The organism is Clostridium malenominatum (assembly GCF_039521365.1).
Classification (GTDB): domain Bacteria; phylum Bacillota; class Clostridia; order Clostridiales; family Clostridiaceae; genus Clostridium_AW; species Clostridium_AW malenominatum.
The window spans coordinates 1,499,454-1,614,796 of the sequence record NZ_BAAACF010000001.1; the positions used below are offsets into that span (position 1 = coordinate 1,499,454).

Here is a 115,343-nt window from a genome sequence, read left to right on the forward strand (position 1 = left end):
AAATCTTAGATAATAAAGTTTATGTAAATGATAAAGAGTTAAAAGAAGATTATATAAATGAAGAAACTATGCAAGATTTTTATGAAGTAACTATACCTGAGAATACTATTTTCGTTATGGGTGACAATAGAAATAATAGCTTAGATAGTAGAAGTCAAAGGGTTGGCTTCGTAAAATATAATATGGTGGTTGGTAAGGCTGCATTAAGATTATATCCATTTAATAAATTTGGAACACTAAAACAGCAAATGGATTAAGCATCTTAGTGCCTTATAAGAAAGGAAGATATACATGGCGATAAACTGGTTTCCAGGCCATATGGCTAAAACTAGAAGAGAAATAAAAGAAAACCTAAAACTTGTAGATGCTGTAATTGAGATTAGAGATGCTAGAATTGTAAAGTCCAGCGCCAATCCTGATATAGATGATATATGCGAAGGTAAGCCTAGGATCATACTTTTAAATAAAAGCGATTTAAGCGAAAAAAAAGTAACAAATGCTTGGATAAAAGAATTAACTACGGATAAAATTAAGGTTTTAGAAGTAAATTGTATTACTGGTGATGGTATTAAAAATATAAGAGGAGCCTTAAATGAACTTTTAAAAGAAAAGCATGAAAGATTAAAAAATAAAGGCTTAGTTAAGATTGTAGATAGAGTTATGGTAGTAGGCATACCTAACGTAGGAAAATCTTCTTTTATTAATAAAATGGCTAAAAATAATATTGCTAAAACTGGCGATAAACCTGGTGTAACTAAAAGTAAGCAATGGATTAAAACAAAGCAGGACATGGAGCTTATGGATACTCCTGGAATACTTTGGCCGAAGTTTGAAGATGAAGAAGTTGGACTAGGATTAGCTTTTACAGGAGCTATAAAAGATGAAATAATGGATATTGAAAATTTAGCATTAAAATTAATAGAAAAGTTACAAAATGATTATCCTGAAAACTTAAAAGAAAGATATAAGTTAAAAGAATTACAGGAAGATCCTTTAAAAAATATGGATGAGATAGGCAGAAGACGAGGAGCTATAGTGTCTGGAGGAGAAATTGATTATAATAGAGTTGCCGTAATGCTTTTAGATGAATTTAGAGGAGGCAAACTTGGTAAAATTTCTATTGAAAAGCCTTAAAGAGGATGTGCAAATATGAATTTATTCAATAATGAAGATATAAGTTCCTATAGTTTTTCTAAACTTAAGGAACTTATGGATTTTTATATTAAAAATTATGATAATAATAAAAAAGAAGAGCTTCTAAACATATGTAATTTCATAAAAAATGACCCTAGAAAAAATGTTCAAAGCCTTTATAATAAAGCGTTGAAAACTATTGAAAAATTTGAAAAAGAACTGGAACGAATATTCAAAATGTATAGCTTTGATAGGGGTTTTTCTCCCTTAAATTACTTGGCTGGGGTAGATGAAGTAGGGAGAGGTCCTCTTGCCGGCCCTATTGTAGGAGCTTCAGTAGTATTAAATTTAAATAACCTTGAGTATGAAAACCTAATACTCGAAGTTAATGATTCAAAAAAACTTACAGCTAATAAGCGAAAAGAGTTGGATAAAATAATTAAAGAAAAAGCTCTTTATTACAAAATAGTAGCTATAGATAATAATACTATTGACACTAAAGGGATAGCTTGGTGTAACAATGAAGTGCTTAAAAATTCTGCCCTAAACCTAGAAGTAACACCTGATATAATTCTTTCGGATGGATATGGAATTAAAGGTTTAAATATAAAAAATGAATTTGTTATAAAAGGTGATAGCAAAAGTATATCTATTGCTTGTGCTTCTATAATAGCAAAGGTATATAGAGATAATATTATGGAGGAATATGCAAAAATATATCCTCATTATGGCTTTGAACATAATGCAGGATACGGTACAGCTGAACATATTGAAGGGCTTAAAAAATTTGGTCCTTCTCCAATACATAGATTTAGTTTTATAAAAAATATAATTTAAAGTTGAAAAGCATCCTTTAATAATTTTATAGAAAAATCATTGCTTCCATGTTTCAATATTACTTCGATGACATCGAATCTAAAATTGAATTTGTGGAGCTTTTTCTTTAATATATACATTTGAGCTGTTTTATATATTTTATGTTGTTTTATATAGTTTACAGACTCACCAGGACTTCCATAAGAGTTACTTCTTCTTGTCTTAACCTCAATAAAGCTTATACATTCTCCATCCTTTCCTATGATATCAATTTCTCCTGTTTTACATCTATAGTTTTTATCTAAAATTATATATCCTAGTTTTACAAGATATTTTTGTGCTAATTCTTCTCCTAAAATTCCTATCTTTTTATTACTAAAATGCATAATTATTATTCCTTTCCCAAGTAACAGTATACTCATTATAGCTTATAATAAAAAAATGTAAACACCATATGTAAGTGTTCACATTTTCTATTTTTATTTACACTTAGCATTATAAAATTTAATGTATTTGTCAACACTCTAGAAGAGGTGATAGATTTGGCAATTAAAATTAACGGTGCAACATTAAGAGGAATACACGGACATTGTGTAAGTGTTGAGATTCATATAGCTAGAGGATTACCCACCTTTAATATCGTTGGAATGGGTGATACTGCTGTAAAAGAATCAAAGGATCGAGTGAGAGCTGCCATTTTAAATGCTGGATTCCAATTTCCTTTGGGAAAAATAACTGCTAATTTAGCTCCAGCCGATATAAAAAAAGAAGGAACTTTATTAGATTTGCCTATAGCCATAGGTATATTGCTGGCAAGTAAGCAAATCAATATAAAAAATATAGACGAATATCTTTTATTAGGTGAATTATCTCTATTAAGCGAACTAAGAAGCATAAAGGGTTCTCTTCCTATTATTATGGAGGGAATAGAGAATAACTTTAAAAAATTCATCTTACCTAACGACAATAAAAAAGAAGCTTCTATTATTGATAGTGCAAATATTTACCCTTGCAAGAACTTGCATGATGTAATAGAAGTGCTTACTAAAAGAATAGAACCATATAAGAAAAAATTTATGAATAATTATAAGGAAGAGTACACTATAGACTTTTCCGAAATAATTGGTCAACACAGTGCTAAACGTGGTGTAATAGTAGCAGCTGCTGGTAATCATAATTTAATACTTTTCGGACCACCGGGTATAGGCAAATCAATGATAGCAGATAGAATCCCCACAATACTACCTAAAATATCTTATGAGGAATCCTTAGAATGTACTAGAATCTATAGTGTGGTAGGGGAATTTAAGGAGGGATTAATATATAAAAGACCCTTTAGAAATCCTCATCACACCGCTACAAAAATTGCCATGGTAGGGGGAGGAGCCAATTTGATGCCAGGAGAAATATCTCTTGCTCATAATGGAGTACTATTTTTAGATGAAATGCTAGAGTTTAAACGGGAGGTATTAGAGTGTTTAAGACAACCTTTAGAAAACAGAAGTATTCAAATTTCAAAATCTACAGGGAAAGTAGAGTATCCTAGTAACTTCATGCTTATTGGAGCGTTAAACACTTGCCCTTGTAGTAAATTACCTTGTACTTGCAGTGAATATGAAAAAAATAGATATTTAAAAAAATTATCGGGCCCTTTATTAGATAGAATAGATTTATTTTTATCTGTAGACTACATAGATTATGATAACATGAAAAATAATAGTAAACAAATATCCTCTGCTGAAATGAGAGAAAAAATAAATATAGCAAGGGAAATTCAAAGTGAGAGGTTAAAAAAATATAAAATACAAACTAATGGTGAAATGGATATGTCCATGGTAAAAAAGTATTGTATATTAGATAATGCTGGTGAAAAAATAATAGAGAAAATATACAAAAATTATTCTATGAGTTTAAGAGCCTATAGTAAGATATTAAAGCTGTCAAGAACTATAGCTGATTTAGAAGAACGAGATAGAATTAGTGAAGGTGATATTATTGAGGCCTTTCAATATAGAAGGTTTATAAATGAAGTTATTTAAGGAGGGCTTTATATGACGATTTATGATATCTGGTATTCAGATGTTAAAATACCTAACGTCTCAAAACTAAAAATATTAAAGAAGTTAAAGAATGCAGAAAATATATTTAATTATATAAATTCAAAAGAAGAAATATTTAATGGGGAAGTAAATGAACCTAAGCTTAAAAATAAGCTTTTTACCTACTGGGATGAAGAAAAAATTAAAAATTTACTTATATATTTAAATAAAAACAATATAAAAATAGTGAATTATCATAGTCCATCATATCCTAAAAATCTTGTTAATCTACAGGACGCACCCTGCATTATTTATTATAAAGGAGATATTTCAAAGCTAAATAACATTTCAGTTAGTATTGTGGGCTCGAGAAAAGCTTCTTACTATGGTAAAAATGCCACGGATATAATTTGTAGAGAATTAGTTAAAAAAAATATTAATATCATAAGCGGCATGGCATCAGGTATAGATGCTTTTGCCCATTGGAGCACAATTAAAAATGAAGGATTCACTTGTGCGGTTTTAGGTTCAGGTATAGATGTTATCTATCCAAAAGGAAACAAGGAATTATATTATAAAATATTAGAAAATGGCTGTATAGTTTCTGAATATGCCCCTGGAACAAAACCCTACGCTTATAACTTCCCGCTAAGAAATAGAATAATTAGCGGATTATCAAAGCTTTTAATTGTGGTTGAGGCTTCTGAAAAGAGCGGAAGTTTAATTACAGCAAACTATGCTCTTGAACAAGGAATAGATGTGGTTGCTGTCCCTGGTTCCATTTTCTCAGATAATAGTAAAGGAACCAATAAGTTAATAAAGGATGGGGCTTATCCTTTAACCTCCATGGAAGATATTTTTGAACTAATTAATGTTAAATACAATAATTTTAATTTAAATGGAAACACTAACTTAAAAGGAAACAACAAAATCATATACGACTTTATAGATAATATTCCCATTCATATAGATGATTTGCATAAAATAACGAATATTGACATAAAGGAACTATATGAGGTATTATTTGAATTGCAACTTAAAAATCAAATAACTTGCCTTTCTGGCAATTATTATGTTAAAATTGCAAATAGTATTTAATACATGAATTTTCTAAGTAAATACAGTAATAATTTAAATTAAAGTTGTAAAAACTTAACATAAATTGGTTGAATGGGGGTGTATTCTGATAATTATTTATCAGAAGTTAATATGGGACAAAAACTTGTTATAGTAGAATCACCAGCTAAAGCTAAAACTATAGGAAAATATTTAGGTAAAAATTATATCGTAGAAGCATCTATGGGACATGTAAGAGACTTGCCAAAAAGTCAACTTGGAGTTGATATAGACAATAATTATAATCCTAAATATATAACAATCCGAGGAAAAGGAGATTTACTAGATAAACTAAAGAAAGAAGCTAAAAAGTGTGATGAAGTATATTTAGCAACGGACCCTGATAGAGAAGGGGAGGCTATTTCATGGCATCTACTAAAAGCTTTGAAACTAGAGGAAGGCAAAAAGTGTAGAATAGTATTTCATGAAATAACTAAAAATGCTATTAAAAATGCAATAAAAGAGCCTAGAGAAATAAATATAAACTTAGTAAATGCTCAACAAGCAAGAAGAGTACTAGATAGATTGGTTGGTTATGAAATTAGCCCTATACTTTGGAAAAAAGTAAAATGGGGGTTAAGTGCCGGAAGAGTTCAATCTGTAGCTTTAAAATTACTTTGCGATAGAGAAAGAGAAATTGAAAATTTCATTCCAAAGGAATATTGGACTATTGAATGTAATTTAAAAAAAGAAAGTGATAAAGGAAATTTTTTAGTAAAGCTTTGGTCAAAAAACAATAAAAAAATTGAAATAAGCAATAAAGAGGAAACAGATAGCATTATTAAAGAATTAGATGGTCGTGATTTTTCAGTTAAAAATGTAAAAAAGGCTGTAAAATCTAAAAATCCATTACCTCCTTTTACAACAAGTACTCTTCAACAAGATGCCTATAGAAAGCTAAACTTTACTACTAAAAGAACCATGTCTATAGCGCAACAATTATATGAAGGAATAGATATTAAAGGTTATGGAACCATTGGTTTAATTACCTATATGAGAACGGATTCTCTTAGAATATCTAAAGAGGCCGCTGATGCAGCAGCAAACTATATAAGTAATACCTTTGGTAAAGAGTATGTTCCTGAATCGCAAAGGGAATATAAAGGCAAAAAAAATATTCAAGATGCTCATGAAGCTATAAGGCCAACTCATGTTGAAATTAGCCCTAGTATAGCTAGAAATAGCTTAACCGATGAGCAGTTTAAAATATACAGCTTAATATGGAATAGATTTGTTGCTTGTCAAATGTCTTCTTGTAAATTAAATACAGTTACAATTGAAATAGAGAATGGACCTTATCTGTTTAAAGCGACAGGTTCTACTGTGGTATTCGATGGTTTTATGAAGGTATATGAATACTCAACGGATGAAGAAAAAGAAGATATCAAGCTACCTGAGTTAACTATCGGTGAGAAGCTTTCAAAAAAATCCATTGAAGGAAAGCAACACTTTACTCAACCACCAGCTAGATTTTCAGAAGCTACTTTAGTTAAAGGTCTAGAGGAAAATGGAATAGGAAGGCCAAGTACTTACGCTCCTATAATATCTACTTTACTAGAAAGAAAATATATTGAAAGAGAAAAAAAGACTCTACTTGCTACAGAACTAGGATTCATAGTTAATGATATACTTTCACAATACTTTAAACCTATAGTAGATGTTGAATTTACTGCAGGAATGGAGGATAAACTGGACAATATTGAGGAAGGAAAAGAAAACTGGACTCAGATAGTAGATGAATTTTTTAGTCCTTTAAAAGAACTTATAGATGTTGCTGAAAAAGAAGTGGCAAAAGTAACTATAGAGGATAAGGTAACAGATATTCAATGTGATAAATGCGGAAGATATATGGTAATAAAACAAGGAAGATTTGGCCAATTCTTAGCTTGTCCAGGATACCCTGATTGCAAAAATACAAAAGCAATTGTGGAAGAAGTAGATGCTAAGTGCCCCAATTGTGGAGGAGTCATTATAGTAAAAAAGAGTAAAAAAGGCAGAAAATTTTACGGATGTAAGAATTATCCTGAATGCAAGTTTGTAAGTTGGTTTGAGCCTGTTGATGAAAAATGTTCAGTTTGCAATGGTTCAATGGTGAAAAAATACAGTAAAACTAAAGGAAACTACTTAGAGTGTACTAATGAAAATTGTAAGAATAAAATAAATATAGAAAATGCTAAATAAGTTGAAATATGTCGAAATTTTATTGAAATAACCATAAATTTTTATTAAAACTTAGAAATTTGACCTAAAATGGTTGAATTTTGACATTGGATATGTTATTATTAAATACAGAATAAACAATTCTAAATATTAAAAAAAATCTTAATTGTTCTGATAGTATAACTTGAGAATATTAGTTTTATCAATTATAGATATCAGTCCTTATTGAAATTTTAGAGGAGGAATATTAAAATGTCATCGTTACTTAACAAAACGAGAAAACTAAATAAGATACTTCAAAAATCAGGAACCGAACCAGTAGTATTTGACGATATATGTAAACTTCTAAGTGATGTACTAAATTGTAATATATACATTTTAAGCAAAAAAGGAAAAATATTAGGATACGATTTATCCAGTGGCTTTGAGTGTAATGTTGTTAAAGATAATGTAATTCCTGAAATGAGATTTCCTGAATTCTATAACAACAAACTTTTGAATGTACATGAAACTTTATCAAACTTAACAAACAATGGTAAATGTGTTTTTGAAGAATCAGGAGAGTGTGGTATAGAAAATAAATATACTACAATAGTACCTATAAACGGTAATAGAGAAAGATTAGGAACTCTTTTACTAGCTAGATTTGATGATTTGTTTACAGATGATGATTTAATTTTAGCAGAATACAGTGCAACTATAATAGGCATGGAAATGCTTAGAGCTAAACAAGATGAGATTGAAGATGAAGCTAGAAAAAAAGCTGTAGTTCAACTTGCAATAGGAACACTTTCATATTCAGAGCTAGAAGCAGTAGAGCATATATTTAACGAACTTGATGGTTCTGAAGGACTTTTAGTAGCATCTAAAATAGCAGATAAAGTTGGAATAACTAGATCCGTTATCGTTAATGCACTAAGAAAATTTGAAAGTGCTGGTGTAATTGAATCTAGATCTCTTGGTATGAAGGGAACTCACATAAAAATATTAAATGAAAAGCTTATAGAAGAGCTTAAAAAGATAAGATAAAACATGAGCAGGGTGCCAATAATTAGCATCCTGCTTATAATTTGTAACATAATAATCCAATAATTGTGTTTTTATAAATATTTTTATTGAACAGAAGAAGTTCATATGATATACTACACTAGGTAGAAAAAATACACACATTGCCTAATTTATAAATGGTGCCTAAAGGTAATTTATAAATATGATGGTAATGGAGGTAAAAACCAAGGAGGTAAAAAATTATGTCAGTAATATCAATGAAACAATTATTAGAAGCTGGTGTACATTTCGGACACCAAACTAGAAGATGGAACCCTAAGATGGCTCCTTATATCTTCACAGAAAGAAACGGTATTTACATTATCGATTTACAGAAAACTGTAAAGAAAGTTGAAGAAGCTTACAATTTCATAAAAGAAGTTGCTGCTGAAGGAAAAGACGTTCTATTTGTTGGAACTAAAAAACAAGCTCAAGAAGCAATCCAAGAAGAAGCTGTTAGATGTAACATGCACTTCGTTAACAACAGATGGTTAGGTGGAATGCTTACAAACTTCTCAACAATTAAAGGAAGAATTAAAGCTTTAGAAGAACTAGAAGTAATGGAACAAGATGGAACATTTGATGTTCTTCCAAAGAAAGAAGTAAGTAAACTTAAGTTAGAAGAAGAAAAATTAGAAAAGAACTTAGGTGGAATAAAGACTATGGATTCTAGAAACGTGGGTGCATTGTTTGTAGTAGATCCAAGAAAAGAAAAAAATGCTATTTCAGAAGCTAAAATTTTAGGTATACCAGTAGTAGCTATTGTAGATACTAACTGTGATCCAGATGAAGTTGACTATGTAATCCCAGGAAATGATGATGCTATAAGAGCGGTTAAATTAATAACTGCAAAAATAGCTGATGCTATTTTAGAAGGAAGACAAGGTGAACAATTAGCTGAGTAAATATAATAAGGTAGATGGAATTAACCTTCCATTTACCTTTTAAAAAATAAATAGAAGTGGAGGAACTTATTATGATCACTGCACAAATGGTTAAAGAATTAAGAGAAATGACTGGGGCAGGAATGATGGACTGTAAAAAAGCTTTATCCGAATCTAATGGAGATATGGAAAAAGCTGTAGAAATATTAAGAGAAAAAGGATTAGCTGCTGCTGCTAAAAAAGCTGGAAGAGTAGCTGCTGAAGGCCTTGTAGAAACTTACATATCAGAAGACATGAAAATTGGTTCTATAATAGAGTTTAACTGCGAAACAGACTTTGTTGCTGCTAATGAAGAATTTAAAGCATTAGCTTCAAACATCGCAAAACAAGCACTTTCAACTAAAGCTACTAATGTAGAAGAATTAGTTGAAGAAAAATATATTGCTGATGAAAGTGTTACAATTAAGGATGCTATAACTGCTCTAATTGCAAAATTAGGGGAAAACATGTCCTTAAGAAGATTTGCTAATTTCTCAGTAAATAACGGAGTCGTTCAAAGCTACATTCACGGTGGAGGAAGAATAGGAGTTCTTGTAAAACTTGAATGTGAAAAAGAAAGCGAAGTATTAGCAGAAGTAGCTAAAGATATTGCTATGCAAGTAGCTGCTGTTAATCCATTATTCTTAAATAGAGATGGAGTAGACTCAGAACTTTTAAATAAGGAAAGAGAAATATACAGAGTTCAAGCTTTAAATGAAGGCAAACCAGAAAAAATCGTTGATAAAATGGTTGATGGAAGAATTGAAAAATACTATAAAGAAAATTGTTTAGTTGAACAAATTTGGGTTAAAAATCCTGATTTAACTATAACAAAATACTTACAAGAAAAGTCCAAAGAAGTTGGTGCAGCAATCAACGTTACTGGATTTGTAAGATTTGAAAGAGGCGAAGGAATCGAAAAAGTAGAAGAAGATTTCGCTGAAGAAGTTAGAAAGCAAATGCAACAAGGATAATTTAAAAGGGGACACCAAGTGTTCCCTTTTTTTAAAACATAAACAGAGTTCTTACATAAATTCCATAGAATTTAGAAATTACTATGTAATTTTTAACATTTTGGAGGTATAATATATATGGAAAATATTAAATTTAAGAGAATTATGTTAAAGCTTTCAGGAGAGGCTTTAGCAGGTGAAAAAGGATATGCAATAGATTTTGATATTGTTACAGAAATAGCAAAGCAAATCAAAGAATTAGTTGACATGGGCGTAGAAATAGGTGCTGTAGTAGGTGGAGGTAACATTTGGAGAGGACGAAACGGAGACGGTATGGATAGAACCACTGCTGACTACATGGGAATGTTAGCTACATGCATTAATGCACTTGCTCTTCAAGATTCCCTTGAGCAACTAGGGGTAAATACAAGAGTTCAAACTGCTATTGAAATGAAGGAAGTAGCTGAACCGTATATTAGAAGACGTGCTATGAGACACCTTGAAAAAGGTAGGGTAGTAATTTTTGCAGCTGGCACTGGAAACCCTTATTTTTCAACGGATACTACTGCAGCCTTAAGAGCAGCTGAAATTGAAGCTGAAGTTATACTACTAGCAAAAAAGGTGGATGGAGTATATGATAAAGATCCACATAAACATAGTGATGCTACAAAGTTTGATAAACTAACCTACATAGACGTGTTAGAAAAAGGTCTTCAAGTTATGGATTCTACTGCAACATCTTTGTGTATGGACAACGATATTCCTATTTTAGTATTTGCATTAGATTCTCCTGAAAACATAAAAAAAGCTGTCACCGGAGAAAACATAGGGACATTAGTGTGTAAAGGATAAGGGAGGTTATTATCATGTTAAAAGAAATTATCAATACTGCTGATGAAAAAATGCAAAAGACTATAAGCGTACTGAAAAAAGATTTATCTACGATGAAAGCAGGTAGAGCAAACCCTGCAATACTAGATAAAATTGAAGCAGAGTATTATGGAGCAATGACACCATTAAATCAATTAGCAAATATAACAGTTCCTGAGGGAAGAATACTTCAAATTCAGCCTTGGGACAAATCAGCTATAAAAGCCATAGAAAAAGCTATTTTAAAATCAGATTTAGGATTAAATCCATCAAATGACGGAGTTATTATCAGATTAATAATACCTGAATTAACTGAAGAAACAAGAAAAAACATTGTTAAAACCGTTAAGAAAACTGGAGAAGATGCAAAAGTTGCAGTGAGATCTATAAGAAGAGATTGTAATGACAAATTAAAAGCTCTCAAAAAAGAAGCTGATATATCTGAAGATGATATTAAAAAAGCAGAAGAAGAAATTCAAAAGAGAACAGACAATTTTGTAAAAGAAATTGATAAAATCTTAGAAGTAAAAGAAAAAGAAGTAATGTCTATTTAAGTCATTATATTTTAAAACCTGCGTTACCGCAGGTTTTATTACTAAAAATTTGGAGTGAAGAAATATATGTGGAAGTTTTTCGCGAAGAAAAATAAAAACGCAAATATTAATATAAAAATAGATATGAGTAATATTCCATCCCATATAGCTATAATCATGGATGGCAATGGACGTTGGGCAAAAGAAAGAAATTTGCCTAGAAGTATGGGACATAAAGCTGGAGTAGAAACCATAAGAGAAATTGTTAAGGAATGCAATAAAATAGGAGTTAAATATTTAACTTTATATGCTTTTTCTACAGAAAATTGGAAAAGGCCACCAGATGAAGTAAATACTTTAATGAAGCTATTAGTAGAATACTTAAGAAAAGAAGTGGAAGAATTACATAGCAATAATGTTAAAATAAATACTATTGGAGATATTCAGGAATTACCAAAAGTATGTATAGAACAATTAAAAGAAGCTAGAAACAAAACACAGCATAATAAAGGACTAGTATTAAATTTGGCCTTAAATTATGGTGGTAGAGATGAAATCTTGAGGGGCATGAAATTATTATATGAAGATGTAAAAAAGGGCATAGTATCTATAGAAAGCATAAATGAAAGTAAGTTTTCTAATTACTTATATACTAAAGGAATGCCAGATCCTGACTTAATAATAAGGCCTAGTGGCGAACAAAGATTAAGTAACTTTTTAATATGGCAATGTGCGTATTCTGAGTTTTGGTATTCCACTATAAAGTGGCCTGATTTTAAAAAAGAACATATTCATAAAGCTATATACGACTACCAAAACAGGGATAGAAGATTTGGAGGAGTAGAAAGTGAATAATAGATATTTAGGTGCGGTTATATTATCTCCATTATTGATATTTTTGTTTGTGGGAGGAACTACTTTAAAATACCTGATCCTAACTCTTTCACTAATAGGAATGAGTGAATTTTATAAAGTTGTAAGAGTTAAAAATATCAATCCATTAAATTATTTAGGATATGCTATGTGTATAGCATATTACTTAGTGTTTAATTTAAATGTTAATACATTATTTAACTTGATAATTATCTCTGTAATGATTTTATTAATAATTCCTATATTTAAAAGAAATTATAATTTTATTGATATATCTACTACCTTATTAGGATTTTTATATATAGGGGTATTCTTTAGCTTTATAACCATAGTAAATAATAAAGCTAATGGTAACTATTTAGTATGGCTTATATTTTTATCCTCTTGGGTATGTGATACTGCTGCATATTATGCAGGCAAATTTTTCGGAAAAAACAAATTGTGTCCTATAATAAGTCCAAAGAAAACTGTTGAAGGTGCTATAGGAGGCTTATTAGGGAGCAGTTTAGCTTGTGGTTTATTTGGAGTGTATTTAAAAGGACAAGGAGTACCTATACCCATAATTCACTTTTTTCTAATTGGTGGAATTTCTGGAGTGTTAGTGCAGTTTGGTGACTTGGTTGCATCCTCAATTAAAAGATATTTAGGAGTAAAAGACTATAGTAATTTAATACCTGGCCACGGCGGCATACTAGATAGATTTGACAGTATATTATTTGCATCTGTAGTAATATACTATTACTTAACTATAATAATTGGAATATGAAAATAACACTTAGAGGTTTAAATCTCTAAGTGTTATTTTTTAATAATATATACGTTCTCCTAGAATATAATATTAATATAGTAATAATAGGGAGATATGTAGTTGTATAAAACCACTAAAAATATTAACAAGTTATTGTATTGTATTATTTTGCTTATAGCTGTTATTTTCTTTACATTAATTATTAAATATTATTTCAAGCCCTTTTTTATAATAATATTTCTCTTAGCATTATCAACTCCAATATTTGAGTTTTTTACAAAGTTTAATATTTTAAGACCAACGTTGAGAGGGGTATTTAGTATCATTCTGCTGAATATAATAATTTTAACCATTGTTTTTTGTCTAGGAAACTGGCTATTCACTACAAAAGACGTTATAATAAATGGGGTCTTAAAACTATTAATAAATCTTAATGAAATGTTTAAAAATTTAAATATTAACGCTAACTTGTTAAACATTCAATTGGAGGAATATTATATAAAAATATTAAACTCTTCTATATTAAGAAGGGGAGCTATTTATACTACAGATAGTATTATAAATTATTTTGTTGGCAACATAGTGGTTTACTTTATTTTGGTAGATAAATATGATATATTTAATTGGACAAAAAGATTTATTGATGAATCGGGTGTAAGATTTATAAATAATATTTTTGATAATATTAAAAATATTATCAAGATACAATGTATTATAGTAATTATTCTTACTTTGGAGACAATAATAGGGTTTAAAATATTAAACATAGATAACTATATGGTGTTAGGTTTACTTTGTGGTGTTTTAGATTTAATGCCCTATGTTGGTACGATTTTAATATTTCTGCCTCTTATTTTACATATGATTTGGATTAGGAATTACATTATTGCTTTCGGCCTAATCTGCCTTTATATATTATTACTTATAAATAGACAAATAATCGAAACTAAACTAATGAGTAATAAACTTAAAATACATCCCCTTTACTTATTTCTTGCTGTTTATTTAGGTTTCAGAATTTTTGGTACTATTGGTATTATAACTATGCCACTATACTTAATTTTTTGCAAAAGCATATTAGATATTTAAGTTTAGGGAATTACGAATACAAAAGGAGATGTTAGTTTGAAGAAGTTAACTATATTAGGTGCCACTGGTTCAATAGGAACGCAAGCACTAGATGTGATTAGAAAAGAGGAGGAAAATTTTTCATTAGTAGCTGTTTCAGCACATAGCAATTGGAAAAGTATAATAAATATTCTTGAGGAATTTAATCCATCTTATGTGGCAATGACAGAAATTAACGCCTATAATGAAGTAGTAAAATATTGCAGGGATAGAAATAAAAAAACCTCAGTAATATTTGGCATGGAAGGGTTAAATGCAATTTCAACTTTACATGAAGTAGATATTGTATTAACTTCAATTGTTGGTATGGTTGGGCTTAAACCAACTTTTAATGCCATAAAAGCAGGCAAGGACATAGCTTTAGCTAATAAAGAAACATTGGTAGTTGGCGGAAAGATAATAATGGATGAGGTTAATAAACATAAAGTCAAGTTACTACCAGTAGATTCTGAACATAGTGCTATATTCCAATGCCTATCGGGAAATTCAAAAGATGAAGTAGATAAAATAATAATTACAGCCTCTGGAGGTCCTTTTAGAGGCAAGAAAATTGAAGAACTGCAAAATATTCTTCCAGAAGAAGCTTTAAAGCACCCTAGATGGAATATGGGCAAAAAAATATCCATAGATTCAGCCACACTTATGAATAAAGGTCTTGAAGTTATAGAAGCACATTATCTTTTTGGTTTAGATTATGATGATATACAGGTAGTTGTACATCCTCAAAGTATTGTTCATTCAATGGTTCAATATAAAGATGGTAGCGTAATTGCTCAAATGGGGACCACTGATATGAGATTACCTATACAATATGCATTAAATTATCCAAAAAGAAAAACTGTTATTGGAGAAAAACTAAATTTTTATAATATGGAAAACCTAACATTCGAGAAGCCAGACTTAACCACTTTTAAACCTTTGAAATTAGCCTATGAAGCTGGAAAAGCAGGAGGCTTTGCTCCAACAATTTTAAATGGAGCTAATGAAGCCTCAGTGGAACTTTTCCTGAACAAAGAAATAAAATTTCTCCAAATAGGAAATATACTAGAAGAGGCTTTAAACAAATTTCATAGTAGCGAAGATTTATCTATTGAAAGTATTATTGATATGGATAAGAAAGTTAGAGAATATGTATTTAAACATTTTAAGCTATAATTTTAAGGAGGAGTCAGTGTGAATTTAATTAATATATTAGGAGCTATCTTTGCATTTGGTTTATTAGTAATGATCCATGAGCTGGGGCATTTTACAATGGCAAAATTAAATGATGTGAAGGTGGAGGAATTTGCCATTGGTATGGGGCCCAAATTAATTGGTTTTAGAAAAGGGGAAACTCTGTATAGCATAAAAGCTTTACCTATAGGTGGCTATGTAAAAATGCTTGGTGAAGACGGAGAAGAAACCTTTGATCATAGAGCATTTTCTAACAAAAAACCTGCTCAAAGATTAAGTATAGTAGCTGCAGGACCAATCATGAATTTGGTTTTGTCTATTGTTATTTTTTCTATCATAGCAGGGAGTAAAGGATATTTAGCTCCTATAGTAGATAAAGTTGTACCAAATTTACCAGCACAGCAAGCTGGAATGCAACAAGGAGATAAAATACTAAAAATAGATAATAAAAAGATCTTAACCTGGGAAGACTTTTATACTCAAATTTATATGAACAAAGGTGAAGTAATGAATGTTACATATAAAAGAGGAAGCGAAGTTAAAGAAACTAAGCTTATTCCTGTTAAAGATGAAAAGGAAGGCAGATACATTGTAGGAGTATACCCTACAGAAGTAAAAAGTCCAACAATTAAAGAATCCATATCTTATGGCTTTGTAGAAACTAATTCTATAATAAATCAAACCTTTAGTTTTTTAGGAACAGTATTTAAAGGGAAAGCTTCAGTAAATGATTTTGGTGGACCTGTTACAATAATAAAAGTATCTGGTGAAGCCGCTAAGGCAGGATTTTTAAATTTACTATTCTTTGCAGCCTATTTAAGCGTTCAATTAGGCATATTTAATATAATACCATTTCCTGCACTAGATGGAGGATGGATTGTATTACTATTACTAGAGATAATTACCGGAAAAAAATTAGATAATAATAAAGTTGGAGTTATTAATTATATAGGTTTTGCAATACTCATGACTTTAATGATTCTAGTTACAATAAAGGATATTTTATACCCTATAGCACTTTAGGAGGAATAAAATGGATAGAAGAAATACTAATAAGATAAAAATAGGAAACATTTATATTGGGGGCGATGCCCCTATATCTATTCAATCTATGACCAATACAGATACTAGAAATGTAGAAAAAACAGTTGCTCAAATTAAAGAGTTAGAGAAGGCTGGCTGCCAAATAATACGCTGTGCAGTTCCAGACATAGATGCAGCGGAAGCTTTAAAAACTATAATAAAAAAAGTTAATATTCCAGTTGTTGCAGATATTCATTTTGATTATAGATTAGCGTTAAAATCTATAGAGTATGGTGTAAGCAAGTTAAGAATTAACCCTGGCAATATAGGTGATAAAAGCAGAGTAGAAATGGTGGTAAAAAAAGCAAAGGAAAATAACATACCTATTAGAATAGGAGTAAATTCAGGTTCCTTAGAAAAAAACTTATTATTAAAATATGGAAAAGCTTCACCTGAAGCCTTAGTAGAAAGTGCTTTAGGCCATGTGAAAATTCTAGAAGAATTAGATTTTAATGATATTATTATTTCTATAAAATCATCAAATGTTATGGAAACAATTCAAAGTTATAGACTGATGTCTCAAAAGGTTTCATACCCTCTTCACCTTGGAGTAACGGAAGCGGGTACCCTTTGGAGGGGCACTATTAAATCTAGTGTTGGTATTGGAACCCTTTTAGCAGAAGGAATAGGTGATACCATAAGAGTATCTCTTACTAGCGACCCTGTTGAGGAAATAAGAACAGCCAAAGAAATTTTAAAATCCTTAGGATATTTAAAAGAAGGTATTGAGTTTATATCTTGCCCAACCTGTGGAAGAACAGAAATAAATTTAATCAATATTGCAAAACTTGTAGAAGATAAAATCGACAAATTGGATAAAAATATCAAAGTTGCTGTAATGGGTTGTGTAGTAAATGGCCCCGGAGAAGCAAGAGATGCAGATATAGGGATTGCCGGCGGAAATGGTGAAGGGCTTATTTTTAAAAAAGGTAAAATAATTAAAAAGGTAAAAGAAGAAGACCTTGTCAATGAATTAATAAAAGAAATAGAACAAATGTAAGGTGAAGAATATGAATATAAATTTAGCTGAAATACTTAGGGATGAGAATCCTTCTTCACAAAAATTACTAGAAGATGTTCAAATATTAAAAATTCAATATTTGAAAAAAAGTAATAAACTAAAAGTAATTATTAAATCCTTTAATGAATTTAAAAAGGATGGAGAAGACTATTTAAAGGGACTTTTACTTAAAAGATTCAGTTTTTTTAAAGATATTGAATTAATATGTTATAAAGATATTTCCAACGTAAGTATAAAGGAAATATGTAATAAGTATTGGACTGATTTGTCTAATGCAATAATAAATCATATTCCCTTAGCAAAAGAGTGTATGCTTAAGGGCGATAAAAACCTTGAAGAAAATACTCTAACTATAAAATACGGAAATGAGTTTATTTATAATATATTAAAAAATAAAAACTTTGAAACTGTAGTAAATAGCACTATAAAAGATATTTTTGGTATTGAATGTAAAGTAAAATTACTTTATGAAAAATGTAACACCATTGTAGAGTGCAACGCACTAGTAGAAGAAGAAATGTCCTTAATTAAAGAAATTATTAAAAACACTAAATTAAATGAAGAAAAACCTAAAGTAATTCCTATGAAAAATGGAAAAGGCTATGATAATTCTTCTAGTGATAATAAGGACAGTAGCATACTTCTTGGTAAAAACATTACAGAAGATTATATTAGCATTAATTCCATAGATGAACCAATTGGTATGGTTACTATTTGTGGAGAAATATTTAAAAAGACCATAATACAAACTAAAACAGGAAGAAAAATTGTTTCCCTATTTATTACAGATTATACAAGTTCCATTACCATTAAAATATTTACTCGCCCAAAGGATGAGGAAAAAGTATTAAATGAAATTAATGAGGGACTTTATTGTAAAGTTCGAGGGGAAGCTATATATGATACATATACAAAAGAAGTAGTCATTATGGCAAGGGATATTGTTAAGCTTAACAAAATAGAGAAAATGGATAACTTCCCAGAAAAAAGAGTAGAATTACATCTTCATACTAGAATGAGCTCTATGGATGGCATGAATAGTGCAGAAAGCTTAATAAAAAGGGCGGCTAAATGGGGCCATAAAGCTATTGCTATAACTGATCATGGTGTAGTTCAAGCTTACCCTGAGGCAATGGATGCTGGAAAGAAACATAAAGTTAAAATACTATATGGAATTGAAGCTTATTTAGTTCAAGATGGTGTACCTATTGTATTAAATGGTGAAGGAAAAACTATTGACGATGAATTTATCGTTTTTGATATAGAAACCACAGGGTTTTCAAGTAAAAACGATAAAATTATAGAAATTGGAGCGGTTAAAATTAAAAATGGCCAAATAATAGATACATTTAGCTCATTTGTTAATCCAGGAGTACATATTCCTGCAAAAATTATTGAATTAACAGGAATTACAGATGATATGGTAAGTGAAGCTGAAAGTATAGATCAGGTACTTCCTAAGTTTTTAAGCTTTACAGAAGGCAATGTAGTGGTAGCGCATAATGCTTCCTTTGATGTTTCCTTTATAAAGAAAAACTCTGTAGACTTAGGTCTTAGCTTTAATAATCCAACTATGGACACCATTCCACTAGCAAAGTATTTATATCCAGATTTAAAAAGATATAAATTAGACGTGGTAGCAAAGTATTTGGGAATAAGCTTAGAAAATCACCATAGAGCAGTGGACGATGCAAAAGCCACAGGAGAAATATTATTAAGATGTTTTACAGAATTAAAGGAAAAGAATATTTTAAGTTTAGAAGATATAAATAAAGAGTATTTTAAAAATATTAATATTAAAACTCTTCCTACTTATCACTTAATAGTACTAGCTAAAAACATGACAGGATTAAAAAATCTATATAAATTAATATCAGAATCTCATTTAGATCATTTTTATAAAAGGCCTAGAATGCCTAAAAGTTTAATTGAAAAATATAAAGAAGGTTTAATTATTGGTTCTGCTTGTGAGGCAGGAGAGATTTATAAAGAAATCCTAAGAGGGAAAAGCGATGATGAACTTAAAAGCATTATTGATTTTTATGATTATCTAGAAATTCAACCCCTAGAAAATAATTACTTTATGATAAGAAATGGTTCTATAAAGGATGTTGAAGAGTTAAAAAACATTAATAGAAGAATTTGCTCCTTAGGGGTAAAATACAATAAACCCGTAGTTGCTACCTGTGATGTTCATTTCTTAGATCCTGAAGATGAGGTTTATAGAAAAATAATAATGGCTGGTCAAGGCTATAGTGATGCTGATGATCAACCACCTTTATATTATAGAACAACAGAGGAAATGCTTAAAGAGTTTTCATATTTGGGAGATGAAAAGGCTTATGAAGTTGTAATTACAAATACAAATAAAATTGCGGATTTAATAGAAGAGATAAAACCTATACCAGATGAAACCTTTCCTCCTAAAATTCCAGGCGCTGAAGAAGATATACGTAAAATGACCTTAGATAAAACTCATAGTATTTATGGAGAAAACCTACCAGAGATAGTTCAAAAAAGATTAGATAAAGAATTAAATTCTATTATAAATAATGGTTATGCTGTGCTATATTTGATTGCTCATAAGCTGGTTGATAAATCCTATCAAGATGGATACTTAGTTGGTTCTAGAGGTTCTGTTGGCTCTTCTTTTGTAGCAACTATGTCAGATATTACAGAGGTTAATGGATTGCCCCCACATTATGTATGTCCTAATTGTAAGTACAGTGAATTCATAACTGACGGGTCTATAGGTTCTGGAGCAGATTTACCAGATAAGGATTGCCCGGAATGTAAAACAATTTTAACAAAGGATGGCCATGACATTCCCTTTGAAACCTTCCTAGGTTTTGAAGGTGATAAGGAGCCAGATATAGATTTAAACTTTTCAGGTGAATATCAGGCGGTGGTTCATAAATATACAGAGGAGCTCTTTGGTAAGGGATATGTTTTTAGAGCAGGTACTATAGGTACTATCGCCGAAAAAACCGCATATGGTTTTGTAAGAAAATATATTACCGAGAAAAATCTTGCGGTAAATGGTGCAGAAATAGAAAGATTAACTTTAGGATGTACTGGCATTAAAAGAACTACAGGACAACATCCAGGTGGAGTTATGGTTGTTCCCAGTGACAATGAAATTTTTAATTTTACACCCATACAAAGACCAGCAGATGATAATAATACTGAAATAATTACAACACACTTTGATTATCATTCTATTAGCGGTAGATTGCTAAAACTAGATATATTAGGTCATGACGACCCTACTGTACTTAGAATGCTACAGGATCTAACAGGACTCGATCCTAAAACTATACCCTTAGCAGATCCAAAGGTAATGAGTCTATTCACTTCTACAGAGGCATTAGGTGTAACAAAGGAAGAATTAGGTTGTGAAGTAGGTACTTATGGACTGCCTGAATTTGGAACTAAATTTGTTAGACAAATGCTTATAGATACTCAACCAAAAACTTTTTCAGACCTAGTAAGAATTTCAGGATTATCTCATGGTACAGACGTTTGGATTAACAATGCTCAATATTATATAAAAGAAGGATATACCACATTAAAAGATTGTATTGCTACAAGAGACGATATAATGGTATACCTTATATACAAGGGGCTTCCCCCTAAAACTGCCTTCAATATTATGGAGAAGGTAAGAAAGGGTAAGGGGTTGTCAGAAGATCAAGAAGAAATCATGCGAGAACATAAAGTGCCTGATTGGTACATAGAGTCTTGCAAAAAAATTAAATATATGTTCCCTAAGGGTCACGCTGTTGCCTACGTTACCATGGCAGTTAGAATAGCATACTTTAAGGTTTATTACCCTGAGGCTTATTATGCCACTTATTTTTCAGTAAGAGCTGACGACTTCGATGCCGATGTCATACTAAAAGGAATACCTTCTATATTGAAGAAAATTGAGGAAATTAATGCTATGGGCATGAATGTTACTCCAAAGGATAAAGGACTTTTAACCACTTTAGAAATTTGCCATGAAATGTATCTAAGAGGAATAAAATTTATAGAGGCAGATTTATATAAATCTCATGCAGTAAAATTTATTATTGAAGAAGATGGTATTAGAATTCCTTTAAGTGCTCTTACAGGAGTTGGTGAGAATGCTGCTAAAAATATTGCAGAGGTTAGAGAGCAAGGGGAGTTTATATCAAAGGAAGACTTAAAGGTGCGTGGAAAGGCCACTAGAACGGTAATTGAAGCATTAGATACTCACGGATGCCTTAAAGGACTACCTGATACAAATCAATTGAGCTTATTTACGTTGTAAAAGGAAATTTATGGTTCAATATATTGTCCTTGAAATAAGGAAATTATTGTGATACAATTAAAACTAGTAAGTTTGCAGATATATTTTAGCTTAAAAGAGTGGGTGTTTGCCCGCTCTTTCTGTTTGTAGAAAACGCAACCCTTGTTGCGTTTTTAAATTAATATGAAAATTGTATGTAATTCGATGTTTTACTACACAATATAAGTAAGGAGGGATAGTTATATGAATAAAGATTTCTATATTAATGGTTTAGTAAAATTAATTGAGCCTATAGTTATAAAATTAGGATATGAGCTTTATTATCTAGAATATATTAAAGAAAATAATGATAATTACCTAAGAATATACATAGATAAAGATGAGGGAATAGCCTTAGAGGATTGTGAAAAGGTAAGTAGAGCTGTAAGTGAAATGTTAGATATTGAGGATCCTATATCAGATAGCTACTATTTAGAAGTATCATCTCCAGGTATAGAAAGAGAGCTGTACAACGATAATCATTTAAATAAATATATAGATTATAAGGTTTCTGTAAAGCTTAAATCTTTAGTAAATGGCAGCAAAAAATTTGATGGATTACTAAAAGGATTCGATAACGCTACTATAACTATTAAACTAGAAAACGACTTATTAGCTATACCTAGAGAAAAGATTAAAACTATTAATTTGAAAGTGGATTTTTAAGGGAGGTTAATTAAAAAATGAACGAAGAATTTGTCGAAGCTCTTAAAGAGATAGTTAAAGAAAAAGGTATTAGTGAAGATTTAATATTTAATACTATTGAAGATGCTTTGGTTGCTGCCTACAGAAAAAATTATGCAAAACAAGGTGCTACAAATCAAAATGTTGCAGTTAATATGAACAGAGAAACTGGAGAAATCGGGGTATATTCTAAGAAAAATGTTGTTGAAGTTATCGAAGATGAATTTAACGACATTTCATTAGAAGAAGCAAGGGAAATAGATCCTAGATATGAGATAGGGGAAGTAGTGAATATTGAAGTAACTCCTAAAAAATTTGGAAGAGTTGCTGCGCAGGCTGCAAAGCAAGTAGTAATACAGAGAATAAAAGAAGAAGAACGAAGAATTATATATAATGAATTTATCGAAAAAGAATGTGATATTATAACTGGATCAGTTATAAGAAAAGATAAGACCAATGTATTTATTGACCTTGGTAAAATAGAAGCAGTTCTTGGACCTAATGAGCAAATGAGTGGTGAAAGCTATAATTTTAATGAAAGATTAAAATTATACATTGTTGAAGTAAAAAACACCACTAAAGGTGCCCAAGTGATCGTTTCTAGGACACATCCTGGACTAGTAAAAAGATTATTTGAATTAGAAGTTCCTGAAATCTACAATGGTGTTGTTGAAATAAAAAGCATATCAAGAGAAGCTGGTTCTAGAACCAAAATTGCTGTATATTCAAACGATAAAGACGTTGATCCAATGGGAGCTTGTGTTGGTCCTAAGGGAACAAGAGTTCAAAATATTGTAAATGAACTTAAAAACGAAAAAATTGATATAATAAAATGGAGTAAGCTTCCTGAAGAATATATCGCCAATGCGTTGAGTCCTGCTAAAGTATTAGATGTAAAAGTGGATGAAGAAAGTAAATCAGCAAAGGTAGTAGTTGATGATACCCAATTGTCCCTTGCAATAGGAAAAGAAGGTCAAAACGTAAGATTAGCTGCAAAACTTACTGGTTGGAAAATAGACATTAAAAGCTCTTCTCAAGTTAGCCATAATTAATTCTTTAGAGGAAAGGTTGATTTATATGAAAGTTAAGAAAATACCTCAAAGGATGTGCACCGGTTGCATGGAAATGAAACCTAAAAAAGAACTTATTAGAATAGTAAAAAGCAAAGAAGGGGACGTTTCTGTGGACTTAACTGGCAAAAAGCCAGGTAGAGGTGCTTATATTTGCAAAAATATAGAATGTCTTCAAAAGGCCTTTAAAAGTAGAAAGCTAGAAAGAAACTTGGAAATTACTATTAGCGAAGAACTACAGAACAAATTAAGGGAAGAGGTTGGGCATGAAGGATAATTTCATCTCATTTCTTGGAATAGCTAAAAAAGCTGGCAAATGCATAGAAGGCTATAATAAGTGTGAAGAATCTATTAAAAAAGGCAATTGTTATTTACTGCTAATATCAAAAGAAGCGGCTGAAAATACAAAAGATAAATTTACTACCCTTTGCGATGCTAGAGATATACCTCTAATAATTTATTATAGTAGAGAAGAATTATCAAAAGCATTAGGACGCGAAGGAATAAACGTAGTGGGTATAAGTGATAGCTCTATATCCAAAAGATTAATAGAACTGTGGAATGATAAAAACAAAAATTAATTTCGGGGGTGAATGCTTTGTCAAAAATCAGAGTGTACGAATTAGCAAAAGAGCTAGGAATGTCTAGTAAAGATCTTATAACTCTTTTAAAAGACGAGTTTAGTATAGACGTTAAAAACCATATGAGCGTCATTGAAGATGAAGATGCACAGCTTATAAAAGAACTTTATATGACAAGCGCTAAAGATAGCGATAATGTTGATATAGCTGATGTAGTTGAGGAGAAATATGGAGAACTACAAGAAGCTGAATTAGCAGTTAAAAAGAAAAGCAAAAAAGGGAAAAATAGAGATGACGAAAATAGCAATGGTGGCGAAGGTGGAAGTGAGAATAGTGAAGTAGAAGTAGTAGTAGAAATGACAGATACTATTACCGTTAAAGAGTTTGCCGATAAAATTGAAAAGCCTTATTCTGAAGTAATTAAAGAACTTATGTTTATGGGAGTAATGGCTGCATTAAATCAAGAAATAGATTTTCAAACAGCGGAAAAACTTGGAGAAAAATTAAGTGTTTTAGTAGTTCAAAAGGAAGATGATTTCAGCATTGAAACTTTATCAAATGAAGATGAAGATGATGATACTAATACTGAGAAAAGACCACCAGTTGTTACTGTTATGGGTCACGTTGACCACGGTAAAACTTCACTTTTAGATGCTATAAGAAAAGCAAAGGTTGCTTCATCCGAGGCAGGCGGTATCACTCAACACATTGGAGCATATACCGTTGATGTAGCTGGAGAAAAAATCACTTTCTTAGACACGCCAGGCCACGAAGCCTTTACTGCTATGAGATCAAGAGGAGCTCAAATAACAGACATAGTAATATTAGTTGTTGCTGCAGATGATGGATTAATGCCACAAACAAGAGAGGCTATAAGCCACTGTAAAGCTGCTAAAGTTCCAATTATTGTTGCAATAAATAAAATGGATAAAGAATCAGCAAATCCAGATAGAGTAAAACAACAATTAGCTGATGAAAATTTATTAGCTGAAGATTGGGGTGGAGATGTTATAACAGTTCCAGTTTCAGCGCATACTAAAGAAGGTATAGATACTTTATTAGAAATGGTTGTTTTAACTGCCGAAATGGAAGAATTAAAGGCTAATTCAAAAAGAAATGCAAGAGGAACCGTTATTGAAGCTAAGCTTGACAAAGGTCGTGGACCAGTTGCTTCACTTTTAGTTCAAAATGGAACTTTAAGTGTTGGAGATTCAATACTTGTTGGTACCACTTATGGTAGAATAAGGGCCATGTTTGATGACAAAGGTAAGAGAATAAAATCTGCCGGGCCATCAATACCAGTTGAAATCTTAGGATTATCTGAAGTTCCTTCTGCAGGAGATAGATTCAACGAAGTAAAAGATGAGAAAACTGCAAGAGAAATGGCTGATAAGAGAAAAGAAAAGGTTAGAGGGGAATATTTATCCACTAATAAAGTTTCTCTAGAAGATTTATATAGCCAAATTAAAGAAGGTAAAATAAAAGAATTAAACTTAATAATAAAAGCGGATGTTCAAGGTTCTGTTGAAGCTGTAAAACAATCCTTCGAAAAATTATCTGCTGATGAAGTAAAGGTTAGAGTAATTCATGGTGGAGTAGGAGCTATTACAGAAACAGACGTAACACTAGCTAATGCATCTAATGCCATAATAATCGGTTTTAACGTAAGACCTGATAACAACGCAATTGCTATAGCTGATAGAGAAAATGTAGAAATTAAAACTTATAGAGTTATATATAGTGCTATAGAAGATATTAAAGCTGCTATGATTGGTATGCTTGAACCTGATTATAAAGAGGTAGTACTCGGTCGTGCTGAAGTTAGGCAGACATATAAAATTTCAAACGTAGGAACTGTTGCTGGTTGTTATGTATTAAATGGAAAAATCTTGAGAAATGCTAGTGTAAGAGTATTAAGAGATAGTATAGTAATTTTTGAAACAGGACTTTCATCCTTAAAGAGATTTAAAGATGACGTTAAAGAAGTTGCTACTGGATACGAATGTGGTATAATGCTTGAAAAGTTTAATGATCTTAAAGATGGAGATATAATAGAAGCTTACACTATGGAAGAAGTTAAGAAGAAGACTCTATAGTTAGGAGGGATTTTCATGGCTAAGCACAGAGCAGGAAGAATAAATGAAGAATTTAGAAGAGAAATATCTAGTATAATTCAGTCTGATTTAAAGGACCCTAGAGTAGGTGCAACAATGGTTAGCATTACAAATGTAAATGTTACTAAAGATTTACGATATGCCAAAGTATATGTGAGTATATTTGGAGGGGATGAAGAAAAGAAAAGTACCCTTGATGCTTTAAAAAATTCTAGCGGTTTTATAAGAAGAGAAGTCGGTCATAGAATTAATTTAAGATACACTCCTGAAATAATTTTCGAACTAGATAATTCAATTGAGTATGGTATGCACATTAATGAATTGTTAGCGCAAATGAAAGTGAGAAAACCCAATGACAATGAATGATATTTTTTCTATCATAAAAGGTAGTAAAAAAATTGGAATAAGTTTTCATACTTCTCCCGATGGAGATTCCCTTGGGAGTTCCTTAGGATTATTACAAGGTGTTCGAAAATTAGGTAAGGATGCTTATATAATATGCAAAGAAGATCTTCCTGAAACTTTTAATTATTTACCTTATAGTAATGAAGTCAACCGTGCTCATGGAGATGTAGTAGATGGCACAGACTGTGTAATTATATTAGATTGTGGAAATGCTGAACGAATTAATGCACATATTGATTTTAATGATAAAAACTATACTTTAATTAATATTGATCATCATATTTCTAACGGACTCTACGGGGATTATAATTATGTGGATACGAAAGCTGCATGCATGGGGGAAATAGTATATGAAATGTTAAGTTCCCTTAATGTAGAAATTGATGAAAATATAGCTATTTGCTTATATACATCGATTTTAACAGATACAGGATCTTTTAGATATTCTAATACTACATCTAGAACCCACTCCATTGCTGGTGCTTTAATAGATACAGGTATAAACTTTAGTGAAATTCATAGATTTATATTTGATAGTAAGGAATTTAATAGATTCAAATTATATGGAAAAGTATTTAACACTATGGAAATTATAAACAATACTATATGTGTTATGAAAGTAACTAATAGTATGTTTAAAGAGTTTAATATAGATTCTAATACGGATACATCCGATATAGTTTCTTTTGGAAATAGTATTAAACCTGTAGAAGTTACTATTTTACTAAAGGAAAAAGAGGATGAGATAAAGATTAGTTTAAGATCTAAATCTCAAGTTGATGTTAGAAAAGTTGCGGAATCTATAGGTGGCGGAGGACATATTCGAGCAGCAGGAGCCTCCATAAAGGGTAAATCATTAGAAGAAGTAAAAGAACTATTAATACAATTAGTAGAAAATGAGTTGATATGATGGATGGAGTTTTAAATATATTTAAACCTTCAGGTATAACATCTTTTGACGTGGTTAGAATAGTTAAAAAGTTGGGTAGCACCAAAAAAGTTGGGCATACAGGTACACTAGATCCTTTGGCTTCTGGTGTACTACCCATTTGTATGGGAAATGCTACAAAGATTGTAGATTTTATCATGAACGAATCAAAAGTCTATAAAAGTACTTTAAAGCTAGGGGTAATCACTGACACCTACGATAGAGAAGGTAAGATATTAAAAGAAGAACCTGTGTGTTTAAATGAAGAAATGATAAAAGAATGTATTAATTCCTTTGTAGGAACTATAAATCAAATTCCTCCTATGTATTCTGCTCTAAAAGTTAATGGGAAAAAACTTTATGAATTAGCAAGAAAAGGAATTGAAATTGAAAGAAACTCTAGAGAAGTTCATATATATTCTATTAACATAGAAAAAATTGAAATACCCTATGTAACTTTTAAAGTTCATTGTTCAAAGGGAACCTATATAAGAAGCTTATGTTATGACATAGGTGAAAAATTAGGGGTAGGTGCTTTGATGTGGGATTTAGAAAGAGAAAAAACTGGTCTCTTCAATATTGAAGATTCAATACATATTAACAGTTTAACTAAAGAAAATTTAGAATCTTACTTAATTCCCATAGAAAAAGCTTTAGACAAATATCCAAGGGTTTCAATAGATGAACAATATGAAAAGTTATTAATTAATGGTGTTCTAATAAAGGACAAGAGGATAATGGGCCATGTAGACCTAAATATTCTTTTTAGAGTGTATTGCAATGAAAGATTCATTGGCTTGGGTAAACGAAATGGAGAGGGATTTAAAATCTTAAAATTACTTATTTAGGGGTAATGAGCATGGATTTAATAAATGAAGGGTCAATCAATAACTTTAAACATAATACATACATAGCTTTAGGAAGTTTTGATGGATTACATTTAGGTCATAGTAAGCTTGTAAATAAAGCTATTGAGCTTGCAAATAAAAATAATGGAAAAAGTATGGTGTATACTTTTAAAAATCATCCTTTATCTATTATCAATAAAGAATTAGTACCAAAATTACTTATGGATATGGATCAAAAGGGAAAAGTTTTAAATAATATGGGACTAGATTATCTAACCCTAGTAGAGTTTGATGAAAATTTCATGAAACTTTCTCCTGAAGATTTTATTGCCAATATAGTTAAGAAATATAACGCTAAAAGTATTATTGTAGGTTTCAACTATAGGTTTGGTTATAAAAATCTAGGAGATGTTGAATTTTTAAAAGAACTTAGTAAAAAATATAAATTTAAACTTTATGTAATAAAGCCAGTAAAGTTTAAAAAAGAAATAGTTTCTAGCTCCCATATAAGACATATAATTGCGGATACTTGCGATATAGAAAAGGCCACCTCAATGTTAACTAGACCCTATTCTATTTATGGCAAAGTTATAAAAGGGAAACAACTAGGAAGAGTTCTAGGATTTCCAACAGTAAATTTAGACTATAATAAGGAATATCTTATTCCTAGAGGAGGAGTTTATTTTACTATTGTAGAATATAGTGGTCTTTATTATAAAGGAGTAACTAATGTAGGTTATAATCCAACGGTGGAAGATGGAAAGCTAAGCATTGAAACTCATATATTAGATTTTAATAAGGATGTATATGGGGAAGAACTAAGGATTCATTTTATTCATAGAATAAGAGATGAAAAGAAGTTTAATTCCTTAGATGAGTTGGCTTTGAGAGTAAGTGAAGATAAAAAATACGTAATTAAGCAAAATTTAGAATTAATTATAAAAAGTAATTTACAACTATAATGTTCTTTGTTATAATTACTTTTGTGAACCTTAATCTATGATTGTTGTGTGCCGGCTACATTCTTGGACTAAGGGGATTTAACAATTGGAGGTGTATTTTAATGGATAAGGCAAGAAAAGAAGAATTACTAAAGACTCACGCAAGACACGAAGGAGACACTGGTTCACCTGAAGTGCAGATTGCTCTTTTAACAGAAAGAATCAATCATTTAAATGACCATTTAAAAGCTCATAAAAAGGATTTCCACTCAAGAAGAGGTCTTTTAATGATGGTTGGTAAAAGAAGAGGTCTTTTAAACTACTTACAAAACAAAGATATCAACAGATATCGTGAACTCATCCAGAAATTAGGATTAAGAAAATAGTTATACTTAGAGCGGCTTAGACCGCTCTATTATTTTGAAACAGCTTATTACATAACTGTATAATATTTTATAATAATAGGATAATAATAATGTATAATTTGAAGGGAGGTACACTATGAGTCATATACTAGAAACTACTGTTGCCGGCAGAACCCTGAAAGTAGAATATGGAAAAGTTGGAGAACTTTCAGACTGTGCTATATTAGTAAGTTATGGTGAAACCGTAGTATTAATTAATGCAAATGCATCTAAACAACCAAGAGAGGGCATAGATTTCTTTCCTCTAAGCGTAGAATACGAAGAAAGATTATATGCTGTAGGAAAAATACCAGGAGGATTTATCAAGAGAGAAGGAAGGCCTTCAGAAAAGGCTATACTTAATGCTAGAGCCATAGATAGACCTTTAAGACCATTATTCCCAGATGGATACAGAAATGATGTACAGATTGTTTGTACTGTATTATCAGTGGAACAGGATAATCAACCAGATATCTTAGCTATGAATGGTGCTTCTTTAGCCCTATGTCTTTCAAGCATACCTTTCACCACCCCAGTAGCTACTGTAGCTGTAGGGTTAATTGATGGAAAATTCATATTAAATCCTACAGTACAACAAGGACAGGAAAGTAATTTAAACCTAACTGTTTGTGCTACTAAAGATAGAGTAATAATGATTGAAGCTGGCTGCGATGAAATCGATGAAGAAACCATGTACAATGCAATTATGTATGCTTTTGATGAATGTCAAAATATAATAGCATTCCAAGAAGAAGCTATGGCTAAGTTTGGAAAAGAAAAAGTTACTCCTGAACTTTATAAAATTGATGAAACTATAGAAAAAGAAGTTATAGATTTTTCTCATGATATAATTAAAGAAGCAATGTACATAACAGAAAAAGACTTGAGAAATGCTGCTGTAGACAAAGCAAAAGAAACTATAATGAATCACTTTAGTGAAAAATATCCTGAAAATTTAAAGGATATAGGAGAAATAATTTATAACTTACAAAAAAGTACAGTTAGAAACATGATTTTAAGGGACAAGAGAAGACCTGACGGAAGAGATTTCCATCAAGTAAGACCAATAAGTTGCGAAGTGGCATTACTTCCAAGAACTCATGGTACAGGTTTATTTACTAGAGGATTAACTCAAGTTATGACTGTAGCTACAATTGGTCCACTAGGAGATGTTCAAATACTAGATGGGCTAGGGGAAGAAGAATTTAAGAAATATATGCATCACTATAACTTCCCATCTTACAGCGTAGGTGAAGTTAAGCCAATGAGAGGACCAGGAAGAAGAGAAATTGGTCACGGTGCCTTAGCTGAAAAGGCTTTAGAACCTCTAATACCATCAGAAACAGAGTTTCCTTACACTATAAGGTTAGTTTCTGAAGTACTAAGTTCAAATGGTTCTACATCCCAGGCTAGCGTTTGTGCAAGTACTTTAGCTTTACTTGACGCAGGTGTTCCAATTAAAAGACCCGCTGCTGGAATAGCTATGGGGCTTGTTACAAGTGAAGATTTAACTGAAGAAGAAGTATTAACAGATATACAAGGAATAGAAGACTTCTTTGGAGATATGGACTTTAAAGTTGCAGGTACAGAAAAAGGTATTACAGCAATACAAGTAGATACTAAAATAGCAGGCCTTTCAAAGGAATGTATAAAAACATCCTTAGCAGATGCTAGAAAAGCTCGTATGCATATTTTAGAAAAGATGAATGCATGTATAGCTGAGCCTAGAAAAGAATTATCTCCTTATGCTCCAAGAGTTTACACTATGACAATAGATCCAGATAAGATTAGAGATGTTATAGGTGCTGGTGGTAAGACTATAAATAAAATTATAGCTGAAACTGGAGTTAAAATTGACATTAAAGAAGATGGAACTATTTACGTAATGTCAAATGATAGCGTAGGAGCAGATAGAGCTCTTAAAATTATAGATGACTTAACGAGAGAAGTAAAAGCTGGAGAAATATACTTAGGCAAGGTTACAAGAACAACAAACTTTGGTGCTTTTGTTGAAATACTTCCAGGAAAAGAAGGTTTAGTTCATATATCTAAGCTTGATTTTACAAGAGTTAATAAAGTAGAAGATGTTGTATCTGTTGGCGATGAAATATTAGTTAAGGTAACAGAAATAGATGAACAAGGTAGAATTAACTTATCTAGAAAAGACGCCATTAAAAAACCTGAAGAAGAACAAAAAGAGGAACAAGACAGCAAAAGTGAATAGTATTAAATAGAAGGGCTTTGTGCCTTTTTATTTTTTAATATAATATAATAATGCTGGAGGAGTATTATGTATGATATTATAAAGATTTCCAATGGTTTAAGAGTAGTATTAGAAGAAATTGATTATGTAAATTCAGTAAGTGTAGGTTTATGGGTGAAAAATGGTTCTAGAAATGAGAATAAAGACAATAGTGGTATTTCTCACTTTATAGAACATATGTTTTTTAAAGGTACAGAAAAGCGAAATGCAAAAGAAATTGCTCAATCTATAGAAGATGTAGGTGGTCAAATAAATGCTTTTACTGCAAAAGAAGCTACTTGTTATTATGTGAAAATTTTAGACACTCATTTAGATTTAGCTTTAGATGTAATATCAGATATGATTTTTAATAGTAAATTTGATGAAGAAGAAATTGAAAAAGAAAAAGGCGTAGTTATTGAAGAAATAAATATGAACGAAGATTCCCCTGAAGACGTGCTTATTGAATTACATAGTAAGGCTATTTGGGGAGATGACCCTATTGCACTTCCTATACTAGGTAATGAAAATACAGTAGATTCTTTTACAAAAGAGATACTACTAGATTACATTTCCTCAAGATATATTCCTGAAAACTGCGTGCTATCTATTGCAGGAAAATTTAATAAAAATGATATTTTGAAACTGGTTGAGGATTATTTTGGAGATTGGAAATTCAAAGGTAAGAATTTAATTAATTATTCAGCCCCTAAGATATTAACCAATCACTTATTTAAGGAAAAGCAAATTGAGCAATTGCACATTAGCTTAGGTCTAACTGGCATTGAATTAGGTAGTGATGACCTTTATCCTCTACTGTTTTTAAATAACATTTTAGGAGGAGGAGCTTCCTCGATTTTATTTCAGAAAATAAGAGAAGAACTTGGAAGATGCTATTCTATATATTCTTACTTAAGTGCCCTTAATAACACCGGAGTAGTTAGTATTTACACAGGATTAAATCCAAAATATTCAACAGAAGTGGTTGCTCTAATTAAAGAAGAATTAGAAAAATTTACAAAGATAGATATTTCTAACGATAGGATTATAAAGGGAAAAGAACAATTAAAGGGAAGCTATATACTAGGTCTCGAAAGCACTAGTAGTAGAATGTTCAACAATGGCAAGTCAGTTTTATTTTTAGACAGGATAAATGAACCTGAAGTAATTCTCAAAAAAATAGACACTATAAATAAAGATAGAATTTATAGCGTAATGGATAGAACCTTTAAAAAAGGAATATTAAACTCCGCTTATGTAGGGGAAGATGTAGATTTAAATTTAATGAAAAATATTATAGAAAATACCATTTATCCCTTTAACAATAAACCATCAACTTTAATATAATAGTAATAAACCCTTAATATGTTTCATATTATTTTATCAAATATATTAAGGGGGTTTTAACATGAGTGAAGAAATAAAATATTATAGTGACATAGAGCGATATGAAATAATAAATATTAATGATGGTGAAAAATACGACTATTTAGGTAATAATGATGTTATAATTGATGACGAAGGAAATTTTAAATTATTAATTTTGGCAGAGCCTAATGCTAAAATGAGTCTTTTTAGCAAAAGTAATTTAGTGGAAGTACCTTGGGATTATGTAAAAAAAATAGGCTCTAGAACTATAATAATAGATGTAGATGAGAAATCGCTTAAAAGAACCCGTATATAATTTGGGAGGGATAACATGAAAATCATAGTTCAAAAATTCGGTGGAACGTCTGTATCCACCCACGAAAGAAGATTAATGGTAATAAATAAAATTATAAAAGCCAAAGAAGAAGGTTATTTGCCTGTGGTAGTTGTTTCTGCTATGGGAAGAAAAGGAGAACCTTACGCTACAGATACACTACTATCACTTGTAAGCAATAGATTAAAGGAACGAAATAAACTTGCTATAGATTCTCTTATGGCATGTGGAGAAATTATTAGTACTGTAGTAATGACCGATGAATTATTAGAAAAGGGAATAGATGCTTTGCCGATTACAGGTGGACAGGCTGGTATAATTACAGATGATAACTATAATAATGCTTCAATGATACGTCTAGAACCAAATGGTATATTAAAAGCTTTAGCGGAAGGTAAAGTACCTGTAGTAGCAGGTTTTCAGGGGATTACTGAGAATGGCTTTACAACTACCTTAGGAAGAGGTGGTAGTGACGTTACTGCAGCACTCCTTGGAGTGGCTCTTAACGCTGAAGGTGTGGAAATTTATACAGACGTAGATGGAATAATGACTGCAGATCCAAGAATAGTATCGGAGGCTTCATTAATAGAAGCTATAAGCTATAATGAATTATTCCAGTTTGCAGATCAAGGTGCAAAGGTAATACATCCTAGAGCTGTAGAAGTTGCAATGAAGGGGAATATACCTTTAATAATAAAAAATACATTAAGTGAATGTAAAGGAACTATAATAAATAATACTGGAGATTCTAGCTTAGAAAACATTATAACTGGAATTACTCACATGAGTAATAGAGTGCAAGTTAAAGTTTCTTTAAATGATAATAAAGATAATGAAAATTACTATAGCTTATTAAATACGTTAGCTGAGGATTCAATAAGTATAGATTTAATAAATGTTTTTCCTGAAGAAAGCATATTCACCATTGATGGTAACGATTTTGATAAATTTCACAATATAATGAATACCTTAGGATTAAAGTATTCTTATATACCTAACTGTAGTAAAGTTGCAATAATAGGAAGCAGAATGAGAGGAATACCAGGGGTAATGGCAAAAATTTTAAAATCCTTAAATTCCGAAAAAATTAAAGTTCTTCAAACTGCAGACTCCCATACTACCATTTGGTGTTTAGTTGAAAGTAAATATACTGATAAAGCAATTAATGCCCTTCATAGAGGATTTAGTTTAGGTAGCTAAAATTAGGTATCTTTAAAATGTATATTCTTTTCCTATGTGCACAAAATAACATTGTGCTAGGAGGGAAGAGTATGAGCGATGAAAAAACACAACAATCCAGTAGGGACGAAAATCCTGAATTAAGCAATATTAAAGAATTAGGTGTAATTAATATACCTAAACCAGATGAACGAATTCATATATTACCTATAATTGGCCAAATAGAAGGTCATATGGCCCTTACACCCCAAACTAAAAGTACAAAATATGAACATTTAATCCCTCAATTGGTTTCCATAGAGATGAATGATTCAATTGAAGGATTACTAGTAATATTAAATACAGTAGGAGGAGATGTGGAAGCGGGCCTGGCTATTGCCGAGCTTTTAAATTCCCTAAGTAAACCTGTTGTATCTATAGTTGTTGGAGGAGGCCACTCCATAGGCGTTCCATTGGCTACTTCGTCAAATTATTCCTTTATATCGCCTTCTGCAACTATGATAGTTCACCCAATTAGAATGAATGGTTTAATAATAGGGGTTCCTCAAACCTTTGAATATTTTGAAAAAATGCAAGAAAGAATTAGCGATTTTATTGTAAGGACTTCAAAGATTGAAAGAAGTTTTCTAAGGGAAATGATGGTTAAAACCGATAATTTATTGAACGATATGGGTACAATTTTAATTGGAGAACAAGCGGTAGAATGTGGTTTGATTGATGAGGTTGGCGGTTTAAGAGATGCTTTAAATAAATTAGATGCCTTAATAGAAGAAAATAAAATAAAAAAATCATAGGAAATTGCCTATGATTTTTTTTAAATCTTCTATGGACAACCATTGAAGGATAATTAAAAATGTTGTAGAATACTTACTTTAGGAGGTGACTATATTGGGGAAGAAAAAGAAAAAAGATAGTTTTGATAATGATATTAAAGGAATTCTACTAATTACTATAGGAATACTTTCATTAGTTAGTGTATTCTCCCCTAATGACTCAGGATATATAGGAAAGGCTATTAAGAAATTGTTAATAGCGGTATTTGGTTTAGGTTCTTATTTTTTTCCGCTAGTAATAATATTTATTGGTGCTTGTTTTATTTTAAAAAAAGGAAAGGTTAAGTTCAATAAAAAATTTTATGGCATAATATTATTTTTCGTAAATACATTAATGTGTCTACAGATGGCAGATATGATTTCGAAAAATATCACAGAAAATATGCTAGAAGGAATTAAAATCATATACAATTCTCAAGAAATTTTCAATGGCGGAATTGTAATTTATTTAGTTAATTTGCCAATATACAAACTTTTTGGTAAAATAGGATCTTTTATTATTTTTGTAGCTTTATATGCTATTTCTTTTGTTATGATAAGTAATATTACATTATCATCAATAGTTGAATCCATAAAGTTAAAATTAAAAGAGAACAAAACTACCAAGGAAGTTAATGAGGTTTTAGAAGAAGAACCTAAAGTAGATACAAAGAAACTATTAGCTTACGATAGCGATAAAGAAGATGAAGTAAAGAAGACTAATAGAATTAAAATAATAGATTTTATTAAATCTTCAAACTTAGACCCTAATCCAATTGAAGATCAGGAGGAAAGGCCAAAAGAAGAAGAGGTTAATATTAGTGAGGAATTAGAAAAGGAAATCACAAAAAAAGCAATTCCTATAGAGTATAATTACCCTCCTTTAAACTTATTAAATCAAAATATTTCTGTAAAAATGAATAAGGAGGATAAAAAAGAATTACTACTTAATGCATCTAAACTAGAAGAAACTCTAACTAGCTTTGGAGTAGATGCAAAGGTAATTCAAGTAACAAAAGGTCCTTCGGTTACAAGATTTGAACTTCATCCTAGCCCTGGTATAAAGGTTAGTAAGATCGTTAACCTATCAGATGATATAGCATTGGGGCTCGCTGCCTCTGGGGTTAGAATAGAGGCTCCTATACCTGGTAAATCAGCTGTAGGTATAGAAGTTCCTAATAAGGATTTAAACCCCGTTTATTTAAGAGAAGTAGTAGAATCAGAACAATATACTGGATTTAATAAAAATTTAGCCTTTGCTTTAGGAAAAGACATTGGAGGAAATAGCATAGTTTGGGATTTAGCTAAAATGCCCCATCTATTGATTGCTGGAGCCACGGGGTCTGGCAAAAGTGTATGTATAAACACGCTTATAATTAGCCTTTTATATAAATACTCCCCTGAAGATGTAAAACTACTTATGGTAGACCCTAAAGTAGTTGAGCTAAATGTATATAATGGTATACCTCATCTTCTTATACCCGTTGTAACAGATCCAAGAAAAGCTGCTGGAGCTTTAAGCTGGGCAGTTGCAGAAATGACAAGGAGATATAAATTATTTGCAGAAAACAACGTAAGAAATGTAGAAGGTTACAACGAACTTTACACAAAAGGTAAAATAGCAGAAAAATTGCCTTTAATAGTAATAATTATAGATGAGTTGGCAGACTTAATGATGGTATGTGCAAATGATATTGAAGATTATATAGGAAGATTAGCTCAAATGGCTAGAGCGGCTGGCATGCATCTTGTTATTGCCACTCAAAGACCTTCTGTAGACGTTATAACCGGGGTAATTAAGGCAAACATACCTTCAAGAATATCCTTTGCTGTATCAAGCCAAATCGACTCTAGAACCATATTAGATATGGCCGGAGCGGAAAAGCTTTTAGGAAAAGGAGATATGCTCTTTTATCCTACTGGTGAGGGAAAACCAATGAGAATTCAAGGAGCATTTATATCTGAAGAAGAGGTAACGAGAGTTGTAGATTACATAAAAAACAAACAAGGTGTTGCGGAATATGAAGATAGCATAATAGAACAAATAAATACCTCCACTGAGGTAAACGAAGAAGATAAAGATGACTTATTAGAAGAAGCAATAAAAATTGTTGTAGAAATGGAACAGACATCTACTTCCTTATTGCAAAGAAAGCTTAGAATAGGATATAATAGAGCAGCTAGAATAATTGAGCAATTAGAAGAAAGAGGCATTATATCTGGCAGAGATGGGAGTAAACCTAGACAGGTTTTAATAACTAAAGAAGACATAGAATAGGGAGGATTTTAGATGAATAAGTTAAAGTTTGGAGTAATTAGTCTTGGTTGTGATAAAAACAGAATTGATTCAGAAATATACATTAATACACTTTTGAAAGAACATAATCTTACTAACAATCCTAAAGAAGCGGATATTTTAATTGTAAACACCTGTGGTTTTATAGAGGATTCAAAACAGGAATCTATTAATACCATATTAGAAATGGCTGATTATAAATCAGGTAATTGTAGGGCATTAGTAGTAACTGGATGCTTGAGCCAAAGATATGGTAATGAACTAAAAGATCTATTGCCAGAAATTGATATCATGGTTGGAGTAAATGACTACGACAAACTAAATGATTATATAAGAAATTTCTTCAATGATAATTTAAAAGAAGCATCTTATAATTACTCCGATGAAGTAATCAACGAAGGGGAGAGAGTTCTTTCTACTCCAAAGCATTATGCATATTTAAGAATAGCTGAAGGGTGCAGCAATTTTTGTACCTATTGTATTATTCCTAAAATTAGAGGAAAGTACAGAAGCAGACAAAAGGAAGCCATATTAAATGAAGCTAGAAACTTAGTTAAAAATGGCACTAGAGAGCTTATATTAGTAGCACAAGATACTACAAGATATGGAATAGACTTATATGGCAAGAAGACGCTTCCTACCCTTATAAAAGAGCTTTCTGAAATAGAAGAATTAGAGTGGATTAGGGTATTATATTGTTATCCTGAGGAAATAGAATTAGATTTAATTGAGGAAATGGCTAAGAATGATAAGGTATGTAAATATTTAGACATTCCTATTCAACATATAAGTAATAATATATTAAAAGCTATGGGAAGAAGAGGACGAAAAGAAGATATATTAAAAACCATAAATTCTTTAAGAGAAAAAATGCCAAATATATGCCTTAGAACATCACTTATAGTAGGTTTCCCTGGCGAAAGTGAAGAAGACTTTGAAGAGTTAAAGGAATTAGTTCAAGCAGTACACTTTAGCAATTTAGGAGTGTTTAAATACTCTCAAGAAGAAGATACTCCTGCTGCCTCCATGGAAAATCAAATTGATGAAAGCATTAAAGAAAAAAGGCTTAATGAAATTATGATTCTGCAAAAAGAAGTTTCATTGAACTTGAATAAAGCTAAAGTAGGCAAAATTTTTAAAGTAATAGTAGATAACTTTGATGGAGAAAATTATATTGGGAGAAATTATGAAATGACACCGGAAATAGATGGTGCAATTTATTTTAAATGTGATAAAATATTAAATGTAGGTGAAATTATAAATGTTAAAATCATTGATAATCTCGAATATGATTTATTAGGAGTTGTATATCATGAATCTTGCCAATAAACTCACTATAATGAGAATATTTTTAGTCCCTATATTTCTTATATTCATTGCTATAAAAGGCATTCCCTATGGAAAGACAATAGCTACAACCATATTTATACTAGCAGCCCTAACGGATAAATTAGATGGTTACATAGCTAGAAGTAGAAATCAAATAACAAGGTTTGGTAAATTTATGGATCCTTTAGCTGATAAATTATTAGTTACTGCAGCGTTAGTATCCTTGGTAGAACTACAAGTTCTATCCACTTGGACAGCTATGGTAATTATAGCTAGAGAATTTGCCGTAACAGGACTTAGAGCCGTTGCAGCTGCCGAAGGAATAGTCATTGCTGCAAGCCCTTGGGGTAAGGCTAAAACCGTAATACAGATAGTTGCTATAATAGTGTCTTTACTAGGCTTAAATAAAGAATTTTTAAGTATATTAAGTACTTTAAGCATATCTCCTTCCATTTATGATATTTTAAGCAAAATAACTATGGCTGCTGCTGTAATAATAACAATAATATCAGGAGTAGACTACTTTATTAAAAATAAAGAAGCCGTAAAATCCGATAGATAAAATATTGTGGTTTAAAAATTTAAAATATGTTAATAATCTAAATAATAAGTTCCTATTTTATAGGAACTTTATTTGCAAGTTGACCATTATATATGTTTGTTGTATAATGATTAGGAACAGATGTTCGAATTAAGAAAGGATGGTGAACCCTTTAGGGGATAGTATGAATAATGATAAGTTAAAAGCAATAGAAGCTGCTATGGGACAAATAGAAAAACAATTTGGAAAAGGTTCAATAATGAAATTAGGGGAACATAGCGCATTAAATTTAGATTGTGTATCTACAGGATGTTTAGGACTTGATATAGCCCTTGGTATAGGTGGAGTACCAAGAGGAAGAGTTGTTGAAATATATGGGCCAGAGTCCTCAGGTAAAACTACGGTAGCATTGCATATAATAGCTGAAGCTCAAAAAGCTGGTGGAGCTGCAGCCTTTGTAGATGCTGAGCACGCATTAGACCCTTCTTATGCAAAAAAATTAGGTGTAGACATAGATAATTTAATAGTTTCCCAGCCAGATACAGGCGAGCAAGGGCTTGAAATAGCTGAAGCTTTAGTTAGATCCAATGCAGTTGATGTAATTGTTGTAGACTCTGTAGCTGCATTAGTTCCAAAGGCTGAAATAGAAGGAGAAATGGGCGACTCACACGTAGGACTACAAGCAAGATTGATGTCTCAAGCCTTAAGAAAGCTTGCAGGATCAATTAATAAATCCAAATGTGTAGCTATATTTATAAATCAGTTAAGAGAAAAAGTTGGTATAATGTTTGGAAACCCTGAAACTACTCCTGGTGGAAGAGCTTTAAAATTCTATTCTAGCGTTAGAATGGATGTAAGAAGAATAGACTCTATAAAACAAGGTGATGATATATTTGGTAATAGAACAAGGGTTAAAATTACTAAAAATAAAGTAGCTCCTCCATTTAAACAAGCGGAGTTCGATATTATGTATAATGAAGGAATTTCAAGAACAGGTGATGTATTAGATTTAGGAGTTAAAGAAGAGTTTGTTCAAAAGAGCGGAGCATGGTTTTCATATAATGATATAAGACTTGGTCAAGGAAGAGAAAATGCAAAACAATTTTTGAAAGAAAATCCTGAAATACTCCTTGAAATAGAAACTTCTATAAGAAAAAAATATGAATTACCTATTTCTAAGACAGAGGAAATTGTTGGAGAAAAAAACCCTTCTAAAAGCAAGGGCGAAACTGCCAAATAATTAAAGGTGTAACCATATTAAACTTGACATAATGTCAAAATTAATATAAAATAAAGACAAAATCTGGTTTAGCGAAAACATCCATTTGAATAATATGACACCTTTCTATGCTTTTGTATTATAAACAATAGATAATATTATAATAAAGCAAAGGAGGTGTTCATGTGAAAGAATCACAATATATTTTTTTAGGAATAATAGCTTTTATGTTTTTTATTGCTGTATATATAGATTTTTATATAAGAAAAAACGTATCCGCAGCAAAAATATCTAAAGCCGAGGAAGATGCTAAAAAAATCATAGATGATGCAGAGAAAAATGCTGAATCTAAGAAGAAAGAAGCTATTCTAGAAGCTAAGGAAGAAGCTCATCGATTAAGAACCGATTTAGAAAAAGAATCAAGAGATAGAAGAAACGAAATACAAAGACTGGAAAGAAGATTAATTCAAAGGGAAGAGTTGTTAGATAAGAAAACCGATATGGTTGAAAAGAAAGACGAAGGTCTAACTAAAAAACAACAAGAGCTAACTGAATTAGAATCTAGTATACAGGATTTGTATGTAAAACAAAGAGAAGAATTAGAAAAATTGTCAAGTCTAACTTCTGAACAAGCTAAAGAAATATTATTAGAAGAAGTAAGTAAAGAAATCAAGCACGAAACTGCTATGATTATAAAAGAAGTTGAAGCTAAAGCTAAAGAAGAGGCTGATAAGAAAGCAAGAGAAATAATTACATACGCCATTCAAAGATGTGCTGCAGATCACGTGGCTGAAACCACTGTTCATGTAGTAACTCTTCCAAATGATGAAATGAAAGGGCGTATAATCGGTAGGGAAGGTAGAAATATCAGAACCCTAGAAACTCTAACCGGCGTTGATTTAATTATTGACGATACACCGGAAGCAGTTATACTTTCAGGTTTTGATCCTATAAGACGCGAAGTTGCTAGAATTGCTTTAGAAAAATTAATCATGGATGGTCGTATTCACCCAGCAAGAATTGAAGAAATGGTGGAAAAGGCCAAAAAAGAAGTTGAAAACGATATTAGAGAAGAAGGGGAACAAGCAACCTTTGAAACTGGTGTCCATGGACTTCACATTGAACTAATAAAATTATTAGGTAGGTTAAAATATAGAACTAGCTATGGTCAAAATATTTTAAAGCATTCTATAGAAGTTGCTTATTTAGCTGGATTAATGGCATCAGAACTAGGAATTGATCCTACACTGGCTAAAAGAGCAGGTTTACTTCACGACATAGGTAAAGCTGTAGATCATGAAATTGAAGGTCCTCATGCACTAATAGGAGCTGAGGTAGCTAAAAAATATCATGAATCTGGAGTAATAGTAAATGCAATAGCTGCTCATCACGGTGACGTAGAATTCCAATCTCTTGAAGGTATATTGGTTCAAGCAGCAGATGCTATATCTGCAGCAAGACCAGGTGCAAGAAGAGAGACTCTTGAAGCATATATTAAGAGATTAGAAAAGTTGGAAGAAATTGCAAATTCATATGAAGGCGTAGAAAAGTCATATGCCATTCAAGCGGGTAGAGAAATACGAATAATAGTTAAACCAGAAGAAATAGATGATGCTGGGTCAATCGAAATGGCTAGAAATATTGTAAAGAGAATTGAAGGCGAATTAGAATATCCTGGCCAGATTAAAATAAATGTTATAAGAGAGACTCGTGCAATTGAATACGCTAAATAATTGTTAGGTAAATAATAAATCCTTTTATTTTGTAAAAATTAGAAATTTTACAAAAATAAAAGGATTTTTTCATATTATGTAGAATATTATAAATAATGCCAATAATAATTAAAGTTTAAAATTAAAATATAGTAGGAGGTTTATTATGGAAGTATTAAAAGTTTCAGCAAAATCAAGTCCTAACAAAGTAGCAGGCGCATTAGCAGGGGTTTTAAGAGAAAAAGGAGGCGCTGAAATTCAAGCTATAGGAGCCGGAGCATTAAATCAAGCAATTAAATCCGTGGCAATAGCTAGGGGGTTTGTTGCTCCAAGTGGTATTGATTTAGTTTGCATACCAGCATTTACTGATATAGAAATCGATGGAGAAGAAAGAACAGCAATTAAGCTGATTGTACAACCTAGATAAGTGGAATTTTTAAGGACTTGATGATCAAGTCCTTTTTATTTTATATAGAAATGAGATAAATATGAAATGTTATTAACATTAAATTTCTATTTATCTTATATAACACCGTAAATTTTAGTATATTTTGATTGAAAATGAAACTACGAAAAATATGCCTTGCATTTTAAAAGAAATTTATGTATTATTTAATTATATCTAAATTTGGAGGTGCTATATAATGATACTATCTAGAAAGGGAGAGAATATTTCCGCTTCTATTACTCTAGCAATTACAGCTAAAGCTAAAGAAATGAAAATGAATGGAATAGATGTTATAGGATTTGGTGCAGGCGAACCTGATTTTAATACACCTGAGAATATACAAAAGGCGGCTATGGATGCTATGGTTAAAGGCTTTACAAAGTATACACCAGCGTCAGGAATGGACGAGCTAAAAGAAGCTATAATCGAGAAGTTTTCAAGGGATAATAATTTAATATACACCAAATCTCAAATTATAGTTTCAACTGGAGCAAAACAATCCTTAGCAAATCTGTTTCTAGCTATCTTAAACCCTGGGGATGAGGTTCTAGTTCCAACACCATACTGGGTAAGTTATCCTGAATTAATAAAACTAAGTGACGGAATTCCAGTGATGGTAGATGGAAGCAAAGATAATAGCTATAAATATACTTTAGAAAATCTGAATAAAGCTGTATCCACTAAAACAAAAGCTATAATTATTAATAGTCCGAATAACCCAACAGGAAGTGTATACACTAGAGATGAATTAATGGAGCTGGCTGAATTCTCTAAAAAACACGACTTAATTATAATATCAGATGAGATTTATGAAAAACTTATTTATGGCGGAGAAGAACACATAAGCATAGCTAGCTTAAATGAAGATGCTTTTGATAGGACTGTAGTTATAAATGGTATGTCTAAATCATACGCCATGACAGGATGGAGAATTGGTTATGCCGCGGGAAGTGAAAAGATAGTAAAATTAATGAGTAATATACAAAGCCATATGACTTCAAATCCAAATTCCATTGCTCAATACGCTTCTTTAGAAGCTTTAAGAGGAGATCAATCCACTTTATATAATATGATTGAGGAATTTAAAAAAAGAAGAAACTATATGGTAGAGCGAATAAATCAAATAGAAACTCTTAGCATGATAATGCCAAAAGGAGCCTTTTATGTATTTATAGATATTTCAATATTATTAGGAAAAAAAATAGACGGTCATGAAATAGAGGGTTCATTAGATTTCTGCGATAAATTACTCAATATAGGAAAAGTTGCAGCTATCCCAGGAATTGCTTTTGGGTTAGATAATTATATAAGATTGTCATATGCAACTTCAATGGATAATATTAAGAATGGTTTGGATAGAATTGAAGATTTTATAAATAAACTTCAGGTTTAAATTGTATTTAAATGATGTTATAATTAATAGTAAACATTAGCATAAGTTATACAAGGAGTGATATAAATTGGTTAGTAGAGAATTGACAGTAAATAGCTCAACTGGTTTGCATGCGAGACCAGCAACACTATTAGTAAAAAAAGCATCATCTTTTAAATCTGATATATTTATAGAATACAATGGCAAAAATGCAAATATCAAAAGTTTAATAGGCGTTTTATCATTGGCAGTTACAAAAGGAGCTAATATTACATTAACAGCTTCAGGAGATGACGAAGTATTAGCTTTAGAAGAAGTATCAAAATTAATAGATTCGCTGCAATAATAAAAGGCTCTTATATATGAGCCTTTTATTTATGTTATGGTCTAGAGTATTTTTTAATTTTAAGAAGCAATGATAATAAGTACATTCCTGAAATTCCAACAAGTATATATATTATTCTTGATAGGAAATTAGCAGGTTCTCCAAATACGGCACTAACCAAATTGAAATTAAATAATCCTAAGAGCCCCCAGTTAACAGCGCCGATGATTACTAAAATAAAAGCTATTTTGTCAAATAAATTAAACTTATACATATCTTCCTCTCCCATACTATAATCTTACTATTAAATTATATTAAGCATTTAAGAGTTATAGAACATCAATATAGATTAGATAATAAATTATTGGAAAGAATAATAATGTAAAGCATTATATAAATTTTTATATATTTTCCATTTTATCCATTGATTTAAACGAAATAATATAAATTTTTATATTATTTTTTCAAATTTAAAAGGGTTTTTCCAAATTAATATAGAATATTACACTGTACAAATTTAGTATTTCTAATTATACAAACTAATCTTTCAAATCTGGAGGTAGATTAAAATGAAGAAAGAAAATTTGAATCCCTTTGAAAATGTACAAAGCGTCATTAAAGATTGTTGCGAAAGTTTAGGGTTAAGCAACGATGTATACGAATTATTAAAAGAACCCTCAAGAGTAATAGAAGTAAATATACCTGTAAAAATGGACAATGGATCTATTAAAACATTTAAAGGGTATAGATCTCAACATAACGAAGCCATAGGACCTACTAAGGGTGGTATTAGATTTCATCCAGCTGTAAATTTAGATGAAGTTAAAGCATTGTCTGCTTGGATGACATTCAAGTGTGCAATTACAGGCATACCTTACGGAGGAGGAAAAGGCGGAATCATAGTAGATCCTAGAACTCTTTCAACAGAAGAATTAGAAAAATTAAGCCGCGGATATGTAAAAGGCATATATAAATTAATAGGGGAAAAGGTCGATATCCCTGCACCAGACGTAAATACAAACGGCCAAATAATGTCTTGGATGATGGACGAATATAACAAATTAGTAGGTTATAACGCCCCTGGGACTTTTACAGGAAAGCCTATAGAAATAGGCGGTTCTAAAGGAAGAACAGAAGCAACAGGCATAGGTGTAGCTATAACAGCAAGAGAAGCTCTTAAAAGATTAAACATAGACATAAAGAATACCAAAGTAGCTTTACAAGGCTTTGGTAATGTAGGAAGTTATTCGGCTTTAAATATAGAAAAATTAGGTGCTAAAATAGTTAGTATAGCTGAATGGAGTCCTGAAAGAGGTAATTATGCTGTTTATAATGAAAGTGGTATAAATATATATGAGGCATTAAACTATTTTAAAGAAAAAGGTAATCTAATAGATTTTCCTGGAACAAAATTAATAAACCTAGAAGAGTTCTGGTCATTAAACGTTGACATCTTAGTTCCGGCTGCTTTAGAAAACTCAATAACACTGGAAAATGCAGATTTAATTAAAGCTAAGGTTATATGCGAAGGAGCAAACGGACCAACAACTCCAGAAGCTGATAATAAATTATTTAATAAAGGAATACTCGTAACTCCAGATATTTTAACAAATAGTGGCGGAGTTGTAGTATCATACTTCGAATGGGTACAAAACCTATATGGCTATTACTGGTCAGAAGAAGAAGTAAATAATAAAGAAGAAGAAACCTTAGTTAAAGCCTTTAATGAAGTTTGGGAAATAAAAGAAAAGTTTAATGTTTCTCTAAGAAAAGCCGCTTACATGCATGCGATAAATAAAATTGCTGTAGCTATGAAATATAAAGGCATGTTATAAAAAATTAATAGAATTTGAAATGGACTTTGTGATACAAAGTCCATTTTTCTTTTTATAGGATTAATCTAAATATAATCCCCAAAGTTATTACCATTTTGTGTAAATTTATTAATTTAACAATTATTCGCTAAATCATCAACAGCTGTTGATTACATTAATTAGTATAATTATACATATATTACCATGCAATCTGTATTACTGTATATACCTAGGAGATAGATACAGTTTTTTACATTCACCCTGCTACTTGAAACGAATTCTCAATTGATATAATTTTATAGAAGAGGAGGTAGCGTATCACATATTTTTATATAATAATAGTTTATTTTACAACAAATTATTTATAACATATATTTCGATTTTTGACAACAAAATAAATTTTAAAATTTACAAAACATATTATCTTATAATTGCAAAGAAAGTAGAAATTTATTTTTTCTATAAACAAGGGTGAAATATTTTGTAAAAAAGAAGGATTTTACCCCCTCTTTATAGAATATTATATTCGTTAAATATACATTTAGCGAAGTTGCATGTATTTTAAGGAGGTTTTTATGAAATATAAGTTAAAAAGTATTCACGACTCTTCTCTACCAAGGCAATTAAATGATTTTTTAAATTATTTAGGCACTATAAAAGGAAAATCATTAAACACTATTCAAGGTTATAAAGTTGATTTGACTATGTTCTTTAGATTTCTAAAATTATATAGAGGTCAAGTATCTGATGATACAGATTTTGATTCTATAAAAATTAACGATATTCAAGATGGCGTCATAAGAGAGGTTAGGCTAACGGACTTATATGCCTTTTTAGCTTTTGCAGAGAACTATAGAAACAATGGAAGCTATGCTAGAGCTCGAAAAGTTGCTACTCTAAGATCTTTTTTTAAGTTTCTCCATGGGAAGGCAAAAATTATAGACGAAAATCCAGCTTTAGATTTGGAATCCCCTAAAATCAACAAAAGAAACCCTGTGTATTTAACCTTGGATGAAAGTAAAGATTTATTAAATTCCATAACAGGAAAGTATGCTGCCAGAGATTATTGCATCGTCACCCTATTTTTAAACTGCGGATTAAGATTATCAGAATTATGCGGCATAGACATATCTAAAATCAGAGGAGATACTTTAACAGTGGTTGGAAAAGGCGATAAAGAAAGAACTATTTACTTAAACAACGCCTGCATTAAATCTATAGAAAACTATTTAAAAATCAGAAATGAAGATGCCGACAAAATTAAAGATAAGGACGCCTTGTTTTTAAGCAAAAACTACACCAGAATCAATAAACGCTCTGTAGAAATGTTAGTTAAAAAGTACGTAAAGAAAGCCGGTTTAGATGAAGAGAATTATACTCCTCACAAACTCAGGCATACCGCAGCTACATTGATGTATAAATATGGCAATGTAGACATAAGAAGTCTTCAACAAATATTAGGCCACGAAAATGTTTCTACAACTCAAATTTACACTCACGTAGATAACGAAAAATTAAGAGAAGCAGTTAAATCAAACCCGTTAAGTGAAGAAGAAAAATAAAGAGGGTATCCCCCTCTTTATTTCTTTCCTTTAATTCTTATCAATCCAGGAAATTCTTCGTATGTATATTCTCCCTTAGTCTTTTCATCTTCTAATAAATCTCTTAATCCTTCAATATCATCTATAAACTCTATTTCTTCTAAATTACCTTCCCATTCTTCTTTAAGGATTTTATCCTCATCAAAACATTCACTTTCCTCATAGTCTTCTTCTATGATTTCATCAATTTCAACGCTTCTCATATCTATATTTTCTTCTAAGCACTTTCCACAACTATTACATGTTTTATTTCTATCCAAATCACAGGTATAACACTCACCACACTCAGAACATTTAGATTGGTTATTAAGAATACAGCTATCCTTTGACATTTTAATAAATCCCCTCTTTTGCTTTATTATTTATTATGCAATTATATCAGAGGATAGAAAAAAATTCAACTAGCCAAAGAGAACGTAAGTTTGATATTATTTGCTTTTTATGTTATAATACAACTAGTATAGATTGCGAGGTGTATTTATGGTTAAACAGAATAAGCCGAATAGGCAAATGGAAATTTATGAGTTCATTAAAAGTCACACGAGAGAGAAAGGTTATCCACCTTCAGTTAGAGAAATATGTGCTGCCGTGGGCTTAAGTTCTACCTCAACTGTTCATGGTCATTTAAAAAGGTTAGAGAAAAAAGGATTGTTAAGAAGAGACGCTACCAAACCTAGAGCCATAGAACTAGTAAATGATGGTGTACATAATAAAGAAATGTTAAACATACCTATTGTTGGCACCGTAACTGCTGGTCAGCCTATTTTAGCTATAGAGAATATAGAAGATACCTTTGCATTGCCAATAAACTTTATAAAGAGCAATAAAGAACTATTCATGCTTAAAATTCAAGGTGAAAGTATGATTGATGCAGGAATCATAGATGGAGATTTAGCTATTGTAGAAAAAGTTAATTTAGCAGAAGATGGAGAAATAGTTGTTGCTCTATTAGAAAACGAAGCTACTGTAAAAAGATTTTATAAAGAAAAAGATCACATAAGACTTCAACCAGAAAATAAAACTATGAAACCAATAATAGTAAAAGATTGCGCTATCATAGGTAAAGTTATAGGATTATATAGACAATATTAAAAGGTGGTATTAACCACCTTTTAATATTCATTCATTATTTTATTTAAAGCAATAAGAATCCCTATTTTTGCATGATCAAAGGTTAATCCTCCTTGTAGATATGCAATATACGGCTCTCTTATAGGAGCATCTGCAGATAGTTCTATGGAAGACCCTTGAACAAAGGCCCCTGCTGCCATTATCACTTGATCTTCATATCCTGGCATTTCCCATGGCTCACATTGCACAAAAGAATCTATGGGTGAACCTGCTTGTATTCCTTTGCAAAATTTTATTAATTTTTCCTTATCATTAAATTTAATTCCCTGGATTATATCACTTCTTTTTTCATTGTACTTAGGTAACACTTCAAAACCCGCTAATTCCATTATTCTAGAACATAACAAAGCCCCTTTTACAGCTTCTATAGATATATGAGGCGCTAAGAATAACCCTTGAAATAAAAGTCTCATAACCCCAAAGGTAGAACCGCATTCTCCACCAAGACCCGGAGTAGTAAGCCTATAAGAAGCTCTTTCTACATATTCTTTCTTACCAACTATATACCCTCCAGTTGGCGCTATGCCCCCTCCAATGTTCTTTATAAGAGAACCTGCCATAAGATCCGCTCCTACATCTGTTGGTTCTATGGCATCAATAAACTCACCATAGCAGTTATCAACAAAGCATATTACGTCGCTTCTAATAGCTTTTATTCTATCTATTAAATCCCTAATTTCACTAACGAGCATAGAATTTCTCCATCCATAACCTGTAGAACGTTGAATATGTACTAATTTAATAGTTGAGTCTTCTCTTAATATTTCCTCCATAAGATTCATATCTACTTTGCCGTTATTAAGCTCTATTTGTCTATAATTTATTCCATAATCCTTCAAAGAACCTGTGTTCCCCTCCCCGGTTAATCCTATAATACTATGAAGAGTATCATAAGGGGCTCCCGCTACAGCGAACATAGTATCTCCTGGCCTTAAATTCCCAAATAACGCCGTTCCTAGAGCATGAGTACCGCTAACAAAGTGAGGTCTCACCAATGCACTTTCGCAATTAAATACCCTAGCATAAACTCTATCTAAAGAATCTCTTCCTATATCTCCATATCCATAACCAGTGGAGTTTGTAAAATGAGAATCACTTATTCTTTCCTCCTGCATTGCATTAAGAACTTTTAACTGATTAAACTCTCTAATTTCATGATACATTTTAAACTCGTCTTCCACATCTTTTAATGCTTTTTCATATAATTCTATAACATTTTCACCAATATTATAAAATTTTTTCAAACTTTCTTTTGTTAATTCAAACATTGTTAGAACCCTCCGATTATCATTAATTCCTTAAATATATTATCATATAAAAAAAGAATAGGCAAAATTTATTTGCCTATTCTTCCGTTGCGTTAAATAATATTGGCTTCATAGGAGTAATAGTTGAAACAGCATGCTTATAAATCAACATTTGTTTACCATTGCAATCTAAAACAATAGTAAAAGAGTCAAATCCCCTAACCATTCCCTTTATTTGAAATCCATTAGTTAGATATATTGTAACTTCTGTTCGATTTTTTCGTGCCCCATTTAAAAATATATCCTGTAGGTTATTAACCGCTTTACTCATATGTATCACCCTCCATTAGATTTTATATTAATATTCTATAAAAAACTATAAATTCCTCTAATATTTATAATTTTCTATATATACTTATAATATGCTCTACTATTTCCTCATCACATTTAAAATCACCTTTGTCAATCCATAGAGCCTTTTCTTGTCTTCTAAACCAGGTTAATTGACGTTTAGCATAGTTTCTGCTACCTTTTTTAATAAGATAAACCGCTTCTTCTAAGGATATCTTACCATTAAGATAATAGAGAATTTCTTTATAACCTATTCCCTGCATTGATTGCATGTCTTCAGTATATCCCATGTTTTTTAGGTTTTTCACTTCGTCTACAAGGCCTGATTCCATCATAATATCTACTCTGTTATCAATTCTTTTATAAAGCTTTTCTCTATCCATATTTAAAACAAAATATCGGTAGTTGTACCTACCTTCTCCCCTACCTTCTTCTGTTGAATACTCACTAATTGTTTTACCAGTTATATAATATACCTCTAAAGCTCTTATTACCCTTTTTAAGTTATTATGATGTATATTCTTATAGGAATAAGGATCAATATCTTTTAAAAGACTATGAATATGCTCCTTACCCTTTTCATCACATAATTTTTCAAGATAATCTCTATACTTTTGGTCACTTATAGCTTCCGTAAAGTTATAATCGTAAATAATGGAATTAATATAAAGACCCGTACCTCCTGCTATTATAGGTAAGCTATCATTAGCATATATCTTTTGTATAACTTTTTCTGCCTCTTCCTTAAACTGAGAAACATTAAAACTCTCATGGGGTTCTACAATATCAATTAAGTGATGTTTAACCCCTTCCATTTCCTCTTCTTTAATTTTCGCCGAACCAATGTTCATATGTCTATAAATTTGCATGGAATCTGCAGAAATAATTTCACCTTTAAGCCTCTTAGCTAACTTTATAGATATATTGGTCTTTCCTACAGCAGTAGGTCCAGTTAAAATCAATAAATCCTTCACCCTATCACTCCTTACTACTGTATCCTTTTAAATCTTCTTTCTAATTCATTTACCGTTATTTTAATAATAGTTGGTCTACCATGGGGACATGTAAAAGGTTCGTCGATGTATCTTAATTCCTCTAATAGATGATCCATTTCCTGTAGAGATAATCTATCATTAGCCTTTACAGCAGCTCTACAAGCTAATCTGGCTATAGAATTATACTTAATCTCTACCCCTTCACCACTCCCTAAGTTTCTTATATTATCGAGTATATCCATAAATAAAGTATTTATTTCAGGCTTTCCTAATATTAAAGGAACTTCCTTTATATTTATAGTATTATCTCCAAAAATTTCAATACTAAAACCAGTTTTATGGAATATTTCTTTATTTTCTTCGTATATAGAAAAATCCTCAGAGGATAATTCTAAAACCGCTGGTGCTAATAATAGTTGTGATATAACTTCACCATTTAAAATATTATTTCTATATTTCTCAAAAAGTATTTTTTCATGAGCAGCATGCTGATCTATTACATATAGTTCATTAAAACTTTCAGCTAAAATATATGTGGCATTAAACTGTCCAATTATTCTAAGGCTATTAAATTTAGCATCTCTTTGCTTCTGCTCACGAAGCACTTCCTTTGGCTCCTCTTTCTCTTTATATTCCCCTTGCTTACCCTTTATTTCAAATTTTTCTCGTATAAATACTTCTTTTTTAACATCTTCTCTTACAGTATTTACAGTGGTAAAATCTATAGGCAATTGAATTTTTTCAACAAACGCTGGTGTTTCGTACTTAGGATATTCATAACTGTCCTCTTCAACTTCTATATTAAAGGAGCTTTTCAGACTCTCTTTTAATGCTGTATGCACTGTTTTAAAAACCGAAGAAAATATTTCTCTTTCATCTTTAAACTTCACCTCTGTTTTAGTAGGATGTACATTGACATCTACAAACTCAGAATAAATATCTAAAAACAATATAAAAAAAGGAAATTTATTTATAGTTAAAAAAGATTTAAAGGCATTTTCTACTGCAGTTGTAATTAGCTTGCTTTTAATATATCTTTTATTCACAAATATACTTTGGTTATTTCTACTTCCCCTACTTATACTTTCATTTCCTATATATCCATAAACAGATAGGATATCTCCATGATGTTCAAAATAGGTAATATTCGCTCCAATTTCCTTCCCATATATAGCTCTTATAACACTCTCCATGTTATCATCGCCATAGGTATTTACAACTATTTTATTATTGTTAAATAGCTTAAATGAAATATGAGGATTATCTAAGGCCAATCTTTGAACAATATCCGATATTAAAGCCCCTTCTCTAGATACACTTTTCATGAATTTTAGTCTAGCAGGTACATTATAAAACAAATTTTCTACTTTAATGGTAGTTCCTACATTCATTCCAATCTCTTTGTTATATAATACTCTTCCACCTTCTAAGTATATTTCTTTCCCATAGGGAAAATCCTGAACCCTACTCTTTAATGATATTTTTGACACAGAGCCAATGCTGGCTAAGGCTTCTCCTCTAAATCCCATAGTTTTTATATTGAATATATCTTCTATAGCAGAAATTTTACTTGTAGCATGAGCAAAAAAAGCCTTTTCAATATCTTCAGGATAAATACCATGGCCATCATCTGTTATTCTTATGGTCTTTAATCCACCCTCTTCAATTTCTATGGTTATGTTTTTAGAATTTGCATCAATGCTATTTTCTACTAACTCTTTAACTACAGAAAAGGGTCTTTCTACAACTTCACCTGCTGCAATCTTATTAAATGTATCCTGATCTAAAACATTTATTCTCTTCAAAGTACTCCCACCTTTTAAATGGATTTAGCCTTTTTTATTAATTCATAGAGCTTATTAAAAGCATCTATCGGAGTCGTATTAATTATATCTATAGAAGATAATTCCCTTATAATATTATCCTTTTGTATATGAGTAAAATCTAGCTGCATACTATCTAAAGCTACTTCTTCCTTAACGATATTAACATTGTTTATACTTTCTATATCTAAATCTATGCTCTTTTCTTTTTCAATTTCCTTAAGTATATCTTTGGCCCTAAGAATTACTTCTTCAGGTAATCCTGCTAATTTGGCTACCTCAATTCCATAAGATTGGTCCGCTCCGCCCCTTACTATTTTTCTTAAAAACACAATTTCCTTTCCAATTTCTTTAACGGATACAGAGTAGTTTTTAACTCCTGGTACCTTATCTTCTAGTTGTGTTAATTCATGATAATGAGTTGCGAAAAGAGTTTTACATTTTAAACTTGAGGTATTGCAAATATACTCTATAACGGCCCAGGCTATGCTAAGACCGTCAAAGGTACTTGTACCTCTGCCTACTTCATCCAATAGTATCAAGCTTTTATTTGTAGCATTATTTAATATGTTTGAAACCTCCCACATCTCCACCATAAAGGTACTTTTGCCAGAGGCTAAATCATCGGATGCTCCTATTCGTGTAAATATCTTATCGCAAATTGACACTTTTGCTTCCTTAGCAGGAACAAAGCTACCTAGTTGGGCCATAATAGTGATTAACGCTACTTGCCTCATATAAGTGGATTTACCTGCCATATTAGGTCCAGTTATTAAAATCAAGGCTTCTTCTTTTCCATCTATATAGCTATCATTTGAAACAAAAGTTCCTATAGGAATCATTTTTTCAATAACAGGATGTCTTCCCTCAACAATTTTTATTTCACCTTGCTCACTTATGATTGGCTTACAGTAGTTATTTTCTAAAGCAACAGTAGCTAAAGAGCTTAGGCTATCTACTATGGCTATTATATGAGCAGTTTTTTTCATTCTTTCAATTTCTTTTTCTATAGTTTCTCGTATAGTTACAAATATACTATATTCTAATGCAGTTAGCTTATCTTCTGCATTCAATATTTTCTCTTCCATTTCCTTTAGTTCCGGAGTAATATATCTTTCACAATTTGCAAGGGTTTGCTTTCTTATATATCTCCCTTCTGGTACTGAGGGGAGATTTGATTTTGTAATCTCAATATAATATCCAAAAACTTTATTATAACCTACTTTTAAGGATTTAATTCCTGTGATTTCTCTTTCCTTATTTTCTAATTGAGCAATCCACTCTTTTCCATGGGCTTTTGCCATTCTCAATTCAGTAATTTCTGCATCGTATCCATCTTTAATAATATTTCCTTCTTTTACAGATATGGAAGGATTATCAGCAATAGATCTTTGAAGTAAATTATATATATCCTTTAGCTCATCTAAGTCATTATACATATTTTTAAAATAACTACTATTGAAGCTTGATAAAAGATGCTTTAAGCCAGGAATTTTTTCTAAGGAATTCTTCAATGATATAAGTTCCTTGGCATTTACATTTTTAGAAGATATTTTTCCTACAATTCTTTCTATATCATATATATTTTTTAAAGATAGCTTTACATCTTCATGAAGAGATATAGATGTTATTAATTCCTCTACAGCATTTAATCTTTCCTTAATTTTACTTTTATTTATCAGCGGCTGCTCAAGCCATTTTCTAATTTGCCTTCCTCCCATAGAGGTACTGGTTTTATCTAATATCCAAAGCAGAGATCCCTTTTTAGTTTTATCTCTTAATGTTTCTGTTAGCTCAAGATTTCTCTTTGAGTTTATATCGATAGATAAGAAATCCACTATGTTATAATAACTAAATTTATTAATATTAGACAAAGAGGTTTTTTGAGTTTCAAATATGTATTTTAACAAACCATTTCCAGATTTTATTAAAGAACTATTAAAGCCTTCCTTATTAAACTCTAAAAATTGAGTTTCTAGTAAATTTTCATCATGGAAATAATCCTCAGGAACGTAGGTGAATACTATATTAAATCTATTTTTAATGCTATTAACTATCTCTTCATCTACATTGTTACATATTAACACTTCACTAGGATTGTACTTAGAGATTTCATCTATTATAATATTTTCACTAAATTTATGGTCTGTACCATAAAACTCCCCTGTAGAAATATCACAAAAACAAATCCCTACCCCTTTCTCATCTATATAAAAGCTCATTATATAATTATTTTTATTATCTTCTATGAAACTAGAGTCTGTATATGTTCCAGGTGTAATAATTTTAACAACATCTCTTTTTACAATACCTTTTGCCACAGAAGGGTCTTCTAACTGTTCACATATAGCTATTTTATATCCCTTACTTACTAATCTACTTACGTATGATTCTGAGGCATGGTAAGGTATTCCACACATAGGTGCTTTTTCTTCAAGACCACAATCCCTAGCGGTTAAAACTAATTCAAGTTCCCTTGAAGCGGTTTTAGCATCCTCAAAAAACATTTCATAGAAATCTCCCAATCTAAAGAATAATATACTATCCTTACATTTATCTTTAATTTCTAAGTACTGCTGCATCATTGGAGTTAAAGCCAAATTTTCCATCCTCCTTTAATATTTATAAAAAAAGCTCTATATAGAGCTTTTTTATATTTCTTCTCCTGTTAATGAGAAAGAGTTAGATTTTACTATTCTTACATTAATTAATTTACCTACATTGCTCTTATCGCCATAAAAGTTAACCAACTTGCCAGTTCTAGTTCTTCCCATAAGTCTATCATCGCTAGTTTTGCTTTCACCTTCCACAAGAACTTCAACAACTTTCCCTTCATATTCTTTGTTATTCTTTTCAAAGGTTTTATTTACGGCTTCAATTAATCTATTAAATCTATTATGTTTTACATCCTCAGGAATTTGCTCATCCATTTTATCTGCAGGTGTACCCTGTCTATTAGAATAAATAAATGTGAATGCAGTATCATATTCCACTTCTTTAACTAAGGATAAAGTTTCTTCAAAATCCTCTTCTGTTTCTCCTGGGAATCCAACTATTATATCTGTTGATAAACCTACTCCAGGTATTTTTTCCTTGATTTTTTTTACTAAATTTAAGTAATCTTCTCTAGTGTAAAATCTGTTCATCTTCTTAAGAATTCTTGATGAACCTGATTGAACAGGAAGATGAATCTGTTCACATAGCTTATCACACTCACTTATAGCATCTATGACATCTTCTGTTAAATCCTTAGGATGTGATGTCATAAATCTAACTCTTTCTAATCCATCTATGTTATTTAGTCTTCTTAATAAATTGCTAAAACTTAATGCAGGAACTAAGTCCTTTCCATAGGAATTTACGTTTTGTCCTAGTAAAGTAATTTCCTTATAACCTAACTTAACTAAACCTTGAATTTCCGCTTCAATATCCTCAGGGTTTCTACTACGCTCTCTTCCCCTTACATAAGGTACAATACAATAAGTACAGAAGTTATTACATCCATACATAATTGTAACAAAAGCCTTCACATCGCTTTTTCTATCAATTGGAAGCCCTTCTACAATTCCTTCTTCTTTATTCCATATTTCAATTATAGATTTACCCTCTTGCTTTGTTCTATTTAAATACTCAGGGAATTTATGAGAATTGTGAGTACCAAATATTATATCTACAAAAGGATATTTCTTTATTATAGCTTGAGCCATTCCTTCCTGTTGCATCATACATCCGCATACTGCAATTATTAAGTCTGGATTGGTTTTTTTAAGTTTTTTAAGTGCCCCTAAATTTCCATAAACCTTTAACTCAGCATTTTCTCTAACACAGCAAGTATTAAATATTATAATATCAGCCTTTTCTCTTTCCTCAGTATTTGAATAACCTGAGTTTCTTAACATGCCAGATAATTTTTCTGAATCCTCTTCATTCATCTGACAACCCCATGTCTCTATATAAAATAACTTGTTTTCATTTTCCATGTTGTTCACCTCATAATTATTATAGTTTAACATTCAACATTATACTATATTATATAGGATAATTGTATATATTTCATTTAATTTTACCATTATAATATTGATATAAACCACATCTTATAAATTTTTACATCTAAGTGGTTCTTCCAATCTTTATAATAAAATATTAAAATATTATAAAGTGAAGTATTATAGTTATGGGAGTTGAGTTATATGAACATATCAAAAAGAATAGATAATATGACTTTTTCTGAAATTCGTAAGTTTATTCCTTACTCAGATGAAGCAAAAGAAAGAGGTATAGAAGTATACCATTTAAATATAGGCCAACCTGATATAAAAACACCTGAAGAATTCTTTGAAGCTATTAAGAGCTTTGAGGGAAAAACTTTAAAATATGAAAATTCTCACGGAATAAAAGAATTAATAAATAGTTTTATAAAGTACTATAAATCCATAAATATAAATTTAGATAAAGATGATATTTTAATTACTAATGGAGCTAGCGAAGGTATACTATTTGCTTTGCTTACTCTATGCGATTTTGGAGACGAAATAATAGTACCTGAACCATATTATACAAACTATAATAATATGGCAAAAATGGCGGGAGTTAAGATTAATTCTTTTAGAACATATAGGGAAGATGGGTTCCACATTAAAAGTAAAGATGAAATACTTAGAAATATAAGTCCTAATACAAAAGCAATGCTTATATGCAATCCTGGCAACCCTACTGGAGTTGTATATACTAGAGAAGAAGTTAGGCTTTTATGTGATATTGCTGTAGAAAAGGATTTATTTATTATAGTTGATGAGGTTTACAGAGAATTTGTATATGGCGAAGAAAAGTTCACTTCCTTTATGTATATGGAAGATGTGCAGGATAGAATAGTTTTAGTGGATAGTATATCTAAAAGATATAGTGCCTGCGGAGCAAGAATAGGTATGTTGGTATGCAAAAATAAACTTGTATCAAGCGAATTTATGAAACTATCCCAGACTAGATTAAGCGTTTCTAGCCTTGATCAAATTGGAGCGGCTAAATTAATCGATGTTACGCCACAGTATTTATCAGATGTTAATAAAGAGTATGAAAAGAGAAGAGATGTTTTATATGAAGGACTTATTAGCATACCTGGTGTAAGCTGCGAAAAACCTTCTGGAGCCTTTTATATAATAGCAAAGCTTCCTTTAAAAGATACAAATCATTTTACAAAATGGTTACTTACGGATTTTAACCTTAGTAACAAAACAGTAATGATTACTCCTGCTGCTGGATTTTATTCTACTGAAGGCTTAGGGTTAGATGAGGTTAGACTCTCTTATTGCATTAATTGTGAGGACTTAAAAGCTTCCATAGAAATATTAAGACATGGAATTATAGAATATAAAAAACACTTCAAATAAGTAGCAAAAGATAGACATACGTTTTAATGTCTATCTTTTTTTATATTACTATTTCCATTTTATAATCTTCTTCTAATACCTTAAATCCACATTTTTTATACAAATTCAAGGCACTATCATTGTTCCAGTCAACTTTTATTCTAACTTTATTAAAATTAAACTCTCTAGCTATATTTAAGAGATATTTAATTAACACTTCCCCATAACCATTGTTTCTGTACTTTTTTAATATTCCTACATTAACAATTAGTGGAATAGAATTGTCAATAATTATTTGACCATATCCTATATATTTATCTTGAATCTTTATAAATACCGTTCCCTTAGGAAAATAATAATCTTGACATTGATCAAATATAATATCTTTTACAGTAAGAGGTTTTCTTGTTTCATTTTTAAACACTTCATTTTGAATAAAACATCTTATTTCTTCGTCTTTCCCACGCTGAAAGGTTTTAAATTCTATGTGTCTAGGTGTCACAAAAACTTCTTCATTGCTTAAGGCACATTCCATTTGAAAAGTTCCAAGTTTCTTCTTAAATCCTATACTTTCTAATAATTTAATGTTATAACCATTATTTTTACACATAAAACAAGCTTTATTTTTATATTTGAAAACAGAAATTAATTTCAAAAGATTTTCCTCATTACATTCACTCTTTACAATGTTTAATGAGTTAATATGATAGTGGTTTCCCCCATCTTCGCTTCTCCATAAATAACCAATGCATTTATTATTTTTTTTTAGTATATATACATTTTTTCTTAACAACATTTTTCCAAGTAAGCCTTTAGTATAGTAAACTTGAAAAAAGTCTTCGTTATGAATATTAAACTCATACCTATTAGTATTAAGCTCCTTAATACTGTTTAAAGAATTTTTCGTCAAAAGCTCACACACATACATATTCATTCCTCAACTTATATTTGTTAATATCTACTAGTATAATTCTTAATAAACTTATAGTCAATTATGAATTGGTATAGGTATTTGCATATCTTACATAATCATCCAAAAACTTTTGTTGTAACTCATCAGATTTAATTAGTTTATTTAGCTTGTTCATATATTTGGCCTCGCTCCAACCTTTCTTTTTAATATATCGCTTTCTGCCAAGCTTCCAATACTTATGAGGGAAGGCTATCATTGCTAGCATGGCCTCAATTTCACCTTTAGAAAGTGGTTTAACTTCGTTATAAGCCTCTATCAATTTCTTTGCCTTATCAAACTCCCAAGAATAAGACTTTTTGAACATTAATCTCCTAATTAACTTTCCTAAATCATTGATATGCAAATCGATAATTATACTATCTAAATCTATTAAATAATAATCCTCATCTTTTTTTATTATATTTTGATAATAAAAACTGTCATGACACAAGGTTTTGTTTTCATTTGCTTTTTTAGATAAAATATAATAATCCGATGAGTTTAAAAAATGGAGTGCTGCCAGTCCTCTATTATGAAACTTATCAATATATTCTTTATATGATATATCAAACTCATTTTTTAATCGTTTCTTTTCAATTATTTGCTTATAAGTTTCAAGATCACTAATATTTTTATTAAAAATCTTTGGCCAATTCTTAAGATTATTTTTAACTTTCAATTTCTTAGTTTCAATTTTACATGAGCATATATGAAATTTAGCAAGTAACTTAACACAATTACAAGCTTCATTTATATCATTTAAGTCACATTCCTCTCCATCTATCCATTCCGTAACATAGTAAAAAGACTTTTTGTGTTTTTCAAATAAATAATTATTTTTTGTTCTATAAAATTTAGCTGTATAGGGAAATCCGTGTTTATCTAATTCTTGAACTACTATATTACCATTAATAGCTTTTCTTTTACTTCTCCTAATTTTCTTTAAACATACAGGTCCTTTATCAGTATCTATTCTGTATGCGCTTCTGACTTTAGTTATATTATCAATATTAAAATCATAGTTTTCCAATATTCTTCTAACATTTTTTCCTTCATAATTTGTTAAATCATCTATATATTGAACTACTTTTCTATCTCCCATAATTCTCCTCCAATTATTATCTTATATATTATATTAATAATTGCAGGAAATATTACCTATTAAAAGCAAAAGCGTGTATTACTTTTAATACACGCTTTTGCTTTTAAATTATTTAAATATCATTAACTTCTTTAATGCTTAAACCTATTTTTTTATTTTCCTTATTCACATCTAATATTTTAGCTTTTATATTTTCTCCTATTTTTAAGACATCCTCTGCTTTTTCAACTCTTTTGTGGCTAATTTGAGATATATGAACCAAACCATCTATTCCAGGTTCTAATTCAACAAATGCCCCAAAGGTTGCAAATCTCACAATTTTACCAAGTACAATTGTTCCTACAGGATACTTAATATCAGCATCATTCCATGGATTTTCTTTTATCTTCTTTAAACTTAAAGCTAATTTTTTACTTTCCTTGTTAATGTCTAATACATATACGCTTATTTCTTCTCCAACCTTTAAAATCTCTGAAGGTGAAGAAATTCTTCCCCATGACATTTCCGTAATATGTAGTAGGCCATCTATTCCTCCTACTTCTACAAAAGCTCCAAAGTTTGTTAATCTTCTTACAACGCCCTTAACTATAGTGTCTTTCTCTAAATTAGCCCAAGTTTTTTCTGTTAACTTTTCTTGTGATTCTTTTAATATCTCTCTTCTTGAAGCTACTATTCTAGTATTATTTCTAACTTGTTCAAACTCTACAATATTAACTATTAACTCCTGTCCTATATATGAACTTAAATCCTCTACATGAGTTAATTGTATATGGGATGCAGGCAAGAAAACTCTTATAATATCTTTATATATTAATATTAATCCACCCTTAACTACTTCTTTAACCTTACCAGATATAGTAGTTTTATTTTCAAAAGCTTCTTTTATTTCTCTATATGCATCCTCTCTATTTAGCTCTACTAATGATATAACTGGAGGATGATTCTCTGACCCTAATCTTATAATTTTTCCCTTTACCTGTTCTCCATTTTTTAATATATTGTTTAAATCTGCATTTTCTTCCTTGGAAACTTCATTTATAGGGAGTAGCGCATCGGATTTATAACCAATATTTACATAAGCCTCTTTAGAGGTAATGTATATAATTTCCCCTTCTACTATTTGCCCAACATGTATCTGTGTATTATTTTTTTCCATATACTCCAATTGTTCATTACTCATTTTATTAATAGCCTCCTTTATAATCCAGTCTGGTGTTGATGCTCCAGCAGCCACACCAATGGTAGAATAATTATCTATAAAATCTGCAGGTATTTCACTTGCATTTTCAACATGAATTGTATTTGCACAATTTTTTTTACATATTTCATAAAGTTTAGTTGTGTTTGAACTATTTTTCCCACCTACTACAATCATCTTATCAACTTCTTTTGAAAGACTCTCCGCACTTTGTTGTCTAACGCTTGTAGCATTGCAAATAGTGTTAAAAGCTATAATTTCCTTAGATTGACTAATTACCTTGCGTAAAACTTTTTCCCAATGCTCAATTTTTTCGGTAGTTTGAGCTACAATACAAATTTTTCTTGGCAAGTTATCTAATTCTTCTCCATCTTTACAAATGATAGCGGAATTATCACACCATCCATTTATACCAATCACTTCTGGATGAGAACTATCTCCAACTATTAATATTTTATATCCTTCATTATAATATTTTTCAACTTTTTTATGAATATTTGACACATAAGGACAAGTTGCATCAATAACCTTTAATTTTTTTTCTTTTAATTTATTTAAAATCTCTAAAGGCACTCCATGGGATCTAATTATTATTATATCCTCTTCTTTTAAATCATTTATACACTCTAATTCTATTGGATAGATATGCTTTTGTTTTAGATGATCTACCACATCATTATTATGTATTAATGGTCCTAACGTGTAAACTCTTTCATTATGTTCTTCTTTAGTGGTTAAAGCTGTATCCACAGCTCTTTTAACACCATAACAAAAACCTGAATTCTTAGAAATAATCACTTTCAAATTAATCACCTACTGATTCTATTGCCTTTTCAATATAAATTGACATTTGCTCTACTATTTCATCTATACATAAACTGGATGTATCGATTTCTATTGCATCTTCTACTTTTCTTAATGGATTTATCTCTCTATTAGAATCTATATAATCTCTTTTTATTATCTCTTGTAATATGTTTTCATATTCCACTATTTTGTTTTTTCTAGTAAGCTCTTTATACCTTCTCTTAGCTCTAATTTCTGGAGAAGCGGTGATAAAGAATTTTACATTTGCTTCTGGTAAAACTATAGCCCCTATATCTCTTCCATCCATAATAACACTATAGTTTTTTGATATATTCTTTTGAATATCTACTAAAAGTTCTCTAACCTCTTCAACTGCAGCATATAAAGAAACTTTATTAGTAACCTCTACGTTTCTTATTTCTTCGCTTACATCTTCTCCATTGATAAATAATTTATCCTTTAAAAAATAAAATTCTGATGATTTTATGAGCTTACAAAGTTCTTCAATTTCTTCAGGATTAATTCCTTTTCTTTGGGCTAATAAAGTTACACCTCTATACATTGCTCCTGTATCTATGTAATTTAAATTAAACTTCTTTGATAATATTTTAGCTATGGTACTTTTTCCGGCTCCAGCTGGACCGTCTATTGCAACTGATATTTTCAAGATTAAACTCCCTTTCTAAACAAATATATTCCTTTAAAATATATTCTATAACTAATACTAAAATCCTCTAATTATTATGATTAAATAAGTCTGCTCTAAGCTTTTCAGCTTCCTTTAAATAAACATATTTTATATTGCTATTATTACCATTTACAGTAATAAGAAATCTTATACAAAATGGCAGCGATACTTCCACTTCCATCTCATTAAAATGCATTATTGGAACTAAACCAAGTTTATAGTTTTCTCTAATAAATTTCCCAGGATAGTCCTTTGTAATATCTTTTGTACAAGAAATAATAATAGACACGATATCCTCTAGTTTAATGTAGTTTTCCTTAATTATTTTTTCGAATAATTCTAAGGATGCTTTTTTTATTTCATCTTTAGAATTTTCTTTTATAGTTATAGCTCCTCTAATACCGTACATTATTTCTCACCTACCATTGTTCCTGCAATATAACCTGTGGAGAAAGCTATCTGAATATTATATCCTCCAGTATAGGCATCTATATCTAATAATTCACCTGCAAAATACAGATTATTTATCTTTCTTGATTTCATAGTTGATGGATCTACTTCCTTAACATCTACTCCTCCAGAAGTCACTATTGCTTCTGCTATAGGCCTTAATCTTTTAACTGTTAATTCCAAACCTTGTATAACTTGAACTAAATTTTTTCTTTCCTCTTTTGTAATAGAATTAACCTTTTTATTTTCAGATATGCCCGAAAGCTTTATAATTATTGGGATTAACTTACTAGGAAGCAATTCGTCTAATGAGTTTTTAAAATCTTTATTTATAAACTTCATAAAATCTTTTTGAATTCTTTTATCGAGTTCTTCACTGGATAATGCCGGTTTAAGGTTTATCGTGACTGAAAACTTTTCCCCGGTATTAATAAATCTACTGCAACTTAATATTATTGGACCTGAAATTCCAAAGTGAGTAAATAACATTTCACCAAATTCACTAAAAATTTTTCTTCCCTTTGAATTTTTTAATATTATTTCTACATTTTTTAGTGATAATCCCTGTAATTCTTTTATCCATTCCTCCTCTATTTCTATTGGAACTAAAGAAGGTTTTAATTCTGTTATATTATGTCCAAGAAGTTTTGATATTTCATGGCCCTTTCCATTAGAACCTGTCTGAGGATAAGAAACTCCTCCTGTGGCTAAAATAAAATAATCTCCCTTTATGATTTTAGATTTATTAGTTTTTACCCCTACTAAACTTTTATTACACTCTAATATTTCTAGAATCTCCTCATTAAGAAGTACCTTTACTCCCTTTCTGTTCAGTTCTTTTTCCAATGCCCTTAAAATATCTGAAGATTTATCAGATTCCGGGAATACTCTATCTCCTCTTTCCACTTTAAGTTTTACCCCTAAATCTTCAAAAAAATTCATTACGTCTATATTAGTATATGTATATAAGGAGCTATATAAAAATTCCGGATTTCCAGGTATGTACTCAAAAAAATCTCCTATGTCTTTGTTATTAGTCACATTACACCTACCCTTGCCTGTAATGTATAGCTTTTTACCTAATTTTTCATTTTTTTCTATAAGTACGACTTCATGCTTATCTGCAGCTTGTATTGCCGCCATCATGCCACCGGGTCCTCCACCAATTACGATTACTTTTGCCATATTTTCTCCTCCTTTTTGGAGCAATAATGAATAAAACGAACCCTATGGTTCGTTTAATCTATTCTCTTCTCTTTATAAGAATACACTTCATAGTCTTCCCATATCTTTTCTAGTTTCGAAAAAGTTGAAGATATCTTTTCCTTTTCTCTAAGTCCTACTGCAATGATAAGCGCATTAATAACACTTAAAGGAGCAACTAAAGAATCTACGAAAGAAGCCATATTACTCTGTGCAATTAAGGTATAATCAGCTCTCGCTGCTAATGGAGATAGCAAACTATCAGTTATTGCTACCACATTGGCACCCCTGTTTTTTGCATAATCTAACGCTTCAATTGTTCTTGCTGCATATCTTGGGAATCCTATTCCTATTACTAAATCCTCATCGCATACATTTAGCATATGTTCAAAAATATCACTTACACCATATCCTGTAACCTTAACATTATCCAATATTAAATTCAAATAAAACCCTAAGAATTCAGCTATAGCAGTTGAACTTCTAAGACCTACTATGTATATTTTTCTTGCTCTAAAAATGCTATTTACCACTTCGTCAAACGTCACATGGTTTATTTTTTCTAAGGTAGCTCTTATATTTTCCATATCAGACTTAAGAACACTTTTTAAGGCACTTTCTTGATTTATAAAATCATTTGAAAGTTCAATCCGTTGCACTGTGGTAAGTTTATTTTTTATTAGTTCTTGAAGTGCCTTTTGCAGTGTAGGATAACCACTAAATCCTAACTCATTAGCAAATCTAACTACTGTAGATTCACTAACTCCTACGCTTATTCCTAGCTTAGCAGCGGTCATAAATGCAGCCTTATCATAATGCTTTAAAATATATTCTGCTATTAACTTCTGTCCTTTACTTAATCTTGGAAATTTTGTTTGAATTGTTCGCATCAAATCTTGCTTACTATCTTCCATATAAATCCAATCCTTTCTCCATATCCCCTCAGAAATGCAATATTTATTTCATTTTACCATCTATTGAGCATTTTATCAATAATACTTTCAATTTTGCCTAGTTATATATTTTTTAGATAATTTATTTCTTCATTGGTTAAAAATCTCCATTTCCCTTTTTCTAGGCTTCCTAGCTTTATTTCACCAATAGAAATTCTTTTTAATTTTATTACAGGATGATTTATTTTTTCACACATCCTTCTAATTTGTCTATTTTTTCCTTCATGTATGAAAATTGAAACTATTGCATTTCCCTTCTCTTTAGATGTTATTTTAATTTCTCCAGGGGCTGTAACATAATCTCCAATATCTACACCACTTCTAAAAATGTCCAATTCTTCCTCAGTAGGAATTCCTTCTATTAAAGCAATATAATTTTTTTTCTTCGCTACTCTTGGATGCATAATATTATTATAGATTTCTCCATCATTTGTTAATAATAATAACCCCGATGTATCGTAATCTAATCTACCTATAGGATAAATTCTCTCCTCAACATCAACTAAGTCTATTACTGTTTTTCTTCCCTTTTCATCTTTTACTGTACACACATATCCTTCTGGTTTATTTAAAGCAATATAGACTTTTCTTTCTTCTGGTTTTATTAAATTTCCCATAACTTCAACTTTATCGTTATCGTTAACTTTATGTCCTAATTCCACTACTAATTTACCATTTACTTTCACATGTCCTTTTGTAATTATTTCTTCACATTTTCTTCTAGATGCCACTCCGCATCTGGCCATAAACTTTTGTAGTCTTTCCTCCATAGTAAAATCTCCTTATCCTAATGTTACATCTAATATCATCATTATTACAAAACCAATTAATAAACCATAGGTAGCAATCCTTTCGTAACCATGTTCATGGGTTTCAGGAATTATTTCATCGCTTATCACAAACAACATAGCACCTGCTGCTAAAGCTAATATAAAAGGTAGTAAAGGCTTTGATATACTGCTTAATACTATCCCTATAACGCCTCCTATGGGTTCAACTATACCCGTTAACATAGATATTAGAAAAGCTTGTTTATTTGAGTAATTTTCCCTTTTTAAAGCTAATGCGACAGCTAGTCCTTCTGGAATGTTTTGAAGACCTATACCCAATGCTAAGGATAATCCATCGCTTATATTATTAGTTCCAAATCCTACTCCTACAGCCAATCCTTCTGGAAAATTATGAATTGTTATAGCAATTATAAACAACCACACTTTAGATAAGGATGAGCTATTTCCTTCTTTTTTATTTTGGAATAGCATGTGCTCGTGAGGAGCATATTTATCTATGAGATCAAGCATTATTCCTCCAGTCATTATTCCAGCAGAAGTAATTAAAACAGCTTTTAAATCTCCTCCTCCATAATTTATTGAGGGTATTATTAAGCTAAAGCATGTAGCTGCAAGCATTACGCCAGCAGCAAACCCTAGTAATCCGTCTAGATATTTATGAGAAATTTTCTTTGTAAAAAATATAGGCACTGCCCCTAAAGTAGTTGACATCCCTGCTAAAAAGCTACACATTAATCCAATAGTTACTGTACTCATTTAACCATCCCCTTTAATAAATAATATTGTATATTTTATTATATTATAAAAAGCATATGATGTTATTGTCATATGCTTCATTCCATCTCTCCAATTCTAATTTTTCTAGTATGTTTCGTATGACTCCATTCTCTATCCTTTTTATATATTATACCTTGAATTGTAATTGGAATCCAAGTAAAAATATAGATATTATAAAGAAGATATCTTACAAAAAGTCTTAGATATTCTTTCTTTCTAAATAAGAACAATATTAATATAAAAATTATTGGTGATAAGAAACTAAATGTAATACTTCTTACCAAACTACTATTTGCATTAAAAGCTTCCGAAAGAAGGACAATACTTATGGAATAGCACGTAAATAAGACAAACATAAATTTTGATAGTTTTTTTTCAATAAACATGATCAATGGATTTAAGGAAAACTGCACAACATTTATTATCTGAAATATAAATGGAGATATTATGTAGCTAATTGAAAACATGTTTTTATTTAAAGGGGTATTACTATATAAAAATGTACATAATGCAGAGAGTCCAAATAACAGTATAACAAAAGGTTGTATTGTATAGAGAGCACAATCAAAGGCTGTAAAATCTCTATTTTTAAATGCCTTTAGCATTAATTTCAAAAAAAATCTTGAAGATACATCTGCAAAACCTTGCATCCATCTCTTTCTCTGCCTCCAAGATTGTCTAAGAGTTAGTGGTTTTTCATCATATACTATAGCATTATGTGCCCAACCCACTTTGTAATTATTCAAAACTAATTTGCACGTAAACTCTAAGTCTTCAGTAAGACAGGTAGAACCCCACCCTAACTCCTTAAGTAATCCTGTATGTACGCAAAATCCCGTTCCTCCAATTTGGTTCGAAAGGCCTAAAGTCTTCCTCCCTAATTGAAATAATCTATTAGTATTCCAAAAGGATATTGCATAAGATTGAGTAATCCATGAATCATATGGATTTTTACTATCAATATATCCTTGAACTACTTTGTAGCCTTCATTAATTTTGCTGTTCATTTCCATTAGAAAATTTTTAGAAATAAGATTATCTGCATCAAATATGCATATACCATCGTAATTTTTATCCATAATAAATATTTTATTAAACATCCACTCTAGAGCATAACCTTTGCCTCTTTTTTCTTTATTAAATCTCTCATAAACATTTACTGCTAATTTATTAGCAATACTAGCAGTATTGTCACTACAATTATCTGCAATTATATAAATATCATATAGCTCTTTAGGATAATTAATGCTCTTTAAACTTTCAATGATATTTTCTATAACTAACTCTTCATTATGTGCTGCTACAATCATGGCAAACTTTTTATTTGGATCGCAATATAATATTTCATCTTTATTTCTTGTAAACAATCCAAACATGGAAATTATTAAATAATAACTGGTGATTAAGAATACCATTATTTGAATGGATGCTGTTAAATAATAAATAAATTCATTCATCTTATCACTTCCGCCTTTAAATATAATAAAAGGGAAACCTTACATTGTTATAAAGTCCCCCTTGTTTATAAGTTTAACCAATATTATTTTTTTTATTATACTAAATTATAATTTTTTAAGCTTTTAGGTTTACAATTTGTTTTATTGATACATAATATTTATTATGTTAACTAAATAACTTTTTATAAATTAATCACCAAATTACATTATTGGAATATATTAAATTATAGCCTATCATCTTTCCATAATGATAGAGAACATATCTTATAAAGGAGGGATGTTTAATGGGACGCAAGCATAGAGACTGTTGTGAGTATGAATATTACAAAAAGAAATCCTGCTGCTGTAATAGCAACCGAAGTTGCAATTCCTGTGGTTTTGGTAACCTCTTAGGAGGATCCTGTAATAGTTCTATTTTGCCACTGATTGTTTTAGCATTACTTTGTAGAAGATAACTATATAAATAATAGAGGTTTCCTTCTTGGAAGCCTCTATATTATTTTACATAATTTTATTCTTAGCTAAAACTCTAACTAATAGTAATCCAATATATCCACCAATTATAGCTGTAGTCAATTGAGGTATTCCCATCATTATGGCCAATTTTGATGCTACTTTTTCTGGTAGTCCTAAATTAAATAAATATATTAACTTTCCTGCTGATAACCATAAAAATAAGAATTTTAAAAATGCTGCTATGGGCAGAGCTATATAGTTGTTTAATTTTTTCTCTCCTTTTAAAGCGTAAAAAGATATTATATATATAGCATTCCCAATCATAATAAATGGTACAAATGGACCCATTGGCCCTGGAAGCTGTCCAATAATCCATGCTAAGAACGGAGTTAGCGAACCAAGTAAAACAGCCCAGGAAAGTCCACTAGTGAATACGGACAGTATTAAAGCTGCATTTACAATAGAACCTACGAACACTTGACTAATTTGAGGATAACTTCTTCCTAATGCTTGTACTCCAATAGAAATTGATAGTAAAATAGCTGTTCTAGCTAAATTTTTAGACTTATTCAATAACACTCACTCCCCTTATATTTTTGTTACCGCTGATTTAACATTTACACCATTTACATTACCAAGCTTTCCCGTTAGTGCACTAATTTCATCAGAAGTACCATCTACAATTAATGATATTACACTAATTTCTCTCTCCCTATAAGGTAAACCCATTCTTCCAACTATAATATGTGCGTAGTCATGAAGTATATCATTTACCTTTACTGCGCTTTCAAAGTTTTCAATTACAATTCCTACTACCCCAACTCTTTTATTCATTATTTTACCTCCTAAAGTAAAAACCTTCTAAAAAATAGAAGGTTGTAGTACCAATATTAATTATATCCAGGTATCACATTCCCCCTTTTGCTTAGAGCTTTCCTTACAATCAGGATAATTATTAACACATTTTATTTAATCTTCTTTACCAGATTACTCCAATAAAAAGGATATATTAAAATTATATTTCTCTGCAAGCATAATGTCAACACAGTTACTCTTTATTGAAGAATAATCTGTTATAATAAATGTAAACAATATTGATTATATATTAGGAAAGGTGTTAAAAATGCATAAGAACTTAAAAAAGTTAAAAAAGAAATCATACACTGCTCCAGGTTCTCTTATTCATATAGGCGATGAAATTACTCATCCTGTAAAGATATCATATATAGAATATAGTAACGACTATTATAAATTTGAAGATAGCCTTGATAATATATATGATTGTTTCAATGAAAACGATACTGTAAAATGGATTAACGTTGACGGTTTAAACAACATAAGTATGATAAAAGAAATTGGAAATTACTTTAATATTCACCCTTTAGTACAAGAAGACATATTAAATACCACCATTAGACCTAAAATTGACGATCACCATGATTATATTTTCGTAGTTACAAAAATGTTATATATTAATGAATTAGGAAAACTAACCGTTGAGCAAGTTAGTTTTATTTTAACGAGTAATTATGTTGTATCTTTTCAAGAGTTTTCTGGAGATGTTTTTGATCCACTGAGAGAAAGAATTAAATCCGCTTCTAATATAAGAAAATTTAAAACGGATTATCTTCTATATTCACTTATAGATGGAATTGTAGATAGTTATTTCAACATACTAGAAAACATAGGCGATAGAATAGACTCTATAGAAGATGAATTATTATTGAATCCAGAAAATAAATTGCTTCAAGATATATATACTATTAAAAGAGAGATGTTATTTTTAAGAAACTCTATATGGCCTTTAAGAGAAGTAGTAAATAATTTAACTAGAATGGAATCTACCCTAATAAATGAAAAAACTATTGTTTTTTTTAGAGATATATATGACCATAACATTCAAATAATAGATACCGTTGAAACCTATAGAGATATCTTAGCTGGAATGCTAGACACTTACCTCTCTAGCATAAGTAATAAAACTAATGATGTTATGAAAATACTTACTATATACTCTACTATATTTATTCCCCTTTCTTTTTTAGCTGGAGTCTATGGAATGAATTTTAACAATATGCCTGAATTAAATTGGAAATATGGCTATCCTAGCTTTTGGATTATTAGCTTAATTCTAATTATAGTCATGCTTAGATACTTTAAAAGAAAAGATTGGATATAAAAAGGGTGAGCTTTTGCACAGTCTCACCCTACTTATTAATCAATTAAGAATTTATTAATATTCAACTTCATCTTTTCTGACATATCATTTAAATTTTGTGTAGAAGAAGCAATTTCTTCTAAAGAGCATACCTGTTCCTCACAGGAAGCATTTACATTTTCTGATATAGAAGCTGTTCGATTAGCTATTACAATACACTCTGAAATATTTGAAATTGTATCTTCCTTCATATTATTCACATTCTTTAATATAATTCTAACCTCTTTTATACCACTTTCTAAATCGCTTATAGAATCAGATATATTATTAAATGATTTTGAGGTTTCATCCATTGAGCGATTTATATCTTTTCTTTGTTCGTTTTCTATATTTATTTTATCATGTAATAGTTTTACTCTCTCAATCATGTTTATAGTAACGTTATTTATATTTAATGCAGCTACACCAGATTCTTCTGCCAGCTTCCTAATTTCATTAGCCACTACAGCAAAACCACTCCCCAGTTCACCAACTCTAGCCGCTTCTATGGAAGAATTTAATGCCAGCAAATTAGTTTGCTTTGTGATGGCTTTTATAGTATCCGTGATTAAAATTATTGATTTTGAATCTTCATTCAGTTTATAAATCTCAGTATTTAAATCTATAATATTTTTTTCACTTTCACTAATATTTTGTTTTAAATTATTTATAATATGGATTCCATTCTCAGCTACATTCTTAACATATGTAGAATAATCATCTGTTGCTATGATTTTACTAAGAGATTCATCTATATTTTCGCCTAAATAAATAAAGCTTTCTAATGCTTTATTTAAATCATTAACTTGATCAATAGCTCCTTTAAATACTTGTTGAAACTTTTTACTTAAGTCATCTTCAATTAAGCTCGATTCTTCTGTAATTGCTGCTAAATTAGATGAAGACTCTTGTAATACTTTTGAATAATCCTTTATTGATTTAAGTAAAATACATATGTTATATTTCATTGTATTTAGTGATGACTTTATATCTTTTATTTCCATAATATTTACCTCCTCACCTAGAATATCTATTGTAAAATCTCCCTTTGAGAATTCTTCAATACTCCTTTTAATGTCATATATGCCTGTCTTAATTTTTTTAGATATATAACTACAAAGTATTAGGCTAATAATTAGAAATAGACCACTTACAGTTGAAATATAGCCCAATCCTCCGTAGATTTTATCATTAAGTTCTTTTGTAGGTATAAATACTATAACATTCCATTTAGCAGCTAAATTTTCTATTTTGAATGTATGATAGTTTTCATTTTCAATGTTAATTTTTATAATATCTTTAGATTCCTTAACTATGTTATCCCAATGTTCTAAAGTACTTCCTATAAGACTTTTATCTTTATGAGCCAATATCTTGCCATCTTTGTCTGTTAGTAATGCATACCCGTTGTTTCCTATATTTAGGTTAATAATCTCTTCTGCTAATTTATTAAAATATATATCCATAGCTACAGCGCCAATGATTGAATCATTATTATCTAAAACCGCCTTTGAAAATGTAACTATTAAGTTTCTCTCATCATCTTCAAAGGGTTTAGAAATTATAACTCTTGTTTTATCACTTATAGCATATTCATACCATTTATCTTCTTTAAATTCTTTATTAATATTTACATTTTTATTAGTATACATATTACCTATTATGTCACCTAAATAAATTGATTTTACCTTAGAATGAGTTTTTTGTATATTGCTTATACTTAGGTTAAACCATTGAACACTCTCATTAGATGAATTTATATTCCTAGCATTTGCATCTTCTGATATTGAACTAATTAATTCTATATTTTTTTCTATAAGTTCTTCTAACTGAACTGAAACTCTTTTTCCCTCTGATAGTAAAATTTGATTAAAATCCCTCTTAACTACCTTAGATTGTATAGAAAAATTAATATACCCCGTAACAATAATAGGTACTACAGAGGAAAATAGAACTATTAATATCATATAATTTGTAAATTTATTATAATTCTTATCAGTAAAGTATTTTTCAATGGATTTTAGTCTTTCCTTTATCAACATTTTGTCCTCCTTAAAATCAATTTACTTTACTATAATCTTACTATACTGTATTTGTCATTTAAATTTTTATGTAGTATCTTTAACCTTATTTACACAAATTTAACGCAAAAAGCAACCTTCTAAGAGATTGCTTTTTGCGTTAAATTTATTTTATTTCATTTTTAACTTTTTCACTTTTGTCTAAAATACTTGAAGGAATATTTATGTTTAATTTTTTAATAGCATCTTCATTTATTGACAGGGTCATTTCTTTAAGAGTTGACAGTGGCACCTCACTTGGTTTCTTTCCGTTAATTACTTCAACGGCAGATAAAGCGGACTGAAATCCTAATTTAAAATAGTCTATACCAACAGTTGCTAATGCTCCTGACAACACTTGTCCTCTTTCCGAACCAATTATAGGAATACCTTTATTATAGCATTTATCTACTAAAAGTGGTATTGATGATGCCACTACATTGTCAGTAAATACGTATAAAACATCTATCTTACTTAAAATAGAATCTATGGCTTGATTTATTTCATTCACATTTGTAACTCCTGCCGCAATTACATTTAAGTTCATTTCTTTACTTACATTTTTAGCCTCTTCCATCTGTATCTCTGAGTTACTCTCACTAGTATTATAAATAATTCCAATACTTTTAGCTTTTGGTGCTAAATCTTTAATTAATTCAAATTGAGTTTTAATTGATACCGCATCTGAAGTACCAGTAACATTATTTTGTGAACTTTCCATAGATTGAGCTAATCCCGATTTTACAGGATCAGTAACAGCGGTTATAACAATAGGTATCTCTTTTGTTGCATTAAGAGCAGCTTGAGCTGAAGGCGTTGCTATAGCAAAAATCAAATCCTTATCCTTAGATGCAAAATTTTGAGCTATAGTTTGAGCTATCTGCATGTCTCCTTGAGAGTTTTGGTAATCAATTTCAATATTTTTACCATCTTCATATCCTTTAGATTTTAATCCCTCAATAAAGCCTTTTCTTGCTGAATCCAAAGCATCGTGCTCAATAAATTGAGTTATACCTATTTTCACCTTATTCTTTGGCTTTTCACCCATTGTATTTACCGGAGTGCTGGATGCCCCGCATCCAAAAAGAGTTGTCCCAATTAACAACATTGAAATGATTGTTTTGAAAGTTTTCTTTCCTACCATACTACCATCCTCCAAAAATATTAATTTTTAATTAAAATATATAAAAACTCCCCTTATGGAGAGTTTTAAACAAAATTATTTTACCATTTTACCAAACTACCATACTACAAAACTACTGTGCTACAAATTATTAAACACTATAATACTATACTCCCAATTTAATGTCAATATGTATTTCTATATTTCTGGTATAGAACGATGACCTATTCCAATTACAACTTCATTTAGGTGCAACAATCCTATGCTCATAAAAATACACACGCTTAAATGCTCTCCTGCTCTGGCAATACCAATTTTCCCTCCTACATTTAAACCACTTGCTTTGCTTAATATTTGCAATATAGCTTCTCTAGTAGCTCCAGCTACTGCGCCATCATGTACGTGGCAATCTTTTATTACTCCACTTCTTTTTGAAGCTACAAGTGCTCTTTCAACTATTTTAGGTATTGATTGATTTATATTTCCTCCCACGTCTACAGCAACACATATAATCCCTCTATTTTTAAAATCTTCTTCTAATCTCTTTTCTTCTTCCCTAGAAGTTAATGCCATATTTACGGAAGCTTTGGCAACATCTACACTACCAATACTCAATATTGCACACCATCCTTTACAAATAATATTATGATTATTATATCATATTTATCCAATTTAATTAAAAGATATTTGGGTACACTACTATTAATTCACGTTTTGCTTTAGGAAAGGAGATGATGCAATGAAAAAATCAAAGTTTTTAATATTATGTTTAATTCTTATGAATTGCATTTTTCTTTTTAAACTTAACTACATAAAGGCCACATCAGATTCCTCTCCTCCGAAAAACATTTATTTAACTTTTGATGATGGCCCTACCTATATTATCACAAATAAATTATTAAATATTTTAAGCGAAAAGGGAGTAAAGGCTACTTTCTTCATCGTAGGTAAAGAAATTGAAGGAAAAGAAGATATTTTAAAAAGAATTTACGCTGAAGGTCATAGCATCGGACTTCACACCTACTCTCATAATTTTAAGCAAATTTACAAAAGTGATGAGATTTTTATAGAAGAAATGCTTAAAACCCAAGCTAAAATTAAAGAAATTACTGGATTTACTTCTAATCTAATCAGGTTTCCAGGAGGAAGTTCTAAAAGATTAAATCTAAGACTATTAGATAAATTGCACGAACATAATTTAAAGATATATGATTGGAATGTAAATCTTTGTGACGGCGTTAACCCCAATTTAACTACAAATCAATTATTTGTAAACGGAACTAAACACAACACTAAATACTCTAGATTAATTATTTTAATGCATTGTAATTTTAATAATATCAATACTGTAAACGCCCTACCAAAAATAATAGATCATTACAAAAATTTAGGCTATGAATTTAAAGTCATCGATGAAAATACCAAAGAATATTATTATAGGCTAAAAAAATAGGCAGATTATCCGCCTATTTTTTACTATTTTTAAATCCTTTTCCTTCTACCTCTGATACATCTAGAATGGAAATAAAAGCATTACCATCTATTTCTTTTGCTATACTCTTAATTTTAGGTATTTCCCCTAAAGGAACAACACAATATAGTATCCTTCTTTTATTATTAGTAAAGGCTCCTTCTCCATAAAGAAAAGTAACTCCTCTACCTAAACTGTTCATTATCCAATTGCTAACCTCTTCTTCTTTTTCTGTTATAATTAAAATTAATTTATCTTTATTAAAGCCTTTAATTACTTTATCAATAACATAAGCAGTAATATACATCGAAACTAAAGTATATAATGCACTTTCTATACTAAAAATAAATGCTCCAATAGTTACTATTACACAATTTACAGAAAAGGTTATCTTACCTATATCAAAATTTTCATATTTTTTCTTGATTACTGAAGCGATTATATCTAGTCCGCCACTAGATCCGTTATTATTAAAAGCTATTCCAACTCCTAGTCCATTTAAAACTCCTCCATATATACACATAAGCAAAGGATCTCGTAGATTAATAAACCCCTTTAACTTAATAGTTAATAAAAGCATTATTGATAAGGATGTAGCCCCAATCATAGAATATAAGGTAAATCTTCTATCCATTTTTTTATAGCTCAGTGCAAACAAAGGTATATTAAGTGCTAATACAAAATATCCTGAAGGTATATTAAATAAATATTCTAATATTAATGCAATACCAGAAACTCCCCCACTAAGTAGGTTAGCATTAGCAATAAATAGATTAATACCAATAGCTGAAAAAAGAGTTCCAATTATAATAAAAAAGATATTTTTTATACTTTCTTTCCCAAAATTTTTTCCCAAAATTTTTCCCCCTCAATAAATTTTTACATAATTGTAACACCATGTAATTACTTTCATATATTAATATTGACAATACTATATGAAAGGTTAATTTATAAAATGTATATTTGTCCATATTTTACACCTAATCAGTATAGAAGTCCAGAAGAGGCTTCATATATTAGAATATTCCATGCATCACCTAATGCTCCTGCTGTAGATATTTATATTAATAATAGGCTAACAGTTAGAAATTTAGGCTATAGACAATTTACTCAATATTTAAAGATTACACCTGGAAATTATAATATAAAAGTTTATCCAGCTGGAAATACTGAAACTCCAGTACTAAACCTTAATGCCCAAATAGAAAATAATACAATTTTAACTGCCGCTGCTGTAGGTTTATTACCTAACCTTAATTTGCAACTAATAAAAGATACTCCAATGACTATACCAGAAGGTAAGGTAATGATACGTTTGGCTCATCTTTCGCCTGATGCTCCTGCTGTAGATGGCAGAATAAATAACAGCAATGTAACCTTTGAAAATTTGAGTTTTTCTAATGTGTCAGATTATCAAAGTCTTAATCCAGGTGTATATACTTTGGAAGTAACTCCTGCTGGTTCTGATGATGTAATTTTAATTGTACCAAATATTAATTTGAAGGCTAATAGATTTTATACCATATATATTATAGGCTTAGCTTTAGGTTCTCCTTCTCTTCAAGTTGTAATACCCCTTGACGGAAACAGCTATATAAAATTTTAATAATTTGGAGAGGCTTCTTTTTAAGAAATGCCTCTCTAAATCATTATTTATAGATATTGATTTGCTGCCGCTGCCCAATCTTTAATAATTTCCTTCATTTCATTTAAAGCAATAGTTACATCATTTACTACAGGCTTTTTATTAGATAGTTTTTTAACTTCTCCGTACGGATTATTTAAAGAAAGATTGTCTTCTTTCCCCGTAAGCACCCATAGGGTTTTAAAGTTGATAGGCTTAATCTTTAGTTCTTTTTCCCCTAAGCCATCTGTAAAATAAACCACTAAATGATTTCTAAGCTTTTTATCATAAATGTATTGAAAAACCGGGGAAAAAGCTGTTCCTCCTCTAGTATCTAGTTTTTTCTTTAAATCTTTTAAATCCTTAACTTCGTAAATCCTTCTTATCTGATTGTCACATTCAACTATAGCAATCTCACAAGGATGACTTTTTACAATATTAAATATTTCTATCATTATTTTTTTAATTTCTTCCTCTGTAACACTTCCGCTAATATCTATGGCTACTAAAATTTGAACAATATGATTTGATAGCTTACCCCTTAAATCCAATCTTTCAGGTTGCCTTCTATCTTTTCTAGTAATAGTTTTTTTATATCCTACTGGTAATGCACCTACAATCTTTTTTAGGTAATTCTCCCAAGATATTTCCGGCTTTTCGCTTAAGTCCTTTAGAGCCTTTTCTATGGAGTTAGGTAGCTTTCCTTTGTTAGCATTATTTGCAGTTTTCTTTGTTAATTCCTTTATTTCTTCAAAATTATAATCGTCTTTATTATTTCTCCATATATCATGAGTTTTCCATATATCATGTTCCTTGGAATACTTAACATTAGATTCTTCATTTTCATTTTTTTCTAAAAGCTCTTTTCCATTATCATCTTTCAATCTATTCATAGCCTTATTTAGCTCTTCTGCATAATATTCAGCATTTTTTTCATATTCTAGATTTGTCTTAAAAGACCAATTTAACATTTCAATGGTATAAGACCAGGTGGGAAGATTTTTTATATATTGATTAATAGAAACATCTAAGGCAGCGTTAACCACAAAATCATTATATTTTTTTCTTAAAGCTTCCCCTCTTACTATATGACTAAACATTATATGATAGACCTCATGTTTTATTAAAGCTTTCATTTGCTCTAATTCACACTCTAAAAAAATAATTGGATTTATATGAAGGATAAAATGTGAAAGAGAGGCTGTTGTCCCTAGAGCTGATGACATATAAAAATCTAATTTTCTCTTCATTTGTATGATAAAAAGAGCAAAAAAGTTATCTTCCTCTCTCATAAGGGAAAAAGTACATAATTCCATTAGTTTGTTAAAATCATTAATAAACTCTGGTGTAGGGCTAGCTTCTTCCCCCCATTCATAAACCTCCTTTAATAAATTTTTTCTAAGCAAATCAAATTTACTTTCTCTCATTTTCATCCCTCTAATCTTCTAACTCATTATATAGTGCAAAATACCCCTCTACAAAAACTTCATCCTTCATAAATTCCTTATATAAAGTATCTTTATAGGAAAATTTAATTTCTTGCATTATGCCCATTTTTAAATCTGAGGGATATAATTGAAGGAATTTAGAGAATAGTTCAACTTCCCTTTCTCTCTTATTTAAATCCTTCAAATAAAATAATATGTTTTTAGAGGCAATATATAATCTAGAATGACTTTCCCCTTTCACTCTTAGAATTAACTCTTCTCCCAAATCATCCTTTTCAAATACGTCCTCAGGAGATATTAAAGGTTGTCTACTTTCTTGTATATAATTTATAAAGTCCTGAGCTATAGCTGAACCTACATTACCCTTAACTACATTGTAAAATATTTTTGATGGGTATTTTCCCTTAGAATTATTATAAAGTCTATATGCTTTTGATATTCTTTCCCAGCTTCTTGGAGTAGCTTTAATCCACTGTTGAGAATAAGGAGTGTGTAAATATTCTGGGAAGGTTGATATAAATTCTAAAACATCTTTATGTATTTTCCCATCTTCACTCATTCCCCACTGCATCCATGACTTAACATCAGCTTCCAACTCAATCCATACAAATCTATCTTCCTGAGCAGGATCCATCTCTACAACTTGATAATCACTTTGAGAGTAATTGTCATATTTATTGGACGGATTCATGGCAGCAATTACATCTACACCTTCTGGTAATCTATAGCCATTTATTTCTCTATTTAATATAATATTCATTAGTTCTTGTTGTACCGCATGTTCACATCTGTTTAGCTCATCTATAAATAATAAAACCTTTCTTTTAGGATTTTCTATAATTGCATTCTCTATTTCCACTAACTTAGTGTGCATGGCATAAACAGTCTTCTTTCCATCTTTATAATCTTCAACTGTGGGAAGTCCCCCTATTTCTCCTTCTTTAAGCAAGTTACCATCGATATTAATAAGATAATAGTTTCCTCTCTTACTTGCTTCTTTAACCAAGGCGGTTTTTCCAATACCACTTTCACCTATTATTAGTGGAACATCCCCACTGTTTATAACTAAATCTACTGTTAATAAAGCATCATTAAAATTCATATATTACACTCCTCTAAATACTTAATTTATGATCCAGCAATATGGTTTTTGCCTTCATACTACCATATTTATAAACATACTTAACTTTATCAAATTTAAATGCATCACATTGAAGAAAGTTAAGCATATACTTATCATCTACTTCTTCGCTAGCTATTTCTTCCCTTATAATTGCTTCTATCTGATTTAACTCTTCTTCTGATAAGTATTTTGCTATATTTATATTTATTTTTATGTATTTATTAATTTTTTCCTCCGTAACTTTGATATATCTCATAGCTTCCTCATTATTTTTTATCCCTTCTATCTCTGCTTCCTCAGAAGGATTTTCAATAAATTTTAAAGCTGACCAATCTTTTTTTACAGAAATAACCTGAACTTCAGTAGTTGGATTTTTAATATATTTTATAGAATCGTAGTCTTTTTCTACTGCAAGTTTTTGAAGTTCCAAGCTAGGATCTTTTACAAATTGTATTGCCCACCCTTTTGATTGTATAGCTTTTTTTATAACATCACAACTAGGTTCTTTTATATATTTCAATGCATTCCAAGCCTTTGAAACTACATATAAACACATCTCTTCTGTAGGATTCTCTATATGTTCTATGCTCCATGGATTTTCCTTTAATTTTTCTATTATTTCCTTCTCTTTCAAAGAGTACACCACCTTAATAATACAATAATTATTTTAACATCAATATATTAACATAAAAAAAGAGAGAATATCATTTATCAATGGTTATTTCCATTGTAAAACTTTTTTCTCTCCTTTTCAATAATTATTATTAATAGAATAACATTATTAATAATACCAATAGCATAACTCCAAAAATATATATAGAATAAGTTATACTACTTAATTTGTATCCTGTTAAACTGAATGTTTTATTAACATATTCTTTTAACTTCTCCCCCATATTGTTTTCATATTTTATTTCAACATTGCCAATTTTATTTATAATGTTATTGATTCCTTCTATTGTTCTTATAAGACCTTCATCACATACTTTTAAAATAAAGCTAAAAACTTTAAACAGAAATTTAAATAGAGGAATATAGAAATGTTTCTCTAAATTAAACCAAGTAAGGGTAGTGTTTCTATAACTAACTTCTTTCCCTATACCAGTTCTTAAATATCCTCTTATTAATGATATATAAATTAGTACTCCAATCCCCATTGAAATAAAAGATGCCTTAATATTTTCTATAGTATAAAAATGAGGATGGATCTCTCCATGAAAATTAAAGGGAATTGCCGCCTTATCAATAACACTTATAATCGAGTTAGGATTTAGTCCTATAAATATTATTAAAGCACCTAAAATTCCCATAGGAATTAATGTACTCTTAGGAATCATCTTATCCTTAATGGAGGTATTGCTCTCTTCTATAAAAACAACTACAAACAATTTAATAAGATAGGCCGTAGTAAAACCGCTACTAATTGTAAAAATATATTCTCCTAGGTGTAGCCATACCCCTCCATAGATATGAAAGGCCTCACTTAACGCGTGATGCAACAAGTTTTTACTAATAAATCCATTAAAACCTGGCATTCCAATTATTCCAAATAAACCTACTAAAAATATATACTTAAATACCCTTTGGTTTCTACCAAAGCCTAATATTGAGTTTACGCTTAGTTGATGTAATCCCATATATATTATTCCAGCCCCCATAAAGAGTAAAACTTTGTATATAACGTGATTTACTATATGATACATGGTTCCATAAAAAGCAATAGCTTTATGCTCTCCTAGTATGCCCATTAGTCCTATACCTACCAGTATATACCCCATTTGACTCATACTACTATAGGCAAGAATCCTTTTTATATTCCTTTGGAATAAAGCTAAAAATCCTCCTATGAACATAGTCAAAAACCCTAGTGCTAATATAACAGTGGAAATTTTAAAATCATCTGGAATAATAAACCCAGTAGTTATTATTATTCCGAAAATGCCTGTCTTAAGTAATATTCCAGAAAGTATAGCGCTAGCTGGAGCTGGCGCCGCTGGATGAGCCTTAGGTAGCCAAATATGCAGTGGAACCATCCCAGCTTTTACACCAAAGCCAAATAGTATAAGTGATGATATTAAATATTTAATATCACCTATGTTGCTAAAAGCAACCTTAATTTCCTCAAGTTGCAAAGTTTGAGTAAAATCATAAAGTAAAAATAACCCCATTAGCAAAACTAGCCCACCTGTTACAGCCATAATTATATAGGTTTCCCCAGCCTCATGAGAAAATTCATCCTCTTCATGTATTATTAATGGATAGGATGCCAAGGACATTATTTCGAAAAAAGTAAATAAGTTTAATAAGTTTTCAGAAACAAAAACTCCTAGAGTACTCCAATAAGTTAACATAAAGAATAAATAGTATCTATTTTTATCTTTATATGATTTCATATATGAAATTGAATATATCATTACCAAAAGCCAAATTAATGCTGTTAACCAGACAAATATATATCTAAACATATTGATTTTAATATATAGCCCTGTTCCCATAATATTAGGTATCCACAACCTCATATCTTCCTTAATTATTGTTGGATATAAACTACTTATAAATATAAACATTATAAAAGTAGAGACTATATTTATTCCATCTCTATAATCCTCTCTCTTCATTCCTATAAAATAAGCTATAATTGTAGTTATAAGTGGAAATAAAATTATAAATAGCAATGAATTTTCTCCGAGCATAGCTACACCTTCCCTCTATATTTTATTGTCTCTTTACATTAATTCATTGGCTATTTCCTGAATAAAGGTTAATACCGGGTTAGGGAATAACCCTAGAATTATTGTTATAACGGTTATGCATACTATAGGGATAAGCATTTTCTTAGGAGCTTCTTTCATTACGTGAAGATTGATAGAGTCTTTTGCGAAAAATGCTTCCGTTATTATAGGCAGCAAATACATTGAAGTTAACAATGCGCTTACTAATAGTATTACGGGAAAAAGAACCTTTCCCTCTCCTAGACCTCCTAGTGCTAAAAACCACTTAGATACAAATCCATTGGTGGGAGGTATTCCTATTAGAGATATGGAGGATATGGCAAAACATCCTAAAGTTAAAGGCATTTCCCTTCCTATGCCTTTTATTTGGCTTATTTCTGTCTTATGCCTAGTATACATAATTGCTCCTACACAAAAGAATAATGTAATTTTAATTACAGCATGATTTATTAAATGTAGCATCGCTCCCACAAAAGCATTTTTATTTAAAAGAACTATACCAAGTAAAATATAACCTAACTGACTTATGGTGGAATATGCTAGTCTCTTTTTTAAATTCTGTTGATGTAATGCTAAAAAAGATCCCATTAATATAGATATAACAATAAATATGGTTAAGTATTTTTTACTTTCAATACTACGAATAAATTCTGCACCATAAACATAATAAGTAGTTCTAGTAAGGGCAAAAACCCCTGACTTTACCACCGCTACAGCATGCAATAACGAGCTTACCGGTGTTGGTGCCACCATAGCTTTAGGGAGCCATGAATGAAATGGAACTAAGGCCGCCTTAACTCCAAAACCTATAAACATAGCAATGAAACTTATAGAATATAAATTCATATTATCTCGGTTAAGGTTAGTAATTATTCCCTTAGGTATAAAGGATAGATCACCCGCTTGAGTAAATAAAATTATCATACCAAAAAGAACTAACGTAGCCCCTCCAAAAGAATATATTAAATACTTTCTTCCGCTCTTCAAAGCTTCCTTTGTATCAGAATGTATTACTAATGGAAAGGTAGCCAAAGTAAGTAGTTCATAGAAAAGGTACAGGGTTATTAAATTTCCAGCAAAAGCTATCCCTAAGGTCACTCCTAAGGTTGCTAAGAAAAACGTAAAAAATCTATCTTCTTTTCCTTCATGTTTCATGTATTCCATGGCATAGACTGTAGTAAATATCCATAAAACTGATACCAATAAAGCAAAAAGCATAGTTAATTTATCAACTTTAAAGTATATATCTAAAAACTCATTAAATTTAATTAAATGTATTCTATCTCCTTCAAAGTAATTAAAAACAGTAACTACAAATATAAAGTTTAAAACTGTAGTTATACCTGTAAAAACATTTCTACTTTTTTCATTAAACTTAAAATAAAGTACTAGAATTGATGCGATAAAGGGAAATATTACTGGTAATAAAATAATTGAATTTTTCAATATAAATCCTCCTAAACTAAGCCAGATTTGATTAAGTCTATTATATCCCTAGATTTTATACCAATAAAAAACATTGCTAAAACCAATATTATTATAGGAAGCAGTTGTTTAAAGGGCTTTTCCTTGCCCTTATTTACTTTATTTATTAAATTTTCCTCTCCAAAATATCCATTTATAGCTATAGGGAAATAATATACTGCATTTAATAAGCTACTTATTAATATTACCCCAATTAACATTATTCTATTAGTTTCAATACTAGCTAGAGCCAAATACCACTTCGAGATAAATCCAGGTAGTACAGGAATTCCTATCATTGATAAGGATGCTACGAAAAACAATCCCAAGGTATAGGGCATTTCCCTTCCAATGCCTCTTAAATCCTCTAAATTTTTAAAACCGGTACTTTGTATAATTGATCCTGCACATAAAAATAACGCTGCCTTTGTTACCGCATGTCCTATAATGTGAAATACTGCTATAGCAAGTCCTAGCTCACCAAGCCCAAGTGCAAAGAAAATATATCCCATTTGTGCTACAGTAGAATAAGCTATTACTCTCTTAATATTTTTTTGATAAATTGCAAATATAGAGCCTAAAATCATTCCTAAAGAACCTAATAATAAAACTACATTTAAAATTGGAAAATTTACTATGATTTCTTTTCCAAAAATTCTGTATAAAACTTTAATGAAAAACCATACATATCCTTTTAGCACAAGAGATGATAGTAAAGCACTAGAAGATGTTGGAGCATTTGAATGAGCATCTGGTAGCCAAGTATGAAGAGGAAACATAGCACTTTTGACACCTAGACCAACAGTGAATAACCCTAGCACTATAGTTATAATTTTAGAATAATCCATATAATTTTGAGCTAACACTTCATGCATATATGTCATATTTAAATGTCCAGTAATTGAATATAAAAAGGCAATCCCCATGAGTACTAATCCTGATCCTAAACAACTCATTATTAAATATTTCATTCCAGCCTTTATGTTTTCCTTTTTGTCTTTTATTACTACTATTCCACAGGAAGCTAAGTTACCTATTTCTATAAATACAAACACATTAAATATATCATTTGAAAAAACTATGCCTAAGAGGGAACCTACTAAAATATTTACTAAAAGATAATATAAGTTAATTTTATCTTTGCTTATATCATGATGAATATTATAAATTGAATACCATAGGACCATTATGGCAACAAAAGTAAATAATATACCCATTATACATTCAATTAAACCTACATAAAATTCAATTCCAATAGGTGAGGAAAAATGTCCTATTCTATAATAATAACCTCCCTTTGATAATACGTAATTTAACGTAATTATAAACATACTAAAACATACACCAAAGGCTGCAAGGGTAATTCCTTTAGCAAATTTTTCTTTTTTGATTAATGGCATCAACGTGGCTGTAATAAATAATAACAATACTGAAATTAACGGAAAACTATCAATAGGCAAATCTATTCATCCCCCTTTTTTAATATCTGATCTAATTCTATTGTTCCATACTTTTCATAAATTTTAATTGTTAGAGCTAATGCAAAGGCCGTGGTACTTACTGCTACTACTATACCAGTGAGCATAAGTGAAGTTGGAATTGGATTTATATATTTATTCACTCCTTTAAATGATCCAACTATAATTGGTGCTTCTCTTCCTTCAATATAGCCTTTTGCTATAAAAAAGAGGAAAATTGCTGTATCCATTATATTTAACCCTATTATTTTTTTTATAAGATTATTATTTAAAAGTAAAGTAACAAATCCGATGCCAAATAATATTACTGCCCCCACTTCATAATAATTAATAAATAATTTATCCATATTTATATTTCACCTTCTTCAAATAAACTATACAAGAAATACATAGTTATCCCTACTACTCCCCCCACAATAATATTTAAAGGAAGTAAAAAACCACCACTTAATATATTACCTGGTGTGCCTAACGGTGGCCCAGGCCAATTTAAATGACTACCCCCTGATATAAAACTATACCCCTTCATCCCACCATACATTAATAATGCAATAGAAATTACTTTTACTAATATATCATATTTAAGCTTTTGCTGAGCTTTTTCTTTTCCAAATACAATTCTATAAAGTATAAATCCTGCACCTATTACTGTTCCTCCTGCAAATCCGCCACCAGGGCTAAGATGTCCATGGAAAATTATATATATTCCAAAAAGATATATGAAAGGTAGTATCCATCTTGTTACTTCTTCTAATATAGTATCTTTCATTTTCTCTCTCCTTTTAATTTTTATTCTTTTTTAATACTATTGTCACCACTATGGCAGAGGTAAATAATACACTAGCCTCTACAAAAGTATCAAAAGCTCTATAATCCAATATAACTCCAGTAACGATATTAGTAGCCCCAGTATCCCTAGTAGCATTTTCTATATAATATTTAGAAACTTCATTATGGGCTATTTCTCCCTTGCCAAAGGATGGTAGTTCCATTACTCCTAATAGAAGTATAAAAGTTAACCCAAGGGTAATAAGCAGTGCAACTATTTTTCTCATTTTCTCTCTCCCTTTATTCTCTTCAATGTAACTATAAATAATATGGTTGTTATACCCGCTCCAACAGCAGCTTCTGTTATTGCTAAGTCTGGCGCATTTAGCTGTTGCCATAATATAGCCATAATTAGGCTATAAACCATGAATAATATAATTGAGCTTAATAAGCTTTTTAAAGAAGAAACCATAATTGAAGATATTATCAATAATGTTAACATTATTATGCTAAAGATTTTCATTCTCTATTACTCCATCCTTCATTTCTGATGACTTTTTCCGCATGTACTCAGCTTTACCTATTAAATGAGTAGCTGTAGGATTTGTTATCCATACAAATACTAGAACCAAAATTAACTTTAAACTAGTAAAATTAAAACCACTATAAATTATAAGTCCAGTTAAAGATAATAAAACTCCTAAGGTATCACATTTTGCTGCACTATGGACTCTTGTAAAAACATCGGGAAATCTTAAGACTCCTAATGTTCCAACCATGAAGAAAAACAAACCTCCTCCAATAAATATTCCCGATAGTAGTGTTTTAATCATGTTTTTTTCCTCCAGAACTTTCAATATAATTAGCAATTACAATGGATGCAATAAAACTAATCAACGCATACACTAAAGCTACATCTACAAAGTAAGTTTCCTTAATAATAAAGGAAACCATAGTAATTATTATAATTGTTTTCGTACTTATTACATTTATTGCAATAAGTCTATCTGCTGAAGTAGGTCCTTTAACAGCTCTATAAAGACATGCTAATATAGTTATGGACAAAAATATTACAGAAAAAACCAATATCTTATTCATTTACATCTTCCTCAACTTTCAAAAGTATCTTTTCAAAAGATGAATCTTCTAAATCTTTTAAATTCTCCTCTTGGAGAGAATGGATTGTTATTTTATTATCATCTACAAACAAAGTCAATGTACCTGGAGTTAAGGTTATTGAATTAGCTAGAACCGTTCTTAAAAAGTTAGATTTCAATTTAGTCTCGATAGTACAAGTGCTTGGTGATATTTTCATTTTAGGACTTAATACTATTCTAGCAACATTTATACATGACTTAAAAATTTCAATTATTAACAACCATAAATATCTGAAAAAGATAGTTATTTTGTTAACATTCCATCTTAATTTTTTATTATTGTATTCCAATAAATCCTCATTGAATTTACTAATAATATAAGCTATTATTATTCCTATACATACTCTCTCTATCGAAAAGGATTCACTTAATATAATCCAAAACAAGACAAGAACTATTGAGTGCCAAATTTTCACAGTATTCTACTCCCTTCCACATTATTTTATCTAACTATTATATTATCAATTTCCTTGAAGGACGTCTATATTTTTTTATTCAATTTATAGATAAATAAAAAAAATACAAAAAGTAGTTCATACCCATGGTACAAACTACACTATTATTTAATCATTAATTTTACTTATTATTCCCCCGCCAATTAAATCATCACCTTGGTAAAATACTACTGATTGACCCTTTGTTATAGCCCTTTGTGGATTTAAGAGTTCTACTTTTATTTCTCCACTTTCCATGGGATATATTATCCCTTTATTTGAAGCAGTAGAATATCTTACCTTCACTTCTACCTCTAAAGGTTTTTCTAGCTTATCAAAAGGTATAAAATTTACATCTTCTGCAATTAATTCTTTTTTAAATAAATCCTGGTTTTCACCGAGTATTACTTCATTAGCTTCCACATCTATGTCAACTACGTACATCCTTTTACCTAGCGCTATCTCTAAGCCTTTTCTTTGACCTATAGTATAGTGGAGTATACCTTTATGCTTTCCTAAAATATTTCCATTCAAATCTTTAAAATAACCTTCCTTAGGCACTTCTCCAGTTCTTTTTTGAATAAATTTTCCATAATCATCATCAGGTATAAAACATATTTCCTGGCTATCTTTTTTATTATGAACTGACAGTCCAATTTTTTTAGCAATAGCTCTTATGTCATCCTTTGTGTAATCACCACAAGGTAGGAGCGTGTGTTCTAGCTGAAACTGAGTAAAATTGTATAAAACATAGCTTTGGTCTTTAGTTAAGTCTACACCTTTTTTTATTAAATATCTGCCATCTTTCTCTTCAATTTTAGCATAGTGGCCTGTTGCTATATAATCTGCCCCCAAATTTAAAGCTCTTTTTAAAAAGGATTCAAACTTAATATATTTATTACATGCAATACACGGGTTGGGAGTTCTGCCATTTAAATATTCATCTATAAAATTTGTTACAATCTTTTCTTTAAACTCTTCTTTAAAGTTCATTACATAAAAAGGTATACCTAGTTTATGAGCTACTCTTCTACCGTCATTTACTGAAGATAGGGAACAGCATCCTCCCTCTCTTTCTTCATATTCTTCATCTTCTTCCCAAATTTGCATGGTAACACCAATAACCTCATATCCTTGTTCTAATAGCAAATAAGCCGCTACTGAACTATCCACTCCACCACTCATACCTAGAACTACTTTTTTCTTCATTCTGTCACCATCCTAATTCTATCTACTATATTTCTAATATTTTCGCAAACATATTCCATATCCTCTTTTGTTGTTTCATCACCAATAGATATTCTAATTGATGCCTTAGCCAATTCTTTACTTAGTCCTAAAGCTAATAGTACGTGGGAAGGTTCCATAGACGTTGCTTGGCAAGCACTTCCGCTGGAAACGCAAACGCCCATTCTATCTAAGTTAAATAATAAATCTTCTCCATTTATTCCCGGAAATGCAATGTTTATATTATTAGGTAATCTATTATTTCCACTTCCCCCATTTAAAAAGGAACCTTCTATATGTAAAAGATTATCTATCATTTCATCTCTTAGAATAGTCAATCTTTCCATATCTTCTTTCATATTATTAAAGGATATTTCCGTTGCTTTCCCAAAACCAACAATAGAAGCTACATTTTCAGTACCTCCTCTTTTGCTTCTCTCTTGTCCTCCGCCATGAAGTAAATTATGAAGCTTTATTCCCTTTTTAACATAAAGTGCCCCTACTCCTTTAGGCCCATATATTTTATGAGAAGATATAGATAACATATCTATATTTAACTCTTTCACATCTATTGGCACTTTCCCAAAGGCTTGCACTCCGTCACAATGAAATACAACACCTTTTCCCTTGCATATTTTACCTATTTCTTTAATGTTTTGAATAGTACCTATTTCATTATTTGCAAACATTATTGATACTATAATTGTATCTTTTTCTATAGAGTTTTTAAGTTCTTCTAAATCTATAAGCCCTTCTTCATCTACTGATAAATAAGTAACTCTAAATCCATTACCTTCTAAGTATCTACAGCTACTTAATAAAGATTCATGCTCAATTTTAGTTGTAATAATATGATTTCCCCTTTCTTTATTACCATGAGCAAATCCTTTTATGGCCCAATTATTAGCTTCAGTGGCACCACTTGTGAAAAATACCTCTTCACTTTTGCAGTTAATTGCATTACTTATATTATCTCTAGCAAATTCTATAGACATTTTACTCTTAAAACCTATAGAATATTGAGAAGAGGGGTTCCCATAGAACCCCTTTAAATATGGCATCATTTCTTCTAAAACTTCATTTTTTATAAATGTAGTTGCAGCGTAATCCATGTATATATTTCTATTCATTAACTAATCACCTTTTTTTGCTTATTCAAACACAGGAGTAGATAAATATCTCATACCTGTATCCGGTAAAATTACTACTATATTTTTCCCCTTATTTTCTTCTCTTATACCAAGTTCTTTAGCCGCATATAAAGCCGCTCCTGAAGATATTCCCACTAGAAGTCCTTCAAGGGTTACAATTTCCTTGGTAACATTAAATGAATCCTCATTTGATACCTTTATTATTTCATCTATTATTGATGTATCTAAAATCGATGGTATAAATCCAGCTCCAATGCCCTGTATTTTATGAGGTCCTGGTTTTCCTCCTGAAATTACAGGTGAATCTGTAGGTTCTACTGCTACAATTTTAACATTTGGATTTGCCTTTTTCAATACTCTTCCGATTCCAGTTATAGTTCCTCCTGTGCCAACTCCTGACACTAAAATATCTACTTTCCCGTCTAAATCTCTTAATATTTCTTCAGCAGTAGTTCTTTCATGGATTGATGGATTAGCTAAATTATCAAATTGCTGAGGAATAAAAGAATTAGGTATTTCACTGGCAATTTCCTCTGCCTTTGCAATAGCCCCCTTCATTCCTTCAGCTGCAGGAGTTAAAACTAATTCTGCTCCATAAGCTTTTAATAGTTTTCTTCTTTCTATACTCATAGACTCTGGCATTGTTAATATTATTCTATATCCTTTAGCCGCAGCAACCATTGCTAATCCAATTCCTGTATTTCCACTTGTTGGCTCAATTATTACTGTATCTTTATTAATTAATCCTAATTTCTCGCCTTCTTCAACCATAGCAAAGGCTATTCTATCCTTTATACTGCTTCCTGGATTAAAATATTCTACCTTAGTAATGATATTTGCTTTAATTTCATATTGTTTTTCAAACTTGCTAACCTTTAATAATGGTGTGTTTCCTATTAATTCTGTTAAATTATTATATATTTTCATAATAACCCTCCTGTTATTTATTATACCTATATGTTTAGTATGTTTTTATTTAAAATATATACATGTATTATATATAATACATGTATTCAATTCCACTACTTTTATTGTATTCTCCAACTAAATCTTCTAGAGTTATGGAATTTACTATTTTTTCTATAGAAATATTCAGCTCTTTCCATACATTATCATAAATACACTTCTCTAAAAAATCATTTTTCATAGTATCTTCCCAGTCTACTACATCTAAATCTCCTTCTAATACCCTTAGTATGTCTCCTACTAAAATCTTTGAAGATTCTTTAGCTAAAGCATATCCTCCTTGAGAACCTTTTTTACTTATAACTAACCCATTCTTTCTAAGAGCTGAGAAAATTTGTTCTAAATATTTTTCTGATATATTTTGCCTTTCAGAAATACTTTTCAAAGTAATATTATCATAAGATGTATATATGGCAATATCCATCATAGCTTTTAATCCATATCTTCCTTTAGTTGATATCTTCACAAAATACACCCCTTGTCATTCACGATTGTATTCCTATATGATTAGTATGATTATAATATCAGTTCCATCCTTTGTCAATAGCTTTAACAAAAAACTCCTAGAATTCTAGGAGTTTTTTCTCTTTGATAGATTCATTGTTAATAGATAATTATATTTTGTAGCATGCTTCATTTCATCTGTTAATATTTCAAATACTATGTCTCTTTGGTATCTATTAGGCAAACCCATTCTTATTATTCTATATTTCTCTACAGCACTTAATTCTCCAAATAAAGCTTTCCTAATAGCATCAATATAAGATTTAGGCTTAATAAACTTTTCTTCATCTGTACTTTCTATATCTTGCCCTGTATAACATTTATAAATTTCTTTAAACCATCTTCTATGTTTTCGTTCATCATCTCTTATAGAAGTAATTATTTCCTTATCTTCTCTTGTAGGAGCTAATTTAATTAAATAATCATAGGTTAGCTCATCATTTCTTTCGTCTTGTACTGCTTCTTTAATTAAAGCCAAGGACCTTTGCAAATCCTTTCTAGTGAAATCCATTCCATAATTTGAGCAACAATTGTACATTTACTCCTCCACAAACTATTACTTGCACAGTATATTATATGTATAAAACTTCCCTTTGCCACAAAATTAAATTATAGAAAATAATTTATATATATGTCATAAATAAACATCTTGCATATATATATTACTGTAGGTCAAATTTTTAGGAGGTTAGTTATGGATTCTAATATGATGAATATGTGTAACATGTGCATGCATAAAGCATACTGCCCTATGGCAGCAGGAATGAAACCTATGGGTATGCATCAAATGCCCATGAATATGGACATGGACATAGATATGGATATGGATATGGATATGAATATGGGCATGGATATGGACATGGAAAATCTACAAAATATGGGTTTAATGCAAGACATGAATTTAACTGAAGATATGATGGATAATATGAGAGATGGTTCTTCTATAAAGGAAGATACTGAGGATATTGCTACAAACGCTGATTTTATAGAAGATGAGGATTTTGATTTTACAAGAAGACCTAAAGACAAGCATAATCACCATGGATATAATTGTGATGTAGACCATGTGTTAAGAAAATTGGAAAGAAATAATCCTGGAATTTTTAGAAGATTAACAATGTGCGGAATGCCCTATTTTCAGGCAAGAAGGTTTGTGGGAAGAATTGTCTCCTTATCCTTAGATTATTGCAGAGATTAAAACATAAACATTTCTACAATAACCGTCTAGTAATTTCAACTAGGTTTAGATAGGTAAGAATCTAAACCTAGTTGAACCTTTTTAACCTGTTATTTTAGGATCTCCTTCATCTTTTAAATTATTAAAGAGTGGAGCGGGATCAAATAGCTTTGAATCCTTTAATTGAATATTTATTTCCCCTACAATGGCTTCTCTAAAATGTTCTAATTCTTCTTTAGATAACTGTGGTATTTGTTTCAATAGTAATTCATCAAATAACTTTTTCTTTTCTTCTCCCGCTTGTGGTATAAATTTAAATTGTTGTTCAACGGCATAAAATATGCTTTTAGCTATATTATAAGTGGTGTTATACTGTTGTGCCCCCATTTGCTTTATAAGAATTTCCTTCTTTTTAGTAAGGTATGATACAAGCATAGTAATGAGATAGCTTAAAAGCACTCCCAATATACTTAAAATCCCTTGAATTAATATATCCATAATATTATTTTGTAGTCCTTGCATTATATCACCTCCATTTATAACAATATCTTAGAGCCTTTAGTTCTAGTTGTTAGAATAATTCTATTTCCCTCTTCCTCATTATCTTGAATGGTTATATAATTATATTTATCTAAGTGGAAGTTAACTCTCCCTTTTTCCTTATTAACCTCAAAGTACCCAATTCCCCCTGGAAGAGCATATATACCTGGAGTAGTTGGGATACTATGATCAATGGCCGGTAAAACATCTTCTTTTTTTTCTACAGGAGCAACTTGTCCAGTAATGCCTGCTACTATTGCACTGGCAATCTTTGCTGCATTATACTTATTACAGTCTTCCTTGTTATCACAGAAGAATGGCTCTACTAAAATAGCTGGCATGCTTGTATATTTCAACACATAAAGATTTTCTCTTTTTACAGCTCCCCTATTGACATATCCAAGCTTGCTTATCTCAGAGGATATTCTTTCTGCATAAACCTTACCAGCTAAAGAAATGTACTCTACCTCGCAACCCTTTGCTATATCTTTTTTAAAAGCATTAACATGTAAGGATACAAAAATATCTACTCCATTTTTATTTGCTATATTAACCCTATAAGCTAAAGACTGACCCAAGGTTAAATTAGGTTGCATAGGGGTAACATTTATAACTGTATGGCCCAGTCTTACCAATTCATTTATAACTAACGGACCATATTCTCTTATAACATTTTCTTCATTTAAGTAACCAACGGATCCCCTATCTTCTCCTGTTCCATGCCCAAAATCTATAGCTATTTTCATTATAATTCCTCCTTTCAATAAAACTTTAATATATAATATGCAGTTTTATTTTTTTTGATAGAGTATAACAAAATTTTAAATATGCCATATTTATATATTAAATCAATTGTTAGGAGTTATTATGTATAATAGAAAAGCTGCCGTATTATATGCTAAAGAGTACGCACTAAAACCCAACCCTAAGTATAGATATTTTTCATTAGAACACACTGGGGGAGATTGTACTAACTTTGTTTCTCAATGCCTTTTAGCAGGTGGTGCACCTTTAATATACAACAGAGAACATTCTTGGTGGTATAACAGCAAAAATACAGCTAATGTTATGGATGATAGTTGGTCCCTATCCTGGGCCATAGCTCACTCATTTTATTGGTTTTTGAAAGTAAATGAAGAAAAAAATCTAAAAGGAGCTAAAGGACGAGAAGTGAAAGATGTAAATTTATTAGAACTTGGGGATTTAGTGTTTTTTCAAAATACCAAAGGCACTATATATCATTCATCTATAATTACAGACTTTTTAGGGAATGTTCCTCTAATAAGCCAACATACCTTTGAAGCTTTAAACATTCCTTATCACAAGAATTGGATTGCTCATAAAATTCATTTATTAAAAATTTCTATATGATTTTCTAGGTAATATGTAATATATTATAATTATATAATTGTACCTAGGAGGGTTTTATGAAATTAATAGATTTAACTCATGAACTTGAAGATGGACTGTTATCCTATTCAGTGGATGAAACTCCCAGCATATTTCCTTTAGCTACCATAGATAGTTTTGGATACGAGGTTAATAAGTTATTAATTACTACCCATACATCTACACACATTGATGCACCTAAGCACGTTTTAAATTATGGAGAAGCTATTGATACTATGCCTTTAGAAAATTTCTTTGGGACTGCATTTATATTGGACGTTTCTTTTATAGAAAATACCGTTATTTCCCTGGAAATTTTTTGCAAACTTTATACCTGTGATGCTGACTATATATTTTTTTATACTGGCAGCGAAAGTAAGTGGAATACTCAAGAGTATTTATATAATTACAAATACCCATCCCTTGACCTTTGTGATTATATAAGTAAATTACCTATTAAAGGAGTTGGATTTGATACTATTTCAATAGATTCACCTCATAGTGTATCCCTTGAAAATCATAAAGCATTATTGAAAAATAATAAGATAATAATTGAAAATTTAAATACGCTTTCTCTTTTAAAAAATAAACTATGTACTGTTTTTATATTTCCTTTAAAAATAAAAAATGGAGATGGTTCTCCAGCACGAATTATTGCACAAATATAAAAGAGAGGTTAGCAATGCTAACCTCTCTTTTATATTTGTTATAGATTTCTTTCGTAAGCATCTATCATTTTTTTAACCATTGTTCCGCCTACGTATCCATTTTCTCTTGAAGTTAAATTTCCTTTATCCATTGTTTCGTAATTTGCTAATCCTAATTCTGAAGCAACTTCAGCTTTAAACTGATTTAATCCTTTTCTAGCTTCTGGAACTAATATTCTGTTTGATGATGTATTGTTATTTGCCATAATGTTTCCCTCCTGTTTTTAATTTATTTTTTAGTTTTGTAATATAAGTTTTTACCTAATAAGCTTGTTATATGTTATGGAATTGAAGGAAACCTTGGCAATCTCTTCTAAAAATTTTATATAAATAAAAAAAGCCCTCATCCTTGTAATTAAATAAGGATGAAGGCACATACTAATTACTACCTTTTTTATTAATAAATGATTTAAAAATTATTTACTAATACTAAAATTTGTAAGTTTTAATAAGATTATCCAAATCATCTAACATAAGGTTTGCTGCCTTAACTCCTCCAGCAGTATTCCATATTGCATCATCAACTCTATAGACTTTATTGTTTTTATAAGCAGTCAAAGACTTAAACATCGGTTCTTCTAACCATTCCTTTTCCCTTTGAGTTCCTTGTCCATCTCCTGTTTCATAGGTAAAATAAAATATTACATCTCCATCTGCTTCTTTTAATCTTTCCTTTCCAATCTCTAATGTAAATTCATCACTTCTTTGAGTTTCAGGTCTTGCAAAACCAATTTGTTTTAATATATTTCCAGCAAAGGTATCTCCTAAATAAATTCTAGTTTTGCCAGGCATGAATCTTACTAAAGAAATTTGAGTTTTCAATTTATCATCGGCAAGCTTTGATAATTCTGATACACGTTTATCAAAGTTATTTATAATTTTCTTGCCCTCTTCCTCTTTATTTAAAACTTTTGCATAAAATTCAAAATTATTTTTCCATTCTCCTCTTAATGTATTTGAATATACTGTCGGAGCCATTTGAGATAATTGTTCATATATCTTCTCATGTCTCATTTTATTTCCTATAATCAAGTCTGGTTTTAATGCAAGTATAGCTTCAATGTTAACTTGACTCTCTAAACCTACGTTTTCAACCCCTTCTAGCTCTTTTTCAAGATGCTTAAACCATGGCTTTCCAGTCCAAGATTGTACAGCTCCTACTGGCTTAATCCCTAATTCTAACAAAGCTTCTGTACCCTCATTGGTAAGAATTACTACTCTTTTAGGTTCTCCTTTAATATCTGTTTTTCCCATAGCGTGTTCAATTGTTATAGTTTCTCCGTTATTTGTTCCTTGAGGTGTATTTGAACTTTTCCCAACTCCACATGCTGTTAGAGAAAAAGCTAATGTACAAAACCCTATAATTTTGATAAATTTTTTAAATACCACTTTAACACATCCTTTTCTTTTGATTTCGAAATTAATAATATCACAACCTTTTTGTAACTGCAAGTGATTTTCATTATACATTGATAATCTTTTTCATTGACAACCTCTTTCTCCTAAACTATACTTATATAGTGCAAAAAAAATTGACATTTTAAAGAAAGGATGTGCCTAATCTTGAAGACTAACAAAGGCAAAATTTTCTTACTAATAGCCTTAATTTTAATACTAACCTTACTTTTAATTCAAAGTGTATTATTAGGATATATTAAAACCTCTTTCGAGGATTTCATTAACACATATAAAAATTATTCCAATATAACTGAACATATTATAATTAAAAGTTCTAGAGTTCCAAGAACTATAATAGCTCTTTTTGTTGGAGCAAGCTTAAGCGTTTCTGGAGTATTAATGCAAACTCTAACAAAAAATCCTATGGCTTCACCTGGATTAATGGGCATAAATTCAGGTTCTGCTTTTTTCATGGTATTAACTTATAGTTTATTGCCTTCAATTTCGCAAAATTATATAATACTATTTTCCTTCCTGGGAGCTGCAATATCGGTAATATTAGTATATATTTTAGCTGGTGGTATTCGAGGTTCTATTCAAACCTTTGATTTAACCCTTGCTGGTGCAGCAGTTTCTGCTTTTTTTATTTCTCTTATGCAAATCTTTTTGTATAAAGACCAAAAAACTATGGAGGAAATATTATATTGGCTAACTGGTTCTGTAGAAGGAAAAAGTCTTGATTCTTTAATAAAAATTGCGCCCCTATTATTAACGGCTCTGTTAATTTCCTTTCTACTATCAAATAAATTAAATATCTTATCCTTAGGAGAAGATACTGCTAAAGGCTTAGGGCTAAATACAGAAGTTTTAAAAATACAAATTATTATATTAGTAGTTATACTAGCTGGTGGTTCAGTTTCAGTTGCAGGCCCTATTGGACTAATTGGACTAATTATACCTCATATAACTCGTTCACTAGTGGGTTCAGAATTTAAATGGGTAATTCCATACAGTATGGTGCTTGGAGCTATACTTTTATTATCAGCTGACATAATATCTAGATTTATTATATATCCAAAAGAAATTCCTGTTGGAGCGATTACCGCAATTCTAGGAACTCCATTTTTCATCTATTTAGCAAGAAAGGCGGAGAATAACTAATGAACAATGATTTAGTAATTAGAAAAAAGAAGTTTTCCTTTTTAATAGAGAAGAGAAGTTTAATAATCATACTATCAGTAATACTATTAGCAGTATTTAGTATACTGTTTAGTTTAAGTATAGGACAAAAATATATACCACTATTAGAGGTTATTAAAACTTTATTGATTAAAGAAACAAGCAATATTTCATTTATTATTAATAACATAAGACTTCCTAGAACATTAGTGGCATTTTTAGTAGGTGCATCTTTAGCCCTATCTGGTTCCATTATCCAAGGAATTATAAAAAATCCTTTAGCAGATCCTAATATAATTGGAATTGTAGATAGTGGTTCAGTAGGAGCATTGGTTTTCTTGACACTTTTTACAGATCCTAAAAATAATGCTTTAACTACTAGTATATTTTACATGCCATTATTCACTTTTATTGGAGCATTTTCAGCGGCTTTGTTAGTTTATTTTTTAGCTTTCAACAAAGGTGTTACCCCTAATAGATTAATATTAATTGGTTTAGGAATTTCAGGAGCTGCTAAAGCTTTAACTTCAATACTAATTATTAACGGCCCTGTAGTATTTATAAAGGAAGCTCAAACTTGGATTACTGGCACTGTTTACGGTTCCAACTGGACACATGTTAAATTGCTATTTTCTTGGTTTAGTATATTATTGACAATTACATTTATATACATTAGACAACTAAACTTACAAAACTTAGAAGACAACATTTCCAAAGGTTTAGGAAATTCTTTAGAAAAAAATCGTTTTATTTTATTAGTACTTAGCGCTGCCTTAGCAAGTGGTACTGTTGCAATTGGTGGTGGAATAAGCTTTGTAGGATTGATAGCTCCCCATATTTCCCGAAAGCTAACCAACTCATCTTTTGGGAATCTTGTACCTATTTCTTTATTAATAGGGGGAATAATCGTTGTACTAGCTGACATAGCTTCAAGAACTTTATTTTTCCCTTTAGATTTACCAGTGGGAATATTTACTGCAGCAATAGGCGCACCATTCTTTATATATTTATTAATAAAAAATCAAAAATCACGAGGAGGTTTGTAACATGAGTTTGCAGGCGAGTAATTTAACTTTAGGTTATGGAGATAACATAGTACTTAAAGATATAAATATAACAATACCTAAAAATAAAATATCTATATTGGTTGGAAGCAACGGCTGCGGAAAATCCACTTTATTAAAAACAATGTCTCGACTTTTAAAACCTATGTCTGGCAAAGTTTTATTAGAAGATTACAATGTATTTGAAAAATCTACAAAAGAAATAGCAAAAAAACTAGCTATTTTAACTCAAACGCCAACGGCGCCACAAGATTTAACTGTGTTTAATCTTGTAAAGCAAGGTAGATATCCTTATCAAACTTGGCTTAAGCAATGGAGTAAAAAAGATGAAGAAATAGTTAACTATTCATTAGAAAAAACAGGATTAATTGATATTAAAGACAAAAAGCTTTCTAACCTTTCGGGTGGACAAAGACAAAGGGTTTGGATTGCAATGACTATTGCTCAAGAGACAGATATAATTTTACTAGATGAACCTACCAACCATTTAGATATAAAATATAAAATAGAAATTTTAGATTTATTAAAAGATTTAAATAAGATAGAGGAGAGGACTATAGTAATTGTTTTACATGATATTAACCTGGCTTGTAGGTATGCAGATCATATAGTGGCTGTAAAAGACGGAGTTATTTATAGCGAAGGTAATCCCAAAGATATAATTACGGAAAAGCTTATAAAAGATGTATTTCATATAAATTCTACAATTATAGAATGTCCTGTATTTAAAACCCCTATGTGTATCACTTACCAGTAAAAAATAAATCTTGCCTTGGGCAAGATTTGTTTTTTACTTTGATATTAATTTTGATATTGCATTTTGATGCTGAGGGTCCACCTTACCATCCTTATGCCTTGTACTATTTAAAAAATGTATATCTACGTGACCCTCCATGCCATTGCCCTTAATAACATCTAAATTTTGTCCTCTACCATATCCACCTGAACGATTATCAACTGTAACATAGGCTGGATAGGCATCTAACCCTGCATGGGGCATAGCACTCATAGAAGCTGCGTATTTTTTACCATCTATGTTTAATACAACTGGTCTTCTTTCCCAAGAAAAACCTTTCCAAATGCTTTTTAATATGTTCGTGTCTTCTTTTGTTAGGGTTTCCACATCAGCGTGATTATCTCCCATGGTTCTTTCAACTTTAAATTTTTTCCCAGTAAAAACATCCTCTACCTCTACAGTAGCTCCAACCGGAAATGCATACCTTCCACTTTTCCACCAATCTACTGCCTGTATTGTGCTTTGTGAGGATTTTTTAGAAGCTTCAACTTTTTTCTTTACTTCCTCTTTGTTTAGTAGTGATACTCCTCCCCTTGATAGGGATTGTTTGCTATTATCTTGTGCGACACTGTCTTTTACCACCTTAACTTGATCTGCAGCATTCTTATTTACAGCTGTTTCAACCTCTGCATTTTTGTAAGTATCTTTTTTACCATTGCTAGTTGTAATCATTATAAAAAAAACCACCCCTAGTAATACTAAAAAATAGTTCTTAACCTTATTATTCATTTTACCTCCTCTGTCGCCTACGAAGTTAGTTGACGGGTTCGGGTTGAGGATACCCTACCTATAAGGATTCACCCCAATTTAATATCCTCCGTTGCCAATGGCATTAGGCCTAAAATCTAAATTAGCTCATAAAACAATGAGCTAATTAGTAATATATCAAAAAGTTATGAATAAATTATGAATTTCTTACCCTTTTTTCCTATGGGATTAATGGGTGTATAGCCATTTTTTTCAATAATAATAGGACTGAGTTAAATAAAAAATTTCACCCAGTCCCATTTTTTATCCGATAACTACTTCAAGAACTCTGTTTATATATGAAGCAGTACTTTTGCTATTGAAAAATACACAATTAAGGCTCCAGCATCCACAATTGTAGTTATAAGTGGCCCTGCCATAATAGCAGGGTCCATTTTAAGTTTTTTAGCAATTATCGGCAACATAGCACCTACTACTTTTGATAAAACTACAGTAAATAATAGTGTTATACAAATTGTTACAGATACATAAAAATCTGTGCCTTGTAAAAAATATATTCTTAGGAAATTTAATATTGCTAACGCTATACCAGTAATTAAACTAACTCTTAATTCCTTGTATACAACCTTAAAAAAGTCCTTTGTCTCTATCTCTCCTAAAGCTAAGCTTCTAATCACAAGGGTAGCTGATTGAGAACCTGCATTTCCACCTGTATCCATTAACATAGGAATAAAAAATGTCAATACTACAACAGATTGTAGTACATCTTCAAATCTTTTTAAAATATTTCCTGTAAAAGTTGCTGATACCATAAGAATTGTTAACCACATCAATCTATTTTTAGCTAATGTAAATACTCCTGTATCTAAATATGCTTCCTCTGAGGGAGCCATAGCAGCCATCTTTTGAAAGTCTTCTGTAGTTTCTTGATCAATTACGTCGATAATATCATCAATGGTAATAATACCCGTTAATCTGTCTTCCATATCAACCACTGGAACAACAATAATATCATACTTCTTAAACAAACTCGCTACGTACTCTTGATCATTTCCCGTATTTACATATACCACGTCTTTATTCATAACATCTTCGACTTTAAGGTTGTAATCACTAAGTATTAGCTTTCTTAATGAAACTATACCCTCCAGTTTTCTCTCTTCGTTAATAACATAGCAATTATAAATGGTTTCCTTGTTTATACCTGTATATTTAATATGTTCAATGGCCTCCCCTATGGTCATGTTCTTTTTAAGATCTACATACTCAATGGTCATTAAGCTGCCTGCTGAACTTTCAGGGTAATTTAGGAATTCATTTATAAGTTTTCTTTCCTCTACGTTAGAATGTTGTAATATCTTTTTTACTACTTTTGCTGGCATTTCTTCTAATAAGTCTATCATATCATCGAAATATAACTCGTCTATTATATGCTTAATTTCTTTATCCGTAATTGCTGAAATAATATTTTCTTGAACTTCACTACTAATGTAATTAAATACATCAACAGCTAAATCTTTTGGAAGCATTCTAAAAACAAGTATGGATTCCGATACATCTAGGCTCTCTATAATTTCCCCAACGTGAACTGGATTTAAGTTAATTATTTTTTCCCTCACATCAGTGTATTTTTTTTGTTCTATCATGGATAATATTTCGTCGTTTTCCCATTTCATTCACTTCAACTCCTACACATCACCATACCTTTAAAAGTTACGGCATATTTTCCTTTATTCAGTTTTATCATGCATTTATGAGGCTCGGGATCAATATCCATAACTATCACCTTCTATCTATAATATTATAATATAATCCAATACAGCAAAATAAAACTTAGATTTTACCTAAATAAAATCTAAGTTTCACTTACCATAAGTTTACCACACAAACAGGTATATATCAATTAAAAAGCTGGAACTACATTTCCGTCATATTTTTCTTCAATAAATTTTTTAATTTCTGGTGAAGTTAAGGCTTTTGATAACGCTTTTATATTTTCTTTATCCTTATCTTCTTTTCTAACCGCTAAAACATTTGCATAAGGTGAATTTAAGGACTCGATTGCTATAGCATCTTTAGTTGGATTTAATTCTGCTTCAATTGCATAGTTTGCATTAATAACAGCAGCATCCACATCTCCAAGTACTCTTGGAAGCTGAGCAGCATCAAGTTCTGTAATCTTAAAATTCTTTTTGTTTTCTGTTATATCTATTTTAGTTACTAGTTCTCCTGCCTTAACTTTAATTAACCCAGCATTTTCTAATACTCTTAAGGCTCTAGCTCCATTTGTAGGATCATTAGGTATTGCAATTTCTGCTCCATCCTTTAATTCTTTTAAATCTTTAATTTTATTTGAATATAAACCCATTGGCTCTATATGAACCTTTACAGTATAATCCAAATCGTATTTTTTCTCTTCAATAGTTTTATTAAGGAAAGGTACGTGTTGAAAGAAGTTTGCATCCAACTCTTTTTCGGCCAAAGCTGTATTAGGAATTTGATAATCTGTAAATTCTATAATTTTTAAAGCATAACCATCCTTCTCTAATACTTTACCCACTTCCTTTAAAATTTCTGCATGAGGTAATGGAGTTGCTCCTACAACTATTTCTTTTTTAGTTTCCTTTCCTCCTGCTGGAGCTGCAGTATCTTTAGCTTTATCATTTGAAGCTCCACATCCTGCTAATCCTATTGTTAATAATGCTGTTGCTAATAAAATTGATATTTTTTTCATTTTAAATGCCCCCTAAATTTTTATTATTTATTTAAATTTTTATAAACTACATTACCAAAACTCTGAATACACTGAACTAATATTATTAACACTATAACTGTATAAATCATAATATCTGGTTTAAATCTATTGTATCCATAGCTTATAGCTACATGTCCAAGGCCTCCTGCACCAATAGTTCCTGCCATAGCTGAGTAACCAATTAGATTAATAATTGTTAATATTATTCCTCTAATAATTGATGGAAAGGCCTCCTTTAACATAACTTTAAATAATATTTGTATGTTTGTAGCTCCAAAGGACTTTGCCGCCTCAATAAGCCCAGGATCAACTTCCTTTAATGCTGACTCTAGCACCCTTGCCACAAAAGGAGCTGCACCTATGGTAAGCGGCACTATGGCAGCAACTCTACCTATACTTTTTCCAGCAATTAACTTTGTCAATGGTATAATTGATATCATTAATATGATAAAAGGAAAAGATCTTAAAACATTGATTAATAAATCTAAAATACCATATATAAATTTATTTGGCTTTAATCCCTTTTCTTCAGTAACTACGAGAATTATAGATAATATAAATCCAATTATCACTGCAAAGATTGTAGAGTAGCTTACCATGAACAATGTATCCTTTAGCGCAGGTATTAATATGTCCTTATACATTTTACATCACCTCCCAATGAATGGATTTATTATTTAAATAAGTACATATTCTTTTCTCTTGCTCTTTTTCTATATTAATTATCAAGCTTCCTAAAACCTCTTGCCTAAAGCTTTCAAGCTTTCCCCATACAATTGAAAAGTCTACATTTAGCTCCCTAGCCATGGATGTTATTACAGAGCTTTCACTTACTTCCCCTGGAAAAAATATTTTAATATTAACTCCATGATTAGGAAGTAATTCTCCACCTTCTAATAAGTTTTTCAGTTCTCCTTCTGGTTTTAAGAAAAGTTCTTTTACAGGGCCATAAGCTTTTATTTCACCATCTTCAATTAAGGCCACTTTGTTACATACTTCTTTAATTACTTCCATTTGATGAGTTACTATTATTACTGTGATATTTAACTTTTCATTTATCTCCTTAAGAAGAGATAATATAGACTTAGTTGTTTCTGGATCTAAGGCTGAAGTAGCCTCATCACAGAGAAGTATTTTAGGTTCTAAAGTTAGTGCTCTTGCGATAGCTACCCTTTGTTTTTGTCCTCCACTTAATTGTCTAGGATGACTTTTTGATTTGTCCTCTAAACCAACTAATTTCAACAATTCTGTTACTCTTCGTTCTATTTCAAGTTTATTTTTGCCCCAAATTTTCATAGGTAGAGCTATGTTATCATAAACATTTAAAGTGTTTAGTAAATTAAAGTTTTGAAATATCATTCCCATTTCTTTCCTAAGCTCTCTAATTCCCTCTGAACTCAAATTGTTTATCTCGTGACCATCAACGGTTATGCTACCTTGGTTATAATCCTCTAAAGCATTTAAACATCTAAGTAAGGTGGATTTTCCTGCACCACTTCTTCCTATAATTCCAAATATTTCACCTTCATTAATTTCTAGATTAATATCTTTTAATACTACATTATCTTGAAAATTTTTACTTACTCCTTCAATTACTATCATGTCAGTCCCCCTTAAATACTAATAAAATAGACCTGAGAAATTCTCAGGTCTAACCTAATTTTTCTCATCTCCCGGCATATCACCGCAGGAATTAGCACCTCGTATCTCTACAGGTTGCTGGGTTTCACAGGGCCAGTCCCTCCACCTCTCTTGATAAGTTTTATTCAATTAATAAAATAAAGCCTGAGAATAAACTCAGGCTAACAACCTAATTCTTCTCATCTTTCGGCATATCACCGCTGGACTTAGCACCTTGTATTTCTACAGGTTGCTGGGTTTCACAGGGCCAGTCCCTCCACCTCTCTTGATAAGTAATGATATTGTATTTGCTTTTTTTATTATTATATAGGCATTATGATATATTGTCAACAGTAAATTTTAATTTTTATATTTTTTCAAATAGCTTTCTTTATTAGAGATTATTTTTTTAATGGCATATACAAAGTAATCTACTTCCTCTAAGGTGTTATAAATTCCAAAGCTTATCCTCACCATGCCCGGCCTACTACCCGCAAGTTTGGATATTTTCTTAACCTCTTCCTCACTAATATTTAATAGTCTTTGTATATATGGGTGAGCACAAAAACACCCACTTCTTACTCCAATACCAAACTCATAGGATAATATTTTAGCTACAGTCTCATGATACATTCCATCTACATTAAATGTGATAATAGAGACATTTTTATTACAGTCACTGCAATACATATTTAGACCTTTCACCCTCTGCAATGACCTTATAGCATGTTTTAACAGTCTATTTTCGTATTCTTCAATATTCTTCATACCCAATTTATCTAAAGTTTTAATAGCTGATGTAAGAGCTACAACCCCTACAACATTTGGTGACCCAGACTCGTCCTTTTCAGGAGTGTGAAGCCATTTAACAGAATCTAAAGTTACAACATCTACAGTTCCTCCGCCACTATAATCTGGTGGCAAATTCTCTAATTCATCTTTTGCACCAATTAACACCCCTATTCCAAAAGGTGCATACATTTTATGTGCAGAAAATACTAAATAATCTATATGCTCTTCAGAATCTATAGCCTTCACATTAACTGGTGCATGTGGAACTAGCTGTGCTCCATCTACTAATATTTTAGCACCATATTTATGTGCAATTCTCGCTATATAATGAATGTCGTTTTTATATCCGGTAACGTTTGAGGCTCCAGTAACTGCAACAAGTTTGACTTTACCTCCATGCTTTTTTAATCTTTCTTCTAAATCATTTAAACATAATTTACCGTGATTATCTATTTTAACATGCTCTAATTTAAACTTTCTCCATGGAAGATCATTTGAATGGTGTTCCATCTCTGTAGATAAAATAATGTCATCTTTATATTTATTATATAACATATTAGACAATTTATTTATAGCTTCCGTAGTATTTTTAACAAATATCACTGACGAATTATTTAAATCCGCCCCCACAAATTTTGCTACAACCTTTCTTCCATCATCATAAAGTTTAGTTGATACCTGAGATTTATACCCCATACCCCTGTGAATCGATGAGTAATAAGGTAAAAAGTCTAATAAGTCTTCAACAACCTTTTTAAATGCCGGAGTGGTTGCAGCATTATCTAAATTTACATATCTTACTTTTCTACCATCAATTAAAGGTACTATTGCATTTTCCCCTAATACTAAATTATAATTATTATACATTATTTTCCACCCCTAATATTTCTCTTTATATATACTATGAGAATAGGGTAAAATGAAACCTTAATTTTAATCTATTTTTTTGCATACTTATCAATTATGGTTCTTGTAACAATAAGATAAATAATTAAATTACTAGGAGTATTTAATATACCAAAAATTCCCCATAGCCAATAATTTTTTTCTCCTCTTTTTTTGGCATCATTAAACATCCATAGTCCTTGTAGGAGAAGTATTGGAATAAGAATTATTAAACCAATCAACTGCAATCCATCTAATTTCATATATTACTTCCCTCCGTTATTCTACTTTTAGAAATAGGTATTATGATGATTGGCCCTATTAGAAGCATAAATACTTGAAAATAAACCATATATCTAATTCCTAGAATAAAAAATATACTATACAAAAGGACTATTATACAAAAAGATATCCCTATAAAAAGTAAATTTTCTCGTCTCTTTTTTCTACTTTCCATAATATTTAATGCATTTTCAATTATATCCTCTATATCTAAGTCAATTTGAAATTGATCTTCTGAAAGAATACTCATGAACTCTTCCATTTTATCTATTTCTTTATTATCATTCATCAATTATACCCCTTTCCTTCATTTTTCTTATAATAATTTTTATTGAATTATGAAGTCTTGATCTAACAGTGCCAATAGGGCATTTCATTATATGCGCAATTTCTTCATAACTAAAGTTGTAGTAGTGCTTTAATATAAAAACCGTTCTTTTTTCATAAGACAATTCTTGTAAAATAGATAAAGCTTGATTAATTAAAATATTATTCAATGCTTTATTTTCAATATCTTCAGTAAAAACCTCTATACTCTCATCTAGAAGTATTAACCTCTTGTTTTTCTTTAAAGTGTCTCTATAAATATTTGTTGCAATAGTGATAAGCCAGGTAGAAAACCTATAATTTGGAATAAACTTGTTTATATTAACTATAGCTTTCAACAGTGTTTCTTGCACAATATCCTTAGCCTCTTCTATATTTGAAGTCATCTTTATAGTATATCCCTTTAAAATATCATAATTATTATTTATCAACATAGTTATAGCAACCTTATCTCCAGCTTTTGCCGCATTTATTATATCTATTTCTTCTTCCAAGTCTATCACCTGCCAAATGCCGTATTATATTAATTTTTCATATTTAAAATTAGTAGTTAACTTGTTAAATAAAATATAATCAATTAAATATATTATAGTTCCTAAAACTACAAGAATGAAATTTGTCAGCAAAAATACACCCGTCATTTGTCCTACTACTAATAATATAATAGGAATTATAATAAGCCCACTAACTTGCTGTGCATCTTGAAAAGTCTTAGATTTAGCTGAAACTAATACTGTAAAGGTAAGTCCTAGTAATGTAATAGCTGGTACCAGATATCCTATTAATATAATCCATTTTATATTAGGAAATATAATGCCTCGAAAGAATTTTAACCCTCCAATATTTACAACTAATCCAAAGGCGATAAATGAAATTAATGTGGTGGCATAAGATGGTATAAATACTCCTAGTACCTTGCTCACAAATAATTCCTTTAAAGTTATAGGTGTATAAAATAACGTTTCTAATGTTTTATGCTCTCTTTCCCCTACAAAGCTGCTTGCACCTAAAATACTAGAGCACATTATTGGTATTATCAGAAAAAATGATGGGAAAATATAATCTATTGAAGCTTTAATTATCAATTGCTCTGCAGTAAGCACTCCATAGTCATATGGCAGTTTATTTAATAATCCTTTCATATCTTTTAAAATATCAGACATATCAAAAGATAAGCTTACTCCTATTAGCATAAGTGAAGGTATTAAAACCACCATAAGTAATGGAACTATAATCATAGGCATGTATATTTGTTTTGATGAAAATATGTCCTTTATATCTTTCTTTATTATAGCTAATCCTTTCCTATTCAATCTTATCACCTCTTGTATAACTAAAATATAAATCCTCTAAACTACACATGGATTTTTTAACTTCATAAATTCTTCCACCACTATTTACTGCTTTATATAATATCTCAGGAATTTCTTCTTCAGAAACAATTTCCTTTTTATAAGTGTCGTTTAATCCCTTAGAAAAACCCAACTCAGAAGATATATTAAATCCCCTAATTACTAAATGATTGTTTATCTTCTTTGCTTTAGCTAACTCTTCAAAGCTTCCAAAGCCTAACATGGTTCCTTTTCCTATAAACCCATATTTACTACATATATCTTCAGCATATCTTAATTGATGTGTACACATAAATATTGTAGTGCCGCTATCACGAGCCATATTTTTTATTAAACCAGTTACATTTTGTGCTGTTTCCGGATCTAATCCAGATGTGGGTTCATCTAAAAATAAAACTTTTGGATTATGAACTAATGCTATAGCTAAACTTATTCTTTTTTTCATACCTGTGCTATATTCCCTAACTTTTTTATCTTTGTGTTCAAATAGCTCTAATTTCTTCAATAAATTTTGAACCCTTTCTTTTAAAATCTTGCCTGATATATCATGAAGACTTCCAAAAAACATTAAATTTTCTTCTCCTGTGAGATTTTCGTAACATGCTGCTGTTTCAGTCATAACTCCACAAATTTTACGTATTTCTCCTCCATTATTAATAATGTCTTTTCCTAATATTTCAGCATTTCCACTAGTAGGCTTTAAAATCCCATTTAAAATTCTTATAGTAGTAGTTTTCCCAGAACCATTGGGTCCTAAGAACCCTACTATAACTCCCTGTTCTACTTCAAAACTGATATTTTTTAAAACATTAACTATTCCATCGTAACTTTTAGTTAAATTTTCTACTACAATCCCTTTCATATTATCACTCCTTATAAATTTAACGACTAACTCTTCAAAAAGTTCACATAGAAATAAACATACTGCAGAATTATTTCTGCAGTATGTTTATAAATATCTTTCTATTAATTCTTTTGTTGTCGATACAGTTAGCTCAGGTTTCCATCCTATAGAAACTTCTCCTGCCAGCATTATTCCATATACACCTTGTTTTACAAAATTATAAACATCACTAATTTCACTTAATGTAGGTTTACTATTTTTTTTCATAGAGTCCAATATATAAGTAGCAATAATTAATTTTTTATTTGTTCCATTCATTTTTGCAATTACATCATTTTGTATTTTAGGAATATCTATATAATCAACCTCTGAAATTAAATCTCCTCTTCCTATCATTATTCCGTCACTTTCTTTTAATATATCGTCAAAATTATCTATTCCTTCTTTGCTTTCGACCTTAGCCCATAATTCAACTTTTCTACCAAAAGAATTTTTATTTATAAATTCCTTAAGCTCCCTCATATTGTCACCATAGCAAGCATAGGAAAGACATATAATATCTACCCCTCTTTTTAATCCCCAGATTATATCTTTCTTATCTTTTTCTGTAAGTCCCATAAAACTTCTATCAATACCTGGAACATTTACTCCTTTTTCTCTTCTTATAATACCGCCTTTTGTAACAACGGTTTCTATCCAATCTCTTCTTTTGTTTATAATATTAAATTCCATAGTACCATCTTTCATATAAATCTTTTCAGCAGAATTTAACAAACTAATATCACCCTGAATTGATAATGGTATGTAGTAGCTCCTATCTTTTTCATTGCTTTTTTCATTTATTCTGTTTCTTTCCTTATAAAATACTACCTTATCACCTTCTACCACCTTATATTGACAATTAAAGTTTTTGCTTACTCTAATTTTATTTCCTGCCAAATCCTGAAGGATAGCAATTTTATTATGCTTTTCCTTAACATATTTTATTAACTCATAGGTATTGCTATAATTTATATGAGAAAAATTAAATCTTAACAAATCTGCTCCTGCATATATAAGTTTATCTATTGATTCTTTATTATTTACTTTTGGACCAATAGAACAAATAATCTTCATAAAAACACATCCTATTTTCAATTTAAATACAACTATACAATACCATATTAATCCTTACATAGAAAGTTTTTTCTTTATTTTATCTGGTAATAAAACATCTATAATTATCTTTATAATTCCATAAATAGGAACTATTATAAAAGCCGCAAGGGGTCCTCCAAAGGCTATGGCTCCAATTACTAGAAATATATCTGTTAAAGGATGAATTTTCATTGTATGTCCCATAATAGCAGGTACCACCACTCTTCCCTTCAATGTCTGAACTATAATAAAGGTTGCAGCAAGCTTTATAAACATTGTAAATCCTAGAGATATTGCAATAATAGTTGGAACTATCATTGATATAAAAAATCCAACAAAGGGTATGAAAGCTAGTATAAAAGTTATAGAAGAAAATAAAAGCCCATTTGGCATGCCTATTATCTTATATCCTAAAAAAATTAAGGTACTTAATGATAATGCAACCTTACTTTGGCCAACCACATACTGAGATAAAACCACATGACTTCCTTCTAATATTTTACTCACCTTTTCTTTGTTCTTATTAGAAAAAAAATTAATAAACCCTTCTTTGAATTTTTCTCCATCTTTCAATAAGTAAAAAATAGTAATCAATATCAATAAAAATTTTGAAAAACTATCCATTAAGTATTTAAATCCTTTTAATAAATTAGAAACTGCATCTTTCATATAATTATTAAGTGATTCTGTAGATACTCTGTAAATTTGGTTTATATCGATATATTTATTAATTTCATCTAAAGCTTTATTTATATTATTGTCTTTTTCTCCAATAGTTTTTATTTCTTTAATCAAACCATTAAGCTCATAAGATATAGAATTGCTAAAATAATAAAAAATTCCTGTTAAAGCAAAAGTCCATATAAATAGAGTTAGTACAGCTGCTTCACTATTTTTCAACCCTTTTTTTATAAAAATAACATTTAACGGCCTTATTAAATAGTAAAAAAACACTGATACAACAACTGGGCTTATTATTGATTTTAATAATACAAGTAATAACCTATATAAAAAAGTAACCTTAGTAAAAAGTATTAAGCTTAAGAATATTAAATTTATAACTATAAGATTTTTAATTAACTTGTTTTCTATCACATTCATCCATCCCTTAGTTTTTTAAGATTATTTTTACCTAAAGATAAAAAAATATTTATAATAAAAGGCTGGTAATTTATTTACCAACCTTTTATTATTAAACAAATCTTTTGTGAATTCTTATCTTTAGCTGAAACCAAGGGGCCTATATTCATAATAAATTTGAAGTAAAAAATAGGTAGTATAGGATTTCTCCAATACTACCTTTTAATTATTCTTCTATATTATTATTAATATCATCACTATCCTCTTCATCACTACTCTTAACTTTAGGAGTAGCTAAAAGATAATACATGCTATTAACTACAAAAATTTGTGTAAATATAGAACTCATTAGAAGAAAGACTTCTATATAAAAAATAATCTCACTTCTACAAATTTCAATTAAAAATTTGTTTATTATTGCTAATATTAATACCCCAAATTGAAGAAAAAGACTAAAAAAACTCCTTATAGCAAGCAATTTATAATAACTAATTAGTTTTCTATTTCCATCCCTTCTTTGAGTAAGTTTCATTTTAGCAGTTTCTATATTTTCACTTGACGAAGTAACCAAAATACTTAATGCTGTCAATCCAAAAGCTGACAATAAAGCAGTTATAGTTATAGCAGTATCATTAAAACTTATTATAAATTTATCAAAATCGTTTATTTTATTATTGCAAAATAGATATAATACTGAGGTAATTAAAGCTGGTGCTAATATAAGTTCAAACAATTCTTTCTTTTTAGAAGATTTAAAGAAATTATTTAGTATAATACCTATTTTTATAAACATTCTCATTCCTCACTTTCATCAATCTCTATGAAAATATTATTAAAATACTCCTTAAAATTTTTATTAACTAATTCAGTATATTTCTCAAAAATAGATTCTGTGTCAATTAATCCATCTGAATCTATTTTTGTATTTATATACTCACTCAATTTCATGCCCTCTGTATCAAGTCGAATTACATTTGCATCTTTTCTTCCTTGGATAACCATTCTTATTATCTTCTTTTTTCCTGTCTGATTTTCAAACTGTTTATAATAACTTCTTACCTTAGTCTTTGAAAATGATCTTGATTGAATAGGTTTATATAACACTTCAACTTCGTCTTTACTTATGTGCTCTTCAGAGAATATTATTTCCTCATCATCAGTAAGACTTTCTTTATCTACAACAATCTTTATCAATGAAATTTTATCAAGTTTCATAAGTTCTTCAATAAATTTAGGAGATGGGACTACTTCAATATTTAAATCATACTGTAACAGTAAATCCTTTTTGTCTTTTTTATGTTCCTTAACCCACTTCCTGTAACTTCTATTTATATCTTTCTCCAATATTCCTGTAGTAACAGCACCAACTATCTTTTCCCATATTAATACTGCTCTATTCTTATCTTCGAATATTTTTACTAAATAATGTTGTTTTTCTTCATCTCCTTCATTTTTGTTTTTTTTATAATTAGGTTTTAATGTTTGAATATCTACGATATTAGTTCTCTTATTAAATTTTATATATTTTAATCTAACCTTTTTAATACATTTACATTCATCAACTCTATCAATATAATAACAGATATCTTTACTATTTATAGTATATTTATTCCCTTTTTTTTCATCATATTTGTTAAATATAAAAAAATAATCTAAAAATTCTTTAAGTATTATTTCTTCTTTTAGTTCCTGTAAAACATACTCCGAGCTATCACGTTCTAACTGCTTCTTTAGAATTAAAATTTTATATACCTCTGTTTTCCTTTGCTTTTCCATTTTCCACCCCTATATTTGTATACTTCATTAAATATACTTTATTCTTAGAAAATACTTCTAGCTAGCCCTTTTAAGTGCTTTCTTTCCCAATTGTAAATCTTTTCTACAAATGAGACAAGCTTTTCGACAATATTAGTGGAAATATATGACTAAAATAGAAATAGCCACAAGTTAATCGTTAACCTAACCCATAGCTTAAGCTTTACTTTTCTTTTATATTAATATATCTATTATCTTTTAATTTTAACATACCTTAATAATACAGCGGCTATTCCACCTGTTAATCCAGCTATTATGTATTTCATATAAAAGTACCCTTGTTCCTGTTTTTTTACACTTATGGCTGTTGCGCAACCTGCCCAGCT

117 protein-coding genes and 3 riboswitches (1 of these 120 only partly in view) are annotated in these 115,343 nt (G+C 30.3%); of the genes, 55 read left to right on the plus strand and 62 right to left on the minus strand.

Features of this window, described 5'->3' with window-relative positions; genetic code table 11:
- From lepB to ABDZ69_RS07640, 3 genes are all read left to right on the plus strand, one after another.
- On the plus strand, positions 1–257 hold the end of the coding sequence (gene lepB / locus ABDZ69_RS07630) for a signal peptidase I (protein WP_343768407.1). Its footprint begins 268 nt before the window's first position; only the last 257 of its 525 coding nucleotides appear in the window; its start codon lies off the left edge, out of view; the stop codon is at positions 255–257.
- Between the two features lie 34 nt (positions 258–291).
- Entirely contained in the window at positions 292–1,134 is an 843-nt protein-coding gene (ylqF, locus tag ABDZ69_RS07635; RefSeq protein WP_343768410.1) for a ribosome biogenesis GTPase YlqF, read from the plus strand.
- Positions 1,135–1,209: 75 nt separating this feature from the next.
- Positions 1,210–1,971, plus strand: a complete 762-nt coding sequence (locus ABDZ69_RS07640) for a ribonuclease HII (RefSeq protein ID WP_343769620.1) — start codon at positions 1,210–1,212, stop codon at positions 1,969–1,971.
- On the opposite strand, the gene ABDZ69_RS07645 is transcribed toward ABDZ69_RS07640, so the two are convergent.
- Complete coding sequence (locus tag ABDZ69_RS07645) at positions 1,968–2,336, minus strand: YraN family protein (protein ID WP_343769621.1); 369 nt, start codon at positions 2,334–2,336, stop codon at positions 1,968–1,970. The genes ABDZ69_RS07640 and ABDZ69_RS07645 overlap by 4 nt on opposite strands.
- 156 nt (positions 2,337–2,492) lie before the next feature.
- On the opposite strand from ABDZ69_RS07645, the gene ABDZ69_RS07650 reads away from it, so the two are divergent.
- The 38 genes from ABDZ69_RS07650 to ABDZ69_RS07835 all read left to right on the plus strand — a co-directional run bounded on the left by ABDZ69_RS07650 (position 2,493) and on the right by ABDZ69_RS07835 (position 45,102).
- Positions 2,493–3,989, plus strand: a complete 1,497-nt coding sequence (locus tag ABDZ69_RS07650) for a YifB family Mg chelatase-like AAA ATPase (protein ID WP_486187722.1) — start codon at positions 2,493–2,495, stop codon at positions 3,987–3,989.
- A 12-nt stretch (positions 3,990–4,001) separates the two neighbouring features.
- Entirely contained in the window at positions 4,002–5,087 is a 1,086-nt protein-coding gene (gene dprA, locus ABDZ69_RS07655) for a DNA-processing protein DprA (protein WP_343768415.1), read from the plus strand.
- Positions 5,088–5,198: 111 nt separating this feature from the next.
- Positions 5,199–7,286 carry a type I DNA topoisomerase gene (gene topA / locus ABDZ69_RS07660; protein ID WP_343768418.1) on the plus strand — a complete coding sequence of 696 codons (2,088 nt, stop codon included), beginning with the start codon at positions 5,199–5,201 and terminating at the stop codon, positions 7,284–7,286.
- A 231-nt stretch (positions 7,287–7,517) separates the two neighbouring features.
- Positions 7,518–8,294 (plus strand): GTP-sensing pleiotropic transcriptional regulator CodY, encoded by a 777-nt coding sequence (gene codY / locus ABDZ69_RS07665; protein WP_343768421.1) that lies wholly within the window; start codon positions 7,518–7,520, stop codon positions 8,292–8,294.
- A 221-nt stretch (positions 8,295–8,515) separates the two neighbouring features.
- Positions 8,516–9,217, plus strand: a complete 702-nt coding sequence (gene rpsB / locus ABDZ69_RS07670) for a 30S ribosomal protein S2 (protein WP_343768424.1) — start codon at positions 8,516–8,518, stop codon at positions 9,215–9,217.
- A 71-nt stretch (positions 9,218–9,288) separates the two neighbouring features.
- On the plus strand, positions 9,289–10,209 hold the full coding sequence (tsf, locus tag ABDZ69_RS07675; protein WP_343768425.1) for a translation elongation factor Ts: 921 nt from the start codon (positions 9,289–9,291) through the stop codon (positions 10,207–10,209).
- 117 nt (positions 10,210–10,326) lie between these two features.
- On the plus strand, positions 10,327–11,040 hold the full coding sequence (gene pyrH / locus ABDZ69_RS07680; RefSeq protein ID WP_343768427.1) for a UMP kinase: 714 nt from the start codon (positions 10,327–10,329) through the stop codon (positions 11,038–11,040).
- A gap of 14 nt (positions 11,041–11,054) precedes the next feature.
- Positions 11,055–11,612 carry a ribosome recycling factor gene (gene frr / locus ABDZ69_RS07685; RefSeq protein WP_343768430.1) on the plus strand — a complete coding sequence of 186 codons (558 nt, stop codon included), beginning with the start codon at positions 11,055–11,057 and terminating at the stop codon, positions 11,610–11,612.
- 66 nt (positions 11,613–11,678) lie between these two features.
- The gene (uppS, locus tag ABDZ69_RS07690; RefSeq protein ID WP_343768432.1) at positions 11,679–12,446 is read left to right on the plus strand and encodes an undecaprenyl pyrophosphate synthase; all 768 of its coding nucleotides are present in this window, start codon (positions 11,679–11,681) and stop codon (positions 12,444–12,446) included.
- Complete coding sequence (locus tag ABDZ69_RS07695; RefSeq protein WP_343768435.1) at positions 12,439–13,230, plus strand: phosphatidate cytidylyltransferase; 792 nt, start codon at positions 12,439–12,441, stop codon at positions 13,228–13,230. Before uppS ends, ABDZ69_RS07695 begins: the two co-directional genes overlap by 8 nt.
- 135 nt (positions 13,231–13,365) lie before the next feature.
- Positions 13,366–14,301, plus strand: a complete 936-nt coding sequence (locus tag ABDZ69_RS07700) for an AI-2E family transporter (RefSeq protein WP_343769622.1) — start codon at positions 13,366–13,368, stop codon at positions 14,299–14,301.
- 36 nt (positions 14,302–14,337) lie between these two features.
- On the plus strand, positions 14,338–15,495 hold the full coding sequence (locus tag ABDZ69_RS07705; protein WP_343768437.1) for a 1-deoxy-D-xylulose-5-phosphate reductoisomerase: 1,158 nt from the start codon (positions 14,338–14,340) through the stop codon (positions 15,493–15,495).
- Between the two features lie 27 nt (positions 15,496–15,522).
- Positions 15,523–16,536 carry an RIP metalloprotease RseP gene (rseP, locus tag ABDZ69_RS07710; RefSeq protein ID WP_343769624.1) on the plus strand — a complete coding sequence of 338 codons (1,014 nt, stop codon included), beginning with the start codon at positions 15,523–15,525 and terminating at the stop codon, positions 16,534–16,536.
- Positions 16,537–16,546: 10 nt separating this feature from the next.
- Complete coding sequence (gene ispG / locus ABDZ69_RS07715; protein ID WP_343768439.1) at positions 16,547–17,596, plus strand: flavodoxin-dependent (E)-4-hydroxy-3-methylbut-2-enyl-diphosphate synthase; 1,050 nt, start codon at positions 16,547–16,549, stop codon at positions 17,594–17,596.
- Between the two features lie 10 nt (positions 17,597–17,606).
- Positions 17,607–21,911: a PolC-type DNA polymerase III gene (locus ABDZ69_RS07720; protein ID WP_343768442.1), complete on the plus strand. Its 4,305-nt coding sequence runs from the start codon at positions 17,607–17,609 to the stop codon at positions 21,909–21,911.
- Between the two features lie 222 nt (positions 21,912–22,133).
- A complete protein-coding gene (gene rimP / locus ABDZ69_RS07725; RefSeq protein WP_343768444.1) occupies positions 22,134–22,595 on the plus strand; it encodes a ribosome maturation factor RimP in 462 nt (153 codons plus the stop codon).
- A gap of 17 nt (positions 22,596–22,612) precedes the next feature.
- Complete coding sequence (nusA, locus tag ABDZ69_RS07730) at positions 22,613–23,665, plus strand: transcription termination factor NusA (RefSeq protein ID WP_343768446.1); 1,053 nt, start codon at positions 22,613–22,615, stop codon at positions 23,663–23,665.
- 25 nt (positions 23,666–23,690) lie between these two features.
- A complete protein-coding gene (gene rnpM / locus ABDZ69_RS07735; RefSeq protein WP_343768449.1) occupies positions 23,691–23,960 on the plus strand; it encodes an RNase P modulator RnpM in 270 nt (89 codons plus the stop codon).
- The gene (locus ABDZ69_RS07740; protein WP_343768451.1) at positions 23,950–24,264 is read left to right on the plus strand and encodes a ribosomal L7Ae/L30e/S12e/Gadd45 family protein; all 315 of its coding nucleotides are present in this window, start codon (positions 23,950–23,952) and stop codon (positions 24,262–24,264) included. Before rnpM ends, ABDZ69_RS07740 begins: the two co-directional genes overlap by 11 nt.
- Positions 24,265–24,281: 17 nt before the next feature.
- Positions 24,282–26,360 (plus strand): translation initiation factor IF-2, encoded by a 2,079-nt coding sequence (gene infB, locus ABDZ69_RS07745; protein WP_343768453.1) that lies wholly within the window; start codon positions 24,282–24,284, stop codon positions 26,358–26,360.
- Between the two features lie 15 nt (positions 26,361–26,375).
- Positions 26,376–26,744 (plus strand): 30S ribosome-binding factor RbfA, encoded by a 369-nt coding sequence (rbfA, locus tag ABDZ69_RS07750; RefSeq protein WP_343768455.1) that lies wholly within the window; start codon positions 26,376–26,378, stop codon positions 26,742–26,744.
- Positions 26,731–27,693, plus strand: a complete 963-nt coding sequence (locus ABDZ69_RS07755) for a DHH family phosphoesterase (RefSeq protein WP_343768457.1) — start codon at positions 26,731–26,733, stop codon at positions 27,691–27,693. The genes rbfA and ABDZ69_RS07755 overlap by 14 nt, the downstream gene beginning before the upstream one ends.
- The gene (truB, locus tag ABDZ69_RS07760; RefSeq protein WP_343769625.1) at positions 27,693–28,559 is read left to right on the plus strand and encodes a tRNA pseudouridine(55) synthase TruB; all 867 of its coding nucleotides are present in this window, start codon (positions 27,693–27,695) and stop codon (positions 28,557–28,559) included. The genes ABDZ69_RS07755 and truB overlap by 1 nt, the downstream gene beginning before the upstream one ends.
- An 11-nt stretch (positions 28,560–28,570) precedes the next feature.
- On the plus strand, positions 28,571–29,521 hold the full coding sequence (locus tag ABDZ69_RS07765) for a bifunctional riboflavin kinase/FAD synthetase (protein ID WP_343768459.1): 951 nt from the start codon (positions 28,571–28,573) through the stop codon (positions 29,519–29,521).
- Between the two features lie 101 nt (positions 29,522–29,622).
- The gene (gene rpsO / locus ABDZ69_RS07770; protein WP_343768461.1) at positions 29,623–29,886 is read left to right on the plus strand and encodes a 30S ribosomal protein S15; all 264 of its coding nucleotides are present in this window, start codon (positions 29,623–29,625) and stop codon (positions 29,884–29,886) included.
- A gap of 115 nt (positions 29,887–30,001) precedes the next feature.
- Positions 30,002–32,128: a polyribonucleotide nucleotidyltransferase gene (locus tag ABDZ69_RS07775; protein WP_343768464.1), complete on the plus strand. Its 2,127-nt coding sequence runs from the start codon at positions 30,002–30,004 to the stop codon at positions 32,126–32,128.
- 66 nt (positions 32,129–32,194) lie between these two features.
- Entirely contained in the window at positions 32,195–33,493 is a 1,299-nt protein-coding gene (locus ABDZ69_RS07780) for a M16 family metallopeptidase (protein ID WP_343768467.1), read from the plus strand.
- A gap of 61 nt (positions 33,494–33,554) precedes the next feature.
- Positions 33,555–33,830 (plus strand): YlmC/YmxH family sporulation protein, encoded by a 276-nt coding sequence (locus ABDZ69_RS07785; protein WP_343768469.1) that lies wholly within the window; start codon positions 33,555–33,557, stop codon positions 33,828–33,830.
- A 15-nt stretch (positions 33,831–33,845) separates the two neighbouring features.
- Positions 33,846–35,048, plus strand: coding sequence for an aspartate kinase (gene dapG / locus ABDZ69_RS07790; RefSeq protein ID WP_343768471.1), 1,203 nt, complete (start codon positions 33,846–33,848; stop codon positions 35,046–35,048).
- Positions 35,049–35,119: 71 nt separating this feature from the next.
- Positions 35,120–35,821, plus strand: a complete 702-nt coding sequence (locus ABDZ69_RS07795; RefSeq protein ID WP_343768474.1) for a ClpP family protease — start codon at positions 35,120–35,122, stop codon at positions 35,819–35,821.
- Positions 35,822–35,915: 94 nt separating this feature from the next.
- Complete coding sequence (locus ABDZ69_RS07800) at positions 35,916–38,117, plus strand: FtsK/SpoIIIE family DNA translocase (protein ID WP_343768476.1); 2,202 nt, start codon at positions 35,916–35,918, stop codon at positions 38,115–38,117.
- 12 nt (positions 38,118–38,129) lie between these two features.
- Positions 38,130–39,464, plus strand: coding sequence for a 30S ribosomal protein S12 methylthiotransferase RimO (rimO, locus tag ABDZ69_RS07805; protein WP_343768479.1), 1,335 nt, complete (start codon positions 38,130–38,132; stop codon positions 39,462–39,464).
- On the plus strand, positions 39,448–40,026 hold the full coding sequence (pgsA, locus tag ABDZ69_RS07810) for a CDP-diacylglycerol--glycerol-3-phosphate 3-phosphatidyltransferase (RefSeq protein ID WP_343768481.1): 579 nt from the start codon (positions 39,448–39,450) through the stop codon (positions 40,024–40,026). The genes rimO and pgsA overlap by 17 nt, the downstream gene beginning before the upstream one ends.
- 163 nt (positions 40,027–40,189) lie before the next feature.
- Positions 40,190–41,245, plus strand: coding sequence for a recombinase RecA (recA, locus tag ABDZ69_RS07815; protein WP_343768483.1), 1,056 nt, complete (start codon positions 40,190–40,192; stop codon positions 41,243–41,245).
- Positions 41,246–41,409: 164 nt separating this feature from the next.
- Positions 41,410–42,957, plus strand: coding sequence for a ribonuclease Y (gene rny, locus ABDZ69_RS07820; protein WP_425544627.1), 1,548 nt, complete (start codon positions 41,410–41,412; stop codon positions 42,955–42,957).
- Positions 42,958–43,102: 145 nt separating this feature from the next.
- Positions 43,103–43,363 carry a stage V sporulation protein S gene (locus ABDZ69_RS07825; RefSeq protein ID WP_027623485.1) on the plus strand — a complete coding sequence of 87 codons (261 nt, stop codon included), beginning with the start codon at positions 43,103–43,105 and terminating at the stop codon, positions 43,361–43,363.
- A gap of 217 nt (positions 43,364–43,580) precedes the next feature.
- Positions 43,581–44,777, plus strand: a complete 1,197-nt coding sequence (locus ABDZ69_RS07830; RefSeq protein ID WP_343768486.1) for a pyridoxal phosphate-dependent aminotransferase — start codon at positions 43,581–43,583, stop codon at positions 44,775–44,777.
- 67 nt (positions 44,778–44,844) lie between these two features.
- Entirely contained in the window at positions 44,845–45,102 is a 258-nt protein-coding gene (locus ABDZ69_RS07835; protein ID WP_343768488.1) for an HPr family phosphocarrier protein, read from the plus strand.
- Between the two features lie 34 nt (positions 45,103–45,136).
- Here ABDZ69_RS07835 and ABDZ69_RS07840 read toward each other — a convergent pair whose 3' ends face one another.
- Positions 45,137–45,355, minus strand: a complete 219-nt coding sequence (locus ABDZ69_RS07840; RefSeq protein WP_343768490.1) for a DUF378 domain-containing protein — start codon at positions 45,353–45,355, stop codon at positions 45,137–45,139.
- A gap of 295 nt (positions 45,356–45,650) precedes the next feature.
- Here ABDZ69_RS07840 and ABDZ69_RS07845 point away from each other — a divergent pair, with 295 nt between their 5' ends.
- Positions 45,651–46,916: a Glu/Leu/Phe/Val family dehydrogenase gene (locus tag ABDZ69_RS07845; RefSeq protein WP_343768493.1), complete on the plus strand. Its 1,266-nt coding sequence runs from the start codon at positions 45,651–45,653 to the stop codon at positions 46,914–46,916.
- Positions 46,917–47,470: 554 nt separating this feature from the next.
- Positions 47,471–48,457, plus strand: coding sequence for a tyrosine recombinase XerC (locus tag ABDZ69_RS07850; RefSeq protein WP_343768495.1), 987 nt, complete (start codon positions 47,471–47,473; stop codon positions 48,455–48,457).
- Positions 48,458–48,474: 17 nt separating this feature from the next.
- Here the strand turns inward: ABDZ69_RS07850 and ABDZ69_RS07855 are convergent, their stop codons facing one another.
- The gene (locus ABDZ69_RS07855; RefSeq protein WP_343768497.1) at positions 48,475–48,828 is read right to left on the minus strand and encodes a hypothetical protein; all 354 of its coding nucleotides are present in this window, start codon (positions 48,826–48,828) and stop codon (positions 48,475–48,477) included.
- Between the two features lie 148 nt (positions 48,829–48,976).
- Between ABDZ69_RS07855 and lexA the strand changes: the two genes are divergently transcribed.
- Positions 48,977–49,588 carry a transcriptional repressor LexA gene (lexA, locus tag ABDZ69_RS07860; RefSeq protein ID WP_343768499.1) on the plus strand — a complete coding sequence of 204 codons (612 nt, stop codon included), beginning with the start codon at positions 48,977–48,979 and terminating at the stop codon, positions 49,586–49,588.
- A gap of 20 nt (positions 49,589–49,608) precedes the next feature.
- Here lexA and ABDZ69_RS07865 read toward each other — a convergent pair whose 3' ends face one another.
- From ABDZ69_RS07865 to miaB, 6 genes are all read right to left on the minus strand, one after another.
- The gene (locus ABDZ69_RS07865; RefSeq protein WP_343768501.1) at positions 49,609–50,895 is read right to left on the minus strand and encodes a methionine gamma-lyase family protein; all 1,287 of its coding nucleotides are present in this window, start codon (positions 50,893–50,895) and stop codon (positions 49,609–49,611) included.
- 76 nt (positions 50,896–50,971) lie between these two features.
- Positions 50,972–51,205 carry an RNA chaperone Hfq gene (hfq, locus tag ABDZ69_RS07870; protein ID WP_343768504.1) on the minus strand — a complete coding sequence of 78 codons (234 nt, stop codon included), beginning with the start codon at positions 51,203–51,205 and terminating at the stop codon, positions 50,972–50,974.
- A gap of 64 nt (positions 51,206–51,269) precedes the next feature.
- Positions 51,270–52,199 (minus strand): tRNA (adenosine(37)-N6)-dimethylallyltransferase MiaA, encoded by a 930-nt coding sequence (gene miaA / locus ABDZ69_RS07875; protein WP_343768507.1) that lies wholly within the window; start codon positions 52,197–52,199, stop codon positions 51,270–51,272.
- Between the two features lie 14 nt (positions 52,200–52,213).
- Positions 52,214–54,025 carry a DNA mismatch repair endonuclease MutL gene (gene mutL, locus ABDZ69_RS07880; RefSeq protein ID WP_343768510.1) on the minus strand — a complete coding sequence of 604 codons (1,812 nt, stop codon included), beginning with the start codon at positions 54,023–54,025 and terminating at the stop codon, positions 52,214–52,216.
- A gap of 14 nt (positions 54,026–54,039) precedes the next feature.
- Positions 54,040–56,643, minus strand: a complete 2,604-nt coding sequence (gene mutS / locus ABDZ69_RS07885; RefSeq protein WP_343768513.1) for a DNA mismatch repair protein MutS — start codon at positions 56,641–56,643, stop codon at positions 54,040–54,042.
- Positions 56,644–56,694: 51 nt separating this feature from the next.
- Positions 56,695–58,023, minus strand: a complete 1,329-nt coding sequence (miaB, locus tag ABDZ69_RS07890) for a tRNA (N6-isopentenyl adenosine(37)-C2)-methylthiotransferase MiaB (protein WP_425544628.1) — start codon at positions 58,021–58,023, stop codon at positions 56,695–56,697.
- Positions 58,024–58,233: 210 nt separating this feature from the next.
- Here miaB and ABDZ69_RS07895 point away from each other — a divergent pair, with 210 nt between their 5' ends.
- Positions 58,234–59,430 (plus strand): pyridoxal phosphate-dependent aminotransferase, encoded by a 1,197-nt coding sequence (locus tag ABDZ69_RS07895; protein WP_343768518.1) that lies wholly within the window; start codon positions 58,234–58,236, stop codon positions 59,428–59,430.
- A gap of 40 nt (positions 59,431–59,470) precedes the next feature.
- Here the strand turns inward: ABDZ69_RS07895 and ABDZ69_RS07900 are convergent, their stop codons facing one another.
- The 10 genes from ABDZ69_RS07900 to ABDZ69_RS07945 form a co-directional block, all read right to left on the minus strand.
- Positions 59,471–60,343 (minus strand): GNAT family N-acetyltransferase, encoded by an 873-nt coding sequence (locus ABDZ69_RS07900; protein WP_343768521.1) that lies wholly within the window; start codon positions 60,341–60,343, stop codon positions 59,471–59,473.
- 58 nt (positions 60,344–60,401) lie between these two features.
- Positions 60,402–61,463 carry a CotS family spore coat protein gene (locus tag ABDZ69_RS07905; RefSeq protein WP_343768523.1) on the minus strand — a complete coding sequence of 354 codons (1,062 nt, stop codon included), beginning with the start codon at positions 61,461–61,463 and terminating at the stop codon, positions 60,402–60,404.
- A gap of 112 nt (positions 61,464–61,575) precedes the next feature.
- On the minus strand, positions 61,576–63,465 hold the full coding sequence (locus ABDZ69_RS07910) for a bifunctional 4-hydroxy-3-methylbut-2-enyl diphosphate reductase/30S ribosomal protein S1 (protein ID WP_343768526.1): 1,890 nt from the start codon (positions 63,463–63,465) through the stop codon (positions 61,576–61,578).
- 1 nt (position 63,466) lies between these two features.
- Positions 63,467–64,135 carry a (d)CMP kinase gene (gene cmk, locus ABDZ69_RS07915; protein WP_343768528.1) on the minus strand — a complete coding sequence of 223 codons (669 nt, stop codon included), beginning with the start codon at positions 64,133–64,135 and terminating at the stop codon, positions 63,467–63,469.
- Between the two features lie 67 nt (positions 64,136–64,202).
- On the minus strand, positions 64,203–64,565 hold the full coding sequence (aroH, locus tag ABDZ69_RS07920) for a chorismate mutase (RefSeq protein WP_343768531.1): 363 nt from the start codon (positions 64,563–64,565) through the stop codon (positions 64,203–64,205).
- Complete coding sequence (locus ABDZ69_RS07925) at positions 64,565–65,791, minus strand: BaiN/RdsA family NAD(P)/FAD-dependent oxidoreductase (RefSeq protein ID WP_343768534.1); 1,227 nt, start codon at positions 65,789–65,791, stop codon at positions 64,565–64,567. The genes aroH and ABDZ69_RS07925 overlap by 1 nt, the downstream gene beginning before the upstream one ends.
- A gap of 53 nt (positions 65,792–65,844) precedes the next feature.
- Entirely contained in the window at positions 65,845–66,723 is an 879-nt protein-coding gene (locus tag ABDZ69_RS07930; RefSeq protein WP_343768537.1) for a MurR/RpiR family transcriptional regulator, read from the minus strand.
- A gap of 101 nt (positions 66,724–66,824) precedes the next feature.
- Complete coding sequence (locus ABDZ69_RS07935) at positions 66,825–67,532, minus strand: pseudouridine synthase (RefSeq protein WP_343768540.1); 708 nt, start codon at positions 67,530–67,532, stop codon at positions 66,825–66,827.
- Between the two features lie 12 nt (positions 67,533–67,544).
- Complete coding sequence (locus ABDZ69_RS07940; RefSeq protein ID WP_343768542.1) at positions 67,545–68,309, minus strand: ZIP family metal transporter; 765 nt, start codon at positions 68,307–68,309, stop codon at positions 67,545–67,547.
- A gap of 77 nt (positions 68,310–68,386) precedes the next feature.
- Complete coding sequence (locus ABDZ69_RS07945; RefSeq protein ID WP_343768544.1) at positions 68,387–69,787, minus strand: glycosyltransferase family 2 protein; 1,401 nt, start codon at positions 69,785–69,787, stop codon at positions 68,387–68,389.
- A gap of 284 nt (positions 69,788–70,071) precedes the next feature.
- Here ABDZ69_RS07945 and ABDZ69_RS07950 point away from each other — a divergent pair, with 284 nt between their 5' ends.
- Entirely contained in the window at positions 70,072–70,242 is a 171-nt protein-coding gene (locus ABDZ69_RS07950) for a hypothetical protein (RefSeq protein ID WP_343768546.1), read from the plus strand.
- A 46-nt stretch (positions 70,243–70,288) separates the two neighbouring features.
- Here ABDZ69_RS07950 and ABDZ69_RS07955 read toward each other — a convergent pair whose 3' ends face one another.
- Together ABDZ69_RS07955 and ABDZ69_RS07960 are read right to left on the minus strand one after the other, a co-directional pair.
- Complete coding sequence (locus ABDZ69_RS07955; protein WP_425544629.1) at positions 70,289–70,822, minus strand: ECF transporter S component; 534 nt, start codon at positions 70,820–70,822, stop codon at positions 70,289–70,291.
- A 9-nt stretch (positions 70,823–70,831) separates the two neighbouring features.
- A complete protein-coding gene (locus tag ABDZ69_RS07960) occupies positions 70,832–71,077 on the minus strand; it encodes a TM1266 family iron-only hydrogenase system putative regulator (protein WP_343768551.1) in 246 nt (81 codons plus the stop codon).
- A gap of 289 nt (positions 71,078–71,366) precedes the next feature.
- Between ABDZ69_RS07960 and corA the strand changes: the two genes are divergently transcribed.
- On the plus strand, positions 71,367–72,422 hold the full coding sequence (gene corA / locus ABDZ69_RS07965; protein WP_343768554.1) for a magnesium/cobalt transporter CorA: 1,056 nt from the start codon (positions 71,367–71,369) through the stop codon (positions 72,420–72,422).
- Between the two features lie 35 nt (positions 72,423–72,457).
- On the opposite strand, the gene ABDZ69_RS07970 is transcribed toward corA, so the two are convergent.
- From ABDZ69_RS07970 to ABDZ69_RS07980, 3 genes are all read right to left on the minus strand, one after another.
- Positions 72,458–74,482 (minus strand): methyl-accepting chemotaxis protein, encoded by a 2,025-nt coding sequence (locus ABDZ69_RS07970; protein ID WP_343768557.1) that lies wholly within the window; start codon positions 74,480–74,482, stop codon positions 72,458–72,460.
- Positions 74,483–74,627: 145 nt separating this feature from the next.
- A complete protein-coding gene (locus tag ABDZ69_RS07975; protein ID WP_343768559.1) occupies positions 74,628–75,644 on the minus strand; it encodes an ABC transporter substrate-binding protein in 1,017 nt (338 codons plus the stop codon).
- A 177-nt stretch (positions 75,645–75,821) separates the two neighbouring features.
- Positions 75,822–76,238 (minus strand): HutP family protein, encoded by a 417-nt coding sequence (locus tag ABDZ69_RS07980; protein WP_343768561.1) that lies wholly within the window; start codon positions 76,236–76,238, stop codon positions 75,822–75,824.
- 124 nt (positions 76,239–76,362) lie between these two features.
- On the opposite strand from ABDZ69_RS07980, the gene ABDZ69_RS07985 reads away from it, so the two are divergent.
- Entirely contained in the window at positions 76,363–77,076 is a 714-nt protein-coding gene (locus tag ABDZ69_RS07985) for a polysaccharide deacetylase family protein (RefSeq protein ID WP_343768563.1), read from the plus strand.
- Positions 77,077–77,089: 13 nt separating this feature from the next.
- On the opposite strand, the gene ABDZ69_RS07990 is transcribed toward ABDZ69_RS07985, so the two are convergent.
- Positions 77,090–77,950: a YitT family protein gene (locus ABDZ69_RS07990; protein ID WP_343768565.1), complete on the minus strand. Its 861-nt coding sequence runs from the start codon at positions 77,948–77,950 to the stop codon at positions 77,090–77,092.
- A 99-nt stretch (positions 77,951–78,049) separates the two neighbouring features.
- Between ABDZ69_RS07990 and ABDZ69_RS07995 the strand changes: the two genes are divergently transcribed.
- Positions 78,050–78,700, plus strand: coding sequence for a DUF4397 domain-containing protein (locus ABDZ69_RS07995; RefSeq protein WP_343768567.1), 651 nt, complete (start codon positions 78,050–78,052; stop codon positions 78,698–78,700).
- A 47-nt stretch (positions 78,701–78,747) separates the two neighbouring features.
- Here ABDZ69_RS07995 and ABDZ69_RS08000 read toward each other — a convergent pair whose 3' ends face one another.
- The 18 genes from ABDZ69_RS08000 to ABDZ69_RS08085 form a co-directional block, all read right to left on the minus strand.
- Entirely contained in the window at positions 78,748–80,145 is a 1,398-nt protein-coding gene (locus ABDZ69_RS08000; protein WP_343768569.1) for a vWA domain-containing protein, read from the minus strand.
- 10 nt (positions 80,146–80,155) lie between these two features.
- On the minus strand, positions 80,156–81,268 hold the full coding sequence (locus ABDZ69_RS08005) for an AAA family ATPase (RefSeq protein ID WP_343768572.1): 1,113 nt from the start codon (positions 81,266–81,268) through the stop codon (positions 80,156–80,158).
- Positions 81,269–81,281: 13 nt separating this feature from the next.
- Positions 81,282–81,923 carry a hypothetical protein gene (locus ABDZ69_RS08010; RefSeq protein ID WP_343768575.1) on the minus strand — a complete coding sequence of 214 codons (642 nt, stop codon included), beginning with the start codon at positions 81,921–81,923 and terminating at the stop codon, positions 81,282–81,284.
- A 130-nt stretch (positions 81,924–82,053) separates the two neighbouring features.
- Positions 82,054–83,982 carry a complex I subunit 5 family protein gene (locus tag ABDZ69_RS08015; protein WP_343768577.1) on the minus strand — a complete coding sequence of 643 codons (1,929 nt, stop codon included), beginning with the start codon at positions 83,980–83,982 and terminating at the stop codon, positions 82,054–82,056.
- Between the two features lie 33 nt (positions 83,983–84,015).
- Entirely contained in the window at positions 84,016–85,467 is a 1,452-nt protein-coding gene (locus ABDZ69_RS08020; RefSeq protein ID WP_343768579.1) for a monovalent cation/H+ antiporter subunit D family protein, read from the minus strand.
- An 11-nt stretch (positions 85,468–85,478) separates the two neighbouring features.
- A complete protein-coding gene (locus ABDZ69_RS08025; RefSeq protein ID WP_343768580.1) occupies positions 85,479–86,945 on the minus strand; it encodes a complex I subunit 5 family protein in 1,467 nt (488 codons plus the stop codon).
- 2 nt (positions 86,946–86,947) lie between these two features.
- Positions 86,948–87,310 carry a sodium:proton antiporter gene (locus ABDZ69_RS08030; protein WP_343768584.1) on the minus strand — a complete coding sequence of 121 codons (363 nt, stop codon included), beginning with the start codon at positions 87,308–87,310 and terminating at the stop codon, positions 86,948–86,950.
- Between the two features lie 2 nt (positions 87,311–87,312).
- On the minus strand, positions 87,313–87,732 hold the full coding sequence (locus tag ABDZ69_RS08035; RefSeq protein WP_343768586.1) for an MnhB domain-containing protein: 420 nt from the start codon (positions 87,730–87,732) through the stop codon (positions 87,313–87,315).
- Positions 87,733–87,745: 13 nt separating this feature from the next.
- Entirely contained in the window at positions 87,746–88,018 is a 273-nt protein-coding gene (gene mbhE / locus ABDZ69_RS08040) for a hydrogen gas-evolving membrane-bound hydrogenase subunit E (RefSeq protein ID WP_343768587.1), read from the minus strand.
- On the minus strand, positions 88,015–88,254 hold the full coding sequence (locus tag ABDZ69_RS08045) for a hydrogenase subunit MbhD domain-containing protein (protein ID WP_343768589.1): 240 nt from the start codon (positions 88,252–88,254) through the stop codon (positions 88,015–88,017). Before ABDZ69_RS08045 ends, mbhE begins: the two co-directional genes overlap by 4 nt.
- Positions 88,241–88,564, minus strand: a complete 324-nt coding sequence (mnhG, locus tag ABDZ69_RS08050) for a monovalent cation/H(+) antiporter subunit G (protein ID WP_343768591.1) — start codon at positions 88,562–88,564, stop codon at positions 88,241–88,243. The genes ABDZ69_RS08045 and mnhG overlap by 14 nt, the downstream gene beginning before the upstream one ends.
- The gene (locus ABDZ69_RS08055; protein ID WP_343768593.1) at positions 88,557–88,829 is read right to left on the minus strand and encodes an MrpF/PhaF family protein; all 273 of its coding nucleotides are present in this window, start codon (positions 88,827–88,829) and stop codon (positions 88,557–88,559) included. Before ABDZ69_RS08055 ends, mnhG begins: the two co-directional genes overlap by 8 nt.
- Positions 88,822–89,304, minus strand: a complete 483-nt coding sequence (locus ABDZ69_RS08060; protein WP_343768595.1) for a Na+/H+ antiporter subunit E — start codon at positions 89,302–89,304, stop codon at positions 88,822–88,824. The genes ABDZ69_RS08055 and ABDZ69_RS08060 overlap by 8 nt, the downstream gene beginning before the upstream one ends.
- 147 nt (positions 89,305–89,451) lie before the next feature.
- Entirely contained in the window at positions 89,452–90,531 is a 1,080-nt protein-coding gene (gene mnmA / locus ABDZ69_RS08065) for a tRNA 2-thiouridine(34) synthase MnmA (RefSeq protein ID WP_343768597.1), read from the minus strand.
- Entirely contained in the window at positions 90,528–91,679 is a 1,152-nt protein-coding gene (gene nifS, locus ABDZ69_RS08070) for a cysteine desulfurase NifS (RefSeq protein WP_343768599.1), read from the minus strand. Before nifS ends, mnmA begins: the two co-directional genes overlap by 4 nt.
- A 21-nt stretch (positions 91,680–91,700) precedes the next feature.
- Positions 91,701–92,630: a cysteine synthase A gene (gene cysK, locus ABDZ69_RS08075; protein WP_343769627.1), complete on the minus strand. Its 930-nt coding sequence runs from the start codon at positions 92,628–92,630 to the stop codon at positions 91,701–91,703.
- A 64-nt stretch (positions 92,631–92,694) separates the two neighbouring features.
- On the minus strand, positions 92,695–93,132 hold the full coding sequence (locus ABDZ69_RS08080) for an RrF2 family transcriptional regulator (protein WP_343768602.1): 438 nt from the start codon (positions 93,130–93,132) through the stop codon (positions 92,695–92,697).
- A gap of 105 nt (positions 93,133–93,237) precedes the next feature.
- On the minus strand, positions 93,238–93,681 hold the full coding sequence (locus ABDZ69_RS08085; RefSeq protein ID WP_343768605.1) for a ferritin-like domain-containing protein: 444 nt from the start codon (positions 93,679–93,681) through the stop codon (positions 93,238–93,240).
- A 183-nt stretch (positions 93,682–93,864) separates the two neighbouring features.
- On the opposite strand from ABDZ69_RS08085, the gene ABDZ69_RS08090 reads away from it, so the two are divergent.
- Positions 93,865–94,368, plus strand: a complete 504-nt coding sequence (locus tag ABDZ69_RS08090; RefSeq protein WP_343768608.1) for a hypothetical protein — start codon at positions 93,865–93,867, stop codon at positions 94,366–94,368.
- An 81-nt stretch (positions 94,369–94,449) separates the two neighbouring features.
- Here ABDZ69_RS08090 and ABDZ69_RS08095 read toward each other — a convergent pair whose 3' ends face one another.
- Both ABDZ69_RS08095 and ABDZ69_RS08100 read right to left on the minus strand, forming a co-directional pair.
- Entirely contained in the window at positions 94,450–94,869 is a 420-nt protein-coding gene (locus ABDZ69_RS08095) for a phage holin, LLH family (protein WP_343768610.1), read from the minus strand.
- A gap of 14 nt (positions 94,870–94,883) precedes the next feature.
- On the minus strand, positions 94,884–95,633 hold the full coding sequence (locus ABDZ69_RS08100; RefSeq protein ID WP_343768612.1) for an N-acetylmuramoyl-L-alanine amidase: 750 nt from the start codon (positions 95,631–95,633) through the stop codon (positions 94,884–94,886).
- A gap of 121 nt (positions 95,634–95,754) precedes the next feature.
- Here ABDZ69_RS08100 and ABDZ69_RS08105 point away from each other — a divergent pair, with 121 nt between their 5' ends.
- Positions 95,755–96,258, plus strand: a complete 504-nt coding sequence (locus tag ABDZ69_RS08105; protein WP_343768614.1) for an amidase domain-containing protein — start codon at positions 95,755–95,757, stop codon at positions 96,256–96,258.
- Between the two features lie 56 nt (positions 96,259–96,314).
- Positions 96,315–96,944: a cyclase family protein gene (locus ABDZ69_RS08110; RefSeq protein ID WP_343768615.1), complete on the plus strand. Its 630-nt coding sequence runs from the start codon at positions 96,315–96,317 to the stop codon at positions 96,942–96,944.
- 38 nt (positions 96,945–96,982) lie between these two features.
- Here ABDZ69_RS08110 and ABDZ69_RS08115 read toward each other — a convergent pair whose 3' ends face one another.
- Both ABDZ69_RS08115 and ABDZ69_RS08120 read right to left on the minus strand, forming a co-directional pair.
- Positions 96,983–97,189: an alpha/beta-type small acid-soluble spore protein gene (locus ABDZ69_RS08115; RefSeq protein ID WP_343768616.1), complete on the minus strand. Its 207-nt coding sequence runs from the start codon at positions 97,187–97,189 to the stop codon at positions 96,983–96,985.
- A 223-nt stretch (positions 97,190–97,412) separates the two neighbouring features.
- Entirely contained in the window at positions 97,413–98,453 is a 1,041-nt protein-coding gene (locus ABDZ69_RS08120; RefSeq protein WP_343768618.1) for an ABC transporter substrate-binding protein, read from the minus strand.
- Positions 98,454–98,546: 93 nt separating this feature from the next.
- Here ABDZ69_RS08120 and ABDZ69_RS08125 point away from each other — a divergent pair, with 93 nt between their 5' ends.
- From ABDZ69_RS08125 to ABDZ69_RS08135, 3 genes are read left to right on the plus strand one after another with little or no spacing between them, the layout of a single operon-like run.
- A complete protein-coding gene (locus tag ABDZ69_RS08125) occupies positions 98,547–99,542 on the plus strand; it encodes a FecCD family ABC transporter permease (protein WP_343768619.1) in 996 nt (331 codons plus the stop codon).
- Positions 99,542–100,606 carry a FecCD family ABC transporter permease gene (locus tag ABDZ69_RS08130; protein ID WP_343768621.1) on the plus strand — a complete coding sequence of 355 codons (1,065 nt, stop codon included), beginning with the start codon at positions 99,542–99,544 and terminating at the stop codon, positions 100,604–100,606. The genes ABDZ69_RS08125 and ABDZ69_RS08130 overlap by 1 nt, the downstream gene beginning before the upstream one ends.
- A gap of 1 nt (position 100,607) precedes the next feature.
- Positions 100,608–101,381: an ABC transporter ATP-binding protein gene (locus tag ABDZ69_RS08135; protein WP_343768622.1), complete on the plus strand. Its 774-nt coding sequence runs from the start codon at positions 100,608–100,610 to the stop codon at positions 101,379–101,381.
- Between the two features lie 33 nt (positions 101,382–101,414).
- On the opposite strand, the gene ABDZ69_RS08140 is transcribed toward ABDZ69_RS08135, so the two are convergent.
- The 15 genes from ABDZ69_RS08140 to ABDZ69_RS08210 form a co-directional block, all read right to left on the minus strand.
- On the minus strand, positions 101,415–102,149 hold the full coding sequence (locus ABDZ69_RS08140; RefSeq protein ID WP_343768623.1) for a hypothetical protein: 735 nt from the start codon (positions 102,147–102,149) through the stop codon (positions 101,415–101,417).
- Positions 102,149–102,269: riboswitch (cyclic di-AMP (ydaO/yuaA leader) on the minus strand. (Overlaps the previous gene by 1 nt.)
- A 191-nt stretch (positions 102,270–102,460) precedes the next feature.
- A complete protein-coding gene (gene mgtE / locus ABDZ69_RS08145) occupies positions 102,461–103,804 on the minus strand; it encodes a magnesium transporter (RefSeq protein ID WP_343768624.1) in 1,344 nt (447 codons plus the stop codon).
- Between the two features lie 227 nt (positions 103,805–104,031).
- Entirely contained in the window at positions 104,032–104,862 is an 831-nt protein-coding gene (locus ABDZ69_RS08150; RefSeq protein WP_343768625.1) for a MetQ/NlpA family ABC transporter substrate-binding protein, read from the minus strand.
- 23 nt (positions 104,863–104,885) lie between these two features.
- The gene (locus ABDZ69_RS08155) at positions 104,886–105,527 is read right to left on the minus strand and encodes a methionine ABC transporter permease (RefSeq protein WP_343768626.1); all 642 of its coding nucleotides are present in this window, start codon (positions 105,525–105,527) and stop codon (positions 104,886–104,888) included.
- Position 105,528: 1 nt separating this feature from the next.
- Positions 105,529–106,485 (minus strand): methionine ABC transporter ATP-binding protein, encoded by a 957-nt coding sequence (locus ABDZ69_RS08160; protein ID WP_343768627.1) that lies wholly within the window; start codon positions 106,483–106,485, stop codon positions 105,529–105,531.
- 61 nt (positions 106,486–106,546) lie between these two features.
- Positions 106,547–106,645, minus strand: a riboswitch (SAM riboswitch).
- Positions 106,646–106,700: 55 nt separating this feature from the next.
- A riboswitch (SAM riboswitch) is annotated at positions 106,701–106,799 on the minus strand.
- A 64-nt stretch (positions 106,800–106,863) separates the two neighbouring features.
- Positions 106,864–108,162, minus strand: coding sequence for an aminotransferase class V-fold PLP-dependent enzyme (locus ABDZ69_RS08165; protein ID WP_343768628.1), 1,299 nt, complete (start codon positions 108,160–108,162; stop codon positions 106,864–106,866).
- 71 nt (positions 108,163–108,233) lie between these two features.
- Positions 108,234–108,443 (minus strand): sigmaY antisigma factor component, encoded by a 210-nt coding sequence (locus tag ABDZ69_RS08170; protein WP_343768629.1) that lies wholly within the window; start codon positions 108,441–108,443, stop codon positions 108,234–108,236.
- Positions 108,440–108,751, minus strand: coding sequence for a hypothetical protein (locus ABDZ69_RS08175; RefSeq protein WP_343768630.1), 312 nt, complete (start codon positions 108,749–108,751; stop codon positions 108,440–108,442). The genes ABDZ69_RS08170 and ABDZ69_RS08175 overlap by 4 nt, the downstream gene beginning before the upstream one ends.
- Positions 108,744–109,283: an RNA polymerase sigma factor SigY gene (gene sigY / locus ABDZ69_RS08180; RefSeq protein ID WP_343768632.1), complete on the minus strand. Its 540-nt coding sequence runs from the start codon at positions 109,281–109,283 to the stop codon at positions 108,744–108,746. Before sigY ends, ABDZ69_RS08175 begins: the two co-directional genes overlap by 8 nt.
- Positions 109,284–109,307: 24 nt before the next feature.
- Positions 109,308–110,111 carry an ABC transporter permease subunit gene (locus ABDZ69_RS08185; RefSeq protein WP_343768633.1) on the minus strand — a complete coding sequence of 268 codons (804 nt, stop codon included), beginning with the start codon at positions 110,109–110,111 and terminating at the stop codon, positions 109,308–109,310.
- On the minus strand, positions 110,095–111,003 hold the full coding sequence (locus ABDZ69_RS08190; RefSeq protein ID WP_343768635.1) for an ABC transporter ATP-binding protein: 909 nt from the start codon (positions 111,001–111,003) through the stop codon (positions 110,095–110,097). Before ABDZ69_RS08190 ends, ABDZ69_RS08185 begins: the two co-directional genes overlap by 17 nt.
- Positions 111,004–111,090: 87 nt before the next feature.
- Entirely contained in the window at positions 111,091–112,101 is a 1,011-nt protein-coding gene (locus tag ABDZ69_RS08195; protein ID WP_343768636.1) for a pyruvate kinase, read from the minus strand.
- A 54-nt stretch (positions 112,102–112,155) separates the two neighbouring features.
- Entirely contained in the window at positions 112,156–113,217 is a 1,062-nt protein-coding gene (locus tag ABDZ69_RS08200) for an AI-2E family transporter (RefSeq protein WP_343768638.1), read from the minus strand.
- Between the two features lie 211 nt (positions 113,218–113,428).
- Positions 113,429–113,995 carry a hypothetical protein gene (locus ABDZ69_RS08205; RefSeq protein ID WP_343768639.1) on the minus strand — a complete coding sequence of 189 codons (567 nt, stop codon included), beginning with the start codon at positions 113,993–113,995 and terminating at the stop codon, positions 113,429–113,431.
- Between the two features lie 2 nt (positions 113,996–113,997).
- Positions 113,998–114,978, minus strand: coding sequence for a hypothetical protein (locus ABDZ69_RS08210; RefSeq protein ID WP_343768641.1), 981 nt, complete (start codon positions 114,976–114,978; stop codon positions 113,998–114,000).
- Between the last annotated feature and the right edge of the window lie 365 nt (positions 114,979–115,343).

What these genes read in the sequence shown, in the direction of transcription:
- ABDZ69_RS07755 (WP_343768457.1), top strand. Translation starts at nt 26,731, where the DNA reads ATGACAATGAATGATATTTTTTCTATCATAAAAGGTAGTAAAAAAATT.
- ABDZ69_RS08100 (WP_343768612.1), bottom strand. Translation starts at nt 95,633, where the DNA reads ATGAAAATAGCTATAGATTTTGGGCATGGAACAGGAGAAGATAGGGGA.
- aroH (WP_343768531.1), bottom strand. Translation starts at nt 64,565, where the DNA reads ATGTACGGTATTAGAGGAGCTATAACTATAAAAGAAAATTCTAAAGAT.
- ABDZ69_RS07765 (WP_343768459.1), top strand. Translation starts at nt 28,571, where the DNA reads ATGGATTTAATAAATGAAGGGTCAATCAATAACTTTAAACATAATACA.
- ABDZ69_RS07775 (WP_343768464.1), top strand. Translation starts at nt 30,002, where the DNA reads ATGAGTCATATACTAGAAACTACTGTTGCCGGCAGAACCCTGAAAGTA.
- ABDZ69_RS08140 (WP_343768623.1), bottom strand. Translation starts at nt 102,149, where the DNA reads ATGAATAATAAGGTTAAGAACTATTTTTTAGTATTACTAGGGGTGGTT.
- rnpM (WP_343768449.1), top strand. Translation starts at nt 23,691, where the DNA reads ATGAAAGTTAAGAAAATACCTCAAAGGATGTGCACCGGTTGCATGGAA.
- miaB (WP_425544628.1), bottom strand. Translation starts at nt 58,023, where the DNA reads ATGGAAAATGAAAACAAGTTATTTTATATAGAGACATGGGGTTGTCAG.
- corA (WP_343768554.1), top strand. Translation starts at nt 71,367, where the DNA reads ATGCATAAGAACTTAAAAAAGTTAAAAAAGAAATCATACACTGCTCCA.
- pgsA (WP_343768481.1), top strand. Translation starts at nt 39,448, where the DNA reads ATGAATCTTGCCAATAAACTCACTATAATGAGAATATTTTTAGTCCCT.
- ABDZ69_RS07855 (WP_343768497.1), bottom strand. Translation starts at nt 48,828, where the DNA reads ATGTCAAAGGATAGCTGTATTCTTAATAACCAATCTAAATGTTCTGAG.
- ABDZ69_RS08195 (WP_343768636.1), bottom strand. Translation starts at nt 112,101, where the DNA reads ATGAAGATTATTTGTTCTATTGGTCCAAAAGTAAATAATAAAGAATCA.
- ABDZ69_RS07975 (WP_343768559.1), bottom strand. Translation starts at nt 75,644, where the DNA reads ATGGTAGGAAAGAAAACTTTCAAAACAATCATTTCAATGTTGTTAATT.
- ABDZ69_RS08095 (WP_343768610.1), bottom strand. Translation starts at nt 94,869, where the DNA reads ATGCAAGGACTACAAAATAATATTATGGATATATTAATTCAAGGGATT.
- ABDZ69_RS07960 (WP_343768551.1), bottom strand. Translation starts at nt 71,077, where the DNA reads ATGAATAAAAGAGTTGGGGTAGTAGGAATTGTAATTGAAAACTTTGAA.
- ABDZ69_RS07935 (WP_343768540.1), bottom strand. Translation starts at nt 67,532, where the DNA reads ATGGAGGAAAGACTACAAAAGTTTATGGCCAGATGCGGAGTGGCATCT.
- ABDZ69_RS08150 (WP_343768625.1), bottom strand. Translation starts at nt 104,862, where the DNA reads ATGAAAAAAATATCAATTTTATTAGCAACAGCATTATTAACAATAGGA.
- ABDZ69_RS08130 (WP_343768621.1), top strand. Translation starts at nt 99,542, where the DNA reads ATGAACAATGATTTAGTAATTAGAAAAAAGAAGTTTTCCTTTTTAATA.
- hfq (WP_343768504.1), bottom strand. Translation starts at nt 51,205, where the DNA reads ATGAGTAAAGCGGTTAATAACCTACAGGATATATTTTTAAATGGGGCA.
- ABDZ69_RS08175 (WP_343768630.1), bottom strand. Translation starts at nt 108,751, where the DNA reads ATGAATGATAATAAAGAAATAGATAAAATGGAAGAGTTCATGAGTATT.
- ABDZ69_RS07850 (WP_343768495.1), top strand. Translation starts at nt 47,471, where the DNA reads ATGAAATATAAGTTAAAAAGTATTCACGACTCTTCTCTACCAAGGCAA.
- mgtE (WP_343768624.1), bottom strand. Translation starts at nt 103,804, where the DNA reads ATGAAATGGGAAAACGACGAAATATTATCCATGATAGAACAAAAAAAA.
- ABDZ69_RS08045 (WP_343768589.1), bottom strand. Translation starts at nt 88,254, where the DNA reads ATGAAAATCTTTAGCATAATAATGTTAACATTATTGATAATATCTTCA.
- ABDZ69_RS07895 (WP_343768518.1), top strand. Translation starts at nt 58,234, where the DNA reads ATGAACATATCAAAAAGAATAGATAATATGACTTTTTCTGAAATTCGT.
- ABDZ69_RS08135 (WP_343768622.1), top strand. Translation starts at nt 100,608, where the DNA reads ATGAGTTTGCAGGCGAGTAATTTAACTTTAGGTTATGGAGATAACATA.
- ABDZ69_RS07830 (WP_343768486.1), top strand. Translation starts at nt 43,581, where the DNA reads ATGATACTATCTAGAAAGGGAGAGAATATTTCCGCTTCTATTACTCTA.
- ABDZ69_RS08110 (WP_343768615.1), top strand. Translation starts at nt 96,315, where the DNA reads ATGAAATTAATAGATTTAACTCATGAACTTGAAGATGGACTGTTATCC.
- mnhG (WP_343768591.1), bottom strand. Translation starts at nt 88,564, where the DNA reads ATGATTAAAACACTACTATCGGGAATATTTATTGGAGGAGGTTTGTTT.
- rpsB (WP_343768424.1), top strand. Translation starts at nt 8,516, where the DNA reads ATGTCAGTAATATCAATGAAACAATTATTAGAAGCTGGTGTACATTTC.
- ABDZ69_RS07925 (WP_343768534.1), bottom strand. Translation starts at nt 65,791, where the DNA reads ATGGCAAAAGTAATCGTAATTGGTGGAGGACCCGGTGGCATGATGGCG.
- ylqF (WP_343768410.1), top strand. Translation starts at nt 292, where the DNA reads ATGGCGATAAACTGGTTTCCAGGCCATATGGCTAAAACTAGAAGAGAA.
- ABDZ69_RS07845 (WP_343768493.1), top strand. Translation starts at nt 45,651, where the DNA reads ATGAAGAAAGAAAATTTGAATCCCTTTGAAAATGTACAAAGCGTCATT.
- ABDZ69_RS07740 (WP_343768451.1), top strand. Translation starts at nt 23,950, where the DNA reads ATGAAGGATAATTTCATCTCATTTCTTGGAATAGCTAAAAAAGCTGGC.
- ABDZ69_RS08085 (WP_343768605.1), bottom strand. Translation starts at nt 93,681, where the DNA reads ATGGATTTCACTAGAAAGGATTTGCAAAGGTCCTTGGCTTTAATTAAA.
- ABDZ69_RS08120 (WP_343768618.1), bottom strand. Translation starts at nt 98,453, where the DNA reads ATGTATAATGAAAATCACTTGCAGTTACAAAAAGGTTGTGATATTATT.
- ABDZ69_RS07640 (WP_343769620.1), top strand. Translation starts at nt 1,210, where the DNA reads ATGGATTTTTATATTAAAAATTATGATAATAATAAAAAAGAAGAGCTT.
- ispG (WP_343768439.1), top strand. Translation starts at nt 16,547, where the DNA reads ATGGATAGAAGAAATACTAATAAGATAAAAATAGGAAACATTTATATT.
- recA (WP_343768483.1), top strand. Translation starts at nt 40,190, where the DNA reads ATGAATAATGATAAGTTAAAAGCAATAGAAGCTGCTATGGGACAAATA.
- ABDZ69_RS07995 (WP_343768567.1), top strand. Translation starts at nt 78,050, where the DNA reads ATGTATATTTGTCCATATTTTACACCTAATCAGTATAGAAGTCCAGAA.
- nusA (WP_343768446.1), top strand. Translation starts at nt 22,613, where the DNA reads ATGAACGAAGAATTTGTCGAAGCTCTTAAAGAGATAGTTAAAGAAAAA.
- ABDZ69_RS07785 (WP_343768469.1), top strand. Translation starts at nt 33,555, where the DNA reads ATGAGTGAAGAAATAAAATATTATAGTGACATAGAGCGATATGAAATA.
- ABDZ69_RS07940 (WP_343768542.1), bottom strand. Translation starts at nt 68,309, where the DNA reads ATGAGTACAGTAACTATTGGATTAATGTGTAGCTTTTTAGCAGGGATG.
- ABDZ69_RS07970 (WP_343768557.1), bottom strand. Translation starts at nt 74,482, where the DNA reads ATGTTGATAAAGGAAAGACTAAAATCCATTGAAAAATACTTTACTGAT.
- ABDZ69_RS08105 (WP_343768614.1), top strand. Translation starts at nt 95,755, where the DNA reads ATGTATAATAGAAAAGCTGCCGTATTATATGCTAAAGAGTACGCACTA.
- ABDZ69_RS07780 (WP_343768467.1), top strand. Translation starts at nt 32,195, where the DNA reads ATGTATGATATTATAAAGATTTCCAATGGTTTAAGAGTAGTATTAGAA.
- lexA (WP_343768499.1), top strand. Translation starts at nt 48,977, where the DNA reads ATGGTTAAACAGAATAAGCCGAATAGGCAAATGGAAATTTATGAGTTC.
- ABDZ69_RS08165 (WP_343768628.1), bottom strand. Translation starts at nt 108,162, where the DNA reads ATGTATAATAATTATAATTTAGTATTAGGGGAAAATGCAATAGTACCT.
- ABDZ69_RS08000 (WP_343768569.1), bottom strand. Translation starts at nt 80,145, where the DNA reads ATGAGAGAAAGTAAATTTGATTTGCTTAGAAAAAATTTATTAAAGGAG.
- ABDZ69_RS08030 (WP_343768584.1), bottom strand. Translation starts at nt 87,310, where the DNA reads ATGGATAAATTATTTATTAATTATTATGAAGTGGGGGCAGTAATATTA.
- rbfA (WP_343768455.1), top strand. Translation starts at nt 26,376, where the DNA reads ATGGCTAAGCACAGAGCAGGAAGAATAAATGAAGAATTTAGAAGAGAA.
- rpsO (WP_343768461.1), top strand. Translation starts at nt 29,623, where the DNA reads ATGGATAAGGCAAGAAAAGAAGAATTACTAAAGACTCACGCAAGACAC.
- rimO (WP_343768479.1), top strand. Translation starts at nt 38,130, where the DNA reads ATGAATAAGTTAAAGTTTGGAGTAATTAGTCTTGGTTGTGATAAAAAC.
- dapG (WP_343768471.1), top strand. Translation starts at nt 33,846, where the DNA reads ATGAAAATCATAGTTCAAAAATTCGGTGGAACGTCTGTATCCACCCAC.
- ABDZ69_RS07950 (WP_343768546.1), top strand. Translation starts at nt 70,072, where the DNA reads ATGGGACGCAAGCATAGAGACTGTTGTGAGTATGAATATTACAAAAAG.
- ABDZ69_RS08015 (WP_343768577.1), bottom strand. Translation starts at nt 83,982, where the DNA reads ATGCTCGGAGAAAATTCATTGCTATTTATAATTTTATTTCCACTTATA.
- ABDZ69_RS07795 (WP_343768474.1), top strand. Translation starts at nt 35,120, where the DNA reads ATGAGCGATGAAAAAACACAACAATCCAGTAGGGACGAAAATCCTGAA.
- ABDZ69_RS07865 (WP_343768501.1), bottom strand. Translation starts at nt 50,895, where the DNA reads ATGTTTGAATTAACAAAAGAAAGTTTGAAAAAATTTTATAATATTGGT.
- ABDZ69_RS07985 (WP_343768563.1), top strand. Translation starts at nt 76,363, where the DNA reads ATGAAAAAATCAAAGTTTTTAATATTATGTTTAATTCTTATGAATTGC.
- truB (WP_343769625.1), top strand. Translation starts at nt 27,693, where the DNA reads ATGGATGGAGTTTTAAATATATTTAAACCTTCAGGTATAACATCTTTT.
- dprA (WP_343768415.1), top strand. Translation starts at nt 4,002, where the DNA reads ATGACGATTTATGATATCTGGTATTCAGATGTTAAAATACCTAACGTC.
- topA (WP_343768418.1), top strand. Translation starts at nt 5,199, where the DNA reads ATGGGACAAAAACTTGTTATAGTAGAATCACCAGCTAAAGCTAAAACT.
- ABDZ69_RS08190 (WP_343768635.1), bottom strand. Translation starts at nt 111,003, where the DNA reads ATGAAAGGGATTGTAGTAGAAAATTTAACTAAAAGTTACGATGGAATA.
- ABDZ69_RS07945 (WP_343768544.1), bottom strand. Translation starts at nt 69,787, where the DNA reads ATGAATGAATTTATTTATTATTTAACAGCATCCATTCAAATAATGGTA.
- rimP (WP_343768444.1), top strand. Translation starts at nt 22,134, where the DNA reads ATGAATAAAGATTTCTATATTAATGGTTTAGTAAAATTAATTGAGCCT.
- ABDZ69_RS08210 (WP_343768641.1), bottom strand. Translation starts at nt 114,978, where the DNA reads ATGGAAAAGCAAAGGAAAACAGAGGTATATAAAATTTTAATTCTAAAG.
- ABDZ69_RS08155 (WP_343768626.1), bottom strand. Translation starts at nt 105,527, where the DNA reads ATGTATAAGGACATATTAATACCTGCGCTAAAGGATACATTGTTCATG.
- ABDZ69_RS08055 (WP_343768593.1), bottom strand. Translation starts at nt 88,829, where the DNA reads ATGAATAAGATATTGGTTTTTTCTGTAATATTTTTGTCCATAACTATA.
- ABDZ69_RS07905 (WP_343768523.1), bottom strand. Translation starts at nt 61,463, where the DNA reads ATGGGAGATAGAAAAGTAGTTCAATATATAGATGATTTAACAAATTAT.
- frr (WP_343768430.1), top strand. Translation starts at nt 11,055, where the DNA reads ATGTTAAAAGAAATTATCAATACTGCTGATGAAAAAATGCAAAAGACT.
- ABDZ69_RS08160 (WP_343768627.1), bottom strand. Translation starts at nt 106,485, where the DNA reads ATGATAGTAATTGAAGGAGTAAGTAAAAATTTTCAAGATAATGTAGTA.
- tsf (WP_343768425.1), top strand. Translation starts at nt 9,289, where the DNA reads ATGATCACTGCACAAATGGTTAAAGAATTAAGAGAAATGACTGGGGCA.
- ABDZ69_RS07645 (WP_343769621.1), bottom strand. Translation starts at nt 2,336, where the DNA reads ATGCATTTTAGTAATAAAAAGATAGGAATTTTAGGAGAAGAATTAGCA.
- uppS (WP_343768432.1), top strand. Translation starts at nt 11,679, where the DNA reads ATGTGGAAGTTTTTCGCGAAGAAAAATAAAAACGCAAATATTAATATA.
- ABDZ69_RS07900 (WP_343768521.1), bottom strand. Translation starts at nt 60,343, where the DNA reads ATGAATATGTATGTGTGTGAGCTTTTGACGAAAAATTCTTTAAACAGT.
- ABDZ69_RS08115 (WP_343768616.1), bottom strand. Translation starts at nt 97,189, where the DNA reads ATGGCAAATAACAATACATCATCAAACAGAATATTAGTTCCAGAAGCT.
- ABDZ69_RS08205 (WP_343768639.1), bottom strand. Translation starts at nt 113,995, where the DNA reads ATGTTTATAAAAATAGGTATTATACTAAATAATTTCTTTAAATCTTCT.
- ABDZ69_RS08090 (WP_343768608.1), top strand. Translation starts at nt 93,865, where the DNA reads ATGGATTCTAATATGATGAATATGTGTAACATGTGCATGCATAAAGCA.
- ABDZ69_RS07720 (WP_343768442.1), top strand. Translation starts at nt 17,607, where the DNA reads ATGAATATAAATTTAGCTGAAATACTTAGGGATGAGAATCCTTCTTCA.
- nifS (WP_343768599.1), bottom strand. Translation starts at nt 91,679, where the DNA reads ATGAATAGAAATATATACATGGATTACGCTGCAACTACATTTATAAAA.
- codY (WP_343768421.1), top strand. Translation starts at nt 7,518, where the DNA reads ATGTCATCGTTACTTAACAAAACGAGAAAACTAAATAAGATACTTCAA.
- mnmA (WP_343768597.1), bottom strand. Translation starts at nt 90,531, where the DNA reads ATGAAGAAAAAAGTAGTTCTAGGTATGAGTGGTGGAGTGGATAGTTCA.
- ABDZ69_RS07930 (WP_343768537.1), bottom strand. Translation starts at nt 66,723, where the DNA reads ATGGAAGATAGTAAGCAAGATTTGATGCGAACAATTCAAACAAAATTT.
- ABDZ69_RS07825 (WP_027623485.1), top strand. Translation starts at nt 43,103, where the DNA reads ATGGAAGTATTAAAAGTTTCAGCAAAATCAAGTCCTAACAAAGTAGCA.
- ABDZ69_RS08170 (WP_343768629.1), bottom strand. Translation starts at nt 108,443, where the DNA reads ATGAAATTAGATGGATTGCAGTTGATTGGTTTAATAATTCTTATTCCA.
- ABDZ69_RS07840 (WP_343768490.1), bottom strand. Translation starts at nt 45,355, where the DNA reads ATGTATAAGTTTAATTTATTTGACAAAATAGCTTTTATTTTAGTAATC.
- ABDZ69_RS08035 (WP_343768586.1), bottom strand. Translation starts at nt 87,732, where the DNA reads ATGAAAGATACTATATTAGAAGAAGTAACAAGATGGATACTACCTTTC.
- mbhE (WP_343768587.1), bottom strand. Translation starts at nt 88,018, where the DNA reads ATGAGAAAAATAGTTGCACTGCTTATTACCCTTGGGTTAACTTTTATA.
- pyrH (WP_343768427.1), top strand. Translation starts at nt 10,327, where the DNA reads ATGGAAAATATTAAATTTAAGAGAATTATGTTAAAGCTTTCAGGAGAG.
- ABDZ69_RS08005 (WP_343768572.1), bottom strand. Translation starts at nt 81,268, where the DNA reads ATGAATTTTAATGATGCTTTATTAACAGTAGATTTAGTTATAAACAGT.